The sequence below is a fragment of the Micromonospora sp. IBSANI012 genome, from assembly GCF_052814045.1.
Genome location: NZ_CP199933.1, coordinates 2,438,817 through 2,548,715 on the forward strand (window position 1 = coordinate 2,438,817; position 109,899 = coordinate 2,548,715).

General features: G+C 74.3%; 113 protein-coding genes (1 of these 113 cut by a window edge). 62 read left to right on the forward strand and 51 right to left on the reverse strand.

From position 1 onward, the window contains the following. Positions 1-20 precede the first annotated feature (20 nt). Entirely contained in the window at positions 21-818 is a 798-nt protein-coding gene (locus ACTWM8_RS11125; RefSeq protein ID WP_377611807.1) for an exodeoxyribonuclease III, read from the reverse strand. Positions 819-1,020: 202 nt separating this feature from the next. Continuing rightward, positions 1,021-1,941 carry a proteasome assembly chaperone family protein gene (locus tag ACTWM8_RS11130; RefSeq protein WP_446213746.1) on the reverse strand — a complete coding sequence of 307 codons (921 nt, stop codon included), beginning with the start codon at positions 1,939-1,941 and terminating at the stop codon, positions 1,021-1,023. A gap of 419 nt (positions 1,942-2,360) precedes the next feature. Between ACTWM8_RS11130 and ACTWM8_RS11135 the strand changes: the two genes are divergently transcribed. The 3 genes from ACTWM8_RS11135 (at position 2,361) to ACTWM8_RS11145 (ending at position 4,265) form a co-directional block, all read left to right on the forward strand. Beyond that, a complete protein-coding gene (locus tag ACTWM8_RS11135) occupies positions 2,361-3,230 on the forward strand; it encodes a peptidase M23 (protein ID WP_446213747.1) in 870 nt (289 codons plus the stop codon). A 73-nt stretch (positions 3,231-3,303) separates the two neighbouring features. Next, positions 3,304-3,450, forward strand: a complete 147-nt coding sequence (locus ACTWM8_RS11140) for a hypothetical protein (RefSeq protein ID WP_446213748.1) — start codon at positions 3,304-3,306, stop codon at positions 3,448-3,450. A 35-nt stretch (positions 3,451-3,485) separates the two neighbouring features. Beyond that, positions 3,486-4,265, forward strand: a complete 780-nt coding sequence (locus tag ACTWM8_RS11145; protein WP_446213749.1) for an EcsC family protein — start codon at positions 3,486-3,488, stop codon at positions 4,263-4,265. A gap of 152 nt (positions 4,266-4,417) precedes the next feature. Here the strand turns inward: ACTWM8_RS11145 and ACTWM8_RS11150 are convergent, their stop codons facing one another. Together ACTWM8_RS11150 and ACTWM8_RS11155 are read right to left on the reverse strand one after the other, a co-directional pair. After that, positions 4,418-5,269: a GDSL-type esterase/lipase family protein gene (locus tag ACTWM8_RS11150; protein ID WP_446213750.1), complete on the reverse strand. Its 852-nt coding sequence runs from the start codon at positions 5,267-5,269 to the stop codon at positions 4,418-4,420. A 130-nt stretch (positions 5,270-5,399) separates the two neighbouring features. Further along, positions 5,400-6,011, reverse strand: a complete 612-nt coding sequence (locus tag ACTWM8_RS11155) for an antibiotic biosynthesis monooxygenase (RefSeq protein WP_446213751.1) — start codon at positions 6,009-6,011, stop codon at positions 5,400-5,402. 324 nt (positions 6,012-6,335) lie between these two features. On the opposite strand from ACTWM8_RS11155, the gene ACTWM8_RS11160 reads away from it, so the two are divergent. From ACTWM8_RS11160 to ACTWM8_RS11180, 5 genes are read left to right on the forward strand one after another with little or no spacing between them, the layout of a single operon-like run. Then, entirely contained in the window at positions 6,336-6,599 is a 264-nt protein-coding gene (locus tag ACTWM8_RS11160) for a DUF6343 family protein (RefSeq protein WP_179804193.1), read from the forward strand. Between the two features lie 12 nt (positions 6,600-6,611). Continuing rightward, a complete protein-coding gene (locus ACTWM8_RS11165) occupies positions 6,612-8,024 on the forward strand; it encodes an NADP-dependent succinic semialdehyde dehydrogenase (protein WP_446213752.1) in 1,413 nt (470 codons plus the stop codon). A 42-nt stretch (positions 8,025-8,066) separates the two neighbouring features. Further along, entirely contained in the window at positions 8,067-9,032 is a 966-nt protein-coding gene (locus tag ACTWM8_RS11170; protein ID WP_446213753.1) for a TIGR03885 family FMN-dependent LLM class oxidoreductase, read from the forward strand. A 36-nt stretch (positions 9,033-9,068) separates the two neighbouring features. Next, on the forward strand, positions 9,069-10,649 hold the full coding sequence (locus ACTWM8_RS11175; protein ID WP_446213754.1) for a Na+/H+ antiporter: 1,581 nt from the start codon (positions 9,069-9,071) through the stop codon (positions 10,647-10,649). After that, complete coding sequence (locus ACTWM8_RS11180; protein ID WP_446213755.1) at positions 10,646-10,903, forward strand: UBP-type zinc finger domain-containing protein; 258 nt, start codon at positions 10,646-10,648, stop codon at positions 10,901-10,903. The genes ACTWM8_RS11175 and ACTWM8_RS11180 overlap by 4 nt, the downstream gene beginning before the upstream one ends. Positions 10,904-10,969: 66 nt before the next feature. Here the strand turns inward: ACTWM8_RS11180 and ACTWM8_RS11185 are convergent, their stop codons facing one another. Together ACTWM8_RS11185 and ACTWM8_RS11190 are read right to left on the reverse strand one after the other, a co-directional pair. Next, positions 10,970-11,503, reverse strand: coding sequence for a GNAT family N-acetyltransferase (locus ACTWM8_RS11185; protein ID WP_446213756.1), 534 nt, complete (start codon positions 11,501-11,503; stop codon positions 10,970-10,972). Positions 11,504-11,516: 13 nt separating this feature from the next. Then, a complete protein-coding gene (locus tag ACTWM8_RS11190; RefSeq protein ID WP_446213757.1) occupies positions 11,517-12,791 on the reverse strand; it encodes an MFS transporter in 1,275 nt (424 codons plus the stop codon). Positions 12,792-12,994: 203 nt separating this feature from the next. Here ACTWM8_RS11190 and ACTWM8_RS11195 point away from each other — a divergent pair, with 203 nt between their 5' ends. Both ACTWM8_RS11195 and ACTWM8_RS11200 read left to right on the forward strand, forming a co-directional pair. Continuing rightward, complete coding sequence (locus tag ACTWM8_RS11195; protein WP_446213758.1) at positions 12,995-14,185, forward strand: snapalysin family zinc-dependent metalloprotease; 1,191 nt, start codon at positions 12,995-12,997, stop codon at positions 14,183-14,185. A 247-nt stretch (positions 14,186-14,432) separates the two neighbouring features. Further along, complete coding sequence (locus tag ACTWM8_RS11200; RefSeq protein ID WP_446213759.1) at positions 14,433-14,945, forward strand: GNAT family N-acetyltransferase; 513 nt, start codon at positions 14,433-14,435, stop codon at positions 14,943-14,945. A gap of 149 nt (positions 14,946-15,094) precedes the next feature. Here the strand turns inward: ACTWM8_RS11200 and ACTWM8_RS11205 are convergent, their stop codons facing one another. Next, positions 15,095-17,788 (reverse strand): glycoside hydrolase family 9 protein, encoded by a 2,694-nt coding sequence (locus ACTWM8_RS11205; RefSeq protein ID WP_446213760.1) that lies wholly within the window; start codon positions 17,786-17,788, stop codon positions 15,095-15,097. A gap of 150 nt (positions 17,789-17,938) precedes the next feature. Between ACTWM8_RS11205 and ACTWM8_RS11210 the strand changes: the two genes are divergently transcribed. Then, positions 17,939-18,664 carry a PP2C family protein-serine/threonine phosphatase gene (locus tag ACTWM8_RS11210; protein WP_446213761.1) on the forward strand — a complete coding sequence of 242 codons (726 nt, stop codon included), beginning with the start codon at positions 17,939-17,941 and terminating at the stop codon, positions 18,662-18,664. Between the two features lie 12 nt (positions 18,665-18,676). Here the strand turns inward: ACTWM8_RS11210 and hrpB are convergent, their stop codons facing one another. The 3 genes from hrpB to ACTWM8_RS11225 are packed head-to-tail and all read right to left on the reverse strand — an operon-like array spanning position 18,677 to position 22,289. Beyond that, the gene (gene hrpB / locus ACTWM8_RS11215; protein ID WP_446214522.1) at positions 18,677-21,181 is read right to left on the reverse strand and encodes an ATP-dependent helicase HrpB; all 2,505 of its coding nucleotides are present in this window, start codon (positions 21,179-21,181) and stop codon (positions 18,677-18,679) included. A 24-nt stretch (positions 21,182-21,205) separates the two neighbouring features. Then, positions 21,206-21,406: a DUF397 domain-containing protein gene (locus ACTWM8_RS11220; protein ID WP_446213762.1), complete on the reverse strand. Its 201-nt coding sequence runs from the start codon at positions 21,404-21,406 to the stop codon at positions 21,206-21,208. Between the two features lie 40 nt (positions 21,407-21,446). After that, positions 21,447-22,289 carry a helix-turn-helix domain-containing protein gene (locus ACTWM8_RS11225; RefSeq protein WP_377611840.1) on the reverse strand — a complete coding sequence of 281 codons (843 nt, stop codon included), beginning with the start codon at positions 22,287-22,289 and terminating at the stop codon, positions 21,447-21,449. A gap of 144 nt (positions 22,290-22,433) precedes the next feature. On the opposite strand from ACTWM8_RS11225, the gene ACTWM8_RS11230 reads away from it, so the two are divergent. Genes ACTWM8_RS11230 through ACTWM8_RS11240 form a run of 3 tightly spaced genes read left to right on the forward strand, consistent with a single transcriptional unit; the run spans position 22,434 to position 25,225 of the window. After that, positions 22,434-23,060 (forward strand): GOLPH3/VPS74 family protein, encoded by a 627-nt coding sequence (locus tag ACTWM8_RS11230; RefSeq protein WP_446214523.1) that lies wholly within the window; start codon positions 22,434-22,436, stop codon positions 23,058-23,060. 51 nt (positions 23,061-23,111) lie between these two features. Then, the gene (locus ACTWM8_RS11235) at positions 23,112-24,635 is read left to right on the forward strand and encodes an APC family permease (protein ID WP_446213763.1); all 1,524 of its coding nucleotides are present in this window, start codon (positions 23,112-23,114) and stop codon (positions 24,633-24,635) included. Continuing rightward, complete coding sequence (locus ACTWM8_RS11240) at positions 24,632-25,225, forward strand: GNAT family N-acetyltransferase (RefSeq protein WP_446213764.1); 594 nt, start codon at positions 24,632-24,634, stop codon at positions 25,223-25,225. Before ACTWM8_RS11235 ends, ACTWM8_RS11240 begins: the two co-directional genes overlap by 4 nt. A 305-nt stretch (positions 25,226-25,530) precedes the next feature. Here the strand turns inward: ACTWM8_RS11240 and ACTWM8_RS11245 are convergent, their stop codons facing one another. Next, positions 25,531-26,355 (reverse strand): SigB/SigF/SigG family RNA polymerase sigma factor, encoded by an 825-nt coding sequence (locus ACTWM8_RS11245; RefSeq protein ID WP_154938330.1) that lies wholly within the window; start codon positions 26,353-26,355, stop codon positions 25,531-25,533. Positions 26,356-26,730: 375 nt separating this feature from the next. Here ACTWM8_RS11245 and ACTWM8_RS11250 point away from each other — a divergent pair, with 375 nt between their 5' ends. Continuing rightward, on the forward strand, positions 26,731-27,507 hold the full coding sequence (locus ACTWM8_RS11250; protein WP_446213765.1) for a hypothetical protein: 777 nt from the start codon (positions 26,731-26,733) through the stop codon (positions 27,505-27,507). Here the strand turns inward: ACTWM8_RS11250 and ACTWM8_RS11255 are convergent. Next, on the reverse strand, positions 27,436-29,025 hold the full coding sequence (locus ACTWM8_RS11255) for a phospholipase D family protein (protein ID WP_446214524.1): 1,590 nt from the start codon (positions 29,023-29,025) through the stop codon (positions 27,436-27,438). The genes ACTWM8_RS11250 and ACTWM8_RS11255 overlap by 72 nt on opposite strands. 136 nt (positions 29,026-29,161) lie before the next feature. Here ACTWM8_RS11255 and ACTWM8_RS11260 point away from each other — a divergent pair, with 136 nt between their 5' ends. Further along, positions 29,162-29,290 (forward strand): hypothetical protein, encoded by a 129-nt coding sequence (locus tag ACTWM8_RS11260; RefSeq protein WP_257028442.1) that lies wholly within the window; start codon positions 29,162-29,164, stop codon positions 29,288-29,290. A 46-nt stretch (positions 29,291-29,336) separates the two neighbouring features. On the opposite strand, the gene ACTWM8_RS11265 is transcribed toward ACTWM8_RS11260, so the two are convergent. Continuing rightward, positions 29,337-30,323 carry a pirin family protein gene (locus ACTWM8_RS11265; RefSeq protein WP_446213766.1) on the reverse strand — a complete coding sequence of 329 codons (987 nt, stop codon included), beginning with the start codon at positions 30,321-30,323 and terminating at the stop codon, positions 29,337-29,339. Positions 30,324-30,333: 10 nt separating this feature from the next. Then, positions 30,334-30,813 (reverse strand): MarR family winged helix-turn-helix transcriptional regulator, encoded by a 480-nt coding sequence (locus tag ACTWM8_RS11270; protein ID WP_446213767.1) that lies wholly within the window; start codon positions 30,811-30,813, stop codon positions 30,334-30,336. Between the two features lie 159 nt (positions 30,814-30,972). Between ACTWM8_RS11270 and ACTWM8_RS11275 the strand changes: the two genes are divergently transcribed. Then, positions 30,973-31,515 carry a GNAT family N-acetyltransferase gene (locus ACTWM8_RS11275; protein ID WP_446213768.1) on the forward strand — a complete coding sequence of 181 codons (543 nt, stop codon included), beginning with the start codon at positions 30,973-30,975 and terminating at the stop codon, positions 31,513-31,515. A 9-nt stretch (positions 31,516-31,524) separates the two neighbouring features. Beyond that, the gene (locus ACTWM8_RS11280; RefSeq protein WP_358002510.1) at positions 31,525-32,115 is read left to right on the forward strand and encodes a DUF1684 domain-containing protein; all 591 of its coding nucleotides are present in this window, start codon (positions 31,525-31,527) and stop codon (positions 32,113-32,115) included. Positions 32,116-32,167: 52 nt separating this feature from the next. On the opposite strand, the gene ACTWM8_RS11285 is transcribed toward ACTWM8_RS11280, so the two are convergent. Next, the gene (locus tag ACTWM8_RS11285; protein ID WP_154938322.1) at positions 32,168-32,755 is read right to left on the reverse strand and encodes a general stress protein; all 588 of its coding nucleotides are present in this window, start codon (positions 32,753-32,755) and stop codon (positions 32,168-32,170) included. Positions 32,756-32,863: 108 nt separating this feature from the next. Between ACTWM8_RS11285 and ACTWM8_RS11290 the strand changes: the two genes are divergently transcribed. Together ACTWM8_RS11290 and ACTWM8_RS11295 are read left to right on the forward strand one after the other, a co-directional pair. Continuing rightward, positions 32,864-34,711 carry a glycoside hydrolase family 15 protein gene (locus ACTWM8_RS11290; protein WP_446213769.1) on the forward strand — a complete coding sequence of 616 codons (1,848 nt, stop codon included), beginning with the start codon at positions 32,864-32,866 and terminating at the stop codon, positions 34,709-34,711. After that, complete coding sequence (locus ACTWM8_RS11295) at positions 34,711-35,490, forward strand: SDR family oxidoreductase (protein WP_446213770.1); 780 nt, start codon at positions 34,711-34,713, stop codon at positions 35,488-35,490. The genes ACTWM8_RS11290 and ACTWM8_RS11295 overlap by 1 nt, the downstream gene beginning before the upstream one ends. Before the next feature lie 18 nt (positions 35,491-35,508). Here ACTWM8_RS11295 and ACTWM8_RS11300 read toward each other — a convergent pair whose 3' ends face one another. Beyond that, positions 35,509-36,306, reverse strand: a complete 798-nt coding sequence (locus ACTWM8_RS11300) for a helix-turn-helix domain-containing protein (RefSeq protein ID WP_446213771.1) — start codon at positions 36,304-36,306, stop codon at positions 35,509-35,511. 51 nt (positions 36,307-36,357) lie between these two features. Here ACTWM8_RS11300 and ACTWM8_RS11305 point away from each other — a divergent pair, with 51 nt between their 5' ends. Next, the gene (locus tag ACTWM8_RS11305) at positions 36,358-36,858 is read left to right on the forward strand and encodes a metallophosphoesterase family protein (protein WP_446213772.1); all 501 of its coding nucleotides are present in this window, start codon (positions 36,358-36,360) and stop codon (positions 36,856-36,858) included. A gap of 3 nt (positions 36,859-36,861) precedes the next feature. On the opposite strand, the gene ACTWM8_RS11310 is transcribed toward ACTWM8_RS11305, so the two are convergent. After that, the gene (locus ACTWM8_RS11310; protein ID WP_446213773.1) at positions 36,862-37,077 is read right to left on the reverse strand and encodes a DUF3072 domain-containing protein; all 216 of its coding nucleotides are present in this window, start codon (positions 37,075-37,077) and stop codon (positions 36,862-36,864) included. Positions 37,078-37,177: 100 nt separating this feature from the next. On the opposite strand from ACTWM8_RS11310, the gene ACTWM8_RS11315 reads away from it, so the two are divergent. Then, positions 37,178-38,125, forward strand: a complete 948-nt coding sequence (locus ACTWM8_RS11315) for an NAD(P)/FAD-dependent oxidoreductase (protein WP_446214525.1) — start codon at positions 37,178-37,180, stop codon at positions 38,123-38,125. A 100-nt stretch (positions 38,126-38,225) separates the two neighbouring features. Continuing rightward, entirely contained in the window at positions 38,226-39,218 is a 993-nt protein-coding gene (locus ACTWM8_RS11320; protein WP_446213774.1) for an anti-sigma factor RsbA family regulatory protein, read from the forward strand. On the opposite strand, the gene ACTWM8_RS11325 is transcribed toward ACTWM8_RS11320, so the two are convergent. The 3 genes from ACTWM8_RS11325 to ACTWM8_RS11335 form a co-directional block, all read right to left on the reverse strand. Beyond that, positions 39,177-40,463 carry a cation:proton antiporter gene (locus ACTWM8_RS11325; RefSeq protein WP_446213775.1) on the reverse strand — a complete coding sequence of 429 codons (1,287 nt, stop codon included), beginning with the start codon at positions 40,461-40,463 and terminating at the stop codon, positions 39,177-39,179. The genes ACTWM8_RS11320 and ACTWM8_RS11325 overlap by 42 nt on opposite strands. Positions 40,464-40,531: 68 nt before the next feature. Then, positions 40,532-41,245, reverse strand: a complete 714-nt coding sequence (locus ACTWM8_RS11330; RefSeq protein ID WP_446213776.1) for an HAD family hydrolase — start codon at positions 41,243-41,245, stop codon at positions 40,532-40,534. Positions 41,246-41,287: 42 nt separating this feature from the next. After that, positions 41,288-43,414 (reverse strand): ATP-binding SpoIIE family protein phosphatase, encoded by a 2,127-nt coding sequence (locus ACTWM8_RS11335; protein WP_446213777.1) that lies wholly within the window; start codon positions 43,412-43,414, stop codon positions 41,288-41,290. 201 nt (positions 43,415-43,615) lie between these two features. Between ACTWM8_RS11335 and ACTWM8_RS11340 the strand changes: the two genes are divergently transcribed. After that, positions 43,616-44,491, forward strand: a complete 876-nt coding sequence (locus ACTWM8_RS11340; protein ID WP_446213778.1) for a membrane protein — start codon at positions 43,616-43,618, stop codon at positions 44,489-44,491. A 68-nt stretch (positions 44,492-44,559) separates the two neighbouring features. Here the strand turns inward: ACTWM8_RS11340 and ACTWM8_RS11345 are convergent, their stop codons facing one another. Further along, positions 44,560-44,928, reverse strand: coding sequence for a DUF6401 family natural product biosynthesis protein (locus tag ACTWM8_RS11345; RefSeq protein WP_446213779.1), 369 nt, complete (start codon positions 44,926-44,928; stop codon positions 44,560-44,562). 165 nt (positions 44,929-45,093) lie between these two features. Between ACTWM8_RS11345 and ACTWM8_RS11350 the strand changes: the two genes are divergently transcribed. Continuing rightward, on the forward strand, positions 45,094-45,555 hold the full coding sequence (locus ACTWM8_RS11350) for a hypothetical protein (RefSeq protein ID WP_446213780.1): 462 nt from the start codon (positions 45,094-45,096) through the stop codon (positions 45,553-45,555). A 126-nt stretch (positions 45,556-45,681) separates the two neighbouring features. Here ACTWM8_RS11350 and ACTWM8_RS11355 read toward each other — a convergent pair whose 3' ends face one another. Then, positions 45,682-45,894: a hypothetical protein gene (locus ACTWM8_RS11355; RefSeq protein ID WP_154938302.1), complete on the reverse strand. Its 213-nt coding sequence runs from the start codon at positions 45,892-45,894 to the stop codon at positions 45,682-45,684. A gap of 162 nt (positions 45,895-46,056) precedes the next feature. On the opposite strand from ACTWM8_RS11355, the gene ACTWM8_RS11360 reads away from it, so the two are divergent. Beyond that, complete coding sequence (locus ACTWM8_RS11360) at positions 46,057-47,244, forward strand: MFS transporter (RefSeq protein WP_446213781.1); 1,188 nt, start codon at positions 46,057-46,059, stop codon at positions 47,242-47,244. 60 nt (positions 47,245-47,304) lie between these two features. On the opposite strand, the gene ACTWM8_RS11365 is transcribed toward ACTWM8_RS11360, so the two are convergent. From ACTWM8_RS11365 to ACTWM8_RS11380, 4 genes are all read right to left on the reverse strand, one after another. After that, entirely contained in the window at positions 47,305-47,565 is a 261-nt protein-coding gene (locus tag ACTWM8_RS11365; RefSeq protein WP_446213782.1) for a hypothetical protein, read from the reverse strand. 114 nt (positions 47,566-47,679) lie between these two features. Beyond that, positions 47,680-48,141: an SRPBCC family protein gene (locus tag ACTWM8_RS11370; protein WP_446213783.1), complete on the reverse strand. Its 462-nt coding sequence runs from the start codon at positions 48,139-48,141 to the stop codon at positions 47,680-47,682. A 52-nt stretch (positions 48,142-48,193) separates the two neighbouring features. Beyond that, positions 48,194-48,610 (reverse strand): DUF2795 domain-containing protein, encoded by a 417-nt coding sequence (locus tag ACTWM8_RS11375; protein WP_446213784.1) that lies wholly within the window; start codon positions 48,608-48,610, stop codon positions 48,194-48,196. A gap of 53 nt (positions 48,611-48,663) precedes the next feature. Further along, on the reverse strand, positions 48,664-49,647 hold the full coding sequence (locus ACTWM8_RS11380; RefSeq protein WP_446213785.1) for a YihY/virulence factor BrkB family protein: 984 nt from the start codon (positions 49,645-49,647) through the stop codon (positions 48,664-48,666). A 148-nt stretch (positions 49,648-49,795) separates the two neighbouring features. On the opposite strand from ACTWM8_RS11380, the gene ACTWM8_RS11385 reads away from it, so the two are divergent. After that, positions 49,796-50,218, forward strand: coding sequence for a ChaB family protein (locus ACTWM8_RS11385; RefSeq protein ID WP_446213786.1), 423 nt, complete (start codon positions 49,796-49,798; stop codon positions 50,216-50,218). A 60-nt stretch (positions 50,219-50,278) separates the two neighbouring features. Here ACTWM8_RS11385 and ACTWM8_RS11390 read toward each other — a convergent pair whose 3' ends face one another. Further along, on the reverse strand, positions 50,279-51,712 hold the full coding sequence (locus ACTWM8_RS11390) for an aldehyde dehydrogenase family protein (RefSeq protein WP_446213787.1): 1,434 nt from the start codon (positions 51,710-51,712) through the stop codon (positions 50,279-50,281). Between the two features lie 72 nt (positions 51,713-51,784). On the opposite strand from ACTWM8_RS11390, the gene ACTWM8_RS11395 reads away from it, so the two are divergent. After that, entirely contained in the window at positions 51,785-53,389 is a 1,605-nt protein-coding gene (locus ACTWM8_RS11395) for a phytoene desaturase family protein (protein WP_446213788.1), read from the forward strand. A gap of 135 nt (positions 53,390-53,524) precedes the next feature. On the opposite strand, the gene ACTWM8_RS11400 is transcribed toward ACTWM8_RS11395, so the two are convergent. Together ACTWM8_RS11400 and ACTWM8_RS11405 are read right to left on the reverse strand one after the other, a co-directional pair. Continuing rightward, entirely contained in the window at positions 53,525-54,292 is a 768-nt protein-coding gene (locus tag ACTWM8_RS11400; RefSeq protein ID WP_357915899.1) for a polyprenol monophosphomannose synthase, read from the reverse strand. Between the two features lie 82 nt (positions 54,293-54,374). Then, positions 54,375-54,815 (reverse strand): SRPBCC family protein, encoded by a 441-nt coding sequence (locus tag ACTWM8_RS11405; protein ID WP_446213789.1) that lies wholly within the window; start codon positions 54,813-54,815, stop codon positions 54,375-54,377. A gap of 208 nt (positions 54,816-55,023) precedes the next feature. Here ACTWM8_RS11405 and ACTWM8_RS11410 point away from each other — a divergent pair, with 208 nt between their 5' ends. From ACTWM8_RS11410 to ACTWM8_RS11445, 8 genes are read left to right on the forward strand one after another with little or no spacing between them, the layout of a single operon-like run. Beyond that, complete coding sequence (locus tag ACTWM8_RS11410; RefSeq protein ID WP_446214526.1) at positions 55,024-56,724, forward strand: HAD-IIIA family hydrolase; 1,701 nt, start codon at positions 55,024-55,026, stop codon at positions 56,722-56,724. Beyond that, positions 56,721-57,695, forward strand: a complete 975-nt coding sequence (locus tag ACTWM8_RS11415) for a glycosyltransferase (RefSeq protein ID WP_446213790.1) — start codon at positions 56,721-56,723, stop codon at positions 57,693-57,695. The genes ACTWM8_RS11410 and ACTWM8_RS11415 overlap by 4 nt, the downstream gene beginning before the upstream one ends. Further along, positions 57,680-58,897 carry a glycosyltransferase gene (locus tag ACTWM8_RS11420; protein ID WP_446213791.1) on the forward strand — a complete coding sequence of 406 codons (1,218 nt, stop codon included), beginning with the start codon at positions 57,680-57,682 and terminating at the stop codon, positions 58,895-58,897. Before ACTWM8_RS11415 ends, ACTWM8_RS11420 begins: the two co-directional genes overlap by 16 nt. Beyond that, a complete protein-coding gene (locus ACTWM8_RS11425; protein WP_446213792.1) occupies positions 58,897-59,586 on the forward strand; it encodes a D-sedoheptulose-7-phosphate isomerase in 690 nt (229 codons plus the stop codon). The genes ACTWM8_RS11420 and ACTWM8_RS11425 overlap by 1 nt, the downstream gene beginning before the upstream one ends. 11 nt (positions 59,587-59,597) lie before the next feature. Beyond that, the gene (locus tag ACTWM8_RS11430; protein WP_446213793.1) at positions 59,598-61,094 is read left to right on the forward strand and encodes a PfkB family carbohydrate kinase; all 1,497 of its coding nucleotides are present in this window, start codon (positions 59,598-59,600) and stop codon (positions 61,092-61,094) included. Beyond that, positions 61,091-61,789: an SDR family oxidoreductase gene (locus ACTWM8_RS11435; protein WP_446213794.1), complete on the forward strand. Its 699-nt coding sequence runs from the start codon at positions 61,091-61,093 to the stop codon at positions 61,787-61,789. The genes ACTWM8_RS11430 and ACTWM8_RS11435 overlap by 4 nt, the downstream gene beginning before the upstream one ends. Next, positions 61,786-62,727, forward strand: a complete 942-nt coding sequence (locus ACTWM8_RS11440) for a glycosyltransferase family 9 protein (protein ID WP_446213795.1) — start codon at positions 61,786-61,788, stop codon at positions 62,725-62,727. Before ACTWM8_RS11435 ends, ACTWM8_RS11440 begins: the two co-directional genes overlap by 4 nt. Further along, positions 62,711-63,694 (forward strand): DNA topoisomerase IB, encoded by a 984-nt coding sequence (locus tag ACTWM8_RS11445; protein WP_446213796.1) that lies wholly within the window; start codon positions 62,711-62,713, stop codon positions 63,692-63,694. Before ACTWM8_RS11440 ends, ACTWM8_RS11445 begins: the two co-directional genes overlap by 17 nt. A gap of 183 nt (positions 63,695-63,877) precedes the next feature. Here ACTWM8_RS11445 and ACTWM8_RS11450 read toward each other — a convergent pair whose 3' ends face one another. From ACTWM8_RS11450 to ACTWM8_RS11480, 7 genes are all read right to left on the reverse strand, one after another. Further along, a complete protein-coding gene (locus tag ACTWM8_RS11450; RefSeq protein WP_446213797.1) occupies positions 63,878-64,912 on the reverse strand; it encodes an AraC-like ligand-binding domain-containing protein in 1,035 nt (344 codons plus the stop codon). 124 nt (positions 64,913-65,036) lie between these two features. Further along, positions 65,037-65,540 (reverse strand): hypothetical protein, encoded by a 504-nt coding sequence (locus ACTWM8_RS11455; RefSeq protein ID WP_446213798.1) that lies wholly within the window; start codon positions 65,538-65,540, stop codon positions 65,037-65,039. A 49-nt stretch (positions 65,541-65,589) separates the two neighbouring features. Next, positions 65,590-67,221: a RecQ family ATP-dependent DNA helicase gene (locus ACTWM8_RS11460; RefSeq protein WP_446213799.1), complete on the reverse strand. Its 1,632-nt coding sequence runs from the start codon at positions 67,219-67,221 to the stop codon at positions 65,590-65,592. A gap of 110 nt (positions 67,222-67,331) precedes the next feature. After that, positions 67,332-69,167, reverse strand: coding sequence for a vWA domain-containing protein (locus ACTWM8_RS11465; protein ID WP_446213800.1), 1,836 nt, complete (start codon positions 69,165-69,167; stop codon positions 67,332-67,334). Positions 69,168-69,170: 3 nt separating this feature from the next. Beyond that, positions 69,171-70,214 carry an ATP-binding protein gene (locus tag ACTWM8_RS11470; RefSeq protein ID WP_197700898.1) on the reverse strand — a complete coding sequence of 348 codons (1,044 nt, stop codon included), beginning with the start codon at positions 70,212-70,214 and terminating at the stop codon, positions 69,171-69,173. Positions 70,215-70,300: 86 nt separating this feature from the next. Beyond that, on the reverse strand, positions 70,301-71,251 hold the full coding sequence (locus tag ACTWM8_RS11475) for a TIGR03557 family F420-dependent LLM class oxidoreductase (protein ID WP_446213801.1): 951 nt from the start codon (positions 71,249-71,251) through the stop codon (positions 70,301-70,303). A 77-nt stretch (positions 71,252-71,328) separates the two neighbouring features. Next, the gene (locus ACTWM8_RS11480; protein WP_255541416.1) at positions 71,329-71,454 is read right to left on the reverse strand and encodes a hypothetical protein; all 126 of its coding nucleotides are present in this window, start codon (positions 71,452-71,454) and stop codon (positions 71,329-71,331) included. 141 nt (positions 71,455-71,595) lie between these two features. Between ACTWM8_RS11480 and ACTWM8_RS11485 the strand changes: the two genes are divergently transcribed. Further along, on the forward strand, positions 71,596-73,080 hold the full coding sequence (locus ACTWM8_RS11485) for a glycoside hydrolase family 3 protein (RefSeq protein WP_446213802.1): 1,485 nt from the start codon (positions 71,596-71,598) through the stop codon (positions 73,078-73,080). 51 nt (positions 73,081-73,131) lie between these two features. On the opposite strand, the gene ACTWM8_RS11490 is transcribed toward ACTWM8_RS11485, so the two are convergent. Continuing rightward, complete coding sequence (locus tag ACTWM8_RS11490; RefSeq protein WP_179804228.1) at positions 73,132-73,419, reverse strand: GNAT family N-acetyltransferase; 288 nt, start codon at positions 73,417-73,419, stop codon at positions 73,132-73,134. Beyond that, complete coding sequence (locus tag ACTWM8_RS11495) at positions 73,416-74,642, reverse strand: cysteine desulfurase-like protein (protein WP_446213803.1); 1,227 nt, start codon at positions 74,640-74,642, stop codon at positions 73,416-73,418. The genes ACTWM8_RS11490 and ACTWM8_RS11495 overlap by 4 nt, the downstream gene beginning before the upstream one ends. An 84-nt stretch (positions 74,643-74,726) precedes the next feature. On the opposite strand from ACTWM8_RS11495, the gene ACTWM8_RS11500 reads away from it, so the two are divergent. The 7 genes from ACTWM8_RS11500 (at position 74,727) to ACTWM8_RS11530 (ending at position 78,957) form a co-directional block, all read left to right on the forward strand. Beyond that, the gene (locus ACTWM8_RS11500; protein WP_446213804.1) at positions 74,727-75,092 is read left to right on the forward strand and encodes a hypothetical protein; all 366 of its coding nucleotides are present in this window, start codon (positions 74,727-74,729) and stop codon (positions 75,090-75,092) included. A gap of 60 nt (positions 75,093-75,152) precedes the next feature. After that, positions 75,153-75,974 (forward strand): DUF1206 domain-containing protein, encoded by an 822-nt coding sequence (locus ACTWM8_RS11505; protein ID WP_446213805.1) that lies wholly within the window; start codon positions 75,153-75,155, stop codon positions 75,972-75,974. A 68-nt stretch (positions 75,975-76,042) separates the two neighbouring features. After that, complete coding sequence (locus tag ACTWM8_RS11510) at positions 76,043-77,239, forward strand: mechanosensitive ion channel family protein (RefSeq protein WP_446213806.1); 1,197 nt, start codon at positions 76,043-76,045, stop codon at positions 77,237-77,239. 184 nt (positions 77,240-77,423) lie between these two features. After that, a complete protein-coding gene (locus ACTWM8_RS11515) occupies positions 77,424-77,858 on the forward strand; it encodes a phage holin family protein (RefSeq protein WP_446213807.1) in 435 nt (144 codons plus the stop codon). Continuing rightward, the gene (locus ACTWM8_RS11520; protein ID WP_377611430.1) at positions 77,855-78,196 is read left to right on the forward strand and encodes a DUF3618 domain-containing protein; all 342 of its coding nucleotides are present in this window, start codon (positions 77,855-77,857) and stop codon (positions 78,194-78,196) included. Before ACTWM8_RS11515 ends, ACTWM8_RS11520 begins: the two co-directional genes overlap by 4 nt. Further along, positions 78,193-78,465 (forward strand): DUF4235 domain-containing protein, encoded by a 273-nt coding sequence (locus ACTWM8_RS11525; RefSeq protein ID WP_154938246.1) that lies wholly within the window; start codon positions 78,193-78,195, stop codon positions 78,463-78,465. The genes ACTWM8_RS11520 and ACTWM8_RS11525 overlap by 4 nt, the downstream gene beginning before the upstream one ends. A 288-nt stretch (positions 78,466-78,753) precedes the next feature. Then, on the forward strand, positions 78,754-78,957 hold the full coding sequence (locus tag ACTWM8_RS11530; protein WP_007075740.1) for a cold-shock protein: 204 nt from the start codon (positions 78,754-78,756) through the stop codon (positions 78,955-78,957). A gap of 149 nt (positions 78,958-79,106) precedes the next feature. Here ACTWM8_RS11530 and ACTWM8_RS11535 read toward each other — a convergent pair whose 3' ends face one another. Both ACTWM8_RS11535 and ACTWM8_RS11540 read right to left on the reverse strand, forming a co-directional pair. Next, positions 79,107-79,301 (reverse strand): hypothetical protein, encoded by a 195-nt coding sequence (locus ACTWM8_RS11535; protein ID WP_446213808.1) that lies wholly within the window; start codon positions 79,299-79,301, stop codon positions 79,107-79,109. A gap of 88 nt (positions 79,302-79,389) precedes the next feature. Beyond that, entirely contained in the window at positions 79,390-80,373 is a 984-nt protein-coding gene (locus tag ACTWM8_RS11540) for an aldo/keto reductase (RefSeq protein ID WP_446213809.1), read from the reverse strand. 85 nt (positions 80,374-80,458) lie between these two features. Here ACTWM8_RS11540 and ACTWM8_RS11545 point away from each other — a divergent pair, with 85 nt between their 5' ends. Both ACTWM8_RS11545 and ACTWM8_RS11550 read left to right on the forward strand, forming a co-directional pair. After that, positions 80,459-81,253, forward strand: coding sequence for a trans-aconitate 2-methyltransferase (locus tag ACTWM8_RS11545; protein WP_446213810.1), 795 nt, complete (start codon positions 80,459-80,461; stop codon positions 81,251-81,253). Beyond that, positions 81,250-82,275: an adenosine deaminase gene (locus tag ACTWM8_RS11550; protein ID WP_446213811.1), complete on the forward strand. Its 1,026-nt coding sequence runs from the start codon at positions 81,250-81,252 to the stop codon at positions 82,273-82,275. Before ACTWM8_RS11545 ends, ACTWM8_RS11550 begins: the two co-directional genes overlap by 4 nt. 159 nt (positions 82,276-82,434) lie before the next feature. Here ACTWM8_RS11550 and ACTWM8_RS11555 read toward each other — a convergent pair whose 3' ends face one another. From ACTWM8_RS11555 to ACTWM8_RS11565, 3 genes are all read right to left on the reverse strand, one after another. Next, the gene (locus ACTWM8_RS11555; RefSeq protein WP_446213812.1) at positions 82,435-82,629 is read right to left on the reverse strand and encodes a hypothetical protein; all 195 of its coding nucleotides are present in this window, start codon (positions 82,627-82,629) and stop codon (positions 82,435-82,437) included. A gap of 286 nt (positions 82,630-82,915) precedes the next feature. Beyond that, the gene (locus ACTWM8_RS11560) at positions 82,916-84,319 is read right to left on the reverse strand and encodes a HAMP domain-containing sensor histidine kinase (RefSeq protein WP_446213813.1); all 1,404 of its coding nucleotides are present in this window, start codon (positions 84,317-84,319) and stop codon (positions 82,916-82,918) included. A 29-nt stretch (positions 84,320-84,348) separates the two neighbouring features. Next, positions 84,349-85,038 carry a response regulator transcription factor gene (locus ACTWM8_RS11565; protein ID WP_446213814.1) on the reverse strand — a complete coding sequence of 230 codons (690 nt, stop codon included), beginning with the start codon at positions 85,036-85,038 and terminating at the stop codon, positions 84,349-84,351. Between the two features lie 73 nt (positions 85,039-85,111). Between ACTWM8_RS11565 and ACTWM8_RS11570 the strand changes: the two genes are divergently transcribed. Beyond that, positions 85,112-86,032 (forward strand): ADP-ribosylglycohydrolase family protein, encoded by a 921-nt coding sequence (locus ACTWM8_RS11570; RefSeq protein ID WP_446213815.1) that lies wholly within the window; start codon positions 85,112-85,114, stop codon positions 86,030-86,032. Between the two features lie 2 nt (positions 86,033-86,034). On the opposite strand, the gene ACTWM8_RS11575 is transcribed toward ACTWM8_RS11570, so the two are convergent. After that, a complete protein-coding gene (locus ACTWM8_RS11575) occupies positions 86,035-86,892 on the reverse strand; it encodes a DUF1775 domain-containing protein (protein ID WP_446213816.1) in 858 nt (285 codons plus the stop codon). 211 nt (positions 86,893-87,103) lie between these two features. On the opposite strand from ACTWM8_RS11575, the gene thrS reads away from it, so the two are divergent. From thrS to ACTWM8_RS11590, 3 genes are all read left to right on the forward strand, one after another. Beyond that, on the forward strand, positions 87,104-89,110 hold the full coding sequence (thrS, locus tag ACTWM8_RS11580; protein ID WP_446213817.1) for a threonine--tRNA ligase: 2,007 nt from the start codon (positions 87,104-87,106) through the stop codon (positions 89,108-89,110). Between the two features lie 165 nt (positions 89,111-89,275). Continuing rightward, positions 89,276-89,845 (forward strand): HIT family protein, encoded by a 570-nt coding sequence (locus tag ACTWM8_RS11585; RefSeq protein WP_446213818.1) that lies wholly within the window; start codon positions 89,276-89,278, stop codon positions 89,843-89,845. Positions 89,846-89,895: 50 nt separating this feature from the next. Beyond that, positions 89,896-90,528: a CG0192-related protein gene (locus ACTWM8_RS11590; RefSeq protein WP_446213819.1), complete on the forward strand. Its 633-nt coding sequence runs from the start codon at positions 89,896-89,898 to the stop codon at positions 90,526-90,528. Between the two features lie 200 nt (positions 90,529-90,728). Here the strand turns inward: ACTWM8_RS11590 and ACTWM8_RS11595 are convergent, their stop codons facing one another. Further along, entirely contained in the window at positions 90,729-91,238 is a 510-nt protein-coding gene (locus ACTWM8_RS11595) for a hypothetical protein (protein ID WP_446213820.1), read from the reverse strand. Positions 91,239-91,305: 67 nt separating this feature from the next. On the opposite strand from ACTWM8_RS11595, the gene ACTWM8_RS11600 reads away from it, so the two are divergent. Further along, positions 91,306-92,364, forward strand: a complete 1,059-nt coding sequence (locus tag ACTWM8_RS11600; RefSeq protein ID WP_446213821.1) for an aldo/keto reductase — start codon at positions 91,306-91,308, stop codon at positions 92,362-92,364. Between the two features lie 132 nt (positions 92,365-92,496). Here ACTWM8_RS11600 and ACTWM8_RS11605 read toward each other — a convergent pair whose 3' ends face one another. After that, positions 92,497-94,659 carry an elongation factor G-like protein EF-G2 gene (locus tag ACTWM8_RS11605; RefSeq protein WP_446213822.1) on the reverse strand — a complete coding sequence of 721 codons (2,163 nt, stop codon included), beginning with the start codon at positions 94,657-94,659 and terminating at the stop codon, positions 92,497-92,499. Between the two features lie 253 nt (positions 94,660-94,912). Here ACTWM8_RS11605 and pgsA point away from each other — a divergent pair, with 253 nt between their 5' ends. From pgsA to ACTWM8_RS11650, 9 genes are all read left to right on the forward strand, one after another. After that, on the forward strand, positions 94,913-95,533 hold the full coding sequence (gene pgsA, locus ACTWM8_RS11610; protein WP_446213823.1) for a phosphatidylinositol phosphate synthase: 621 nt from the start codon (positions 94,913-94,915) through the stop codon (positions 95,531-95,533). After that, positions 95,530-96,468 (forward strand): phosphatidylinositol mannoside acyltransferase, encoded by a 939-nt coding sequence (locus ACTWM8_RS11615; RefSeq protein ID WP_446213824.1) that lies wholly within the window; start codon positions 95,530-95,532, stop codon positions 96,466-96,468. The genes pgsA and ACTWM8_RS11615 overlap by 4 nt, the downstream gene beginning before the upstream one ends. Before the next feature lie 17 nt (positions 96,469-96,485). Beyond that, complete coding sequence (locus ACTWM8_RS11620; RefSeq protein ID WP_377611399.1) at positions 96,486-97,655, forward strand: glycosyltransferase family 4 protein; 1,170 nt, start codon at positions 96,486-96,488, stop codon at positions 97,653-97,655. A gap of 17 nt (positions 97,656-97,672) precedes the next feature. Next, the gene (locus ACTWM8_RS11625) at positions 97,673-98,167 is read left to right on the forward strand and encodes a hypothetical protein (RefSeq protein WP_446213825.1); all 495 of its coding nucleotides are present in this window, start codon (positions 97,673-97,675) and stop codon (positions 98,165-98,167) included. Between the two features lie 255 nt (positions 98,168-98,422). Further along, entirely contained in the window at positions 98,423-99,271 is an 849-nt protein-coding gene (gene pdxS / locus ACTWM8_RS11630) for a pyridoxal 5'-phosphate synthase lyase subunit PdxS (RefSeq protein WP_218897205.1), read from the forward strand. 38 nt (positions 99,272-99,309) lie between these two features. Next, a complete protein-coding gene (pdxT, locus tag ACTWM8_RS11635; protein WP_446213826.1) occupies positions 99,310-99,915 on the forward strand; it encodes a pyridoxal 5'-phosphate synthase glutaminase subunit PdxT in 606 nt (201 codons plus the stop codon). Positions 99,916-100,209: 294 nt separating this feature from the next. Then, positions 100,210-100,962, forward strand: coding sequence for a YebC/PmpR family DNA-binding transcriptional regulator (locus tag ACTWM8_RS11640; protein WP_154938218.1), 753 nt, complete (start codon positions 100,210-100,212; stop codon positions 100,960-100,962). A 5-nt stretch (positions 100,963-100,967) separates the two neighbouring features. Further along, complete coding sequence (locus tag ACTWM8_RS11645; RefSeq protein ID WP_446213827.1) at positions 100,968-101,582, forward strand: DUF402 domain-containing protein; 615 nt, start codon at positions 100,968-100,970, stop codon at positions 101,580-101,582. Positions 101,583-101,637: 55 nt separating this feature from the next. Beyond that, positions 101,638-102,201, forward strand: a complete 564-nt coding sequence (locus tag ACTWM8_RS11650; protein ID WP_446213828.1) for a GNAT family N-acetyltransferase — start codon at positions 101,638-101,640, stop codon at positions 102,199-102,201. 49 nt (positions 102,202-102,250) lie between these two features. On the opposite strand, the gene ACTWM8_RS11655 is transcribed toward ACTWM8_RS11650, so the two are convergent. The 3 genes from ACTWM8_RS11655 to ACTWM8_RS11665 form a co-directional block, all read right to left on the reverse strand. Beyond that, on the reverse strand, positions 102,251-103,201 hold the full coding sequence (locus ACTWM8_RS11655; RefSeq protein WP_446213829.1) for a permease prefix domain 1-containing protein: 951 nt from the start codon (positions 103,199-103,201) through the stop codon (positions 102,251-102,253). Continuing rightward, entirely contained in the window at positions 103,198-103,539 is a 342-nt protein-coding gene (locus ACTWM8_RS11660; RefSeq protein ID WP_446213830.1) for a PadR family transcriptional regulator, read from the reverse strand. The genes ACTWM8_RS11655 and ACTWM8_RS11660 overlap by 4 nt, the downstream gene beginning before the upstream one ends. A gap of 129 nt (positions 103,540-103,668) precedes the next feature. Then, on the reverse strand, positions 103,669-104,325 hold the full coding sequence (locus ACTWM8_RS11665) for a hypothetical protein (RefSeq protein ID WP_446213831.1): 657 nt from the start codon (positions 104,323-104,325) through the stop codon (positions 103,669-103,671). Positions 104,326-104,526: 201 nt separating this feature from the next. Here ACTWM8_RS11665 and ACTWM8_RS11670 point away from each other — a divergent pair, with 201 nt between their 5' ends. Further along, positions 104,527-105,906, forward strand: coding sequence for a serine/threonine-protein kinase (locus ACTWM8_RS11670; protein ID WP_446213832.1), 1,380 nt, complete (start codon positions 104,527-104,529; stop codon positions 105,904-105,906). Here the strand turns inward: ACTWM8_RS11670 and ACTWM8_RS11675 are convergent. Both ACTWM8_RS11675 and ACTWM8_RS11680 read right to left on the reverse strand, forming a co-directional pair. Next, positions 105,903-106,466: a hypothetical protein gene (locus ACTWM8_RS11675; protein WP_446213833.1), complete on the reverse strand. Its 564-nt coding sequence runs from the start codon at positions 106,464-106,466 to the stop codon at positions 105,903-105,905. The two genes, ACTWM8_RS11670 and ACTWM8_RS11675, sit on opposite strands and share 4 nt — an antisense overlap. Then, on the reverse strand, positions 106,459-106,998 hold the full coding sequence (locus ACTWM8_RS11680; protein WP_154938209.1) for an RNA polymerase sigma factor: 540 nt from the start codon (positions 106,996-106,998) through the stop codon (positions 106,459-106,461). The genes ACTWM8_RS11675 and ACTWM8_RS11680 overlap by 8 nt, the downstream gene beginning before the upstream one ends. A gap of 242 nt (positions 106,999-107,240) precedes the next feature. Between ACTWM8_RS11680 and dnaE the strand changes: the two genes are divergently transcribed. Continuing rightward, positions 107,241-109,899 carry the 5' portion of a DNA polymerase III subunit alpha gene (gene dnaE, locus ACTWM8_RS11685; protein ID WP_446213834.1) on the forward strand. The gene runs 875 nt beyond the window's last position, so the window shows 2,659 of its 3,534 coding nt (coding positions 1-2,659); it begins with the start codon at positions 107,241-107,243; its stop codon lies off the right edge, out of view.

Sequence of the window (109,899 nt, forward strand, 5' to 3'; positions counted from 1 at the left end):
CGCCCACGTCGAGACGCGCCTCAGAACGATTCGACGGCCGGCACCAGTTCGGCGTCGACCACGATCGGGGCGTGGTCGGAGGGGCCCTTGCCCTTGCGGGCCTCCCGGTCGACGTACGCGGAGCGGACCGCCCGGGCGAACGGCGCGGAGGCGTAGACGAGGTCGATCCGCATGCCCTTGTTCTGGTGGAACATCCCGGCCCGGTAGTCCCAGTACGTGTAGGGGTGCGGGCCCTTCATCGGGGTCGGCACCACGTCGACCAGCCCGAGGTCGCGCAGCGCCGCCAGGGCGGCCCGCTCGGCCGGCGTGACGTGGGTGGAGGCGACGAAGAGCGCCGGGTCCCAGACGTCGGCATCGGTGGGGGCGACGTTGAAGTCGCCGCACACCGCCACCGGCGCCCCGCCGGCCAGCTCCGGCTCCAATGCGTCCCGCAGCGCGGCGAACCAGGCCAGCTTGTACGCGTAGTGCGGGTCGTCGGGGGAGCGGCCATTCGGTACGTACACCGACCAGACCCGGACCCCGTCGCAGTTGGCCGAGATGGCGCGGGCCTCCGGCTCCGGGAACCCGGGCTCGCCGGGGAACCCGACCGCCACGTCGGCCAGCCCGACCCGGGACAGGATCGCCACCCCGTTCCACCGGCCGTCGCTGTGGCTGGCCACCTCGTAGCCCAGCTCGCCCACCTCGGGGCTGGGGAAGGCGCCGTCGGGGCACTTGGTCTCCTGCAGGCAGACCACGTCCGGGCCGGTGGTGGCCAGCCAGTCGAGCAGTCGGGGCAGGCGGGCCTTCACCGAGTTCACGTTCCAGGTCGCCAGACGCATGCCTTTAGCCTGCCGTATCCGGCCCCGGCATGCCGGGCCAGCCGATCCGGCGCGCCGCATGATCGGCCCGAAGCCGCGGCGGGCGGGCCGGCATCGCGAGGACAGCGGTCGGCCGTATCCGGTCAGTGCCCGGCTGGGCCAGCCAGGGCGGTCGGCGCCGTGGTGACGGCGCCGACCGCCGGTTGCCCAGCGGTCGGCCGGGTCAGCCGTTCGGGGTGTCGCCGGGGCGGGTCTGCTCGGCCAGGAACCGCTCCAGCTCGGCGCCGAGCTCGTCGGCGGTGGGCAGCGGCCCGGCCTCGGCGGCCAGCAGGTTCTTCTCGCTGCGCCCACGGGCGAACGCGTCGTACTGCTCCTCCAGGGCCTGGACCAGCGCGGCGGCCTCGTCGGTCTGCGCGACCTGCCGGTCGATCTCGACCCGCACCACCTCGGCGGCCGTGCGCAGGCTGTCACTGGGCAGCAGCAGCCCGGTGCTGCGGGAGACCGAGGAGAGCAGCACCTCGGCGGCGGCCGGGTACTCGGTCTGGGCGACGTAGTGCGGCACGTGCGCGGCGAAGCCGATCGCGTCCCGGCCCGCCTCGCCGAGCCGGTACTCCAGCAGGTGGCCGACGCTGCCCGGGACCTGCACCCGCTGGAGCCAGGGCTCGTAGCCGGAGATCAGCTCGCGCCGGGTGGCGTGCGCGGTCACCCCGGTGGGGCGGGTGTGCGGCACGGCCATCGGGATGGAGTTCAGCCCAGCGGTGAGCCGGACGTCGAGTCGGGTGGCCAGGGCGGCGACGGCGGCCACGAACCGCTCCCACTGCAGGTCCGGCTCGGGGCCGGTGAGCAGGAGGAAGGGGGTCTCATCGTCGTCGTGCAGCAGGTGCAGCGCCAGCTCCGGCGCGTCGTAGTGCTCCCAGTGGTCCTCGACGAAGGTCATCACCGGGCGGCGGGAGCGGTAGTCGAAGAGCTGGTCGACGTCGAAGGTGGCGATCTGACGCGACTCCAGCGAGGTGAGCAGCTGCTCACGGGCCAGGCGGCTCGCATTGCCGGCGTCGACGAAGCCGGTCAGGGCCTGGATCAGCACCGGCTGCCCGAGGTCGGGCAGGTCGTCGGTGAGCTGGTAGAGCTCGTGTGGGTCGAGCACCGGTCGGACCTCCTGAGAAAACGCGCGTACGGGCCGCCGTGCGCGCACGGCTCCCGGTTCGCCGAACGTACCCGCCCGCGGTATCCATTCCAGCAACGGGCGGTTCGCGGCGATCCTGGCGAGCAAAGACGGACGAAGCGCGCATTTCGCCGATCATCGGAGGTGCGGTTGTCCGTTGGTCTACCGATCGCTCATACCAACGGGGGATATGGTCGATCATGCGGGACGGGGCGGCGGTGTCGACCCCGGCGTTCCGGATCTCCCGCCGCCGGGGGGTCTTCCCGAGATGCCGGTTCTGCGGGGTTACGCCCGGCGGCCACGGGGCACTCCCGACGCGTCCCGGTTCGACCCGCCGGATTGTGGTGAGGGCCACTCGCTCACGGTGGGTGGCCGGTGAAACGCCTGCCTAACGTCGTCGGATGCGTGACGACGACACCATCGACGACCAGTACGCCCACGAGGGCCCGACTGGCCGTTCGGACGATACCCCCTCGTCCGTTCAGGTCGGCGTTCTTCCTGGCACCGAGGCCGCTCCCTCGCTCCGTACCCGCCTCGGCGCCCTCGTTAACCCCCTGACCCGCCGCCCGTCGCGGGTGGCGCTCGCCTCCGGCGTGGTCTGCTGCCTCGGCGTGGCGGCCTTCGCCGGCGTGCAGGCCCTGCCGGCCGACCGGCTCGACCCGGTCGCCGCCCAGCCGGCGCTCACCGAACGGGCGCAGGAGGGCGCCGCCTCCCGCGGCCAGGCGCGTACCCCGGTCACCGCGCCCCCGACCCCCGCCGCCACCCCGACCGCCTCGCCGTCGCCGACCGCGACGAAGAAGGCCAAGCCGAAGCCCAAGCCGAAGCCGAAGCGGATCGCCCCCGTCGCCGGCCTGGACCAGGCCCAGATGGACAACGCCAAGGCCATCGTCAAGGCCGGCCGGAAGATGGGCGTGCCGCGCCAGGCCCTGATCATCGCCGTGGCCACCGCGATGCAGGAGAGCAACCTCTACAACTACGCCAGCGGCGTGCTGCCCGAGTCCCAGAACTACCCCCACCAGGCCATCGGCTGGGACCACGACTCGGTCGGGCTGTTCCAGCAGCGGCCCAGCAGCGGCTGGGGCGAGGTCCGCGACCTGATGGACCCGGAGTACGCCACCCAGGCGTTCCTCTCCGCGCTGCTGGAGATCCCCGGCTGGCAGAACCTGGCGCTGACCGACGCGGCCCAGGCCGTGCAGGTCTCGGCGTTCCCGTGGGCCTACGCCCAGCACGAGTGGCGGGCGACCGAGGTGGTCGAGGCCATCCTGGCCTGATCGGCCCCGGTTGTCGGTTGCCGGTTGTCCGTTTGGGGTACACATGATGCACGACCACCGAACGGAGGACGACATGTCACTGGTGCAACGGATCAGGGCGTTCCTGCGCTCGCCGCGGGGGCAGCAGCTGGTCGACCGGGGCCGGCGTGAGTTGGCCAAGCCGGAGAACCAGGCCAAGCTCAGGCAGGTGGCCAACCGGCTCTCCAGCCGCCGCCGCTGATCGTCCCCCGCTCGCCCTCGACACCGGGAGCCCCCGTGACCGACTCCGCCCCCGTCGACGACGAACCCACCACCCCCACCCCGCCGCCGGCCAGCCCGGCGGCGGCGGTCACCCCGCCGGCCACCCGGGCGGGGGAGCCGGACGCCCCCGAGGCGCCGCCCGCCCGGCTCTGGGACCGGATGCGGGAGGACCCGCAGTACGCGCCGGAGCACCTCGCCCTGGAGGCGGTGCGCCGGCTGGGGCCGGAGGCCGCCGAGTGGGCGGCTCGGGTCCGTGCCGAGCGCCCCGACGTCTCCGCCGACGACCTCGCCGAGCAGGCGGTCCGCAAGTTCGTCAACCGGGCCCGCCTCTCCGGGGCGGTCTCCGGCGCGGCCGGGCTCCCCGGCGCGGTGATCGACGTCGGCGTGCTGGCCTGGACCCAGGCCCGGCTGGTGCTGCACATCGCCGCCGCGTACGGGGTTGACCCGGTGCACCCGGACCGGGCCACCGACCTGCTGGTGCTGCAGAAGGTGCACAAGGTCGCCGAGAGCGCCCGGCTGGCGCTGGGCGTGGCGGCGGGGCGGGAACGCGCCGGGGCGCTGTTCGGCCACGGCGCGCAGAACCCGCTCGGCAAGGTGATGCTCCGCCTCGGCGTGCGGCTGGCCCAGATGGCCGGGGTCCGCGCGGCGAAGCGGATGTTCGCCAAGGTCGTGCCGGGCGCCGCCATCGTCCTCGGCACCTGGGCCAACTCGTCGGCCACCAAGGATCTCGCCGAGCGCGCCTGCGCGCTCTACCGGACCGGTCAGGGCGGCGTGCCGCAGCCTCGCCGTCCCTGACCCGCACGGCTGCACGGCGGTGTCCCGATCTCCGGGGCACCGCCGTTTCGCGTACCCGGTGGGCAACAGCGGTCCACGCCGCCCGCGGGCGGCGGCCGACCGGTCCACCTCAGGCTCTGCCGAGCGTCCCGGTGACCCGCTCGGAGTGCTCGTCAGAGTCGCCAGCCGGCGGTGGAGAAGCTGACGTCGGCGAGCCGGTTCTGCCCGGCCACGTTGGGGTGGAACCAGTCGAGCCCGTTCACCTCGTCCAGGGTGAAGCGCACCCGGTGCACCGCCCCGCCGTCGTACCGGCAGCGCGTCCCGTACGCCCGGCAGGCCGCCTTCAACTGAGCGTTGTAGTCGTCGATGCGGTCGCGGAACCTGGCCCGGCGGGCCCGGTCGGCCGGGGCGGTGGAGGTCGGGTTGGCCAGCAGCGAGGGGCAGATGCCGGCCCGCCAGATCCGGGTGGCCCGCGAGTCGGTGTGCCCGACCTCCCAGAGCCGGTACAGATCGGGGATGCTCACCACCAGTACGCGGGCCTTCGGTCGCCCCTTGCGCAGCACCCGCAGGCCGCGGTCGACCTGGGTGCGGAACGTCGCCACCGGCGTCATCGTGTCGATGTCGTCGCGGCAGGCGTCGTTGGCGCCGATCAGCAGGGTCACGTAGTCGGCCTTGTCGCGTACGGCCGCCTGCGCCTGCCCGGCGAGCGCCTCGGCGCGCGCCCCGGGCACGGCGTGGTTGTGGGCCCGGCCGCGGATGCCCGGGTTGGCGTCGAGCAGCCGGCGGTAGTGGCTCTCCACCCGGATGCCGTCCCCTGTGGACCAGGAGTTGCGCTGGCAGGAGGTGAGCACGAGGCAGGAGCCGAAGCCGGTGGTGATCGAGTCGCCGAGCGCGGCCATGGTGGTGGGCAGGCCGGACTGGCCGGACTCCCGCGTCGGCCGGGGCGAGGCACTGCCGCCCTCCTCGCACGCGAGGGCGACCAGCGCCAGCAGGCAGGCGACGGCGGCGACCCAGCGTCGAGGCATTGTCTTCCCCCGGTCCGGCGGCGCAGAGCGACAGCGCGGTAACTCTACGGGGGCGACCGGCCGGGTCGGGCCGCTCGTGTCGACTTTCAGGCAGAGTAAATATTTAGAAACATGGATTTGATAGGACGGGTCAGCGGGACGCCCGCCACGGCGGCCGCTGCCCGTGCAGCCACCAGTGCAGCGCCCGGGTGATCCGGGGCAGCACCAGGTACGTCATCAGCGGCGTCAGGCAGAGCGTCATGAGCAGCGTCCGCGCGGCCAGCGGCACCCCGCCGATGAACCGGGCGGTGAGCAGGGTGGCGGTCAGGCTCAGCGGAAAGAACGCCAGCCAGATCGTCACCGCCTGCTTCCAGCGCGGCGGGGACACCGGCGCGGCCGGCTCGCCGACGGCCGGCGCCAGGGTCTCGACCACGTGGTCGACCGGCGGGTCGAACCAGCCCTCGATCCCGGTACGCCGCTCGACCCGGGTGTGCTCGACGATGCCCTGCGCCGAGGTGAGCCACCAGTTCCGCTGCGGGGACTCCTCCCAGCGGCGCAGCGTCTCGTGGTCGGCGAACCGGTAGAGCATGTGCCACTCCGGCGAGCCGGGGGCGTTCTGCACCCAGCCCACGCCGAGGAAGCCCGGAAAGCTCTCGGCCAGCGCGCTGCCGGCCCGCATCCAGGCGACCATCTCGTGGGCGCGCGCGGGGTCGGCGCGCCGGGCGATGGCGACGGTCACCGGCACCGCGTGGGTCATGGTCATGCCCTCATCCTTCCCGCCCGCGCCGGTGTCGGCCCGGTCGTGGCGCATCGGTGTAACGCAACCCACCGCCGGCCGCATCCGCGGCATACCCGCTCCGTGGCCGGCATCACCGCCCCGCCGTCCCGAGCCACCCCGGACCCCTGAGCCGGTCGGCCCCGGCCCGGTTTGCGGCGTCTCGCGGTGACGTCGGGGCGGGACGGCGCGACACGCCGCGAAGCGCGCCCGGGGTCCGGTTCGCGGGCCGGCGGCGGGTGGGACGGCGGCGGTCGGTGCGGCGGCTGGGGCGGGCGGTTAGGGCCCGTCCTGCGGGGGTAGGCCGGAGGAATGACGAGATCGCAGCCCCGGCGTGCCCGTGGCACGGTCGGCCACGCGTACAGCGCGTTGAACCTCCGGCTCGCGCTGGCCCTGTTCGGCCTGGTCACCATGACCGTCTTCGCGGTGCTGGCGTTCTGGGCCGACGTGGTCTGGCTGGGCGTGGTGTGCGCGGTCTTCGCCGTGGTCGCCGTGGTCGACCTGGTCGTCATCCAGCGCCGCCGCGCCGCGCGCCGCCGTGAGGAGCCGGGCGTGCGGCACTCACTCTTCGAGTGACAGGAGTACGAGATGCCCATCGCCACCACCAATCCCGCCACCGGCCAGCTGCTCAAGTCGTACGACCCGATGTCGGCCGAGCAGATCGACGCCGCGATCGACCGGGCCGACGTGGCGTTCCGGGATCTGCACGGCACCACGCTCGCCCAGCGGGCGCAGTGGATGAACGCCGCGGCCGACCTGCTCGACGCGGAACGGGACGCCACCGCCCGGCTGATGACCACCGAGATGGGCAAGACGTACGTCGCGGCGCAGGCCGAGGTGACCAAGTGCGCCACCGCCTGCCGGTTCTACGCCGCCAACGCCGAGCGGATGCTCGCCGACGAGCCGGCCGACGCCGACGCGGTCAAGGCCAGGCAGGCCTTCGTGCGGTACCAGCCGATCGGGCCGGTGCTCGCGGTGATGCCGTGGAACTTCCCGCTCTGGCAGGTCATGCGGTTCGCCGCGCCGGCGCTGATGGCCGGCAACACCGGCCTGCTCAAGCACGCCTCCAACGTGCCGCAGACCGCCCTCTACCTGGAGGAGCTGTTCCGCCGGGCCGGCTTCCCCGAGGGCGCGTTCACCACCCTGCTGGTCGGCTCGGAGGCCGTGGACCGGATCCTCAGCGACCCGCGGGTCCGCGCCGCCACGCTGACGGGCAGCGAGGGGGCGGGCCGCTCGATCGGCCAGATCGCCGGCCGGGAGCTGAAGAAGACGGTGCTGGAACTCGGCGGCAGCGACCCGTTCGTGGTGATGCCGTCGGCCGACCTGGACCGCGCCGCCGAGGTCGCCACCACCGCCCGCTGCCAGAACAACGGCCAGTCCTGCATCGCCGCCAAGCGGTTCATCGTGCACGCCGACGTCTTCGACGCCTTCGCCGAGAAGTTCGCCGCCAACATGTCCGCGCTGCGGGTGGGCGACCCGATGGACGAGAACACCGACGTGGGGCCACTGGCCAGCGAGGGCGGCCGGGACGAGATCCACGCCCAGGTGCAGGACGCGGTCGACCACGGCGCCACCGTGCTCTGCGGCGGCGAGAAGCCCGCCGGCGCCGGCTGGTTCTACCCGCCGACCGTGGTCACCGACCTGAACCCGCAGATGCGGATGTGGTCGGAGGAGGTCTTCGGGCCGGTCGCCGGCCTGTTCCGGGTGTCGTCCTACGCCGAGGCGATCGAGGTCGCCAACGGCACCGCCTTCGGCCTCGGCTCGAACGCCTGGACCACCGACCCGCAGGAGCAGGAGCGCTTCGCCGTCGACCTGGACGCCGGCAGCGTGTTCATCAACGGGATGACCACCTCGTACCCGGAGCTGCCGTTCGGCGGCGTGAAGAACTCCGGCTACGGCCGCGAGCTGTCCGCGCTCGGCATGCGGGAGTTCTGCAACACCAAGACCGTCTGGGTGGGCGAGGGCGCGGCGTCGGCCGGTGCCGGCGCGCACGCCGAGTAGCACAGCTTTTGGCCGGACACCGTCATGGGTAGGGAGGAGCCCATGACGGTGTTCGGCTTCCACGCCTCCCACGAGCAGATCCACCCGAGCCGGCTGCTGGATGCGGTGATCCACGCCGAGCGGGCCGGCTTCGACGCCGCCATGTCCTCGGACCACTTCTCGCCGTGGAGCGCCCGGCAGGGCCAGTCCGGCTTCGCGTGGTCCTGGCTCGGCGCCGCCCTCCAGGCCACCGGCCTGCCGTTCGGCGTGGTCAACGCGCCCGGCCAGCGCTACCACCCGGCGATCATCGCGCAGGCGATCGGCACCCTCGGCGCGATGTACCCGGGCCGGTTCTGGGCCGCGCTGGGCACCGGTGAGGCGAGCAACGAGCACATCACCGGCGACGGCTGGCCGCGCAAGGACGTGCGCGCCGCCCGGCTGCGGGAGTGCGTCGACGTCATCCGGGCGCTGCTCGGCGGCGAGGAGGTCAGCCACCACGGTCTGATCCGGGTCGACCGGGCCCGGCTCTGGACCCGCCCGGAGCAGCCGCCGGCCCTGATCGGCGCGGCGGTCAGCGTCGCCACCGCCCGCTGGTGCGCCGAGTGGGCCGACGGCCTGATCACCGTCAACGCCCCCACCGCACACCTGCGGCAGATGATCGACGCCTACCGGGACGCCGGCGGGCGCGGCCCGCTGCACCTGCAGGTGCACGTCAGTTGGGCGCCCGAACAGGCCGAGGCCGAGGCGATCGCGTACGACCAGTGGCGCAGCAACGTCTTCGCCCCGCCGGTCTGCTGGGACCTGGACACCGCCGAGCACTTCGACGCGGTCGCCGAGCAGGTGCCGATGGAGAAGGTCGCCGAGGTCGTCAACATCTCGGCCGACACCGGTCGGCACGTCGGCTGGCTGGAGGGGTACGTCGAGCTCGGCTTCGACCAGATCGCCCTGCACCACGTCGGGCAGGAGCAGCGCGCCTTCATCGACACGTTCGGCGCGCAGGTGCTGCCGAAGCTGCGGACCACGGCCTGATCTCGTCCCGCCGGCGCGCCCCCTAGGCTCGTACCCATGGAGGCTCTGTTCGACGTCGTGGTCATCCTCGCGATCGCGACGTTCGGCGCGGCGCTGGCCCGGCGGCTGGGCGTGCTCGCGCCCATCCTGCTGGTGATCCTCGGTCTCGTCCTGTCCTTCCTGCCCGGCTTCCCGCAGGTGCGGCTCGACCCGGACCTGGTCCTGGTCGGCATCCTGCCGCCGCTGCTCTACGTCGCGGCCCTGGAGACGTCGGTGCCGGCGTTCCGAACCAACCTGCGGCCGATCCTGCTGCTCGCGGTGGGGCTGGTGCTGTTCACCGCGTTCGTGGTGGGCACCGTCGTGCACCTGCTCCTGCCGGACCTGCCGTACGCGATCTGCCTGGCGCTCGGCGCGGTGGTGGCGCCGCCCGACGCGATCGCCGCCACCGCGGTGGCCCGGCGCGTGGGGCTGCCCCGCCGGATCGTCACCATCCTGGAGGGCGAGAGCCTGGTCAACGACGCGACGGCGCTGGTGCTGCTCCGCGTCTCGATCATCGCCGCGACGGCCAGCGGTGGCCGGGTGGAGTTCGGGGAGGTGGCCTGGGAGGTGCTGCGCTCCGCCGGCGGCGGCGTCCTGGTCGGCCTGCTCGGCGTGGTGGTCTTCGGCTACCTGCACCATCGGATCTCCGACGCGCTGCTGGACAACGCCCTGTCGCTGATCGTGCCGTTCGCGGTGGTCCTCGCCGCCGAGGAGATCCACGCCTCCGGCGTGGTCGCCGTCGTGGTGACCGGGCTCGGCATCGGCCACAAGATGCCGCGGCTGATGTCGGCGGCCTCCCGGCTCCAGATCGGCGCGTTCTGGCGGCTGGCCCGGTTCCTGCTGGAGGGGCTGGTCTTCCTGCTGGTCGGCCTCCAGTTGCGCGACGTGGTGCGCGACCTCGACGAGCCGCTCGGCTGGCTGGCCGGCGTCACCGGGGCGGTGCTGCTCGCCGTCTTCCTGTCCCGGTTCGTCTGGCTCTTCCCCGCCACCTATCTGGCCCGGCTGGTGCCCCGGGTGCGGCGCCGGGACCCGGCCCCGCCGCCGCAGGTACCGATCGTCCTGGGCTGGGCCGGGATGCGCGGGGTGGTGACCCTGGCCGCCGCGCTGGCCCTGCCGCTGACCCTGTCCGGCGGCCGGCCGTACCAGCGGGAGCTGTTCATCTGGCTGGCCTTCGCGGTGATCGTGGTGACCCTGGTGGGGCAGGGCGCCACCCTGCCGATGGTGGCCCGCCGGCTCAAGCTGCCGCCGGACGACCCGGTGCAGGACGCGCTCTCCGCCGCGGCGGTGCAGCAGCAGGCCAGCAAGGCCGCCCGGGACCGGCTGTACGAGCTGGCGCCCGGCGCGCCGTCGTCGGTGGTGGAGCGGTTGCGCGAGCTGCTGGAGGCACGGACCAACCTGGCCTGGGAACAGCTCGGCGGCGGCGGCCGGGAAACCCCCTCCCAGGCGTACGGCCGGCTGCGGCAGGAGATGATCGACGCCGAACGGGAGGTGTACCGGGCCGCGCGCGACTCCGGGCGGATCCCCGAGGAGGTGCTGGTGCGGGCCTATCGTGACCTGGACCTGGAGGAGTCGTTGCTGACCCGGGAGGTTGACCAATGAGTTGCCAGCACCTGACCGAGGCGGGGAACCCCGAGCCGCAGACCGAGGAGGTCTGCCCGGACTGCGTCGCCATCGGCAACGACTACTGGGTGCACCTGCGCGCCTGCCTGGCCTGCGGGCACGTCGGCTGCTGCGACTCCTCGCCGTACCAGCACGCGACGAAGCACTTCGAGTCCAGCGGGCACCCGGTGATGCGCTCGATCCAGCCGGGGGAGACCTGGCGGTGGTGCTTCGTCGACGAGGAGATCGGCTGAGCTGACCGCGGCGGCGCTCCACGGCCGGCCGGACGAGATGGCGGGTCGGCCCGGGAGTGCACCGGCTCAGGGCAGGCGGCGGGCGAGCACCTGGCCGGGCCATGGCTCGCGGCCGGGGCGCTCCACCGTGAACGGGTCGGTAGCGTTGAAGCCACAGCTCTCGTAGAAGCCGACCAGTGCCCGGTCCCCGCCGGCGTAGCAGTCCACCCGCAGCAGGTCCAGGCCGCGTTCGCGGGCCAGTTCCGCCGCGTGGGCCAGCAGCCGGGCCCCGATCCCCCGACCGGCGTACGGCCGGTCGGTGACCAGCAGATTGACGTACAGCTCCGGCTCGGTGGGCGGGGGAACGTAGTCGGTCGCCGCGCCGACCACCAGCGCACCGACCGGGGTGTCGCCGAGCAGGGCCAGGTGGAGTCCCCCGCCCGCCGCCCAGCTCTCGGCCTGGGCGATCCGGCGCGGATCGCCGGAAGCGGGCTCGGTGCCCCACTGACCGGTGCGACCCCGGGCCGCCAGCCATGCGGTGGCGCTGTCGAGCAGCCGCAGCACGGTGGTCGCGTCGGCCGGACCGCCGGGCCGGATGGCGAGGATCTGCTGATCGTTCATGGCCGACATGCTGCTACAGCGGCGCGGGTCGATGCCCGGGGTGTCCGCCGGCGGTGGGGACCGCTCGGTGGTCCCGGGTGGCGACGGCCCAGCGGGTCAGCACCGGGACCAGCAGCCCGACGGCGGCGAACAGGGCGGCCACGCCGATCCACCCGGTGACCCCGCCGTCCAGGACCGCCCAGGTCAGCAGCGCCGGCCCGACGGCCCGGGCGAGGCCGGCGAGCAACCCGTCGACCCCCTGGTACGCCCCGATCGACTCCGGCGCGGCCAGGCCGTAGGCGAGCCCCGCGCCGGCGGTGCTGTGCCACAGGTCGCCGACGGTGTAGACGGCGGTGGCGAGCAGCAGCAGGCCGGTCGCCGGCCCGGCCGGTACGCCAGTGGTGGCCGCGTACAGCAGCATCGCCACCGCCAGCACCAGGCCGGCCCGGCGCATCGCCGCGGCGGCCGGGACGGCGGTGTCCGAGCCCCGGGCGAGCCGCACCGCCAGCAGCACCGTGAGCGACGTGTTGACCAGCAGCACCGCCGACACCACGGCCGGCGGGGCCCCGGTCCGGCTCACCGTCCACAGCGGCACGACCAGGGTGAGCACCGTGGCGTGCAGTGCCAGCACTGCCGACGCCCCGCTGACGGCCAGGAACGGCAGGTCCCGCAGCGCCCGCGCCCGACCCGACGTCGCCGGCCGCGCCGGGGTCGCCGGGGGCGGGTAGCCGGGCAGTCGCATCAGCAGCGCCGCCGACACCAGATAGGTGGTCGCGTTGCCGACCACCAGCACCTGGTACGCCAAATGCGTGTCGGCGGCCAGGGCGAACCCGGCCAGCCCGGCGCCGAGCGCGATGCCGAGGTTCGCCACCGCGCGCAGGGTGGCGAACGCGGGCACCCGCCCCTCGGGTCCGCCGACGGCGGCGACCAGGGCGGCGCGGACCGCGAGGTTGCCGGCGGTGAGCAGCGCGTCCAGCACCGCCACCACCAGGAAGGCGGGGAAGGACGCGACCAGCAGGTACGCCCCGGCGACCGCGGCCTGCAGCAGTTGCAGCAGCGCGCGCAGCGTACGCGGGTCGCGGCGGTCGGCCAGGCCGCCGAGCGGGACGGCGGCGGTCAGCCCCAGCAGCCCGGCGAGGGTGAGCCCCAGCCCGACCGAGGCGGGACTCAGCCCGACGTCCCGGGTCAGGTAGAGGGGCGCGCCGGCCAGCCAGAGCCCCGAGCCGACGGTGTTGGCGAGCGTGGCCAGGGCCAGGGTGCGCAGCCGGCCGGGCGGTGGCAGTGGCGACCAGCGCCCGTGAACGGTCATCGGCTCGACCGTATGGACCGGCCGCCGCCGGCGGGGACCCGCAGCGGGCGACGCCGGTCACACCGAGCCCAACGCCCCGGGTCAGGTGCGAGGGTGCGCGGGCGCCGCCGGTCACCCGATGGCCAGCATATGACGATTCCGGTATTCCGCAGACACCCATCGATACATCTAGCATCAATAAATATCTATCGATGGGAGGTCGGATGTTCCGACGACACAATCTCTCGCGTACGGCGGGCGCCCTGCTCGCGATGGTGCTGGCGGCGCTCGGCCTGGTGGCGGTCGAGGCGACGGCGGCCTCGGCGGCCGTCCGGACCGTCTACTACGACGCCAGTCGGGCCGGCGAGTTCCGCACCAACTTCGACCAGGCCGCCACGATCTGGAACAGCTCGGTGAGCACCGTGCGACTCGCTCCGCGCACGCCCGGCAACGTCACCATCTACGTCGACGACGGCTGGCCCCGGGCGCAGCCCACCGGGCTCGGCTCCGGCCGGGTGTGGATGGGCCGGCAGGCGGTGAACCAGGGGTACGACCGGACCCGGATCGCCACCCACGAGATGGGCCACATCCTCGGCCTGCCCGACCGGCGTACCGGGCTCTGCTCCGACCTGATGTCCGGCAGCAGCGCGCCGGTGTCCTGCAGGAACGCGTACCCGAGCGCCGCCGAGGCGTCCCGGGTCAACTCGCTGTTCGCCGGCACGCTCACCGCGCCCACCACCGGGGTCAGCTATACCTGGACCGGCGCCGAGGATCCCGGGCCGTTCGTGGTCGGTGGCCGCCCGGCCAGCGAGAACTACCCGTGGATGGTCTACGTCTCCGGCTGCACCGGGACGCTGATCAAGGCGAACTGGGCGGTCACCGCCCGGCACTGCTCGACCCCGTCGTCGGTGCGGGTGGGCAGCGTCAACCGCACCACCGGCGGGACCGTGGTCCGGGTGACCAGGGCGGTGAGCCACCCGTCCGTGGACGTCAAGCTGCTGCAACTGGCCAGCTCGGTCAGCTACGTCCCGGCACCGATCCCGGGCACCTCCGGCGCCGTCGGCACGGCCACCCGGATCATCGGCTGGGGACAGACCTGCCCGCAGCCGGGCTGCGGCTCCGCGCCCGCGGTCGCCAACGAACTCGACACCTCCATCGTCGCGGACAGCCGGTGCAGCGGCATCAACGCGACGTACGAGATCTGCACCAACAACACGAACGGCAACTCCGGCGCCTGCTACGGCGACTCCGGCGGCCCGCAGGTGCGGCGGATCAACGGGGTGTGGAACCTGATCGGCGCCACCAGCCGGGCCGGAAACAACAACCCCACCTGCGCCACCGGCCCGTCCATCTACGTCGACCTGACGTCGATCCGTTCCTGGATCAACAGCCAGGTGGGTGGCCTGCCCGCCTGAGCGCGACCCGTACACCCGGGGCGTCCGTTCCTTCCGCAACGGGGCGCGGACGCCCCACCGGGCCGCCCCGGCCGCCGCCATTCCCGGCGGCGGTTGCGGCGGCCCGGTCCGGTCGGCGTGACCGCCACCGTTCGGGTGCGGGGCCCGGTAGTCCGGGTCGGGCGGCGCGACTGCCGGCGGCCCGGGTCGGCCGGGCGGCCCGAAATTCGGTGGGCGGCACGGCGCCACGGGTGGTTGGGTCTGGGCCGTGGAGCGGATCAGAACGGCCCGGACGGATGAACTCGCCGACCTGCAACGGATCGAGGTGGCCTCCGGGGCGCCGTTCCGGGAGATCGGCATGGTCGACATCGCCGACGCGCCGCCGCTCGACCTGGACGTGCTCGGGGAGGGTCAGCGGGCCGGCCGGGTCTGGGTGGCGGTCGGGCCGGACGACCAGCCGATCGCCTTCGCCGTGGCGCACCTGGTCGACGACTGCGCCCACGTCCAGCAGCTCAGCGTTCACCCCACCCACGCCCGCCGGGGCGTCGGCCGGCGGCTGCTCGACCACGTGGCCGGGTGGGCGGCGGAGCGGAACATGCCGGCGCTGACGCTGACCACCTTCCGCAGCGTGCCGTGGAACGCGCCGTACTACGCCCGTTGCGGGTTCGTCGCGCTGTCAGCGGCGCAGGTCGGCCCCGGCCTGGCGGAGGTGCTGGCGGCCGAGGCGGCGCTCGGGCTCGACATGACCGACCGGGTCGCGATGCGCCGCGCGACGCGCTAGCGGGCGGTCGCCGCCGTCGGCCGAGGCCTCACTCCGGCCCTGATTGCCGGCAGTTTCACGGAAAGAGTGGCCTTCCGGGGCCGGGAGGCCACTCTTTCCGTGAAAGTGCACGGATCTTGACCGGCGGCGTGGGGGCGCCGGGGTGGGGGTCAGGACAGGGTGCAGGCGGCGCCGTTGAGGGTGATCAGGTTGGGGGTGGGGTTGGCGAGGGTGCCGGCCTTGCCGAGGAGGCCGAAGGTGACGCTGCCGCCGGGCAGGATCTTCCCGTTGTACGACAGGTTCCGGGCCGTCACGGTGGCACCGGACTGGCTGACCTGGGCCGTCCACGCCTGCTCGACCTTCTGGTCACCGGTGAAGGCGTACCGGGCGGTCCAGCCGTTCACCGCGCTGGTGCCGGTGTTGCGGATGGTCACCTGGGCGTTGAAGCCGTCCGGCCAGGCGCCGTGCACCTGGTACGTGGCGGCGCAGCGCTGCGCGGGCACCGCCCCGGCGTCGCCCTGGTCGGCGAGGAACGAGGCGAGCCAGGCCAGCGCCGAGTTCCAGTTGATCGCCACCTCGTTGGTCGCGTACGAGTTGATGTCGTCGACGTAGCAGAACATCGGCTTGCAGCCGGCGAGCAGCTGCGCGGCGTACGGGTCCTGGAGGGCGGCGTTCGGGCCGCCGGCCAGCGAACCGGCCGGCGGGTTCGGCAGGTTCGGGTCCAGCTGGTGGGCGAAGATCCGACTGTGCTGATTGCGGGCGTGCTGCTCGCCCCAGCCGGTCACGTACGACATGTTGAGCGCGTTGCGGCCGAGCAGGTAGTCCGTCGCCTGCACCGCCCCGTCCCGGTAGGTCGCGTTCCGGGTCAGGTCGAAGGCGGTGGCCAGCACGATCGCGTTGTTGACGACGTTGCTGTTGCTGCCCCACACGTAGCTGCCGGCGTCAGCGGGCAGCGGCAGGCCGTACGCCTGGGCGCGCAGCGCCGCCAGGTACCGGTCGGCGGCCTCGGTCACCGAGGCGCGGATCCGGGCCTTCTCGGCGGCCGGCAGGCCGTTCGGCACGGTGGCCAGGTCGAGGCGGCCGAGGGCGGCCACGCTCTGCCAGCCGAAGGCACCGCCGGCGGCGAAGCCGTCGCCGGTGTGGTGCGGCGAGGCCGTCAGGTCGTCCAGGTAGCTCTTCTTCCCGGTGGTCAGGTACAGCTCGACCGCCGCCCAGTAGAACTCGTCGGTGACGGTGGTGTCGTCGTACGCCCCGCCGCCGGTGCCGTCGGCCGCGCTGGCGTAGCTAGCCGGGTGCCCCTTGGCGGCCGCGTACGCGGTCCTCGCGGCGGTGCCGCAGCGGGCGGCGAAGGCCGCGTCGTAGGGTGCGAAGAGGCGGGCGCACTGGGCGGCGACGGCGGCCAGGTTGAGGGTGGCCGCGGTGGACGGCGGGTGCAGTTCGCGCGGCTGCGGGTCCTCGTGCGGGGCCAGCGGCAACCCGGTCCAGTTCCGGTCGTGGATCTTGTGGTGGGCCATCCCGGCGAGCGGCCGGCCGGCCGGCACCTGCATGCGCAGCAGGAACTCGAGCTCCCAGCGGGCCTCGTCGAGCACGTCGGGGACCCCGTTGCCGCGCTCGGGCACCCGCAGGCTCTCGTCGCCCAGCGCCGCGCCGCCGTCGGCGGTCTCCGCCGTCTTGGTCCGCTCGAAGGTGTTCAGCAACTGGTAGGTGGCGATGCCGCCGTTGACCACGTACTTGCCGTGGTCGCCGGCGTCGTACCAGCCGCCGCGCACGTCGAGGGAGTAGTCGCAGACGCCGGGCTGGCAGGGCACCTCGGTGGCGCCCAGGTTCGGCGCGACGCCGACGTGGCCGGCCGGGCGGGCGTACTCGGCGCCGATCAGGTCGCCGTCGATCGGGGTGCCGCTGCGCTGGGCGTAGAAGAACTGGAGGGAGTCGGCGCGCAGCCGGTCGTAGCGGCCGCCGGAGATGTCGAACGGGTGGCTGGTCTCGCCGTCGGCGACCAGGGTGTAGCCGGTGCCCGGCGTGCGGTACGCGGAGAAGTCGACGGTCTGCACGTGCTGCCCGGAGGCGGCGTCCACGCCGCGCGGGGTGCTCTCGCCGCTGGCCACCACCGCGCCGGCCGCGGACCGCAGCTCCCAGCGCAGCGGGTCGGTCGCCTCGGTCACCACGGTGGCGTTCTTCGGCCCGCCCGGCAGGTAGCCGACCTGGTTGACCCGGACCCGGGGGCCGGTGTCCGGTTGGTAGGGCGGGGCCGCCTCGCCGCCGCGCAGCGAGACGTTGTCGAGGCAGATCCGCTGCTCGGCGGCGGATCCGCCGACCTGGAAGATCAGCTGCGCGGCGGGGTTGTCGTCGGGCACGGTGAAGGTCTGCTCGACCCGGGTGCTCTCGGGGCCGGCGGTGGCGCCCACGGCCGCGTACGTGGTGTAGGGGGCGCTGCCGAGCTGGAGGACGGCCTTGATCGCGGCGCCGGGGGTGGCGGAGACGTCGAAGCCGAGCCGGTACTCCGCGCCGGCGTTGAGCCGTACCCCGTCCTGGCCGATGCCGGCGTCCCAGGGGTTGGCCGACCCGCCGGGGACGGTGGTGCAGAGCCGGCCGTCGGCCGCGTCCAGTGCGCCGGTGCCGTAGGAGAACCAGGGGGAGACACCGGCGCTGAAGTCGCCGTTGCTGAGCTGTTCGGGGGCGTCCGGCGGGACCTCGGCGTGGGCTACGCCGGCGCCGGTGAGGGCCAGGGCGGTCGCCGCCAGCAACGCGAGGTGGCGGCGTTGGATTGGGATCACGGGGATTCCTTCCGGGCGGGGAGCGGTGGGGGGTCGGGGAGAGCGATGGCTGGGAGCGCTCCCAGCATCGTCCCGATGTTTCCAGCGCATCTCGTCCGTGTCAATTGATCGGGCTGGATGACCTTCCGGCCGCGGTTGGCGCCCCCGGGAACGTGAACGACAGTGAGATTCGCCGCGCCACGACCCGTCGTCCTGATCTCCTAGAGACAACAGCGCCCTTCGCCTGGCAGGCTGCCTCCCATGACCCTGAAGCTTCGTTCCGTCGGGACGAGCGACCGTGGGCTGATCCGCAGCGGAAACCAGGACGCCCTGCACGCCGGTGCCTGGCTCGTCGCCGTCGCCGACGGCATGGGCGGGATGGCGGCCGGCGACCTGGCCAGCCGGATCGCCATCGACGCGATCGCCCCCCTGGACGTGGAGACCCCCGAGGACGCTCTGGTGGCGGCGCTGCAGAGCGGCATCGAGCTGGCCACCGCGCGGATCCGCCAGGCGGTCGCCGAGGATCCGGAACGGCAGGGCATGGGCACCACACTGACCGCCCTGCTCTTCTCCCGGACCGGCAGCTGCCTCGCCCTGGCCCACATCGGCGACTCCCGGGCCTACCTGTTCCGCGAGGGCACGCTCAAGCAGATCACCCGGGACGACACCTTCGTGCAGATGCTCGTCGACCAGGGCGTGATCGGTCCCGAGGAGGCCGCCAGCCACCCCCGGCGGGCGGTGGTCACCCAGGCGCTCCAGGGCGAGGACGTCTCCCCGACGTACGCGACGATGGTCCCCTGGGCGGGGGACCGCTGGCTGCTGTGCAGCGACGGCCTCTCCAACGTGGTCCGCCCGGACACCCTCGCCGAGGTGCTGGCCGAGACCGCCGACCGGGAGCTGTGCGCCCGCCGTCTGATCGACCTCGCGCTGCGGGCCGGTGGCCCGGACAACGTCACCGTGCTGATCGCCGACATCGTCGAGGAGTGAGCCGGAGCCGGTTCAGCGGCGCCGGGGTGTGGCGTGCCGGGTGGGCGTGGCGCTGCCCGGGTCCTCCGGCCACGGGTGGCGCGGGTAGCGGCCGCGCAGCTCGGCGCGGACCTGCGGATACCCGGTACGCCAGAACGACGCCAGGTCGGCGGTGACCGCCACCGGCCGACCGGCCGGGGAGAGCAGGTGCAGCAGCACCGGCACCCGGCCGTCGGCGATCCGGGGCGCGGCCGGCCAGCCGAACGTCTCCTGGAGCTTCACCGCCAGCACCGGCGCCGCCGGGTCCGCGTAGTCGACCCGGATCTTCGAGCCGCTGGGCACCTCGATCCGCTCCGGCGCCAGCTCGTCCAGCCGGGCCGCCTGCCGCCACGGCAGCAGCCGGCGCAGCGCGGCGGCCACGTCGATCCGGGCCAGGTCGGCCCGCCGTCGCCCGGCGGCCAGCTCCGGGCCGAGCCAGTCGTCGACGGCCGCGAGCAGCGCGTCGTCGCTGACCTCGGGCCACTGGTCGCCGAGCGCCCGCCGGCAGAACGCCATCCGCTCCCGCAGCGCGCGGGCCGCCGGCGTCCAGGTCAACACCGACAGCCCTTCCTGGCTTAGCCCGTCGCGCAGCGCCGCCGCCAGCAACGCCGGCTCCGGCCGGGCCAGCGGGCGGGTCAGCAGCTCGATCGCGCCGAGCCGGACCACCTCCCGGGCCACCACGTCACCGTCGACCCAGCCGACCTCCCGCGCCTCGCGCAGCAGCGGTCCGCCCGCCTCCCGGGCGGTGGCCTCGTCCAATCCCGCCGCCAGCCGCACCCGGGCGGTCGGCGCCCCGGGTGACCGGTCGGCCACCGCGACGGCCAGCCAGTCGACGCCCGCCAGCCCCGACCCGGGCGCCAGCTCCGCCGCGGTCCCACCCGCCATCAGGTACGACCTCCCGCCGGCCCGGCGGACCCGGGCCAGCCGTTCCGGGTACGCCAGCCCCACCAGCAGCCCGGCGGCCAGGTCGTCGGGCAGGTGGTCCCGACCCCCAGCACCGGGCAGGGCGGCGCGCAGCCGGCGTACCTCGGTCCGCCAGCGGGCGGTGGCCCCCGGGTCGGCGTTGCCGCGCAGCCGCCGCCAGCCGACGACCAGGTCGTCGTCCCGGCCGGTCAGGCCCTCCTCGGCCAGCAGCGCGACCAGCTCCGCCGCCCGGTCGGCGCCGACCCGCGGCGCGCCGTCGAGCAGGGCCCGGCCCAGCCGGGGATGGGCGCCGGCGGCCGCGATCGCCCGGCCCCGCGCGGTGATCCGGCCGTCCGCGTCGACGGCGCCCAGGCTGGCCAGCGTCTCCCGGGCCACCGTCAGCGCCGCCGGCGGTGGCGGGTCGGGCAGGGCCAGCCCCGTGCCGTCCGGGCTGCCCCAGGCCGCCAGCTCCAGGGCGAAGCCGGTCAGGTCGGCGGTGGCGATCTCCGGCTCCGGCTGGGCGGCCAGCCGCTCGTGGGTGGCCGCCGACCAGCAGCGGTAGACGTGGCCGGGTGCCTCCCGGCCGGCCCGGCCGGCGCGTTGCGTGGCGGCGGCCCGGGAGACCGGGACGGTGACCAGGGCGCCCAGGCCGCGGGACAGGTCGGTGCGGGCCACCCGGCTCAGCCCCGCGTCCACCACCACCCGGACGCCGGGCACGGTGAGGCTGCTCTCGGCCACCGAGGTGGCCAGCACCACCCGGCGACGGTCGGCCGGCCGCAGCGCGGCGTCCTGCGCGGCGCCGGGCAGCCGCCCGTGCAGCGGCAGGACGGCCACCCGGTCGGTCAGGTCCGCCAGCCGCCGGGCGACGCCGGCGATCTCGCCGGCCCCCGGCAGGAAGACCAGCAGGTCCCCCTCGCGCTCGTGCAGCGCCCGCCGGACGGTGGCCGCGACGTGGTCGAGCAGGGCCGGGTCCACCCGACCGGCGCCGGGTGGGGTCAGCGGCCGGGGTGGGGGCGCCCAGATCCGGGTGACCGGGTGCAGCGCCGCCTCGGCCCGGACCACCGGGACCGGCCGGTCCGTGCCGAGCAGCGCGGCGAACCGGTCCGCCTCCGGCGTCGCGGACATCGCCAGCAGCCACAGGTCGGGGCGCAGGGCGGCCCGGGAGTCCACCGCGAAGGCCAGCGCCAGGTCCGCGTCGAGCTGCCGCTCGTGGACCTCGTCGAGCAGCACCGCGCCGACGCCGGGCAGCTCCGGGTCGTAGTGCAGCCGGCGGACCAGCAGGCCGGTGGTGACCACCTCGATCCGGGTGCGGGGGCCGACCCGGCGCTCTCCGCGCACCGCGTACCCCACCCGTCCGCCGACCCGCTCGCCGAGCAGGTCGGCCATCCGGCGGGCCGCCGCGCGGGCGGCCACCCGACGCGGCTGGGCCACCACCACCCGGCCCTCGACCCGGTCGGCCACAGCGAGGGGCGCGAGCGTGGTCTTGCCGGTGCCGGGCGGCGCCACCAGCACCGCGCCGCCGGCCTCGGCCAGCGCCGCGACCAGCGCCGGCAGGACCGGACTGACCGGCAGTCTCAGGGGTACGTCGGAGAGCACGGTGCCCACTGTGGCACCCGGCGGTCAGCCGGGGCGCACCGCGTCGACGCCGGTGACGAAGGCGACCCAGGTCGCGGACGGGAAGACCAGCACCGGCCCGCCCCGATCCTTGCTGTCGCGGACGGCGACCCGACCGTCGACGGTGGCGACCTCCACGCAGTTTCCGTTGCCACTGCTGCGCGTGCTGGTGCGCCAGTCCGCCCGGGCCAGATCGAGCGCGGTCATCCCCGTACCTCTCGTCTTCTGCGGGCGTGCCGCGATGCGGTCACGCAAAGTTACGAGAAGCGGCCTCCAGGCGGGCCACGGAGTCCGCCGGATCCAGTGCCATGCGGCACAGCTCCTCGTGCACAAGGCTATACCCGCGCACGTGACCGGCATCCTCCAGAGCCAGCCCCATCGTGAGATTGTCCAGGTAGACCACGGAGGCATCGGCGGCGTCGGCGAACTGCAGGATGACGTACGGGGTGCTCATCGCCGGATGCGCCCCGGTCATGAATGGAAGTACGTAAATAGTTACGTTCGGTGATTGTGCGATCCGGGCCATGTGGGTCAGCTGCTCGGCCATCACCGCCGCACCGCCGACCGGGCGCAGCAGCACCGCCTCGTTGAGCACCACGGAGAGTTGGACCGGGGACTCCCGGCGCAGCACCTCCTGCCGGCGCAGCCGGGCGGCCACCTTGCGCTCCAGCCCCTCCTCGCCCGCGGTGCGCCGGTAGATCTCCCGCGCGTACGCCTCCGTCTGGAGCAGACCGGGCACCGACTCCGCCTCGTACGTGCGCAGCGTCGCCGCCTCGGCCTCCAGTCCGACGTAGAACTCGAACCACTCCGGCAGGACGTCGCTGTAGTTCTGCCACCAGCCGCGCTGCTGCGCCCCGCGGGCGATCTCGATCAGCGCCTCCGCGTCCGCGCCGGTGACCGCGTACAGCGCCAGGGCGGCGCGCACGTCGCGCGGCTTGATGCCGATCTGGGCGTTCTCGATCCGGGACAGGTTGCTCTTGGACATGTCGAGCTGACGGGCGGCGACGTCGAGCGTCATGCCGGCGCGCTCGCGCAGTTGACGGAGTTCGCGGGCGATCCGGCGGCGGCGGACGGTGGGGCTGGCGGTCACCCTCTGAGTCTGGCACGGCAAGATCCGCAGGTCGCGCCAGCACGGAGTGCAACCATCGAATCCGGGAGTTGCAATGACCCGGGGGTGCGGGCATCCTGTCACCCGGCGTCGATCACTTGTGGACAACCCGCGTTGGAGGCTCGTTTGCTCATCGCCGACGAGTTCTTCCTCATCGCCCACAACGACAGCCGGGGCAAGGCGAAACTGCACCCGGCCGCGACCGGGCTGGGGCTCGCCGGCACCCTCCTCGGCGAACTGATCCTGTTCGGACAGATCACCGTCTCGGGCGGCCTCGTCACGGTGGTGGACCGGCGTCCACCGCCGGACGCCCTGGCGCACACCGTGCTGGACCAGTTGATCGGCGAGTCGCAGCACCAGTCGGTGCGTACCTGGCTGAGCTTCCTGGCCCAGACGGCGACCACGTCGGTGGGGGAGCGGCTGGCCCGCGCCGGGGTGCTGCGCCGGCAGGAGAGCCGGCGGTTGCTGCGCACCAGCGTCAGCTACGTCCCGATCGACCTCAACGTGGTGGCGTGGCCGGCCACCCGGCTGCGCGCCCTGCTGGAACGGCCGGATCCCCCTGGAGTGCCGGACGCCGTCCTGCTCGGCCTGGTCTGCGCCGCCGGGCTGAGCCGGGAGGTGCTCTGGAGCGCCGGACCCCGGGCGCACCACCGGCTCGGCGTGCTCATCCCCGCCCTGCCCGCCCCCCTGCGGGAACTCGTCGCGCACACCGAGGCCGCGGTCGGCGCGGCGGTGCTGCGCGGCATCCCCTGATCTGCACCACCACCATCCCCCCTCATCCCCCCTCGAACCGGAGCCGCCCCCATGTCTCCCACCTCGACGCTGGAACGCCCCAGCAACGTCTCCGACGCCCTGGCCCGTGGCCGGTTGGGCGTCCCCTCGGTCATCTTCTTCGTCCTCTCCGCCGCCGCGCCGTTCACGGTGGTCGCCGGGGTGGTCACCACCGGGTACGCGGTCACCGGCGTGACCGGCATCCCGCTGGCCTTCCTGGCGGTCGCGGCGGTGCTCGTGCTCTTCTCCGTCGGCTACGTGGCGATGGCCCGCCGCGTCGCCAACGCCGGCGCGTTCTACGCGTACATCTCTCGCGGGCTGGGCCGGCCGGCCGGCGTCGGCGCGGCCTGGGTGGCGCTGATCGCCTACAACGCCCTGCAGGTCGGGCTCTACGGCACCATCGGCATCGCCGCCGAGCCGGTGCTCGACCGGCTCTTCGGCGGCCACCCGCAGTGGTGGGTGGTGGCCCTGGTCGCCTGGGGCCTGGTCGCCGTGCTCGGTCTGCTGCGGGTCGACATCAACGGGCTGGTGCTGGCGGTGCTGCTGGTCACCGAGATCGCGGTGATCGTCGTCTACGACCTCGCCCAGCTCACCCACCCGGCCGGCGGGGAGGTCAGCGTCGCCGCGCTGTCGCCGGAGAACCTCTTCGTGCCGGGCGCCGGGGCGGTGCTCGTGCTCGCCATCACCGGCTTCGTCGGCTTCGAGTCCTCGGTGGTGTTCAGCGAGGAGAGCAAGGACCCGCGCCGGACGGTGCCGATGGCCACCTACCTCTCGGTCGCGATCATCGCGGCGCTCTACGCCCTGTCGTCCTGGACGATGACGGTCGCCACCGGGCCGGACCGGATCGCCGAGCGGGCCGGCCAGGACAGCGTCATGCTCATCTTCAACCTGGCCGGCGAGCACCTCGGCGACACCGCGGTGCTGATCGGCCAGGCGCTCTTCGTGACCTCGGTGCTGGCCGCGATGATCTCGTTCCACAACACCACCGCCCGGTACGCCTTCGCGCTCGGCCGGGAGCGGGTGCTGCCCGCCGCGTTCGGGCAGACCTCGCCGCGTACCGGGTCGCCCCGGGTGGCGTCGCTCGCGCAGAGCGTCCTCGGGCTGGTGGTGATCGTGCTCTACGCGGTGAACGGCTGGGACCCGGTGCTGAAGCTGTTCTACTGGGCCGGCACCGGCGGCGGCTTCGGCGTGCTGCTGCTGATCGCGGCGACCTCGGTCGCGGTGATCTCGTTCTTCGCCCGGCAGGGGGTGCGGGAGACCGTCTGGCGGCGGGCGATCGCCCCGGGCCTGGCGGCGGTCGCGCTGGCCGTGATCATCGTGGTGGCGCTGGACAACTTCGCCAACCTGCTCGGCGTCGCGCCGGACTCCCCGCTGCGCTGGGCGATCCCGGCGGTCTACCCGGTCGCCGCGCTGCTCGGCGTGCTCTGGGGCGTAGTCCTGCGGCGCAGCCGCCCCGACGTGTATGCGCGGATCGGCCTGGGCGCGGAGAGCGCCGCGGCGGCCATGCTGCCGGAGCCGGGCCAGCCGACGCCGGCCGGGGCGGGGGTACCGCGGTGACCGGGCTGACCGTCGAGCGGCTCGGGGCGGCGGAGACCCGGGCGGTCGCCGAGCGGATCGCCGGCGCGTTCCACGACCTGGCGGCGACGCGGTGGCTGGTGCCGGACGCCTCGAAGCGGGAGGCCGTGCTGGCGGACAACTTCGAGATCCTGGTCGAGCACGCGATGCGGCACGGCCAGGTCCACGCCACCGCCGACCGGTCCGGCGTCGCGGTCTGGTTCCCGCAGTCCGGCGACCCGGCGCCGCCACCGGCCGACTACGACGAGCGGCTGGCCGCGGCCTGCGGCGAGTGGACCGAGCGGTTCCAGCACCTCGACACGCTGTTCGAGGCGCACCACCCGCACGACGACCACCACCACCTGGCGTTCCTGGCGGTGGCCCCGCAGCGGCAGGGGCGGGGCGTCGGCACCGCCCTGCTGCGGCACCACCACGCGGCGCTGGACGCGGCGGGCGTGCCGGCGTACCTGGAGGCGAGCAGCGAACGCAGCCGCGACCTGTACGCCCGGCACGGCTACCGGGTCGGCGAGCCGTTCCGGCTGCCCGACGGCTCCCCGTTCTACCCGATGTGGCGGGAGCCGGGCAGCCACTGAGCACCGGGCCCCGAAGGCCGGCGCCGGCGACCGCTGGCGCCGGCCTTCGCGTTAGCCGACGCGGTTTGCGGCGTGTCGCGGGATCCGCCGCCCCGGACACCGCGACACGCCGCAAAGCGTGAGGCGCGGGGCGGCTGCCCGGATGGCGCGCCGCCCGCGTGCCGGCCGGCCCGGCGTGGCGATGCGGGATCCGCCGCCCGCGGTGCGGGGTGTAGGCACGGAAAGGCCCGGTCGGCGAACCGCCGACCGGGCCCGAAGGACGCGACGGCGACCGGGTCCGCCGACCCGGCCGCCGTCAGCGCACCCTAGTAGGTTCCGTCGAGCTGACCCCGCAGCTTGGTCAGCGCCCGGGCCAGCAGCCGCGAGACGTGCATCTGCGAGACGCCGATCTGCTCGGCGATCTGCGACTGGGTCAGGTTGCCGTAGAAACGCAGGGTGAGGATCTTCTGCTCGCGCTCGTCGAGCGTGGCGAGCGCCGGGCCGAGGGCCACCCGCAGCTCGGCCAGCTCGAACTCGTTGTCCTCGCCGCCCAGCATGTCGCCCAGCTCGGTCGCCCGGTCGCCGTCGCCGGTCGGGGTGGACAGCGAGACCGCGTTGTACGCGCGGGCGCCCTCCAGGCCTTCCAGGACCTCTTCCTCGGTGAGCTTGAGGTGGGCGGCGATGTCGGCGACCGTCGGCGAGCGGCCGAGGGTCTGCAGCAGCGAGCTGTTGGCGTCGGAGATGGCCAGCCGCAGCTCCTGGAGGCGGCGGGGCACCCGGATGTCCCACGTGCGGTCGCGGAAGTGCCGCTTGAGCTCACCGATGATGGTCGGGATGGCGTAGCCGGCGAAGTCGACGCCGCGGGAGGGGTCGAACTTGTCGATCGCCTTGATGAGGCCGACGGCGGCGGTCTGCGCCAGGTCGTCGGTGGGCTCGCCGCGACCGCTGTAGCGGTGGGCGAGGTGGTTGGCGAGCGGCAGCCAGGCCTCGATCGCCCGGTCCCGCATCGCGGCGCGGGACGGATGGTTGGCGGGCAGTGCGGCCATCGCGTTGAGCAGGTCGGCGGCGCTGTCGGTGAGCGCGCGCGGGTCCAGCTTCTCGGTGGTCGTCGCGGCGGTGGCCGGCTGCTCAGTGGTCGCTGGCGCGGTCATGGGTGGTCCTCCCTGCACCTCGTCCGCGGACAAAGACGTGACGCTTTGGTTTAGCTTCAGATGGTCCGTTCGGGACTCACCTTAGCCTGATCGGCTTGACGAAATCTAGCCGAAAGGACGATGTACTTAAGTGATTTCGAGTCATGAAAGGCACTTAACGGACGAAAACGTGCCGGCTTGTGATCACCGTTACCGGGTCGCTCGACCGATGGCGGTGTCCGGCGGATATTCGTTCGTCCCGTCCGGTCGGCCGCGCCGGCCGACCGACCGGTCAATCACGGAACCGACATGGCGGACGAGTGTCGGCTTTCCGTCCTTGTCCCGTTGACAGGACCGCACGTAGCGTCGCCATACACCCATCGGTACGGAGGCGTCGTGCTGGACCCCGCGGATCCGCAACTCGTCGTCGACAGTCGGACGCTGCACTTCAGCTGGCTGCCGGCGGATCCGGACGCCGTCGCCGCGCTCGTGCCGCCCGGGCTGCGGCCGCGCCGGGACCGGCAGGTCTTCATGAACCAGTACGTGGTGGAGGACGCCGCCCAGACCTCCGGCTTCGGCGCCTACTCGCTGACCTACCTCGGGGTGGCCCTGGAGGGGGCGGACGCGCCCGACGGGGTGACGCCGGGCGGCTGGTGGACGCACTACGTCACCTCCAGCCCGCTGGTGCGGGAGTACGCGGCCGCCCGCGGCGCTCCCGCGGTGCTCGGCCGGACCACCATCGACGTGCGGGGCGAGGCGCTGGTCGCCGAGACGGTGGCCGACGGGTCGCCGCTGATCCGGGCGCGGGCGCGGGTCGGCGAGACCGGGCACGTGGTCCACTCCGGGCACCACCGCTACATCACCCGCTGCGCCGGGCAGCTGCTCAGTGCCGTCTACCCGTTCATCTCCGAGACGGTCGACCCGTTCGAGATCGAGTCGGTGGAGTTCCTGGAGCCCGGGCACCCGGTCTACGCGCTGCGCCCGGAGAACCCGCTGCTGATCACCTGGGGCTTCTACGCCCCGCGCACCGCGTTCGCGTACCCGGGTGGGCTGACCCCGTACGTCGCGCAGCAGGCGCGGGCGGCGGCACGTGGCGACGCCTCACCAGGTGCCGGCGCGCCGGGCCCGCAGCGGTCTGCCGTCCGGGTCGTAGACCAGCCGGTACGCCGGTAGCGCCCAGAGCCGGGTCAGCCACGGCAGCCGTTCCGGCCGGTGCGGGCGCAGCCGGCCCGGGGGCCGGGGGCCCTGCCGGCCGCCGTCGTACCACCGTTGGAGGGCGTCGGCCGCCGAGGTGATCGCCTCCACCGCCGCTTCCGGGTCCAGCAGGTCGGCGTCCTCGCCGCCGTCCGGGTCGCGGTCGAGGTGCTCGCGCCACAGCCGCAGCCGCAGGTCCCGGGCGAAGACCCGGGCGCCGTCGCCCTCGCCGGTCGGATCGGTGGGCGCCCGCTCGTCGCGGGTGGCGTCGAGCACCGCGCAGGACAGCTCGCTGTCGTGCGTCCAGGACCGGCGGTTGAAGTTGTCGCTGCCCACGCTCGCCCACACGTCGTCGACCACGCAGACCTTCGCGTGCACGTAGACCGGCTCGCCCTCGCGGTTCTCCACGTCGAACACGTGCACCCGGTCCGGGGCGGCCTTGTCGCAGAGCGAGAGCGCCTGCTCGCGGCCGACCATGTTCGGTGGCAGGGCCAGCCGGCCGTCCACGTCCGGGTAGCGGGGCACCACCGCCACCAGGTGCAGGTCGGGATTGTGCCGCAGTGCGTCGGCGAACAGCTCGGCCACCTCGGTGGACCACAGGTACTGGTCCTCCAGGTAGATCAGCCGGCGGGCCCGGCGTACCGCCTTGGTGTAGCCGCGGGCCACGGTGCGCTCGCCGTCCGGCGCGAAGGAGTAGCGGGGACGGACCGCCGGGTAGGTGCGCAGCACCTGGATCCGGTGCGGGCCGCAGGGCGGCGGGTCGGCCGGCTGCTCGGGCAACGGATCGGGGCTGAGGTCGGCGCCGCGCAGCCGGTCGCGGAGGTAGGCCAGCGGGTTCTCCGAGTCCAGCGGCATCGGGTCCGTCCAGCGCTCCCGGAACGTGGTGTCCAGCGCGCCGACCACCGGGCCGCGGACGGCGAGCTGCACGTCGTGCCAGGGCGGGTGCGGGCCGTACCGGGGGGACATCTGCACGGCCTGTGGGTCGCCCCGGTGCGCCGCGTCGTCGCGCCGGCTGTGGCACAGGTCGATGCCGCCGGCGAAGGCGATGTCGCGCTCCGGCGCGCCGGGGTGTCGCAGTACCACCAGCTTCTGGTGGTGCGAGCCGCCCCGCCGGACCCGCTGGTCGAGCAGCACCTCGCCGCCGGCCGCGCAGATCGCCTCGCTGAGGCTGCGGTTCTCCGTCTCGCTGTAGGAGAGCGCGTCGAGGTGGGAGCGCCAGACCAGCCCCTTGACCACGACGCCCCGCTGGGCGGCCCGGGCGAAGAGCTGGACCACCGTCGGGCCGTCCGGGCGCATCCGCTGGTCCGGGTCGCCACGCCAGTCGGTGAAGAACAGGTGGTCACCGGCGCGCAGCGCCTCCACCTCGCGGACCAGCCGGTCGAAGTACGCCGCACCGTGAATCAACGGCTCGGCGAGGTTTCCCGCCGTCCAGATGGGTAACACCGAGACCGGGTTGGCGCGTTCCTCAGCGGTCAGGAACCAATCCTGGATCGCCACGTTCCAGCCCCCCGAGGTCGTCGACAACGTCCTCACGGTAGGTGTCCTGCCGCCGGTACGCACGCCGGGCCTGCTCCGCGTGCCCTGGTGGTGGCACCTGTCGGACCCGAGACGCGCACACCGAGGAGGCCACACCATGCCCGCCGAGACGACGAACCCCGTGACCGAGTACCGCCCTCAGGCGGTGGAGAGTGAACGGGGTGCGCTGTTGGCGGTGTTGCTCATGGTGATCCTCGGGGTCGCCGGAATCTTCGCCGTCTCCTGAGGCCGACGCGGGGCGCCCCGGTGGACCGGGGCGCCCTGGCGTGCGATCAGGGACGGTCGCCCTGGCCGCCGGTGTGCGGCAGCCGCTTGGCGGGGACGACCCCGAGCCGGCCGGCCTGGAAGTCCTCGAAGGCCCGGACCAGTTCGGCGCGGGTGTTCATCACGAACGGCCCGTAGTGCGCCACCGGCTCCCGGATCGGCCGGCCACCCATGATGAAGAGGTCCAGCGCCGGGGTGTTGGCGTCCTGCCGGAGGTCGGCGGTGACCCGCAGCGCGTCGCCCGGCCCGTGCACGGCCAGCTGGCCGGTGCGCACCGGCCGCCGGTCGGTACCGACGGTGCCGCGGCCGCCCAGCACGTAGACCAGCGCGTTGAAGTTCGGCCGCCAGGGCAGGCTCAGCTCGGCGCCGGGCTGGAGCGTCACGTGGGCGATGGTGATCGGGGTGTGGGTCGAGCCCGGGCCCCGGTGCCCGGCCACCTCGCCGGCGATCACCCGGATCAGCGCCCCGCCGTCCGGCGTGGTGAGCAGCGCCGCCTCCCGGCCCCGGATGTCCTGGTAGCGCGGCGGCTTCATCTTCGCCACCTTGGGCAGGTTGACCCAGAGCTGGAGGCCGTGGAAGAGGCCGCCGCTCATCACCAGGTGCTCCGGCGGCGCCTCGATGTGCAGCAGGCCACGGCCGGCGGTCATCCACTGGGTGTCGCCGTTGGTGATGGTGCCGCCACCACCCTGCGAGTCCTGGTGGTCCATGATCCCGTCGATCATGTAGGTCACGGTCTCGAAGCCGCGGTGCGGGTGCCACGAGGTGCCCTTCGGCTCGCCCGGGGCGTAGTCCACCTCACCCATCTGGTCCAGGTGGATGAACGGGTCCAGCTCGGTCATCGGCACCCCGGCGAAGGCCCGGCGCACCGGGAAGCCCTCGCCCTCGTAGCCGCGCGGCGCGGTGATCAGGCGGCGCACCGGACGGAAGCTGGTGCTCTCGTCGAGCCGGGGCAGGCGGGGCAGGACGAGGACGTCGTCGACGGTGATGGCGGGCATCGCGAACTCCTTAGTCGCTCAGGGTGGACGACGCGTCGCGGTCGGCGCGCAGGCGCCGGCCGAGTCGTTCGAAGACCCGGGTCAGGGTGGCGACCTCGGCGTCGTCGAGGTCGTCCATCAGGTGCCGGCGGACCGAGGCCAGGTGCCCCGGTGCGGCCTCGCGCAGGGCGAGCAGCCCGGCGGCGGTCAGCACCGCCTCGCTGCCCCGGCGGTCCTGCGGGCAGGACTCCCGGGCGACCAGGCCGCGCCGCTGCATGGACGTGATCTGGTAGGTCAGCCGGCTGGGGGAGAAGACCAGGCGGTCGGCCAGCTCGCCCATCCGCAGCCGCTGCCCCGGAGCCTCGCCGAGCAGGACCAGCACGTGGTAGTCGGCGAAGCTCAGGCCGCGGTCGGCGCGCAGGTCGTCCTCCAGCTGGGTGAACAACCGCTGGCTCGCCTCGATGTACGCGCGCCAGCCGGCCATCCGCGCGCTGTCCAGACTCTCCGTCACGGCTACGACTGTAGCACTCCTTCAAATTTAAACAAGCTCTCTTCGAGCTGCCGACGGGGGGCGGAGCGGGGGCAAGCAGCCGGATACTTCAGTTGTGAAGGAACACGGTCGGCGGAAAGCGCGGGCGGGCCGGCGGCACGCCGTGCCACACTCCGGCCCGTGGATCCCGTCGAGCTGACCGCCCCCGGCCTGCTGCTGCGCGCCTGGCGGGCGCGGGACGCCGCCGCCGTGCTCGCGGCGCTGCGGGAACCCGAGGTCGAGCGGTGGAATCCGCAGGGCGTACGGGACGAGGCCGGGGCGCGCGAGTGGCTGCGCCGGCGCGCCGACCCGACGGCGGTGGACCAGCTGTCCCTCGCGGTGACCGACGCCGCCGACGGCACCCTGCTCGGCGGGGCCTCGCTCTTCCAGATCCACCACGGCAACGCCTCGATCGGCTACTGGACGGCCGCCGCCGCGCGGGGCCGGGGAGTGGCCTCCCGGGCCGTCACCGCGCTCGGCGGGTGGGCGTTCGCCCACCTGGGGGTGCACCGCATCGAGCTCTGCCACGCGGTCGCCAACCCGGCCTCCTGCCGGGTCGCGGCGCGGGCCGGGTACCCGATCGAGGGCACCATGCGCGACTCCCACCGGTACGGCGACGGCCGCCGCCACGACGAGCACCTGCACGCCCGGCTGGCCACCGACCCTGACCCGGGGCCCGGCTAGGCTCGACGGGTGGACGATCTCGAGCTGCTCGACTGGCGGGAGCGGGTGGCCCGGCTCTACCTCTCCGACCTCGACCTGGCCGGCTTCCGGGCGGCCCGCGACGAGCTGTTCGCGGGGCACCCGCAGAGTCCGGTGCCCGCCGCCGACCGGGCGGCCTTCACCGGGCTGGGCTGGTTCCCGCCGAACCCGGACGCCGTCGTAGAGGCGCCGCTGCGCCCCGCATCGGGCACCGAGAGCATCGACACCGGCGGCCCGGACGGCGTGGTGACCTACCGGCGGGTGGCGGTGGCGCAGACCCCGTGGGGCCCGCTGACCCTGTGGTGGATCGAGGCGTACGGGGGCGGGCTCTTCGTGCCACTGCGCGACGGCACCTGCGGCCGGGAGAGCTACGGCGGCGGCCGGTACCTGACCGACACCGTCAAGGGCACGTACGGCCGGGGGCTCACGGTGCTCCCCGGCGGGCGGGTCCGCCTGGACGCCAACTACCTCTACAACCCCAGCTGTGCCTACGACGACCGGTGGGCCTGCCCGCTCGCCCCGCCCGAGAACCGGGTCGACGTGCCGATCCGGGCCGGCGAGCTGGCGTACCACCGGGCCTGACCCACGCCGCGACGCCCCGGCGCGCGGTGCGCCGGGGCGTCGGGGTACGTGCTCAGCGGGCCGTCGCGCCGGTCGGGGTGAGGTGCATCCGTCCCAGCAGCTGACGCGCCTGGTCGGCGAGGTTCGCGTCCACGGTGACCGCGTACTGGCCGGCGCGCAGCGAACTGGCCGAGGTGAAGTCGCGCTGGCCGCCGGACATGGCGTGCGCGACCGCGCCGAAGACGGCACCCCAGATCGCGCCGATGACCAGCCCGACCAGGATTACCGCCAGCCAGTTGCCGACCGTGAAGATGCCGAACAGCAGGCCGATGAAGAGCCCGAACCAGGCTCCGGTGCCCGCGCCGAGCAATGCGGCCCGTCCGGTCGTCAACCGACCGAGCACCGTCTCCACCAGGGTCAGGTTCGTCCCCACGATCGCGGTGTGTTCCACCGGGAACCGGTTGTCGGCCAGGTAGTCCACCACCCGCTGCGCGGACGGATAGTCCGGGTACGAGCCGATCGTCACGGTGGGCGGCCCGGTCTGCGGGCCGTGCCCGTCACCGCTGGGCGCGGCCGGCCGGCCGGCCGGACCGGACGGGAGGTTCTCGTCGCCCGGCATCCCGGGACGCCAGGCCGCGGTCGGGTTCGAGGGTCTGGTCATCGCTGCCTCCTTCGTCGGCCACCCGTCTTCCCGACGGTTCCCACCGGTAACGCCCAACCGCCGCCGACGTCGAGGAATGCCGCTTCGCCGGCCCGGGTAGGCACCGGCGTGCAGAGCGGACGGATCAGTGAGCACGGGTTCCTGGCCGACGGCAGCAGCGCCGTGCTGGTGGATCGTGCCGGCTCGGTGAACTGGTGGTGCCCCGCCCGGTTCGACGCGCCGTCGGTGTTCGGGCGGCTACTCGACGACCGGGCGGGGCACTGGTCGATCCGGCCGGAGGGCGGGCACACCAGCGAACGCTCCTACCTGGACGACACGCTGGTGCTGCGTACCGTCTTCACCACCGCGACCGGCGCGGTGGCCGTCACCGACGCCCTGGCACTGGAGCCCGGGGCGCGCGGGCACGACATCGGCCGGCGCTCCCCGCGGGTGCTCGCCCGGGTCGTCGAGGGACTCGCCGGCGAGGTGCCGGTGCTGGTGGAGTATCAGCCCCGGTTCGAGTACGGGATGGTCAGCGGCTACCTGACGGACTCCGGTGGGGTGATCGACGCCGCCGGCGGCGGCTGCCGGCTGCGACTGCGCGCCGACGTCGCGCTGGACTGCGGTGAGGACCGGGCCACCGCCCGGATCACCGTCCGCGCCGGCGAGACCTACCGCTTCACCCTCGGGTACGCCCCGCCCTACGGCGACGCGCAGCCGGCCACGCCCGACGCCGACCAGGTGATCGCCGACGCCGTCGCCGGCTGGCGGTCCTGGGCGGCACTGCACGACGACTACCAGGGCCGCTATCGCGACGTGGTGCGGCGCAGCGCGATGGTGGTGCAGGGCATGACCTACGGACCCAGCGGGGCGGTGGTGGCCGCGGCGACCACCTCGCTGCCCGAGCAGCTGGGCGGGGACCGCAACTACGACTACCGCTTCGTCTGGGTACGCGACTTCAGCCTCACCCTCCAGGCGCTCTGGCTGGCCGCCTGCCCGGACGAGGCGAACCGGCAGTTCTCCTGGGTGGGCCGGGCGATGGGCCGGATCGGCGACGAGCCGGTGCCGATCATGTACGGCCTCGACGGCGAGCGGGACCTCACCGAGCACGCCCTCGACCACCTCTCCGGCTACGACGGCAGCCGGCCGGTCCTGGTCGGCAACGACGCCTGGCGGCAGCGGCAGACCGACGTGCTGGGCGAGATCCTCGACGCGGCCTGGCTGATGCGGTACTACCTGGACCCGATGTCGCCGGACGTCCGCCACCTGCTGCGCGCGCTGGCCGACCGGGCGGTGTCGGACTGGCGGCTGCCGGACGCCGGGATGTGGGAGGCGCGCGACGCCGAGCGGCACTACGTCTCGTCCAAGGTGCAGTGCTGGACGGCGCTGGACCGGGCGGTCCGCTTCGGCTCCCGGCTGGGCGACCCGGCGGACGTGGCCCGCTGGGCGGCGGCCCGCGACGAGGTGCGGGCGGCGGTGCTCACGCGCGGCTGGAACGAGCGGCTCGGGGCCTTCACCGGAGCCTTCGACTCCGACCAACTGGACGCCTCGGTGCTGCTCATGCCGCTGGTCGACTTCCTGCCGGCGGACGACCCCCGGATGCGCTCGACGATGGACGTGGTGGAGCGGCGGCTGTCCCGCGACGGCCTGCTGCGCCGCTGGGACGACGACCCCGCTGGCTTCGTCATCTGCTCGTTCTGGCTGGTCGGCTGCCTGGCCAAGGCGGGGGAGCGGGACCGGGCGGGCCGGGTGTTCGAACAGCTCGCCGCCCAGGTGAACGACCTCGGGCTGTACGCCGAGCAGATCGACCAGGCGACCGGGGAACACCTCGGCAACTTCCCGCAGGCGTTCTCGCACATCGGCCTGATCAACGCGGCGGGTCATCTCACCGCCGCCGACGAGCGGGCCCGCAGGGCCACGGAAGGCGACCGACAGCCCGTGCCGGCCGGTACGGGACCCAGGGAGGGAGCACGCTGATGACCGGACGACTGGCGGGCAGGACCGCGCTGATCACCGGCTCGGACTCGGGGATCGGGCAGGCCACGGCGATCGAGTTCGGCCGGGAGGGCGCCGACGTGGTGGTGCACTACCTGCACGACCACGCCGGGGCCAACCACACCAGGGCCGAGGTGGAGAAGGCCGGCCAGCGGGCCATGGTGGTGCAGGGCGACATCAGCGTCGAGCAGCAGGTGGAGGCGATGTTCGACGAGGCGCTGGCCGAGTTCGGCGTGCTGGACGTCCTGATGAACGACGCGGGGGTGGACGCCTCCGGCATCGAGGTCGCCGACCTGGACACCGAGACCTGGGACCGGTGCATGCGCACCAACGTCTACGGGGCCTTCTTCTGCTCCCGGCGCTTCGTGCGGCACCGCCGGGACCAGGGCGGACAGGGGAAGATCATCAACATCACCTCGATCCACCAGGAGGTGGCCCGGGCGGGCGGCGCGGACTACGACACCAGCAAGGGCGCGATGTTGGAGTTCGCCAAGAGCCTCGCCCTGGAGGTGGCGCCGATGCGGATGAACGTCAACAACATCGGACCTGGGATGGTGCTCACCCCGTTCAACCAGCGGGCGATCGACGATCCGCAGTACCTGGAGGAACAGGTGCAGTCCATCCCGTGGAAGCGGGCCGCCCAGCCCGGCGAGATCGCCAAGCTGGCCGTCTTCCTCGCCAGCGACGACGCCGACTACGTCACCGGGTCGACGTACTTCATGGACGGCGGCCTGATGCAGAACCAGGGCCAGGGCGCCTGAGCGCGCCCTGCGCGCCGGTCACCCGGCGGCGTCGCGCAGCCGCGCGGCGGTGGCGTCGTCGGCCGGGAAGAACGACTCGACCGAGAGCTCCTCGACCGTGACGTCCAGCGGGGTGCCGAAGGTGGACACGGTGCTGAGCAGCCGCAGCTCGCCCCCGTCGTGGCGTAGCCGCAGCGGCACCACCACGTCGGCCGGGCCGGGCGGCGGGCCCGGCGCCGGCGGGCCGGGATAGCCGAGCAGCTCCTCGTGCAACGCGGCCAGCGCGGCGTCGCCGGTGAGCGCGGCCTGCCGGCGCAGCCGGGCGAGCAGGTGGGCGCGCCACTGGCCGAGGTTTGCGATCCGGGGCGCGATGCCGTCCGGGTGCAGGGTGAGCCGCAGGGCGTTGACCGGCGGCCGGAGCAGGCGGGCGGCGGCGCCGTCGGTGAGCAGGGCCAGCGCGGCGTTGCCGGCGACGAGGTCCCAGCGCCGGTCCACCGCGACCGCCGGGTACGGCTCGTGCGCCCGCAACACCCGGTGGACGGCGTCGAGCACCCGGGAAAGCTCCGGGGATCCCAGCGGCGCGTGCGAGTAGACCGGCGCGTACCCGGCGGCGAGCAGCAGCGCGTTGCGCTCGCGCAGCGGTACGTCGAGCTGCTCGGCCAGGCGCAGCAGCAGCTCCCGGCTCGGCGTGGACCGGCCGGTCTCGACGAAGCTCAGGTGCCGGGCGGAGACCTCCGCCTCGATCGCCAGAGCGAGCTGGCTGAGCCGGCGCCGATGCCGCCACTGCCGCAGCAGCAGGCCCACCGGCTGTCCGCGCTCCCCGACCAGGTCGCCCATCCGATCATGGTACGGACGCTGCGGACCGGTGGACGGGCGGAGAATGGCGGGATGCGCCTGGTCATCCTCGCCGACACCCACGTACCGAAGCGGGCGCGTGACCTGCCCGCGCCCGTCTGGTCGGCGGTGGAGGCCGCCGATGTGGTGGTGCACGCCGGCGACTGGGTCGACGTGGCGCTGCTCGACGCGATGAGCGCCCGGGCCCGCCGGCTCGTCGGCGTGTACGGCAACAACGACGGCCCGGAGCTGCGGGCCCGACTGCCCGAGGTGGCCCGGGTCGACCTGGACGGCGTGCGGGTGGCGGTGGTGCACGAGACCGGGCCGAAGACCCGGCGGGAGGAGCGCTGCGCGGCCCGCTTCCCCGACCGTGACCTGCTGATCTTCGGCCACTCGCACATCCCGTGGGACAGCGTCGCCCCGGGCGGGCTGCGGCTGCTCAACCCCGGCTCGCCCACCGACCGGCGGTCCCAGCCGTATGCCACCTACCTGACCGCCCGGGTGGCGGCGGGGCGGCTCGACGAGGTCGAGCTGCACCGCCTGCCCCCGCGCTGAGGGTCACCGGCCCCGGCCGGTCTCCTCCTGCAACTCGTCGATCCGCCGGGACGCCTCGGCCTTGGTCAGGTCGTCGGGCACCTCCTCGCCGGCCTCCCGGGCCAGCGTGTGCAGGTACGACTCCTGGGCGGCGGTCGGCGGCTCCTCGCCGGTCACCCAGTCGTCCGGGTCCTTGATCGCGCCCCGCGGGTCGGGCTGCTGACTGTTGCGGTCGGCCATGATGTCCACCTTTCTTCGAACAGGTGTACCCCTACCCGCGGTGTCGGTCCTTCATGCCGCCCGCTGCGGACGCACATACGATCACCCGGTGAACTCGGGCGTGATCGTGGTGGGAGCCGGCATCGCCGGCGTGGCGTGCGCGACAGAGCTGGTCCGGGCGGGCGTTGAAGTTCAGCTCCGGGAACGGGGCCGGGTGGCGGGCGGGCGGATGGCCAGCCGCCGCTTCGACGGCCGCCCCGCCGACACCGGCGCCGCGTACCTCACCGTCGACGCCCCCGACTTCGCCGAGGTCGTGCGGGGGTGGCGGGCCGCCGGGCTGGTCCGGGAGTGGACCGACACCTTCGTGGCGTACGGCCCGGACGGCCGGCGCGAGGTGACCGGTCCGACCCGCTGGGCCGCCCCGCGCGGCCTGCGCTCACTGGTCGAGGAGCTGGCCCGCGACCTGCCGGTGAGCGTGGACCGGCTGGTCATGACGGTGCGGCCGGGCCCGACGGTGGACGGAGCCGGGTGCGCCGCGGTGGCGCTGTGCATGCCCGGCCCCCAGGCGGCGCTGCTGCTCGACCCGGAACTGGCCGACGCGACGCGCGCCGCGCTGGAGCAGCGTTGGGCGCCGACGCTCACCGCGGTGCTGCGCTTCCCGAGCCGTCGCTGGCCCGACTTCCAGGGCGCCTTCGTCAACGACCACCCGCTGCTCGCGCTGGTCTGCGACGACGGCGACCGGCGCGGCGACGGCGCCCCGGTGCTCGTCGCGCACACCACGCCGGAGTTCGCCGCCGGCCACCTGGCCCAGCCCAGCGCCGCCGGGCCGGCCGTCGAGGAGGCGGTGCGCGACCTGCTCGGGCTGCCCGAGCCGGCCGAGCTGGTGCACGTGCACCGCTGGACGTACGCCCGCCCGACCGCCGCCGGGGACGGGACGTACCACCTCGACGACGACGGGGTCGGGCTCGCCGGCGACGCGTTCGGCCGGCCCCGGGTGCAGAGCGCCTGGCGCTCCGGGCGGGACCTGGGGCGGGCCCTGGCCGAGCGGGTGCTCGCCGTGCGTGGCTGACCGGTACCGGTGCACGCACCGGCCGCCGGCGGGAGGCGTATCGTCCGTTCGGGGGAGGTGTGCGCGACGTGGACGGGGATTCCGGACGGTGGGGGACGGCGTGACCGGCCTGGGCCTGCGGCACGACGCGCTGCTCTACGCCGACGACCACGACTACCTTGACGCCATCACCGCCTTCGTGGCGGCCGGCCGGGCCGCCGACGAGCCCGTCATGGTCGCCGTCCCCGCGCACCGGCTCGGCCAGGTCGGTACCGCTCTCGGCGCGTTCGCCGGGGTGACCCTCGCCGACATGAGCGCCATCGGGCGCAACCCGGCGGCGATCATCCCCACCGCCCTGCGCGACTTCGTGCACCGGTTCCCCGGCCGCCGGCTGCGGATCGTGGAGGAGTCGCTCTGGCCGGGCCGGCGTCCGGCGGCGTACCGGCACTGCGTCGAGCACGAAGCCATGATCAATCTGGCGCTCCCGGCGTACCCGGTGAGCGTGCTCTGCCTCTTCGACCGCTCCCGGCTGCCCGCCGACGCCCTGGCCGACGTGGGGCGGACCCACCCCGTCGTGCGCAGCGGGGCGCTGGCCCGGCCCAGCGCCGGCTATCAGCATCCCGAGACGGTGCTGGCCGGCTGCGCCGAGGCGCTGCCCCCGGCCCCGGCCGACGCGGCGACGGTGCGGGTGGAGGCGGCCGGCCTGGCCGCACTGCGGGCCGCGGTCGCCGCCACCGCCGCCGCCGCCGGACTGCCCGCCGACCGCGTCGACGACCTGCGGATCGCCGTCACCGAGCTGGCCGCCAACGCGATCACCCACGCCGGCGGGCCCGCCACGGCCCGCTGGTGGGTGGCGGCGCCGGACGAGCTGGTCTGCGAGATCAGCAGCCACGGCACGCTGACCGACCCGCTCGCCGGCCGGATCCCGGCCTCGACGTCGGCCGAGCGGGGACGCGGCCTGCTGCTCGTGCAGCAGCTCTGCGACCTGGTCGACATCCGCTCGGTGGACGGCGGCACCACCGTCCGGGTGCACCTGGACCTGCCGGCGCCGGCCGCGGTGCCCGCCCCGCGATCAGCCCCGGACGCCGCCGAGCGCGGGCTCGCGACGCTCTGACGGCTCCTTCGTGCGCTCGCCCGCCCGGTCGAGCAGCTGCATGACCGGGGTCGCGGCGATCCCGTGCACCACCACGGACACCACCACCACCAGCCCGACGGTCGCCCAGATCAGCTCGGCCTGGGGAAAGTCGGTCTTGCTGGTGGCGTACGCCAGGTAGTAGAACGACCCGACGCCACGGATGCCGAACAGCGAGATCACCCAGTGCTCGGCCGGTCGGCCGGGCGCGCCCCGCAGCGACAGCCAGGCCACCAGCGGCCGGACCACGAAGAGCAGGGCCAGTCCGACCGCCGCCGCCGGCCAGGTCAGCGGGGCCAGCAGGCCGTCGATCACCGCGCCGCCGAAGAGCAGCAGCAACAGCACCGTCAGCAGCCGCTCGATCTGCTCGGCGAAGTCGTGCAACACCGAATGGAACTCGTGGGTACGCTCGGCCGCCCGGATCGCCCGCGCGGCCACGAAGACGGCCAGGAAGCCGTACCCGCCGATCACCTCCACCAGCCCGTACGCCAGGAAGGTGGCGGCCAGGGCGAGGAAGCCCTCGGCGTGCCGGGCCAGCCGCAGCTCGCTGGGGGCGCGGAAGAACAGCTTGCCGAGCAGCCAGCCGACGAGCAGCCCGCCGCCGACGCCGACGACGAGCTTGTAGAGCACGTCGACGGTGAACCAGTCGGCGAGCCAGTCCGCCGGGGCGAGGCTGGTGGTGGCGATGGCGATGGCGGCGTACACGAACGGGAAGGCCAGCCCGTCGTTCAGGCCGGCCTCGGAGGTGAGGGCGAAGCGGACCTCGTCCTCGGAGTCCTCCACGTCGGTGGGCTCGCCCACCTGCACGTCGGCGGCGAGCACCGGGTCGGTCGGGGCCAGCGCCGCCCCCAGCAGCAGCGCGGCGGCCGGCACCAGGCCGGCCCACCACCAGCCGAGCAGCGTCACCGCCGCGATGCACACCGGCATCGCGATCGCCAGCAGCCGCCAGGTGGACGACCACCGACGCCAGCTCAACGGCCGGTCGATCTTGAGACCGGCGCCCATCAGGGCGACGATCACCCCGATCTCGGTCAGGTGGGTGACCAGCTCCGGATGGGCCAGCGGGTCCGGCGATGGCAGCCCGGTGGGCAGCAGGAAGACCAGCATGCCCAGCCCGAGGAACGCGATCGGCATGGACAGCGGGCGGCGCTCCAGCACCCGGGGCAGGATCCCGGCCAGCAGGGCGCCCACGCCCACCAGCGCGAACGCGACATCGACCGGTTCCACGGCACCACCTCTCGCACCTCGCCCGCGCCCGCGCGCGAGGTGGGGACTGTGCCCCGTGCTCCGGGGGGCTAAGCCTCGGTGTCCGGCTTGTCCCGCGGTGACGTCCGCCTCGGTGTGACGAGGGGGGAGTCGGCCAGCGCGGCCAGCAGCGCCGCCGGATCGTCGTAGACCGCGACCGCGCCCGCCCCGGCCAGCTCACCCCGGCTGGTGCCGCCGCAGGTCAGCCCGACACAGGGGATGTCGAGCTTGGCGGCGGCGGCGACGTCCCAGACCGAGTCGCCGACGAAGACCACCCGCCGGGCGTCCAGGCCGGACTGCTCCAGGGCGGCCACCAGGATGTCCGGCGCCGGCTTGCTCTGCTGCGCGTCGGCCGACGAGGTGACGGTGTCGACCGCGTCGTCGGCGTCCAGCGCGGCGCGCAACGCCCCGATTTCGTGCTCGGCGGCGGAGGTGGCGAGCACCACCCGCAGGCCCCGGGCGGCGCAGGCGCGTAGCAGCTCCGCCGCGCCGGGCAGCGGGGCGAGGCGCTCCCAGTACTCGGCGAAGAGGCTGTCGTGCGCGTCGCGCAGCTTGCCGTCGGCGTTCCGATCCCGTTCCGGGCCGAGCAGGTGGTCCAGGAGCTTGTCCGAGCCCATCCCGATGGACCGGTGGATCAGCGACATCGGCACCCGGTGGTCGGCCTGCCGCAGCGCCTCCCACCAGCTCACCGTGTGCAGGTAGGTGGTGTCGACCAGCGTGCCGTCGACGTCGAAGAGGACGCCGGAGGGACTCTCTGCGCTCATGGGCGTCCTCCTACCCCGCTCGGCCGGCGCTGACGCCCCTGCTCATCCCGCCGGTATGAGGATCTCGAACCAGACCGTCGAACCACGGACCGTGGGGTCGGTGCCCCAGGCGTCGGAGAGCTGCTCGATCAGGCCGAGGCCCCGGCCCCGGCTGCTCAACGTGTCGGTCTGCGCCCGGGTCACGGTGCCCCGGGTGCCCGAGTCGGCGACCGACACCAGCAGCCGCTCCGGGCTCAGGTCGATCTCCACCCGGGCGGCCGTGCCGGCGTGCAGCAGCGCGTTGGTGGTCAGCTCGCTGGTGCACAGCACCGCCGCGCCGACCACCGCCTCCGGCACCCGCCAGTCGGTCAGCTGCGCGGTCAGCCAGTGCCGCACCCGGCTCGGCGCGGTCGGCTCGGCCGGCATCTCCATGCTCGCCGAGCGGCTCGGCTTCAGCGCGTGCTCCACCGCCAGCACCGCGACGTCGTCCTCCGTCGCCCCGTGCACCGCACCGGTGGCCACCGCGCAGAGCGCGCGCGGGTCGCCGCTGGCCGCGTCGGCCACCGCCGTGACCAGCACGTCCAGCCCCGCGGTGAGGCTCTGTCGTCGCCGTTCGACCACCCCGTCGCTGTACAGCAGCAGGGTGTCCCCGGGCTGGAACGGCACGGTCGCGGTACGCGGCCGGCAGCCCAGCCCCAGCGGGGCGCCCGCCGGCAGCTCCACGAAGGCGGCCGTCGCCGAGCCGTCGGGGTGGCAGCGCCGGATCAGCGGCGGCGGATGCCCGGCGCTGGCCAGCGTGATCTCGCCGCGGTCGGCGTCCACCACGCCGAAGACCACGGTGACGAAGAGCTCCTGGGTGCCGGTCTCGGTGCCGAGGCTGGCCACCAGCCGGTCCAGCCCGGTGAGCACGGCGTCCGGGCGCGGATCGGCCAGCGCCAGGGCGCGCAGCGCCGCCCGTACCTGGCCCATCCGGGCCGCCGCCTGCACGTCGTGGCCGGCGACGTCGCCGAGGACCACGCCCAGGTCGCCGGTGGGCAGCACGAAGGCGTCGTAGAAGTCACCGCCGGCGGCGTTGCCGTCGACGCCGGGGTCGTACCGGGCGGCGATGCGCAGCCGGGGCAACGCCGGCAGCCGCTCCGGCAGCATGCTGCGTTGCAGCAGCTGGGCGGTGCCGTGCTGGGTCTCGAACCGGCGGGCCCGCTCGGCCGCCTGGCCGACCAGCTCCGCCGAGGCGGCCAGCAACGCCCGCTCCGCCGCCGACCAGCCGTGCGGGGTCCGGTAGCCGACGGCGAGGCCGCCGCGGATCACCGAGGAGCGCAGCGGCAGCGCGGCCAGCGAGCGGATCTTCTGGTCGTGCCGGTCGATGGCGCTCGCCCGCAGCGGTTCGCCGTCGCCGACGAAGTACGGCACGCCGCTGCGCGCGGTCACCACCACCGGGGCGGGGGAGTCCGCGGCGGTGGGCCGCCACAGCGGAGGCAACCGCTCGTCGGCCTCGTCGAGCAGTTCGCCCCGGATGCGCCGGACCATTCGCCAGCCGGGGCCGTCGTCGACGGCGAAGCTCACCCGGTCGGCGTCGAAGGAGTGCAGCGCGTAGCGCAGGGTCACCCGGGCCACGTCGTCGAGGGTGAGCGTGCCGGAGAGCGCGGCGGCGAAGTCGCTGAGGCTCTGCAACTGCTGGGTGAGCTGGGTGGTCTGCGCCGCCACGGTGAGCACGCCGACGATCCGGCCGGTGCTGTCGCGCACCGGCGAGTGGCCGCGGGTGAAGACGGCGTGGTCGCCGGTGGGGGCCAGGTGCCGGTCGACCGGCAGCATCGACTCCCGCTGGAGGAACGACTCGCCCCGCCGGTAGGCCCGTTCGATCACGTCGCCCACCCCCGGGGTGTGCCAGAGGTCCGCGAAGACCTCGCCGGCGGGCCGGCCGAGGGCGTCCGGGTGCCGGTCCCCGAGCAGTTCGGAGTAGCCCTGGTTGTAGAGCAGCACGTAATCGTCGCCGTAGTAGAGCGCCATCGGCACCGGCGAGGAGAGGATCACGTCGACCAGGGCGCGCACCGCCGGGTCCCACCGCTGCGGCGGCCCGAGCGGGGTGCCCGCCCAGGGGTGGGCGAGCACGGTCGCCGCCACCTGCGAGACCGGGGCCGGTCCGGGGGCGGCGGGTGGTGGCGTGGGGACTCGCCCGACCGTGCCTGGCATGTCACGCAGCCTAGCCGGAGCGTCGCGCAGAGGTTTGGATCATGCCCCCCGACCGTGCCGGACGGCCCGGCGGCGGTGATGTTAGGGCAGGTCAGGAGTCCTTTAGGGGGACATGTCGGGAAATTGATCCAGGGTGTCGCGGCGTGCACCCTGAGCGACCGGGTATCCGCCCGGCGCAGTCCATGCGACAGGAGGGACATCATGCCGGAAACCCTTGCGGTCAGGCAGGCCGACATCGGCGACGCCGTGGCCGACATGTGGAGGTCGGTGCTGCTCTTCATCCCGAGGGCGATCGCGTTCATCGCGATCCTCGTGGTGGGCTGGATCATCGCCCGAGCGGTACTCAAAATCGTGGACAAAGCACTGGAACGGGTGGGGTTCGACCGGGCGGTCGAACGGGGTGGCATCAAACGGGCACTGGAACGCACGAAGTACGACGCGAGTGACATCCTGGCGAAGCTCGCGTACTACGCGGTCCTGCTGTTCACCCTGCAGTTCGCCTTCGGGGTGTGGGGACCCAACGCGATCAGTGACCTGATCCGGGGCGTCGTGGCCTGGCTGCCGCGCGCGTTCGTGGCCATCGTCATCGTGGTCGTGGCGGCCGCGATCGCCAACGCCGTTCGGGACCTGGTCACCGGCGCGCTGGGCGGCCTCTCGTACGGCCGGATCCTCGGCGACCTGGTGGCGGTCTTCATCCTGGCGCTCGGCATCATCGCCGCGCTGAACCAGGTGGGCGTCGCCACCACGGTGACCACGCCGGTGCTGATCGCGGTGCTCGCCACGGCGGCCGGCATCCTGATCGTCGGCGTCGGCGGTGGTCTGGTGAAGCCGATGCAGAGCCGCTGGGACCGCTGGCTGGACCGGATGGCCGAGGAGTCGCGGGCCATCCAGGCGCACCGCCAGGCCCAGGCGGCCGGGCGGGGCGACATGAGCCGGCAGATGGCCGACCGGGGCGGCGAGCGCGTTCAGCCCATGGCGAGCGCCGAGGAGGCCAGGGCGGCGGCCGGGGGCCGGGGGACGTACCAGTCCGGCAACGTGGGCGAGGAGACCCAGCAGTTCCGCCGTCCGGGGACCTGAGTCGGAGGCGTACCGGTGGAGGGGGTCCGTGCGTGGCGCGGACGCCCCTCCGTCGTGTGCCGGTGGGGTCAGGCCGCTTCGAGGTGACGCGGGTCGAGCGTGCGGGCCAGCGCGCAGATCGCCAGCAGGCGGATGCGCAGCCAGTCCGGCTCGGTCCAGTCCACCGCGCCGGTGGGCGGGGTCAGGCCGTGCTCCAGCGCGGCCGCCCGGAGCCCGTCGGCGTACCCGACCAGCGCCGCCGGGGTCAGCGGGCGCCGGTCGCCGTCGAGGCTGTCGCGTACCGCGGCCGCGTGCTGGTCGACCATCGCGAGCAGGCCGGGGTTGGCGGCCGCCGCGGCGAGGCCGGAGGCGCCGACCGAGGCGCTGAGCAGGGCGAGGGCGGACCGCGCCGCGCTCGCGGCGGTCCGGTTCGCGACCTGGGAAAACGGCACACGCATGGGGACCGAGGTTAGTCACCCGGCGGCCCGGGCGGCCTCGGCCGCTCGGCCGGTCCCGGGTCCTCTTCCGGTCGGCCGCCCTCCTCCGCCGGGATTGACCCGGCGGAGGGTGGGCAGAAGGAGAACCGCGCGCGAACGGGCGCAGCCGGCACCTTGGGGGGATGGATGGGACAGCACGACGATGGCCCGGACCGGCAGCACCGCCGGCCGGACGGGGTGACCGACGGGACGGTGGCCGCGCTGGGCAAGCTCAGCGAGGCGCTGGAGGCGGTGGAGCGGGCGCGCGGGCACCTCTACTCGCTGCACCAGTTGATCGGGCACGCCGACCTGATGCTCGACGACGCGGTCGCGCAGTTGCGGGCCGCCGGCCACGAGGACCTCGCGGAGCGGGTCCGCACCGAGCTGCTCGGCCGCAACGTGATCGCCGGTCGGTGGACGTTCCAGATCGTCGAGGACTTCGACGACAACTACTACGCGGTCTTCCGCGAGCTGGACCGCGCCGCCCGGGACCAGCTGGTGGACGGCCGCCGCCACCTCTACGAGGCGGAGATGAAGGAGCGGCGGCGGACCCGGGGCCGACCCGGGCACGAGGCCCGCCCCGCCGAGCCCGGCTCACGCCGGGACTGACGCGAACAGCACGTCACCGCACGGTGTCGCCTGCGGCAACACACCGAGGTGCGGGACGGGTGACCCGACCCCCTGACCCCAGCCCCCGCCGTTCGAGGTGTCGCGGGGCCGCCCGTCAGGTGGGTGTCAGTCAGCCGACGGCGCGTCGGCCGGCCGGCGACGGCTGGTGTCGTCGGCGATGATGACGGTCGCCACCATGAGCGCGACGCAGAGGCTGAACAGCCAGGAGTCGTCGGCGACCAGCTTGGCCGAGACCGGGGCCTGGAGCGCGGCGAGCAGGAAGCCGAGCCAGGCCAGACGCCGCTGACGTGGGGTGAGGATGCCGGAGCCCTGTTGCATCCCGAAAGTCTGACGCGGCACCCCCCGGTTGCCGCCACCCGATCGGCCGATTCTGGATGGGCTGTCCGCATTCCTGCCCGTCCGGGCGTTGCTTTTTGCCGGTTCGGGGGAAGCCGTCGCCGGCTGCAAGTGACCTCAGCGGATACGGCAGGATGGCCCCCCGTGTCCGTCACCCCGCCCCGCGCCTCCCTGCTCCTGCTCGCCTACCTCGCCTTCGTCAGCCTCGGCCTGCCCGACGGGCTGATCGGGGTCGGCTGGCCGTCGATCCGTGCGGACCTCGGCGTACCGACGGAGGCGGTCGGGCTGGTGCTCACCGCGGGCACCGTCGGGTATCTGACCTCCAGCGTGCTCGCCGGCTTCACCCTCGCCCGCCTCGGCGTCGGTCGGCTGCTGGCCGGCAGCACGGTGCTGGCCAGCCTGGCGCTCACCGGGTACGCCTCGACGCCGGAACTGGCCCTGATGATCGGCTGCGCGCTGGTCCTCGGGCTCGGCTCGGGCGCCGTCGACTCCGGGCTCAACGCGTACGCGGCCGGGGCGTTCGGGCCTCGGCACATGACCTGGATGCACGCCTGCTTCGGCCTCGGAGTGGCGCTCGGCCCGCTGATCATGACCGGCGCGCTCGGCGCCGGGCTCAGCTGGCGCTGGGGCTACGGGCTCGTCGCCGCCGCGCAGCTCGCGCTGGCCACCGCCTTCGCGCTGACCGTACGGGCCTGGCGGGGCCGGCCGGCGAACCCGGCCGTACCCGTCGTGGCCGCCAGCCCGCCGGTGCCGGTACGCGAGACGCTGCGGCTGCCGGCGGTCTGGCTGGGCGCGCTCGCCTTCATGCTCTACGTGGCGATCGAGATCAGCGCCGGGCTCTGGGCGTTCCTGCTGCTCACCGAGGGGCGCGGCCTGTCGGCGACCACCGCCGGCCTGTGCGTCTCCGGCTACTGGGGGAGCCTCTTCGTGGGGCGGGTCGTGCAGGGCGTGGTCGCCGAGCGCCTCGGCGTCGGTCGGGTGCTACGGGGCAGCCTGCTCGGCATGACGGCCGGCGCCCTGCTGATCGCGCTGCCCGCTCCGGCCTGGGTGGCGGTGGCCGGCCTGGTCCTGGTGGGCTTCGCCGCCGCGCCGGTCTACCCGCTGCTCACCCTCGCCACCCCGGAGCGGGTCGGCGCGGCGCACGCGGACCGCGCCATCGGCGTCCAGATCGGGACCGCCGGGCTCGGCGCGGCGCTGATCCCCGGCGGGCTCGGGGTGCTGTTCGGGCACACCTCGGTGGCATTGCTGGGGCCGGCGCTGACCGTGCTGGCGGTGCTGCTGCTCATCCTGCACGCCATGGCCGGGCGCCGGTCGGTGGCCGTCACCGGCTGAGGCGACCGGGCCGTGGGACGGGCCGGCCCCGGGCGGGTCCCGCCCGGGGCGTCTCGCGCATCAGACGTCGGGGCCGGTCCGGCCGGTGGTGGAGGGGCGGTACGCGCGCTCCGAGTCGGTCATCTCCCGCCGCTCGGCCTGCGGTCCGGCACCCCGGTCCACCGCCTCGGGGCCGTGCCCGAAGGCTGCCTCCCCACCGGCGTCGTTGCCGGTGACGTCGTCGGCCTGCCCGTCGATGGTCGACCGGGCGATCGCCCGGTCCAGTTCCTCCAGCGGGGTCTTCTGCTCGTCCCGCCACACCCTGTCGTCGTTCTCCGTCATCCCCCTGGCGTACCCGGGGCAAATGATCGCAAACGGCCGGCGGGCGGGCCCGGACGCGGCGATGGCCGCCGGATCCACCGGCGGCCATCGGATGCGTGAGATCCGGGGGAACGGTCACGGCTGCGGGCGGTCCACCTTGCCCCGCCAGGCGCCGGTCTCCTGACCGCGGCGCTCGATGAACTGCTTGAACCGCTCCAGGTCGCCTTTGGCGCGCCGGTCCACCACACCCAGCTTGTCGCCGGCCTTCTCCACCACGCCGTGCGGCTCGAAGTCCATCTGCAGGGTGACCCGCGTCCTGCCCTCGTCGAGCCGGTGGAAGGTGACCACACCGGCCTGCTGGGTGCCGCCGGTCGACTTCCAGGCCACCCGCTCGTCGGGGAGCTGCTCGGTGATCTGGGCGTCGAACTCACGCTTGACCCCGGCGATCTCGACGGTCCAGTGGGTCATCGTGTCCGTCAGCTGCCGGACCTCCTGCACCCCCTCCATGAAGTGGGGGAACTCCTCGAACTGGGTCCACTGGTCGTACGCGGTGCGGATCGGGACGGAGACGTCCACGTGCTCGGTAACGCCGCTCATGACGATTCCTCCTCTGGCCGCCGGTGTTCGTCCGGATCGTGGGCCGATCCGGTCACCAGCGCGTCGTCTCGTTCTTGTGGCCGAGGGCGGCCCACACCTCGGAGACCGTGCGGTACCGCGTGCCCTCGGGCAGCCGCTCCAGCTCCGAGATCAGGTCGGCGGGCGCCTGGTTCTCGCGGGCGTTGGCGATCAGCACGTCGCGGTCGCCGGGCAGGGCCGTCATGGTGATGAACCGGCCGAGTCGGCTGCGCTCCTCGACATCGTCGGCGCTCATCCCCTGCGGGTTGCCGCCGCGGGTCGCGCCGGCCGTCACCGTCTTCGGCTCCGGCTGGTCCTCGCCGGCCGGTTCCGGCTGGCGGGACTCCTCGACCCGGGAGCCGGCGGCGCCCGGCCCCTGCACGAGGCCGCTGACCTCCTGGCTCATGTTCTCGTCGATCCTCGGTCCGTGCTTGCTGCTGCCACGTTCCATGCCTTGTGTGCTACCCCCGACGGCCCCGGGGAAACGCCGAACCCGGCACGGGGTCACGAATCGGCGGGGGCCTTCGGCGGCAGGACCGGCTCGCCCGGATCCTCCGCCCCCGCCTGGAGCACCCGGCCCCGTTGCAGCTCGGCGTTGATCTGCACGCCGAACATCAGCGCGCAGTTGGACAGGTAGAGCCAGACCAGGAAGGCGATGACCGCGCCCAGGCTGCCGTACGTCACGTCGTAGGAGCCGAAGTTCGCGACGTACAGGCCGAAACCGGCGGAGGCGACGATCCAGGAGAGCAGGGCCACCGCCCCGCCGGGGGTCAACCAGCGGAACCTCGGCTGCCGGACGTTCGGGGCGATCCAGAACAGCAGGGACAGCAGCGTCATCATCACCAGCGCCAGCACCGGCCACTTGGCCACGCTCCACACCGTGCGGGCCAACCCGCCGGCGCCCAGCAGGTCGCCCACCGCGTCGGTCACCGGCCCGCTGACGATCAGGCCGAGCGCCACCACGGCGAGCAGGACCAGCGTCACGGCCGCCAGGCCGATCTGCATCGGGCGCAACCGGTAGAACGGCCGCCCCTCCTCGACCCCGTAGATCGCGTTGGAGGCCCGGGTGAACGCGCCGATGAACCCGGACGCCGACCAGAGCGCGCCGAGCAGACCGAAGCTGAGCAGCACCTTCGCCCCGCTCTGCTGGTCGACCGCGGTACGCACCACCGACACGAAACCGTCGTTGGCGACCACCGAGCCGGCGCCGATGTCGCGGGCCAGCTCCAGCACCGTGTCGACGGTGCGCTCGCCGTCGGAGACCAGGCCGACGAGGGCGACCACCACCACGGTGGAGGGGAAGAGCGCGAGCACGCCGTAGTAGGTCAGCGCCGCCGCCCAGTCCGCGCAGTTGTCCTTGACGAAGTTGCGCCCGCTGCGCACCAGCACCCCGCGCCAGGTGGACCAGCTCAGCTGGCGTACCCGGCGGGGGACCCGCAGGCCGTCCCGGCCACCGGCGACCGCGGTCGGCTCCGTCGTCGCTGCCATCGTCCCGCTCCCGTCCCCGCCGGCGCACCCGGCACCCGCTGGCCCCGCCGGTACCCGGTGCCGGAAATCGACAAACCCGGCGGGCGAGTTTGCCGATGAGGGCCCGGGGAACCGTCCATACGCAGACATCGACGCGGAGGAGGACGAGATGCCCGGGCGCGAGGTACTGCCCAGCACGCTGCGGCGCTCCCCGGAGAAGGCGCAGCGCACCTGGGAGAAGACGCACGACTCGGCGGTGGAGACGTACGGCGAGGGCGAGCGGTCGCACCGCACCGCGTTCGCCGCGGTCAAGCACGAGTTCGAGAAGGTCGGCGACCACTGGGAGCCGAAGGGACGCAAGGGACCCAGCGACCGCCAGGCGCAGGGTGGTGGACCGGCCCGACGGGCTCCCACGGCAGGCGGCGTGGACGCCAACGCCAAGAAGGAGCACCTGATGGAGGTGGCCAAGAAGCTGGACGTACCCGGCCGGTCCCGGATGACCAAGCCGGAACTGGTCAAGGCGATCCAGAAGGCGAACCTTCGGCAGACCACGGAGGCCCGCGAGAAGTCCAAGGCCCGCAGCGGTCGCTGAGCCGGGGGTACGACGCACGGGAGCCCGGGACCGCACGGTCCCGGGCTCCCGCGTCACCGCTCACCAGTGGCCGCCACCCGGGGCCTCCAGGTGCACCGTCTTCACCGTGCTGAACTCGTCGAGCAGCTCCGGGCCGTACCCGAAGCCCTGGCCGCTGCCGCGGCGCGGCTGCGCGGCGCCGCCCGGCGCCCCGCCGAACACCGCGTTCACCTTGACGGTGCCCACCGGCAGCTCCCGCCAGGCCCGCTGCGCGTGGCTCATCGAGGCGGTGAGCACCGTGCCGGCCAGCCCGTACGGGGAGTCGGCGGCGCACCGCAACGCCTCGCTGAACGAGTCCACCACCACCACGGGGGCCACCGGCCCGAAGGTCTCCTCGCGGACCAGGGTCATCTCGTGCCGGCAACCGGTGACCACCGTCGCCGGGTAGAACGCCCCCGGCCCCTCCGGCAGCACACCCCCGGTGCGCAGCGTCGCCCCCTCGGCCACCGCCGCGGTCACCTGGCCGTGCACGTGGTCGCGGTGCCGCCGGTCCACCAGCGGGCCCAGCTCGATCGCCGGGTCCCGGCCCGGGCCGACCCGCAGTGCCTCCGCCCGCTCGACCAGCGCGTCGGCGAAGTCCTCCGCCACGTCCCGGTGCACGTAGATCCGCTCGACGGCGACGCAGATCTGGCCGGCGTTGGCGAACGAGCCGATCGCCGCCTGCCCGGCCGCCCAGACCGGGTCCACCCCGGCGTCGACGATCAGCGGGTCGCTGCCGCCGTTCTCCAGCAGCGCCTTCGCGCCCGTCCGGGCGCAGGCCGCCGCGATGGCCCGGCCGGTGGCGGTGGAGCCGACGTGGGCCACCACGTCCACCTCCTGCGCGGCCAGCGCCGCGCCCACCTCGGGACCGCCGGTCAGCAGGGACAGCACCCCGGCCGGCAGGGCGCCGTCGAGGATCCGGGCCAGCAGCCAGCCGGTGGCCGGGGTCCGCTCGCTCGGCTTGTACAGCACCACGTTGCCGGTCACCAGGGCCGCGCCGAGCAGCCCGCAGGAGACCGCCACCGGGTCGTTCCACGGGGCGATCGCGGCGACCACCCCGCGCGGCTCCGGCGCCATGAAGTCGATGGCGTGCGCGCCGCCGTGCAGTGTCCGCCCGCCCCGCACCGGGCCCAACTCGGCGTACTGTCGCAGCGTGCCGATGCCCGCCTCCACGCCGCCCCGGGCGTCGGCGAGTGGCTTGCCCATCTCCGCCGTCGTCGCCTCGGCCAGTTCGTCCGCCGCCGCGGCCAGCGCGTCCGCGGCCCGGTGCAGCGCCGCCGCCCGCTCCGCCGGGGGCGTCGCCGCCCACTCCGCCGCCGCGCCCCGGGCCGCCTCGACCGCCTTGGCCACCTCGTCCGCCGTCGCCATCGGCACGGTGCTGACCGGCGTGCCGTCGGCGGGATCGTGCACGACCAGTTCACCGCCCGCGCCGCCCGCGCCCCACACTCCACCGATGAGCTGTTCAACCCTGTACATGCGGCAGTGGATGCCCCGGTCCCGGCAAGGCAAACGCGTTTCGCCCGGTTGCTGGCCGGGTAGGCGGATCGGGTGACCGGGACCGGCATCGAGACCGCGGACGCCGTAGTCATCGGCGCCGGGCACAACGGACTGGTGGCCGCCAACCTGCTCGCCGACGCCGGCTGGGACGTGCTGGTCCTGGAGGCCACCGGCGCCCCCGGCGGGGCGGTGCGCTCCGCCGAGGTGACCGCTCCCGGCTACCTGAGCGACCTCTACAGCTCCTTCTACCCCCTCGGGTACGCCTCGCCGGTGCTGCGCGGGCTACGCCTCGACGCGTACGGGCTGGCCTGGACGCACGCCCCGGACGTGCTGGCGCACGTGCTGCCGGACGGCCGGGCGGCGGTGCTCAACCGCGACCCCGACCGCAGCGCCGCGTCGATGGAGGCGTTCGCGCCCGGCGACGGGCAGCGCTGGCTCGACACGTACGACGACTGGCGGGCGATCTCCCGTCCCCTGGTGAACGCGCTGTTCACCCCCTTCCCGCCGGTCCGCGACGGGTTGGAGCTGCTGGCCCGGCTGCGCACCGCCGGGGCGCTGCGGCTGGCCCGCCGGCTGGTGCTGCCGAGCCGGCAGTTCGGCCGCGAGGTGTTCCGGGGCGAGGGCGCGTCCGCGCTGATGGCCAGTTGCGCCCTGCACACCGACCTGTCGCCCGACGACGCCGGCTCGGGCATCTACGGCTGGCTGCTCGCCATGCTCGGTCAGGAGGTCGGCTGGCCGGTGCCGGTGGGCGGCGCGCAGCGGATCACCGACGCGCTGGTCGCGCGGCTGATCGCCAAGGGCGGCCGGATCACCTACTCGGCCCGGGTGGACCGGGTGCTCATCGCCCGGGGCCGGGCGATGGGCGTACGGACCGAGGGCGGCGCCACCTGGCGGGCCCGTCGGGCGGTGCTGGCCGACGTGCCGGCGCCGGCGCTCTACCTGGACCTGGTCGGCGCGGCCTGGCTGCCGCCCCGGCTGGTCGAGGACCTCGACCACTTCCGCTGGGACGGGTCGACGGTCAAGGTCGACTGGGCGCTGGACGGGCCGATGCCGTGGACCAACCCGCAGGTCGCCGGGGCGGGCACCGTGCACCTGGCCACGGACGTCGACGGGCTCACCCGCTACGCGACGGACCTGGCCTGCGGGCAGCTGCCGGAGGACCCGTTCCTGCTGGTCGGCCAGATGACCACCGCCGACGCGACCCGGTCACCGGCCGGCACGGAGTCGCTCTGGTCGTACACCCACCTGCCGTTCCGGCGGGACTGGCGGGCCGAGGACGTGGCCGCGCACGTGGACCGGATGGAGGCGGTGCTGGAGCGCTGTGCCCCCGGCTTCAAGGGGCTCGTCCGGGGCCGCTTCGTGGCCGGCCCCGCCGACCTGGAGGAGCGCAACCCGAGCCTGGTCGGCGGCGCGGTGGGTGGTGGCACGGCCGCCGCGTACCAGCAGCTCTTCCTGCGCCCGGTGCCCGGCCTGGGCCGGCCGGACACCCCGGTCGACCGGCTCTACCTGGCCAGCGCCTCGGCGAACCCGGGCGGCGGGGTGCACGGCGCCCCGGGCGGGAACGCGGCGCAGGCGGCGCTGAGCCGCGACCGTGCCCTCACCGGCGGCCTGTACGCCCGGGCGATCGGCGCCGCCCACCGCGCGGTCTACCGCTGACCGGCGTCGCTTCCCCTGACAAAAACAAGCGACCTGCCCGAGCGGCATCCTCATGCCTCTCGGACAGGTCGCTCACGAAGGTGTCCGACGCCGCACACGTCACGCCACGTGACGGTCCGGGTGCGGACGGGTGGGTCAGCGCTCCAGGTTGCGGTGCCGGGTACGCAGCTTGAACGGCATCAGCGCGCTCTCCACCTTGGTGGCGGTGGTCATCTTCGAGGCGCCGTCGCGGCGCTCCTCGAAGCGGATCGGCACCTCCAGGATGGTGTGCCCCAGCTTGGTGGCGAGGTAGTGCATCTCGACCTGGAAGCTGTATCCGTTGGACTGCACCCGCTCCAGGCCGATGTCGCGCAGCGCGTCCGCCCGCCAGATCTTGAAGCCGGCGGTGAGGTCCCGGATCCGCACCCGCAGCAGGGTGTGCACGTAGAGGTTCGCCCAGCCGCTGAGCGCGCGGCGGTACAGCGGCCAGTTCTCGTCCAGCTCGCCACCGGGCACGTACCGGGAGCCGATCACCACGCCGGCCTGGGTGGAGAGCAGCGCGCCGAGCATGCCGGGCAGCGCCTCCGCCGGGTGGGACAGGTCCGCGTCCATCTGCGCGACGTAGTCGGCGCCGCCGTCGAGCGCCCGGCCGATCCCGTCGACGTACGCCCGGCCCAGGCCCTCCTTGCCGGCCCGGTGCACGACCTGGATCCGGTCGGGGTGCTCGATGGCCAGCTTGTCGGCCACCTCGCCGGTGCCGTCCGGGGAGTTGTCGTCCGCCACCAGCACCTTGAGGCCGGGCAGCGGCAGCGCGAGGAGCCGCTCGACCAGCACCGGGAGGTTGCCCGCCTCGTTGTAGGTGGGGACCACGACGGTCAGGCGTGCTTCCCGCCACGGCGAGGGCAGCTCCACGGGTTCGATCATGACGGACATCCTCTGGTTGCCGACGGTTTTCCCCCAAAGGGTAGCCAGTGCTCCGTCGGGCCCCGTCGAGGCTCCCCGCCCCTCACCTCTCCGCAGCCTCGTCCGCCCTCTGGCGGGTGGCGATGTCGGAGAGCCGCCGCAGGGTCTCCTTGTTGCGCTGGTGCAGGACCAGGTCGTTGAGCTTGTTGCGGATCCAGCGCAGCGGCCCGGCGGCGAAGTCCTCGCCGATCCGCACCCGAGTGGCGTCGGCGCCGACCGGTTCCAGGGTGAACACCACGGTCGCCTCGCCGGCCGGCCAGAGCCCGGCCTTGATGACCATCTTGTGCGGCGGCTCGCAGGCCAGCACGGTCGAGGAGTCGTGCAACGAGAGCGGCCACGGCCCGGCCTTGTGGTGCAGTTGGCTGCCCACCCGCGGCCAGGTGTCGTCGACGTCGCGCACGTGCACGGTCCCGACCACCCAGTCGCTGTACGTCCACCCGTCCGCCAGCACGTCGAACACCTGCTGCGGGGGAGCGTCGATCACTTTCTCCACAATCGCCACTGGTGTCCAGTACCCCGACGGCGACCGGGGCTAACCGGCGGGGCGGACCGGGCGTTAGCTTCTCCGGGGCGACGGGTAAGGCCGGGTCGGCGACCGCTGCGCGGCCCGGACGGCGACGAGCCGTACCGCCGGGTAGATGATGTTTACTCCCCGGGGCTCCGGGAACCCGCCGCCCGTGCGACGGGACCAGATGGAGCCGGATCAGCGCAGGTCAGGCCGGGTCGACCCGGCCGTCGACCGGGCCGTGATCCGGCCGGTCCTGTTCGACGCGGTGCTGCTGGACCGGGACGGCACCCTGGTCGAGGACGTGCCGTACAACGGTGACCCGGAGAAGGTGCGGCCGATGCCGGGCGCGCGGGTGGCGCTGGACCGGCTGCGCGGGGCCGGCCTGCGCCTCGGCGTGGTGACCAACCAGTCCGGACTGGCCAAGGGGTTGTTCACCGCCGCGCAGATGCGGGCGGTGCACGCCCGGATCGAGGCACTGCTCGGCCCGTTCGACACCTGGCAGGTCTGCCCGCACGACGACGGCGACGGCTGCTCCTGCCGCAAACCCGCCCCCGGCCTGGTCCACCGGGCCGCCGCCGCGCTGGGCACCACGTCCGCCCGGTGCGTGCTGGTGGGTGACATCGGCCGGGACATGACCGCCGCGCTCGCCGCCGGCGCCACCGGCCTGCTGGTCCCCACCCCGGTCACCCGGCCCGAGGAGGTGGCCGCCGCCCCGCACGTCGCCCGCGACCTGCCGGCGGCCATCGAGGAGATCCTGCGGCGCCAGGCCGCGCTGCGTCCGAGCGCGCCCCGCCGGGCCGGCACCGTGCTCGTCGTCCGCAGCGACTCCGCCGGCGACGTGCTGGTCACCGGCCCGGCCGTCCGCGCCGTCGCCGCCGGCGCCGACCGGGTCGTCCTGCTGCACGGGCCACGCGGTCGGCACGCCGCCGCCCTGCTGCCCGGCGTCGACGAACTCGTCGAATGGCCCCTGCCCTGGATCGACGGCGACCCCGCCCCGGTCGATCCGGACGACATCGGCCGGCTCACCGACCGCCTCGCCGCGGTGCGCGCCGACGAGGCGGTGGTCTTCACCTCCTTCCACCAGTCACCGCTCCCGCTCGCGCTGCTGCTGCGGATGGCGGGCGTGCCCCGGGTCAGCGCGATCAGCGACGACTACCCGGGCGCGCTGCTCGACGTCCGGCACCGGGTGCCCGACGGGCTGCCCGAGCCCGAGCGGGCGCTCTCGCTGGCCGCGGCCGCCGGCTTCCCGCTCCCGGCCGCCGACGACCCGGCGTTGCGCATCAGGACCGACGGGCTGCCGCCCGCGCCGGCCCGGCTCGGCCGCCCCGGCTACGTGGTGCTGCATCCCGGCTCGGCGGTGCAGACCCGGGCCTGCCCGCCCGAGCTGGCCGCCGGGATCGTCCGGGTGCTCACCGCGGCCGGCCACCGGGTGGCGGTCACCGGCGGCCCGGACGAGACGGAGCTGACCGCCCGGGTGGCCGGCGACACCGGCATCGACCTGGGCGGGCGGACCGGTCTGGCGGAACTCGCCGCCGTGCTGGCCGACGCCGGCGCGCTGGTGGTCGGCAACACCGGCCCGGCGCACCTGGCCGCCGCGCTGGGCGTACCGGTGGTGAGCCTCTTCGCCCCCACCGTCCCGTTCGGACAGTGGGGGCCGTACCGGGTGCCGGCGGTACGCCTCGGCGACGCCGCCGCGCCCTGCCGGGACACCCGGGCCACCCGCTGCCCGGTGCCCGGCCACCCCTGCCTGTCCGCCGTCGAGCCGGGCCACGTCCTGGCGGCGGTACGCCTGCTCGGGGTACCCGCCGACGCGCCCCCGCCGGGTGTGGCACCCGCCACCGTCGGCATCGATCCGGTGATCGCCGGCGGCGGGAGCGCCCGATGAACATCCTGGTGTGGCACGTGCACGGCTCCTGGACCACCTCGTTCGTGCACGGCAAGCACCGCTACCTGGTGCCGGTCACCCCCGACCGCGGCCCGTACGGGCTGGGCCGGGCCCGCACCTATGCCTGGCCGGACAGCGCGGTGGAGGTCACGCCGCAGCAGCTGCGCCGGGAGGAGGTCGACGTGGTGCTGCTGCAACGGCCCGAGGAGATGGACCTGGCCTGCGACTGGCTGGGCCGGCGGGCCGGCCGGGACCTGCCGGCGATCTACGTCGAGCACAACACCCCCAAGGGCGACGTGCCCAACACCCGCCACCCGATGGCCGACCGGGACGACCTGCTGGTCACCCACGTCACCCACTTCAACGAGCTGTTCTGGGACAACGGCGGCACCCGCACGGCCGTGGTCGAGCACGGGGTGGTCCCGCCGGCGGTGCAGTGGACCGGCGAGCTGGACCGGCTCGCCGTCGTCATCAACGAGCCGGTCCGCCGCTGGCGGGTCACCGGCACCGACCTGCTGTCCCGCTTCGCCGAGATCGCCCCGCTGGACGTGTTCGGCATGAAGGTCGCCGGGCTCGCGGAACACCTCGGCCTCCCCGCCGACCGGCTGGCCAGCCACGACGACGTGCCGCAGCACCGGATGCACGCCGAGCTGGCGCGGCGGCGGGCGTACCTGCACCTGTGCCGGTGGACGTCGCTGGGGCTGAGCCTGATCGAGGCCATGACGATGGGCATGCCGGTCGTCGCGCTGGCCACCACCGAGGCCGTCGAGGCCGTGCCGCCCGGGGCCGGCGCCCTCTCCACCCGGGTGGACACGCTGCTGGAGGCCGCGACGCGGTTCGTCACGCAACCCGCCGAGGCCCGCCGCGCCGGCGCCGAGGCGCGCACCGCCGCCCGGGCCCGCTACGGCCTGGACCGTTTCCTCGCCGACTGGGACCGCCTGCTGGAGGAGGAAGTATGCGCATCGCGATGATCTCCGAGCACGCCAGCCCGCTCGCCATCCTGGGCGGTGAGGATGCCGGTGGGCAGAACACCCACGTCGCGGAGCTCTCCGCCGCGCTGGCGGCCGCCGGGCACGACGTCCGGGTCTACACCCGACGCGACGCGGTCGACCTGCCGGTCAGCGTCCGCGCCCCCGACGGGTACGACGTGGTGCACGTGCCGGCCGGCCCGGCCGAGCCGTTGGCCAAGGACGCGCTGCTGCCGCACATGAAGGAGTTCAGCGGCTGGCTGGTGGAACGGTGGCGCGGCGGCGACTGGGTGCCCGAGGTGATCCACGCGCACTTCTGGATGAGCGGGCTCGCCGCGCTGGCCGCCAGCCGGCAGACCGGGGTGCCGGTGGTGCAGACGTACCACGCGCTCGGCACGGTCAAGCGGCGCTACCAGGGCGTGCAGGACACCAGCCCGGCGCGGCGGATCGCGTACGAGCGGGAGCTGGGCCGCGCGGTCGACCGGGTGGTCGCGCAGTGCCAGGACGAGGTGGGCGAACTGGTCCGCCTCGGCGTCCCGCGCTCGCGGATGACCGTCGTGCCGTCCGGGGTCAACCTCGCCAGCTTCGCCCCGCTCGGTCCGGCCGCCGAGCGGGAGCCCGACCGGCCCCGGATCCTCACCGTCGGGCGGCTGGTGGAACGCAAGGGCTTCCAGACGGTGATCCGGGCGATGGCCCTGGTGCCCGACGCCGAGTGCGTGGTGGTGGGCGGCCCACCGGCCGGCCTGCTGGAGACCGACCCGTACGCCCGCCGGCTGCGCGCCCTCGCCACCACCTGCGGGGTGGCCGACCGGGTCAGGCTGGTCGGCGCGGTGCCCCGGGAGGAGATGGGTCGCTGGTACCGCTCCGCCGACGTGCTGGTCGCCGCCCCCTGGTACGAGCCGTTCGGGCTCACCCCGCTGGAGGCGATGGCCTGTGGCGTGCCCGTGGTCGGCACCGCCGTGGGCGGGATCAAGGACACCGTGGTCGACGGGGTGACCGGGGACCTGGTCCCGGCCCGGGACCCCAAGGCCCTGGGCACGGCGATCCAGCGCCTGCTCGACGACCGGATCCGCCGCTTCGGGTACGCCACCGCGGCGCTGCAACGGGCCCGGCGCAGCTACTCCTGGTCGACCACCGCCGAGCGGTTGGCGGAGCTGTACGGCGAGGTGGCCGCCGTGCGCCGGCCGACCCGGGTGGTCGCCTGATGACCACGGCCACCGAAGGGCTGCTGGACGCGCACCTCACCCTGCTGGCCGAGGCGCTGCTGCCGTACCGGTCCTCGGAGCAGCAGCTCGCCCGCTGGGGCACTGAGCTGGCCGCCACGCTGGCCGGCGGGGGCCGGCTGCTGGTCGCCGGCAACGGCGGCAGCGCGGCCGAGGCCCAGCACCTCACCGCCGAACTGGTCGGCAAGCTCCGCGACGACCGGCAGCCGCTGTCGGCGATCGCGCTGCACGCGGAGACCTCCGCGATGACCGCGATCGGCAACGACTACGGCTACGACGAGGTCTTCGCCCGCCAGGTCCGCGCGCACGGTCGGGAGAACGACATCCTGCTGCTGATGTCCACCAGCGGGGCCAGCGCCAACCTGCTGGCCGCCGCCCGCGCCGGCCGGGAGGTCGGGCTGCGCTGCTGGGCGTTCACCGGCCCGGCGCCCAACCCGCTCGCCGACGCCTGCCACGAGACGCTCGCCATCGACTCGCCGGAGAGCCAGGTGGTGCAGGAGCTGCACCTGGTCTCCACCCACGTGCTCTGCGAGTACGTCGACCGGGCCCTGCCGGCGGCGCTGGCGGTGGCCGGGACGGCCACCGCCACCGTCGAGCGGCCCACCGCGCCGGTGCGCACCGGCGTCGAGGTGGTGCTCGACGGGGGCGACCGGCGGGTCGAGGCGGGATGAGGAGGCCGGCGGTGCGGGGACCCCTGGTGGTCATCGGTGACACGCTGCTGGACCGCGACGTCGAGGGCGTGGTGAACCGGCTCTGCCCGGACTCACCCGTACCCGTGCTCGACGAGACGACGTACGCCGACCGCCCCGGCGGCGCCGGCCTGGCCGCGGTCTTCGCCGCCGCCCAGGGGGCCGGAGAGGTGGCGCTGGTGACGGCGCTCGCCGACGACGCCGGCGGCGCCCGGCTCAGCTGCCTGCTCAGCGCCGCCGGCGTGCAGGTGTACGCGCTGCCGCTGGCCGGCGCCACCGCGGAGAAGATCCGGCTGCGGGCCCGCGGCCGGGTGCTGCTGCGCCACGACCGGGGCGGGACGGCCGCCGACCCCGGGCCGCCGAGCGAGGCGGTGCTCCGGCTGATCGCCGAGGCGTCCGCCGTGCTGGTCAGCGACTACGGCCGGGGCGTCGCCCGGCAGCCCGCGCTGCGCGCGGCGCTCGCCGCGACCCGCGCGCCGGTGGTCTGGGACCCGCACCCGCGCGGACCGGCGGCGGTGCCCGGGGTCACCCTGGCCACCCCGAACGAGGCGGAGGTACGCGACCTGACCGAGGTACCGCCGGGCTCGTCCCGGCTGGCCACCGCCTCCCGGGGCGCGCAGGGCCTGCGCGAGCGGTGGCGGGCCGGCGCGGTCGCGGTGACCCTCGGCGGCGACGGCGCGCTGCTCTGCCACGCCGGCGCCACCCCGCTGGTGGTCGCCGCCCCGGTCAACGCCGAGGGGGACACCTGCGGGGCCGGGGACCGGTTCGCCTCGGCGGCCAGCCTCGCGCTGGCTCGGGGCGCGCTGGTCTCCGAGGCGGTGCAGGAGGCGGTGGCGGAGGCGTCGGCGTACGTGGCCGACGGGGGAGTGGCGGCCGCGCTGCCGCCCGAGGTCCGCGCCGCCGCGCCGGTGCCGCTGGGCGGCGGCGGGGAGCGGATCGGGGCCGCCGCGGCCGGTGCGGTGGTGGCCGAGGTACGCGCCGCCGGTGGCACCGTGGTCGCCACCGGCGGCTGCTTCGACCTGCTGCACGCCGGGCACGTGGCGACCCTGCAGGCCGCCCGGCAGCTCGGCGACTGCCTGATCGTCTGCCTCAACTCCGACGCCAGCGTCGCCGGGCTGAAGGGGCCGCAGCGCCCGGTCGTGCCGCAGGGCGACCGCAGCCGGCTGCTCGCGGCGCTGAGCTGCGTCGACGCGGTGCTGGTCTTCGACGAGTCCACTCCGGACGCGGTGCTGAGCTGGCTGCGGCCGGACATCTGGGTCAAGGGCGGCGACTACGCCACCGGCGGTGGCGACCCGGCGAGCCTGCCGGAGGCCGAGGCGCTGCGCCGCTGGGGCGGGCACTCGGTGGTGGTGCCGTACCTGGACGGGCGCTCCACCACCGACATGATCGCGGCGGCCCGCGGCGAGCGCCCCGGGGCGTACCGCGCCGCACCCACCGGCGCCGTCAGGGCCGCCGGTGCGCAGCGTCCGACGGCGGAGGGAGCGCGATGAGCAGTGCACCGGGTGCCGGCCCGATCGTCCTGGTCACCGGCGGATCGAGCGGACTCGGCGCGGCGGTGGTCACCGCGGTGGCCCGGGCCGGCGGGCGGCCGCTGGTGCTGGACCGGCAGCGCCCCGGTGACGGGGTGCCCTGGGTCGAGTGCGACCTGGCCGACACCCGGGCCGCCGAGGAGGCCACCCGGCAGCTGGCCGAGCGCTCCGGCGGCCTCGACGCGGTGGTCACCGCGGCCGGCACCGACGTGCCCGGCAAGCTCGCCGACGTGCCCCGGGAGACCTGGGAGCGGATCGTCGCGGTCGACCTGCTGGCCACGGTGGCGGTGGTCCGCGCGGCGCTGCCGTACCTGGAGGCGTCCCGGGGCGGGATCGTCACGGTGGCCTCCACCCTCGGGGTGAAGGCGGTCAGCGACGCGACCGCGTACTGCGCGGCGAAGTTCGGGGTGGTCGGCTTCACCCGGGCGCTCGCCGCCGAGCTCGCCGGCCGGGTGAACGTGACGCTGCTGATCCCCGGCGGGATGCGCACCGCCTTCTTCGACGCGCGTGACCCGCAGTACCGCCCCGGCCCGGAGGCCAAGCTCAACGACCCGGCCGACACCGCCGCCGCGGTGATGTTCGCCCTCTCCCAGCCGGCCGGCTGCGCGGTACGCGAGATGGTGGTCTGCGCCGAGCAGGAGACCTCGTACCCGTGATCCTCGTGCTCCGCGCCCTCGGCGTGGGCGACCTGGCCACGGCGGTACCGGCGCTGCGCGCGTTGCGGGCGGCGTACCCCGACCGGGAGCTGGCGCTGGCGGCGCCGGCCTGGCTCGGGCCGCTGGTCGACCTGGTCGGCGGCGTCGACCGGCTGCTGCCCACCGACGGCCTGGGCTCCCCGCCGTGGCCGCCCCCGCCGGTCGCGGTCAACCTGCACGGGCGCGGGCCCGACTCGCACCGGATGCTGTCCGGCGCGGGCCGGCTGCTGGCGTTCCGCTGCCCCGAGGCCGGCCACCCGGACGGCCCGCGGTGGCGCGCCGGGGAGCACGAGGTGCACCGCTGGTGCCGCCTGCTGGCCTGGTACGGCATCCCCGCCGACCCCGGCGACCTCGCCCTGCGCCGGCCGGCGGCGGACCGGACGCCGACCGGCCTCACCGTCGTCCACCCGGGCAGCAAGCTCCCCGAGAAGCGCTGGCCGGCGGCGCGCTTCGCCGCGCTGGCCCGGACCCTCGCCGAGCGCGGCCACCGGGTGGTGGTGACCGGCTCGGCCGACGAGCGGGAGCTGGCGCGGCGGGTGGCCGCCGGGGCGGGTCTGCCCGACCCCGCCGTCCTGGCCGGCCGGACCGACCTGGGCGAGGTGGCCGCGCTGGTCGCCCACGCCCGCCTGGTGGTCAGCGGCGACACCGGGGTCGGCCACCTCGCCACCGCCTACGGCACCCCGTCCGTGCTGCTCTTCGGCCCGGTCCCGCCGGCCGAGTGGGGTCCGCCGCCGGACCGGCCCCGCCACCGGGTGCTGTGGAGCGGCGCGCGGGATTGGCCCGGCCGGCCCGGGGTAGGAAGCCACCCGACGTTGGCGGGCCTGCCCGTGGACCGGGTGCTGGCCGCCGTGGACGAGGCCGAAGAGGCGGTGCGGATCTCCGGTGCGATTGCGGCGTAGTGATCCGGGCCGGGCGGGCTACGGGCGCCGCCGGGCCGGCCGGGGCTGGGTGTTCCTCGACCCCCGGTGCGAGCCGGTCCGCGACCCCGACGAACTGTCCCGACTGCGCGAGCTGGTCATCCCGCCCGCCTGGCAGGACGTCTGGATCTCGCCGTACCCGAACGGGCACATCCAGGCGACCGGCGTCGACGCGGCCGGCCGCAAGCAGTACCTCTACCACCCCGAGTGGCGGCGCAAGCGCGACGAGGCGAAGTTCGACCACGTGCTGGAGGTCGCCCACCGGTTGCCGGTGCTGCGCGCGCGGATCGCCGACGACCTGGGCCGGCGGGGCCTGAACCGGGACCGGGTGCTGGCCACCGTCGCCCGGCTGCTGGACATGGGAATGTTCCGGGTCGGCAACGACCAGTACGCGGTCGGCGAGGACGCCACCTTCGGGGTCTCCACCCTGCGCCCCGAGCACGCCCGCTCCCGGGGCGGGTGCGTGGTCTTCGAGTTCCCCGCCAAGGGCGGCATCGAGCAGGTCCGCCGGATCGAGGACGAGGAGCTGTGCCAGGTGCTGACCAACCTGCGCCGGCGGCGGCGGGCGGAGGACCGCCTCTTCGGCTACTGGGACGGGCAGCAGTGGCGCGACGTTCGCAGCGACGAGGTCAACGAGTACCTGCGCGACGCCAGCGGCGGCGAGATGACCGCCAAGGACTTCCGCACCTGGCACGCGACGGTGCTCGCGGCGACGGAGCTGGCCACCGTGGGCGTGCAGCGGTCCGCCACCGCCCGGAAGAAGGCGGTCGCCGGGGTGATGAAGGAGGTCGCCGAGCTGCTGGGCAACACCCCTACGGTGGCCCGGACGTCCTACGTGGACCCCCGGGTGGTCGACCTCTACCACGACGGGGTGGTGGCGCCGGTCCAGCCGGACACCCCGAAGCCCGAGGCCGAGCGGACGGTCCTGGAGTTGCTGGAGGACGCCTGACCGGCCCCGTCGTCGGTCCTGGGGGGAAGAGCGACGGGGCCGGAATCGGTGTGGCCGGCTGGCAGGGTGGCGGGCCGTCCGTGCGGTACCGGGGCGGCCGCCCGTGACAAGGAGGTCACGGGCGCCACCACGGTCCCCCGTTACCGGTGGCCGGCACGGGCCTGCCGACCGCCGATCCGGGGTTCAGTATGTCGACGTCGAGTTGACGACGGATGCCGCGTCGTTGACGATCCGTGCCTGTTCCCGCCGCGCCGCGCGGTACCCCTGCGGGGTCTGGCCGTAGGCGGCGCGGAAGGCGCGGCTGAAGACCGCCTTGTCACCGAAGCCCCAGCGGGCGGCGACGGCCTGGATGGCCCGGTGCGCCTGCGCCGGGTCGGCGAGGTCGCGGCGGCACCGGTCCAGGCGCAGGTCGCGCACGTACGACGCCACCGTGGTCTCCTCCGACTCGAAGAGCCGGTGCAGGGTCCGGACGGAGACGTGGTGCGCGTCGGCGATCATCTGCGGGCTCAGTGTGGCGTCGCCCAGGTGCCGCTGGATGTAGCCGCGCACCTGCGCCAGCAGCGCCCGACGGCGTACCTCCCGGGGCACCGCGTCCTCGGCGACCAGGTGCCGGCCGAGCATGGTGGCGATCAGGTCGAGCGCGGTCGTACCGAGCCGGTCGGCGTCCGCCGCGTGGTACTGCTCCGGATGACCGATGATCTGCACCAGGTACTGGGCCAGCAGGGCGCCCACCCCCTCGGTGCCGGACATCCGGCCGGCGAGCAGAGGAGCCAGCCGGTCGGGGGGCAGCGGCAGCGCGCCGTACGGGATCAGGGCCACCACGGAGCTGGCGTGCCGCTGTCCGCCCTGCGCACCCTCGTGGCTGACCTGGTGGGGGCGCGACCCGTCGTAGAAGGTGAACTCGCTCGGCCCGAGCACGCTCTGCCGGCCGGCCTGCCCGGACGAGCCGGTGCCGGTGGTGGTCAGGGCGAGCAGGAAGTAGTCCACCTCGGTCTGCCGGGCCAGCTTGGCGGTCCGCACGGCGTCCAGCGAGGGGTAGCGGTAGTTCACCAGCTGGATCGGGCCGAGGGGGATGATCTCGGCGCGGGCGGTGAAGTCGTCGGCGTGCGCGGACCGCATCCGCAGCGGCGACGCGGTGCGGGCGACGAGGTCCAGCCACATCCCGAACCGCTCGCGCGGCGGCAGCGCCTCCGTGTCGATGACGTTCCGGTCCAGCATCTTTCCCGCCTCCGTGGTTCCGCGTGTGTCCGACCCATTGTCGATGACGGCCCTGCGGGCGAACGAGCGCGGAGACGACGGATCCGCGCGACCGGGTGGGCGCGCGGATCCGAGGCGGGGCCGATCAGTCGTTGAGCACGTGCGAGAGCCGGTCGCGGAAGCGCCGCTCCGAGTCACTGACCTGGTCGCCGCCGAGGCCGAGGAGGCCGCCGGTGGCGGCGGCGCCGACCACCTGCTCGGCGATCTCCACCAGCCAGTGCTTGTACGCCCCGGCCTCGCCCTCGTCCACCCGGGCGGCCAGCAGCGCCGACGCCTGGCCGGCCCGGGCCAGCACGTCGTCGATCAGGGCCTGCGGGTCGGCCGGCTCGATGACCGGCAGTTCCTCGCCGGCCTCCGGGTCGCCCACCCGGGACACGATTTCCCCGGCGACCGCCGCGACCAGCGGGTTGGCCGACTCCCGGCCGGTGGAGATGGTTTCCAGCCCGGCGGCGTTCTCCGCGCGGGTGCGCCGGCTGCCGTCGTGCTCCGCGGCGCTGGCCGCGGTCAGGACCGCCTGCGGCAGGCCGACCAGCAGCCCCCACTCTTCGTCGGAGAATCCGAACCCGGTGTACGCCGGCTGTTCGATCACGACTGAGCCCCTCTCGTTTCGTTGCGTCTGCGCCCGGTGCCCGGTCAGGCTAGTCCAGCGTCAGCAGGCCCTGCTCGGACACCACGGGCACGGAGAGCGTCTTGTAGCCGACCTCGTCGAAGAGCACCGTCATCCGGTCCTCCTCGTAGTTGAGCACCAGTCCCGCCCCCCACTCCGGGTGGCGGACCTGGCTGTGCACCGGGAACGGCCCGACCGCGCCGTCGTCGGCGGTGCTGGTGCCGGCGTGGCAGTTGTCGCAGTGCCCGCAGACCTCCGACATCTGCTCGCCGAAGTACGCCAGCAGCGTCTGGCCGCGGCAGGCGGTGGTCTCGGCGAAGGCCCGCATCATGTCGGTGCGGGACCGGGTCACGGTCTGCTGCCGCTCCGCCTCGGCCAGGGCCGCCGCGGCGGCGTCCACCGGCTTGGGGGAGTAGCGGGGCGCGCCGATCTTCTGCCGGTCCCGCGGCTCGGCGGCGCCGATCTGCTCCAGCAGCGACAGGTACTGGCCGAGCTTGCGCGGACCCAGTCCGGTCACCTCGCGCAGCTCCTTCTTGGTCCGCGCCTGCTTGCGCAGCAGCGCGGCGAGGTCGCGCAGCTCGGTCTCGTCCGGCAGGCCGCCGCTGAAGTAGCGTTGCAGCCCGACGTCCTCGGCGCGCCAGAGCAGCAGCACCCGGGCCGGCGCGCCGTCCCGGCCGGCGCGGCCGATCTCCTGGAAGTAGCTGTCCGGCGAGTCGGGCAGCGCCATGTGCACCACCCAGGCGATGTTCGGCTTGTCGATCCCCATGCCGAACGCCGAGGTCGCCACCATGATCGGCACCTGGTCGGCGAGGAACGCCTCGTGCAGCTCGTGGCGGGCGCCGGTGGGCATCCCGCCGTGGTAGTACTGCGACGGGAAGCCGGTGTCGGTCAACCGCTGGGCGAGCTCCTCGGCGGCCCGCCGGGTCGGCACGTAGATGATGCCGGGGCGTTGGTCGTCGCGCAGCAGCGCCACCAGCCGCCGCCACCGGTAGTCGTCGGTGGGGCAGTGCGCGACCTCCAGGAAGAGGTTGGGCCGGTCCAGCCCGGAGACCACCACCTCCGGGTCGCGCAGCCGCAGCCGGGCGATGATGTCGTCGCGCACCGGGGGTGAGGCGGTGGCGGTCAGGGCCACCACCGGCGGCCGGCCGATGCCCTCGATCAGGTGGCCCAGCGCCAGGTAGTCGGGGCGGAAGTCGTGACCCCAGGCGGAGATGCAGTGCGCCTCGTCGATCGCCACCAGCGCCGGCTTGAGCGCCCTGACCTCGGCCATCCGGTCGGGGTTGCTGAGCTGCTCCGGGGTGATGAAGAGGAACTCGGCCCGGCCGTCGCGGATCTCCTCGATCGCCTGGGCCTGCTGGGCCGGGGACTCGTCGGAGCTGATCCGTACCGCCCGTAGCTCGGGGCGCTGCCGTTCGTTGAGCGCGGCGATCTGGTCCTGCTGCAGCGCCAGCAGCGGGGAGATCACCACCGTGGGTCCGGGGATCAGGCTCGCCGGGATCTGGTAGATCGCCGACTTGCCGGCGCCGGTGGGCAGGACCACCAGGGCGTCGCGTCGCTTCATCACCGCACGCATGGCGGCGAGTTGGTTGGGCCGCAGCGCGGTCCAGCCGAAGAGGCTCCGCGCCGCGCGGCGCAACGTCGTCGAGTGCATGGACAGCTTCATCGAGGGCCGGAGGTACCCGAGGAGATCAGCGCCGAAACCGTCGGCACCGGCCGATCGGTCGGGCGAGCCGCAACGCCGCGCGGGTCACCCGCCCGCCGGCACGGAGCCGGTCAGGTCATCCGGAAGACCGGGCCGCGCGGGGTGAACGGCAGCCGGGCGCCCGCCGGCACCAGGAACGCGTGGTCGCGCCGGATCCGCAGCACGTCGCACTCCCCGTCGGTGACGACCAGGATCGGGCCGTCCGACGGGAAGTCCTCGGCCCGTTCCAGCAGCCGGATCCCGGGCTGCAGCACGGTGCCGCCCCGGCCGCGTACCCGCACCCGGCCGGCGATCTCCTCCACCGGCAGGTAGCCGGCGTCGTAGGCCACCGCGTCGCAGAACACCACCCGGGCGGCCGGTACGTCCCGGGCCAGCGCGTACGAGGCGACCGCGCCGAGCGCCCGCCCCATCAGCCGGGCGCTCATCGACCCCGAGGTGTCCAGCACCACCCCGAACGTGGCGCGGCGCTCCCGCTCCTCCGGGCGGTGCCAGCCGGGCCGGGGGATACCCGGGGTGCTCGCCTGGCGGCGGGACGGGCGGGCGTACGACCGCTGCCGCTCGCGGGCCGGGAAGTGCTCGTCGAACCAGCGGGCCAGCTGCACGTCCCACGGCGGGGGCGGCGCGTCGAGCACCCGGATCTCGGCCACCAGGCCGGCCGGCAGCAGGCCGCGCCCGGCCGACTCGTGGAACGCCAACCCGCTGGTCAGCGCGCGACGGTAGTACTCGTCGAGGTCGACCGCGCGGCGGGCCTCGCCGGGCCCGGGCGTCCGCTCGCCCAGCATGTCGCCCAGCCCGGTGCCGCGCAGGGTGGCGAGCCGGCGGTGCCGGCGCAGGTCGGTGGCGATCCGGTCGTAGACCGCCTCGCTCGACAGCCCGCGCAGCTGCGGGTCGTGCAGCAGCCCGTCCGGCATGACGCCGACGCCCATCTCCACCAGCCAGCCGTTGATGACGTAGTCGGTGGCGACGTTCCACAGGAACGGGTCGCGGTGCGCCACCCGGTCGGCGTGCCGCAGCGCGGCGTGCAGCATCTCGTGGGCCAGGACGAACCGGCACTCCTCCTCCGGCATCGCCCGCAGCGGGTTGACGTAGATCTCCCCGGCGTGCGCGTCGACCGCCGCGACCGCGATGTCCCAGGACCGGGCCAGCTCCACGTCGGCGACGATCCGGAAGCCCGCCGCCAGCGCCCCCAGCAACGGGTACGACGAGACGAACCAGCGCCGCGCCCGCTCCCAGGGGTTGTCCCGGGTGACACCCCCGGGGCCCGGCTTCGGCGCCCCGGCCTCCTCCACCGCCGCGCTGGCCGCCGCCGCCAGCCCCACCGCGAACCGCTCCGGCCAGGTCTGCCAGCGGACGCCGGGCGGCGGCCGCCAGCCGTACCGGTCGGGTGGCCGGGGGCGGCGGTCGAGGTCACCGCCGTGCCCGCCGACGCCGCAGTCGGCGTACCCGTCGGGAACGCCGCTCTCCCGCCACCGGGCGGCCAGCCGGGCCTCGTCACCGGCGGGCAGCGGGATGGGCAGCTCGCCCGGCGGCCGGCCCAGCTTGGCGTCGTGCTGGAACCGGGCCACCACCAGGCAGGCGGCCGCCTGCTCGGCCCGGTCGGCCGGGCCCTCCCGCTCCGGGTCGAGGTGGCCGAAGCCGAGGTGCAGCAGGCAGTGCACCAGCACCGGGTACCACTCGTCGGCGTCGGCGCGGCGCCGCCGGTTGACCACGACCTTCCCGTCCTCGCGGACCCGCGCCCACCCCCGCTGGTCGGCGAGTTCGTCGTCGTCGGACCAGGCGAACCAGGCGTTGCGCGCGGCGCCGGAGCAGAGCGGCCGGAACATCGGGTGCGTGGTCACCCGCTGCCTGGCCTTGCGGAACGCCTCCTCGTTCGGGTCCGGCCGGCGGCCGGCGCGGCGGGCGGCCACCGCTCAGGCCCGGGCGGCGACGAGCCGGGGCAGGTCCCGGGTCACCTCGACCAGGAACCACGCCGGCAGCACCGGCATCCCGTCGTCGTCGGTGGCGACGACCAGCTGGGCGCACTCCAGGGAGATCTCGGCCAGCTCGACCAGCAGGCCCTTGGCGCGCAGGGCGAAGTCGCGGACCGGGCGGGAGGCGTGGTCCCGGTCGGCGGGCAGCTCCTTGACCAGCCGCGCCCGGAACGCCTCGGCGAAGAAGTAGAGCAGGTCCCGGTCGGTCGCCGCGCGCGGCCAGCCGGCGTCGCCCCGGACGATGGCGTCCAGGCCGTACCGGTGGCGCACCGTCTTGACGTACGCGGTGAAGCCGGCCGCGTGCTGCCCGGTCAGCGTGCCGGCCGCCAGCAGCCGGACGGTCGCCTCGTCGACGCCCTCGCCGAAGGAGCGCAGCGCGTCGGAGAGCATGTGCCAGCTGCGCGGGGTGGAGAACGGCTCCTCGGTCTTCGGCGGCGCCACCCACAGCTGGTCCGGGCGCTCGGTCAGGTAGTCCAGCACCCACGGGTGCAGGCCCGCGCCGGCCGCCCAGGCCAGCCAGTCGGTGGCCGAGGCCCGCAGGTGCACGTGCACCAGCCGGTTGACCAGGGCGGACGCCATCGGCCGGGCGAGCGCGTTGTCGGTGGCCCGGTTGCCGGCGCCGATCACGATCGAGCCCGCCGGCAGCTCGTACGAGCCGATCCGGCGGTCCAGGATCAGCGAGTAGAACGCCTTCTGCACCTCCGGGCTGGAGGAGTTCAGCTCATCGAGGAAGAGGCAGTACGGCTCGGTGCGGGCGATCGACTCGGGCGGGGCGAAGCGGCTGCGCCCGTCGCGCAGCTCCGGCACGCCGATCAGGTCCTCGGCGGCGAGCTGGGTGCCGACCAGCGTCACGCAGGGCAGGCCGAGCGAATCGGCGAAGGCCCGGACCAGGGAACTCTTGCCGATGCCCGGCGCGCCCCAGACGAAGACGGGCCGGACCACCGCGACGTGCAGCAGCAGCGCGGGCAGTTCGGCCGGGGTCACCGTGAGGGCGGAGTGCACGCCGATCATGATCGAGGTGGGGACCGGGCGGCGCACCCGAATATCGGGCCCGGCCCGGATGTCCCGGGTCAGCGCAGGCGGGGCAGCACCTCGCGCTGGTAGAGGTCGAACAGGCCCTGGATGTGCGGGCCGGTGTTGGCCACGTAGACCTCGTCGAAGCCGGCCTTGGCGTACCGGTCGATCATCTCCAGGTGCGCGTCGGCGCTGTTGCCGCAGACGAACGACTTCTTCATCATCTCCGGCTTGACCAGCTGGGCGGCCTGCTCGAAGTGGCGCGGGGAGGGCAGCACCTGGGACAGCTCGCCCGGCACCCCGGCGTTCGGCCACTTCTCGTACGCCAGCCGCGCGCCCTCCTTCTCGCTGTCCGCGTACGCCGCCTTGAAGCCGGCCTGGCACGGCTTGTCGCCGCCGCCGTTCTCCCGGAACCGGCGGACCCTGTCGGCGTCGGGCATGACGCTGACGTAACCGTCACCGATCCGGGCGGCCAGGTCGATCGCCTTGGGGCCGAAGCCGGAGACGTAGACCGGCGGAGGCGTGTCCGGCAGCGTGTAGACCCGGGCGTGCTCGACGGTGTAGTGCTTGCCGTGGTGGTTGACGAACTCGCCGCGCCACAGCTCGCGCATCACCTCGACCGCCTCCTCCAGCATCTCCAGCCGGACGTCGGTCTGTGGCCAGGCGTCGCCGAGGATGTGCTCGTTGAGCGCCTCGCCGGAGCCGACGCCGAGCACGAAGCGCCCGGAGTGCAGAACCGCGCTGGTGGCCGCGGCCTGGGCCAGCACCGCCGGGTGGATGCGGACGGTCGGGCAGGTCACCGCGGTGGTGACGGGCAGCGAGCAGACCTGGCTGAGCGCGCCGATGGTCGACCAGACGAAGGGGCTCTGCCCCTGCGCGTCCACCCACGGGTGGTAGTGGTCCGAGATCCACAGCGCCTCGAACCCGGCCCGTTCGGCGCCGCGCGCCTGTTCCAGCAGTTCCGCCGGGGTGAACTCCTCACTGGACAGGAAGTAGCCGATCTTCATCTTTCCCCCTCGCCGTCGCCCGGCGCCGGTCGCGCTGGGCTGACCGGGGATGCCCTACCCGGGACTCGGGGGATCAGTCAGCGGCGGCCGAACATGGCCCGGATGGCGGCGAGCAGCAGCAGGCCGCCGACCACCACGCCGAGCAGGCGCACGCCGGGGACGTCGGCCGGCGAGGTGGCGTCGGCGAGCGGCAGCAGATCCATTCCCGCACTGTCGCACGCCGCTCCGGAGGACGCCAGACGGTAACAGTAAGGTTTATTGACTATTTCCTGGCCCGGTGTGACCATGGCAGCACCGCGACGGCGACCGGCCGTCGGATGACCACACGGGGGTACGGGGGCCGCATGAGCGAGCGCAACCTGGCGGGCCTGGCGGCCGCCGTCCTGCAGCCCGGGTTCGTCGGCACCAGCCCGCCCGACTGGGTCTGCCGCTGGCTCGGCGAGGGGCTCGGCTCGGTGGTCCTGTTCGCCCGCAACGTCGTCGATCCCGGCCAGCTCGCCGAGCTCACCGCGACCCTGCGCGCCGAACGCCCGGACGTGCTGGTGGCCATCGACGAGGAGGCCGGCGACGTCACCCGGATCGAGTCGGCGCTGGGCAGCTCCCGCCCGGGCAACTTCGCCCTGGGCGCGGTCGACGACCCGGCGCTGACCGAGGAGGTGGCCCGGGACCTCGGCGCCGACCTCGCCGCGCTCGGCGTCACCCTCAACTACGCCCCGGACGCCGACGTCAACAACAACCCGGCCAACCCGGTGATCGGCGTCCGGTCCTTCGGCGCCGACCCCCAGCTGGTCGCCCGGCACACCGCCGCCTGGGTACGCGGCCTGCAGTCCGCCGGCGTCGCCGCCTGCGCCAAGCACTTCCCCGGCCACGGCGACACCCGGGTCGACTCGCACCACGACCTGCCCCGCATCGGGGCCAGCCGGGCCCGCCTCGACGCCGGCGAGCTGGTCCCGTTCCGGGCCGCCGTGGCGGCCGGGGTGCAGGCCGTGATGACCGGGCACCTGCTCGTGCCCGCCCTCGACGAGGAACTGCCCGCCACCCTCAGCCCCCGCATCCTCGGCGATCTGCTCCGCGAGGAGCTGGGCTTCTCCGGCGTGGTGATCACCGACGCGGTGGAGATGCGGGCGGTCACCGACCGGTACGGCTTCGCGGGCGCCGCCGTGCGCGCCCTCGCCGCCGGGGCCGACGCGGTCTGCGTTGGCGGGGAACGGGCCGACGAGGACGCCGCCCGCCACTTGCGCGACGCCATCGTCGCCGCCGTCATGGCCGGGGAGCTGCCCGAGGAACGGCTCGCCGAGGCGGCCAAGCGGGTCGGTCAGCTCGCCGCCTGGACGGTGGCCGCCCGCGCCGACCGTCCGGCGGGGAGCGTGCCGGCCCACGACGGTTCGCCGGTCGGCCTGGCCGCCGCGCGCCGGGCGCTGCGGGTCAGCGGCGCCACCGCCGCCCTGCCGCTGGTCGCCCCCGCCCACGTGGTGGAGTTCGCCCCGCCGCGCAACATCGCCATCGGCCCGGAGACCCCCTGGGGCATCGCCGCCCCGCTGGCCGCGCTGCGGCCCGGCACCACCACCGCCCGGTTCGCCGAGTTCGAGGTGCCGGCGGACCCCACGGCCGGGGCCGGCGGCCGGCCGGTCGTGCTGGTCGTCCGCGACCTGCACCGGCACGACTGGATGCGGTCCGCCGTCGAGCGGGCCCTCGCCGCCCGTCCGGACGCGGTCGTGGTCGAGCTGGGCGTGCCCGAACTGATCGTCGGCCGGGTGCACGTGGCCACCCACGGCGCCACCCGGGCCGGCGCGCGGGCCGTCGCGGAACTGCTCGCCGGCCCTCGCTGACCACTTCGCCCCGCCGCACCGAGCGACGATCGTCCGGTGCGGCGGTGGCGGTCAGGCCGGCTCGAAGACCAGGTCGGCGTACTCGGGGTGCCGCTCGATGTACGCCCGCACGAACGGGCACTGCGGCACCAACCGGCCGCCCTGCTCACGCACCTGGTCCAGGGTGGCCCGAACCAGCGCGGCGCCGACCCCCATGTCCTGGAACTCCGGGCGCACCTCGGTGTGGGTGAAGATCCGGACCTCGCCGCGCGGCAGGTACGCCGTGAAGCCGGCCAGCGCGTCGTCGACCAGGATCTCGAAGCGGTGCTTGGCGGGGTTCTCCTCGACCAGGAAGCTCACCGGCCCATTGTCTCCCGCTGCCGGGCCAGGGTGTGCAGTTCGGTGAGCAACCGGTCCACCTCGTCGGCCGTGTTGTAGTGGTAGACGCTGGCCCGGACCGCACCGCCGGTCTCCCGCAGCCCCATCGCCTGGAAGTACTCGTAGGCGTAGTAGTCGCCGGAGGAGAGGCAGAGCCGCGCCTCGCCCAGCGCCGCCGCCAGCCCGGCCGGGGACCAGCCGGCGAGCCGGAACGACACCGTCGGGCAGCGCCGCGCGGCGGACCCGTACACGGTCACCGCGGGGTTGTCGGCCAGCCCGGCCAGCAGCCGGTCGAAGAGCGTCTCCTCGTACGCCTGGGCGGCGGCCAGTCCGGCCCGGACCCGCTCCCGCCGGTCGCCGGTGGCGGTCGGGTCCAGCCCGGCCAGGTGGTCCACCGCGGCGGCCACCCCGGCCAGCAGCGGGAAGCTCGGGGTGCCGGCCTCGAACCGGTCGGGCACCGCGTCGGAGGAGGGGATCAGCTTGGCCGGGCGCAGCGACTCCCAGCGGGCCGGGTCGGCCACCATCGCGGCCAGGTGCGGGCCGGACCACTTGTAGGCGCTGGTGACCAGGAAGTCCGCGCCGGTCGAGGCGAGGTCGGTCGGGCCGTGCGGCACGGAGTGCACCCCGTCGACGCAGACCAGCGCCCCGGCCGCGTGCGCGGTCTTGGCGATCGCCGGCACGTCCGGCATCGTGCCGACGGCGTTGCTGCCGGCGGTCACCGCGACCAGCCGGGTCCGCTCGCCGACCAGCTCGGCGTACTGGCCGGCGGGCAGCTCACCGGTGGCCGGGTCGAACTCCGCCCAGCGCACGGTCGCGCCGGCCGCCAGGGCCGCCTGCACCCAGGGCCGCACGTTCGCGTCGTGGTCGAGCCGGGAGACCACCACCTCGTCGCCGGGGCGCCAGGTCGCGCCCAGGGTCCGGGCCAGCGTGTACGTCAGCGCGGTCGCGCTCGGCCCGAGCACCACCCCGCGCGGCGCCGCGCCGAGCAGGTCGGCCACCGCGGCGCGGGCGGCGTCGACCAGCTCCAGCGACCGGCGGCCGGGCGTGAAGGCGGGGGTGCGGTTGCCGAGCGCGGTGCCCATCGCCGCGCTGACCGCGTCGATCACCGATTGCGGGGTCTGGGTGCCGCCGGCACCGTCGAAGTGGGCGAAACCCTCGGTCAGGGCGGGGTAGGCGGCCCGGGTCCGGGCGATGTCGAACGGCATGACCGGACCCTAACGCGCGGCCCCGGGGCGCCCGATGATCACGCGGGCGGTGCCGTCTCGTCGCCGTCTCGTACCCTTGGTCGCGTGACGACGCGATCCGCTACCTCCCCGTCCACCCCAACCCGCCGCGTTGCCGGCCTGCTCGCCGGCCTGGCGCTCGGCGTGGCCGTACTCGTCGGCTGCAGCTCCGAGGGCGCCGACACCGACTGCGGCCTGGACGCCTGCACGGTCACCTTCGACCGGGGCGTCGACGCCAAGGCGAACGTCCTCGGCGTCGAGGCCAAGCTGGTCGGGGCCCAGGGCGACCAGGTCACCGTCGAGGTCGCCGGCGAGCAGCTCTCCCTCACCGTCGGCCAGCAGGCCACCGAGGTGGGCGGCTTCGCGGTCACCCTGGACAGCGTCACCGACCAGCAGGTCAAGATCCGCGTGGCGCGCAACAGCAGCAGCTGAGCCGCCCGGGGCGGGGCCGCGCCACGTTTGGGAATCTTCGCGATCGGAGATTGTGGCGCCATGTCTCTCACCGGGAACGCCGAAGCCGCCGCCGCCCGCACCGCGGACAGCCGCTGGCTGGAACTCCTCGCCCGGGCCGGTTTCATCGGCTACGGGGTCGTGCACCTGCTCTTCGCCTGGCTCGCCCTGCAGATCGCCTTCGGCAACTCCGGGGAGGAGGGCAACCAGAACGGCGCGCTGCGTACCCTGGGCGCCCAGCCCATGGGCAAGTTCCTGCTCGTCGCCATCGCGGTCGGTCTGATCGCCATGGCGATCTGGCAGGCGCTGGAGGCCGCCGTCGGCCACCGCGCGCTGCGCGACAAGGACCGGCTCTTCGAGCGGGTCACCTCTGTCGTGCGCACGATCGTCTTCCTCTGGCTCGCCTGGACCGCGATCAAGGTCGTCCAGGACGCCAGCGCCAACGCCTCCGACCAGCAGCAGGCCCTCTCGGAGAAGCTGATGACCTCGACCGGGGGCCGCTGGCTGGTCGGGCTGGCCGGCCTGGTGCTCGCCGCCGTCGGCATCGGGATGATGATCTACGGGTTCAAGAAGAAGTTCGAGCGCAATCTCAAGATCGGCGAGATGAGCCCGAAGACCCGCACCCTGGCCCGTCGCCTGGGTATGGCCGGCTACATTGCCCGGGGCGCCGTCTTCGCCGTCGCCGGCATCCTGGTCGTCGTCGCCGCCGTCAAGTACGACCCGGAGAAGGCGCGCGGGCTCGACGCCGCCCTGCGTACCCTGCGGGACCAGCCGTGGGGCCCGTTCGTCCTGGCCCTGATGGCGCTCGGCATCGCCGCCTTCGGGATCTACTGCTTCCTCCAGTCCCGGTACCGCAGGGTCTGAGCTGGTCGATTCCTGAAACACCGGGCACCATAGGGCCTTTGCCCGAAGCCCGGCCGGAGGGAGAGAGCGTGCAGGACTACCTGGAGACGATCGCCGCCGCGGCTGCCGCGGCGGCGATCGCCCTGTTGCTGGTCGAGGTGGTGCACCGGGTGATCCGGCGGTTCGGCCGGGGCTCGCTGCTGATGACCGAGCTCACCGAGCACGCGCACCGCCCGTTCCAGATGGCCGGCACTGTCCTCGCCGTCCAGTTCGCGGTCCGGTTCACCACCGGGTACGCCGTCGGCACGCCCTGGCGGCAGGTGGTGCTGCACGCCCTGGTGCTGGCCGTGGTCGCCGCCGTGGCCTGGCTGGTCGCCGCGCTGCTGGTCGCGGCCGAGGACACCGCCCTGGCCCGGTTCCGGGTGGACGTGCCGAACAACCGCCACGCCCGCCGGGTCCGCACCCAGGTGGTGCTGCTGCGCCGGCTGACCGTCGCGGTGATCGTGGTGCTGACGGTCGGCGTGATGCTGATGACCTTCCCCGCCGTACGCGGCATCGGCGCCGGTGTGCTCACCTCCGCCGGTGTGGTGGGTGTGGTCGCCGCGCTGGCCGCCCAGAGCCTGCTCGGCAACGTCATCGCCGGCCTCCAGCTCGCCTTCAGCGACGCGGTACGCCTCGACGACGTGGTCGTGGTCGAGGGGGAGTGGGGCCGGATCGAGGAGCTGACCCTGAGCTACGTGGTGGTGCAGATCTGGGACGACCGCCGGCTGATCCTGCCCACCTCGTACTTCACCAGCAAGCCGTTCCAGAACTGGACCCGCACCGAGGCCGCCGTCCTCGGCACCGCCGAGTTCGAGGTGGACTGGGCGATCCCGGTGCAGGCGATGCGCGAGGAACTGCGCCGCCTGGTCGAGAGCACCGAGCTGTGGGACGGCCGGGTCTGCGTGCTCCAGGTGACCGACGCGACCGGCGGCGCGATCACCGTCCGGGCGCTGGTCAGCGCCGCCGACGCGGGCAGCCTCTGGGACCTGCGCTGCCTGGTCCGCGAGCACCTGGTCGGCTGGATCCGGGACCACCGCCCCACGGCCCTGCCCCGGACCCGCACCGAGATCGGCGACGCCTCCGGCGCCCTGTCCTGGCAGTGGGCGCAGCCCCGCCGGCCGGTGCGCCGGCTCCAGGAGCCGGAGGTGCCCGACGACGCCCGCGTCTTCGGCGGCAGCCACGACGGCGACGCCCGCAGCGAGGCCTTCGTCGGCCCCGAGGAGCACGCCGACTCCCGCCGCTGAACCACCCCTCCACCGCACCCGCCGACCGGCCCGCGCGCCGTCGGCGGGTGCTTCGTCGTACCGGCTTTCGCGTTTCGCCGGAATTGCGGGTCCACCTGCGGTCAGATGTGGTTGGTCACTGCGCGCAGGATTGACGTGCGGCGACTCCGGGCATACAGCGCGGTGATGATGAAAGGAGGACAGCATGGCTGACGTCGCGAACCAACAGACGTCCCGGACCGGGAGCGAGCCGTCCACCGCCGAACTGGTGCAGCGGGCCACCGAGCAGGTCTCCCGCCTCGTACGGGACGAGTTGGCGCTGGCCCGGGCGGAGTTGACCCGGAAGGGCAAGCACGCCGGGATCGGAATCGGTCTCTTCGGCGGGGGTGGGGCGCTGGCCTTCTACGGGCTGGGCGCGCTGGTCGTCACGGCGGTGCTGCTGCTGGACCTGGTCATGCCGGCGTGGCTGGCCGCCCTGATCGTGGCGGTGGCGCTCTTCCTGATCGCCGGGGTGCTCGCCCTGATCGGCAAGAAGCAGGTCAGCCAGGCGGTCCCCCCGATGCCGGCGTCGACGGTGCAGAGCCTCCGGGCGGACGTGGACGTCGTCACCGCAGCGGTGAAGGACAGGGGACGGGCATGACGGGCAACGGGACCGGCGATGCCGAGGCGCTCCGCGAGGAGATCCGGCGTACCCGGGTGGAGTTGGGCGAGACGATGGAGTTGTTGGCCGCCAGGGCCGACGTGAAGGCCCGGCTGCGGGAGTCCGCCGGCCAGGCGAAGGAGCGGATGCTCGAGCAGGCCGCGCAGACCGTCGCCCGGGTGCGCGGGCAGGCGGCGCAGAAGGCGGACGTGGCGCGGGCACAGGCGTCGGAGAAGGGTGCGGTGGTCCGGCGCAATCCGATGCCGTGGGCGACGGTGGCGGCCGGTGCCGTGGCGGCGGTGGTCGTGCTGCTGATCGTCCGGGGGAGGCGCAGATGAGCAGGGGCATCGGCAGGGCCGCGTACAAGCCCGTCGGGGTGATGCTCGGGCTGGCCGCCGGTACGGTCGCCGGGGCGATCTTCCGGCAGGTCTGGACGATGACGGCCGGCGACGGCGAGGCCCCGAGCGCCACCGACGAGGACCGTGGCTGGGGCGAGATCCTGGCCGCGGCGGCGTTGCAGGGCGCCATCTTCGCCGTCGTCCGGGCCGCTGTGGACCGCGGCGGCGCGGTCGGCGTACGACGGCTGACCGGCCGCTGGCCGGACTGAGTCGCAGAGCTCGAAGGCCCCCCTCTCGCATCGACGGGTGGGGGGCCTTTCGCACGGCCTCGGGCACCCGCCCAGCGATCTTCGGCATCCGTCAGGTCACATGTCGGAGAATTTCGTCCGGTAGTCTGTGCAGAGTTTTTGCGTACGTGGTTAAGCTGGCCCGGCTGTTGCGAGATGGCGTGGGTTGAGAGAAGTCTCCTTCGTGGGGGCCGCCTCAGGCGCCGCTGCTCGAAAACGGCCAATCGGCCGCACGGCGTGCTCGGCCGCCAGTTTTAGAAGGAGATACACATGGCGCAGGGAACCGTGAAGTGGTTCAACGCTGACAAGGGCTTCGGCTTCATCACCGTCGACGGCGGGGGTGCTGACGTGTTCGTCCACTTCTCGGCCATCCAGACCAGCGGCTACCGCACGCTGGAGGAGAACCAGCGGGTGGAGTTCGAGATCGCCCAGGGTCAGAAGGGTCCGCAGGCCGAGCAGGTCCGCCCCATCTGAGTAGTGCCGGTCGGCAGCCGCCGGCCCGGGTGATCCGGCCCCCCGGATCGACGAGAAGCCCCGTGTCCTGCAGGGACGCGGGGCTTTCCGCGTGTCCGGGCCCGGTGCCGGCGACCGCACGCCCGCCGAGCGCTCGCCGCCCGGTTCGGTCAGGTGCGGCGGCGGGCCTTGAGGCCCCGCCAGAGCACCACGAGTCCGATCAGGATCACCACCGGGCCGACCACCGCCCAGATCCGCTGGTCGGTCATCACGCTGCCGCCAACGTACCCGAGGCCCTGCACCGTCCACACCGCTCCGGCCACCACGGCCAGCAGCCCGAGGGTGAGCGTCAGCCAGCCCCTCATCGGTTCCTCCTCACCCGCGCCGGTGGTCCCGGCCTCCGGTCAGCATGCGGCCCGTCCGGCCGGTACGCGAGCACCGCCCCGGCGCGGCTCACCACCGGTCGTGCACCCGGGCACGGACCAGCTCGTCGTAGACCGCCCGGACCGTGTCCCGCTCGGTGGCGGTCAGCGGCGGCAGGTCGGCCGCGGCGGCGTTGCCCCGCGCCTGCGCGGCGTCGCGCGCGCCGGGGATGACCACGGTGACGCCCGGCTGGTCGATGATCCAGCGCAGCGCGAACTGGGCCATCGTGCGGTCCGTGCCGACCAGCGGGGCGAGCCGCCGCACGACCGCCAGGCCGAGGTCGTAGTCGACGCCGGAGAAGGTCTCGCCGACGTCGAAGCTCTCCCCGCGCCGGTTGTAGGTGCGGTGGTCGTCGGCGGCGAAGGTGGTGCGCTCGTCGTACCGGCCGGAGAGCAGGCCGCTGGCCAGCGGCACCCGGGCGATGATGCCGACCCCGGCCGCGGCGGCGGCCGGCAGCACCCGCTCCAGGGGCTTGAGCCGGACGGCGTTGAGGATGATCTGCACGCTGGCGACCCCGGGCCGGGCGATGGCGGTGAGCGCCTGGTCGCACGTCTCCACGCTGACCCCGTACCCGGCGACCCGCTTTTCGGCGACCAGCGTGTCGAGGGCGTCGAAGACCCGGTCGTCGGCGAAGACGGCGGTGGGCGGGCAGTGCAGCTGGACCAGGTCCAGGGTGTCGGTGCCGAGGTTGGCGCGGGACCGGTCGGTCCAGGCCCGGAAGTTCTCCAGGGTGTAGGCCTCGGGCGTCTGCTCCACCCGGCGGCCCATCTTGGTGGCCACGGTCAGGCCGGGCCCGGGCCGCTCGCGCAGGAACCGCCCGATCAGCTGCTCGCTGCGACCGTCGCCGTAGACGTCGGCGGTGTCCAGAAAGGTCACTCCGGAGTCCACGGCGGCGGCGAGCACGGCCAGGGCGTCGCTCTCGCTGACCCGGCCCCAGTCGGCGCCGAGCTGCCAGGCGCCGAGGCCGATCACACCCACCCGCCGGCCGAGCCGGTCGAAACTGCGCTGTTCCATCGGACCGAGCCTAGTGATCGCCTTGCCGGACCGCAGCGCGGGCCGTAGGGTCATAGCAAGACGTACGTACGGTTTGGAGGCAGCGATGTGGGATCCGACGACCTACCTGCGCTACGGCGACGAACGGTCCCGCCCGTTCCACGACCTCGTCGCCCGCGTCCCGGCCGACCGGCCGCGCGCCGTGGTCGACCTCGGCTGCGGGCCCGGCACCCTGACCGCCACCCTTGCCGCCCGCTGGCCGGCCGCCGAGATCCGCGGCCTCGACTCGTCCCCGGAGATGATCGACCGGGCCGCCGCCCTGGCCGCCCCGGTCGAGTTCGCCGTCGGTGACGTCCGGGATTGGCGGCCCGCACCCGACGTCGACGTGGTCGTCTGCAACGCCGTGCTCCAGTGGGTGCCGGAGCACCGGGAGCTGCTCGCCCGCTGGGCCCGCGAGCTGCCCGCCGGCGCCTGGCTGGCGTTCCAGGTCCCCGGCAACTTCGACGCCCCCTCGCACCGGGCGCTGCGCGAGGTCGCCCGCCGGGACCGCTGGGCCGCCACGCTGGCGCCGCTGCTGCGTGAGACCCCGGTCGACGACGCCGTCGGGTACGCCGCGTCGCTGGCCGCCGCCGGCTGCGCGGTCGACGCCTGGGAGACTGTCTACGTGCACCTGCTGCCGGCCGACCCCGCCGCCGACCACCCGGTGCTGGCCTGGATGGAGGGGACCGCGCTGCGACCGGTCCGGGCCGCGCTGGACGCCGCCGGCTGGGCGGACTTCCGGGCCGAGCTGGGGGTACGCCTCGCCGAGGCGTACCCGGTGCGGCAGGGCCAGGTGTACTTCCCGTTCCGCCGGATCTTCACCGTCGCCCGTACCGGCGCCCGCGCAGAGGAGAACCTGTGACCGACCTGCCCACCTTCATCGCCGGGCTGCCCAAGGTGGAGCTGCACGTGCACCACGTCGGCTCCGCCTCGCCCCGCATCGTCGCCGAGCTGGCCGCCCGGCACGAGGGGCGCAGCCCGGTCCCGGCGGACCCGGCCGCGCTCGTCGACTACTTCGCGTTCCGCGACTTCGCCCACTTCATCGAGGTGTACCTCAGCGTCGTGGACCTGATCCGCGACCCGGAGGACGTCTGGATCCTCACCCACGAGGTGGCCCGCGAGCTGGCCCGCCAGCAGGTCCGGTACGCCGAACTGACCATCACCCCGTACTCGCACGTGCGCCGAGGCATCCCCGCCCCGGCGTTCTGCGAGGCGATCGAGGACGCCCGCAAGCGGGCCGAGGCCGACTTCGGCATCGCCCTGCGCTGGTGCTTCGACATCCCCGGCGAGGCCGGACTGCCGGCGGCCGAGGAGACCCTGCGGATCGCCCTGGAGGAGCGGCCGGACGGGCTGATCAGCTTCGGCCTCGGCGGCCCCGAGATCGGGGTGCCCCGGCCGCAGTTCAAGCCGTACTTCGACCAGGCCCGGGCGGCCGGGCTGCGCTCGGTGCCGCACGCGGGGGAGACCACCGGCCCGCAGACGGTCTGGGACGCCCTGCGCGACCTGGGCGCCGAGCGGATCGGGCACGGGATCTCCGCCGCCGAGGACCCGGAGCTGCTGGCGTACCTGGCCGAGCACCGGATCGCGTTGGAGGTCTGCCCGACCTCCAACGTTCGTACCCGGGCCGTGGCGCGGCTGGAGGAGCACCCGCTGCGGCGGCTGGTCGACGCCGGCGTGCTGGTCAGCATCAACTCCGACGACCCGCCGATGTTCGGCACCACCCTCAACGACGAGTACGCGGTGGCCGCCGCGCTGCTCGACGTCGGCCCCGAGGGGGTGGCCGCGCTGGCCCGGGACGGGGTGACCGCCTCGTTCCTCGAACCGGGCGAGAAGGCCCGGATCAGCGCCGAGATCGACGCCTGGTTGGCAACCGGGACGCGCTGAGCCCGCGGGGTACGTCGCGCGGCCGGGCCCAGGTCGGCCGGGCCGCGCCGGCGCTGGTCCCCGGCCGAGCATCTGGGCCCGGAGGGGGCCGGCCGAGAGCGGTTGGCGCGGCGGTCGGGGCGCGCCGGCGGCCGGCCGGCGCCGGTCCCCGCCGGAGCATCAGGGCTCCGAGGCGGCCAGTTCGAGAGCGGTCGGGGCGGTGAGCGCGACCGGTGTCGCGGCGGTCGGCGTCCGGGTGGCGGGCGGGGCGACGCCGTCCGCCAGCACCGGGTCCTGCCAGAGCGCGAGGGTGAGGGCGATACCCGCGCCGACCACGGCGGCCCAGCGCAGCAGCCGGGTCACGGACGGGCTCATCGGGCTCACCTCACGACTGTCGGTGAGAGGTGGGGCGCGCGGCGGGAGCGGGTGTGGGGGGACCGTGCCCCCGCCGCGCGCTCGGGCTCCACCGGCCGGCAGTTGTCAGGGGCGACAAGACCGGTGGAGCTGATGGGTTCTCCCTGATCCTGGCAGCGTCCGGCCGCGCCGGCGCCCGCGTTAATCCGGATCTAAGGAAGACTTGCGCCACCGCACAACCAGCGCCCGCCCGCCTCGCCGCCGAGGGCGTCCCGGTCGCCGGAACAGCGCTGCCGGTCGTGGTGGGTCAGTCGTCGGCGGGACGCTGCCGGGGCCACCGGCGCCCGCCGGTCTTCTGCTCCCGGGCCTCCCGGGCCATCCGGCCGACCAGCCCGAAGCGGTTGACCTGCCGGGGCGTCGCCTCCGGGTCGGCCAGCAGCATCACCACGCTGGCCCCGCCCAGCCGGGCCCGGTCGATGCTCACCGAACCGTTCGCCTGCAACGCCACCCGCTTGGCGATGTCCAGCCCCAGGCCGGTGGAGCCCTGGTCGCTGGCGCCCCGGCGCAGCGCCCGGTCCGGGTTGGCGATGCCGGGGCCGGCGTCGTCGATCCGGATCGCCACGTAGCCGTCCCGGCGGGAGACCGCCACCTCGAACGCCGTCCCCTGCGGGGTGTAGCGGAACACGTTGCCGATCACCGCGTCCAGCGCGGCGGCCAGCTCGGCGCGCGGCACCGGCGCGGGGATGCGCAGCTGGGCGCCGCTCACCCCGTGCGGCCGGTTCTGGTCGCCGGCCAGCGCCGCCCAGAACACCATCCGATCCCGGACCACCTCGCTGACGTCGCACTCCGCCGGCCCGGCCTCGTGCGCCACCGCCTTGCGGGTGGTCTTGATCAGCACGTCGATCTCACCCTCGAGGGTGACGATCGCCTGCCGGATGCGCCGGATCGTGCGCCGCCGGTCCAGCTCGGCCGGGCTGAACGAGCCGACGCTGGTGTCGTCGGAGTCCAACCCCTCGGCGTCCAGCCGCAGCACCGTCAGCGGCGTCCGCAGCCGGTGCGACAGGTCCGCCACCAGCTCCCGCTCGTCGGTGCGCGAGGCGACCAGCCGGTCGGCCATCCGGTTGAACGCGTACCCGGCCTCGGCCAGCTCCCGCGGGCCGCTCGGCTCGACGCGTACGCCCAGGTCGCCGTCGCCGACGGCCAGGGCAGCCTTGACCAGCCCCCGGGTGGAGTCGACCGCGCGGGCCGCCACCCGGTCCACCACGATCACGGCGGCGCCGACCAGGGCAACGGCGACGGCGGTCAGCAGCAGCCAGGTGCCGCCGGAGCCCTCGTCGAGGTCGGCCTCGGGGACGAACACCTCCACCACCGCCACCCGGCCGTCGAGCACCACCGGGTCCAACCGCAGCACCCCGCCGGAGACGTCGGTGACCACCGACCGCTTCTCCGTACGGGCCCGTTGCAGGTCCGCCTCGGCGGCCCGGCCGGCCGTCTCGTCCCCGCCCAGCCCGTGCACCACCGGCCGGGTCGCCGGGTCGTCCCCGGTGGCCTCCACGGCCCGCCGCACGGCCACCGGTTCGGTGCTGACCGCGAGCGCCCCGGTGACCAGCGCGCTGCGCCGCGCCGCGTCGGCCAGCGCCTCGTCGCGGACGTCGTCGCGCAGGCTCACCCCGAGCGGGATCAGGAACGCCAGCGCGACCAGCGCGCACATGCCGGCCGTGAGGTAGGCCAGCGCCAGCCTCAGTCCGGGGCCACCAGTCGGAAGCCCACCCCCCGCACGGTGCGCAGGTAGCGCGGCTTCGCCGCGGACTCGCCCATCTTTCGGCGTAGCCAGTACAGGTGAACGTCGATGGTCTGGTCCTCGCCGACCGACGGCTGCCGCCATACCTCCTCCAAGAGCTCCCGCCGGGACACTACCCGGCCGGGTCGTGCGGCGAGATACGCCAGCAGGTCGAATTCCTTGCGGGTCAGCGCCAGCGGCTCCCCGTCGAGCACCGCGCTGCGCTCGCCCACGTCCACCCGCAGGCCGCCCACCGTGTGCACCGCCGGCTGCACCGTCCGGCTGGCCCGGCCGACCCGGCGCAGCACGGTGGTGATCCGGGCGTCCAGGTGCGCGCCGGTGAACGGTTTGACCATGTAGTCGTCCGCGCCGCCCCGCAGCAGCCGGACCACCGACTGCTCGTCGTCGCGGGCGGTGGCGATGATGATCGGTACGTCGGTGATGCCGCGCAGCATCCGCAGCGCGTCCGAGCCGTCCAGGTCGGGCAGGCCGAGGTCGAGTACGACGAGGTCGGGGGTCTCGGCGGCGACCCGGCGCAGCGCGTCCAGCGCCGTGCCGACGGCGTGTACCGCGTGCCCCCGCTCGCTGAGGGAACGCAGCATCGCGCCGCGTACGACGTGGTCGTCTTCGACCAGGAGCACGGTGGCCACGTCAGCACCGTACTGCCCGTGGCAAGTTGATCGCGTTGCGGAGGGCTCGCGCACCGGGCAAGCTGGCACGACGATGACGTTCACCCTGTTTCCCGACACCCGGCTGGCCCTGGCCCGGGACAGTCTCACCGGTCTCTCCGTCGGCGACGCCCTCGGATCGCAGTTCTTCGTACCGGGCCGGCACCCGGACGACATGGCAGCCGGCCAGCTCCCCCCGCCGCCCTGGCAGTGGACCGACGACACCGAGATGGCCTGCTCGGTCGTCGCCGAACTCGCCGAGTACGGCGGCATCGACCGGGACCGGCTGGCGCTCGCCTTCGCCGAGCGCTGCGAGCCGTACCGGGGATACGGGCCGGGCGCGGTGACGATCCTGCGCCTGATCCGCACCGGCACGCCCTGGCCGGTGGCCGCCGCGTCGGCGTTCGACGGGGAGGGTTCCTGCGGCAACGGCGCCGCGATGCGGGTCGGGCCGCTGGGCGCCTGGTTCGCCGACTCCACCACCCGCGCGGCGGCGCAGGCCCGCGCCTCCGCCGAGGTCACCCACGCCCACCCGGAGGGGATCGCCGGCGCCGTGGCGGTGGCCGTGGCCGCCGCGCTCGCCGCCCGGGCCCGCCTGGACGGCGACCGCCCCGACCCGGCCCGGCTGCTCGCCGCGGTCGCCGCCGCGCTGGACCCGGCCGCCGAGGTGCACCGCCGGGTACGCCGCGCCGTCGGGCTGCTCGGCCGGGCGCTCCCGGCGGTCGTCGAGGCGCTCGGCAACGGCTCCCGGGTGACCGCCCAGGACACCGTGCCCTTCACCCTCTGGGTCGCCGCCACCCACCTCGACGACTACCCGGCGGCGATCCGCGCCTGCGTCGAGGCGGGCGGGGACATCGACACCACCGCCGCGATCGTCGGCGCAATCGTCGCCGCCCACACCGGGGTCGGTACGCCGGGCGGGGTGCCCGACGGCTGGCTGGCGGCGCGGGAGCCGCTGCCGGACTGGGCGCGCTGAACTCAGCGCGACCCCACCGGCTCGTCCCGCACGCCGGCGGTCGAGCGCTCGCCCTCGGGCTGCTCGTCCGTCGACGGCTCGCCGTCGGGCTGGTCGCCCTCGACGTCGTCCGCCGGCTCGGCCCGGTGCCGTGCCCGGCTCACCGCCCAGCCGACCAGGGCGCCACCGCCCAGGCCGATCAGCAGCCCGCCGCCGAGCAGCACGTCCGCGCTCGGACCGCCGTCCTCCGCGCCCGGGTCGGCCGCCGCCTCGTCCCCGCCGTCGGCCGGCGCGGCGTCCGGGCCGCCGTGGCCGTGTCCGGTCGCCGCCCCGGGGGCCGCCGGAAGCAGGGCCAGGGTCGGGGCCGGGTGCGCGCCACCGGCCGGGTCGGCCCAACGCACCACCGTGCCGTCGGAGTACGTCTGCACCAGTTCGAAGCTCATCCGGTCGGCCTGCGGCAGCGGGCCCATCGCCAGGGCGAGCCGGGCGGGGCCGGGCTGCGGCTTGCCGGCGGCCCGGGTCCAGACCACCGCGGCGGTCACCGTGGTCACCGAGGGCGCGTGGATGCCGGCCACCGGGGCGTCCAGGTCGCGGGAGGTGATCAGGGGCGCCCAGCCGTCCACCGACAACGGGTAGACCTCCCCGATCGGCGCGTCCGGGGGCAGCTTGACCTCGATCTTCTCGGTGCGCGCGCCGGGCCGCTCCTCCGGCACCACGAAGGTCAGCTCCACCGCGTCGCCCTGGCTCGCCTGCGTCGGCGTGGTCGTCACGTCCGCCGCCAGCGCCGCGCCCGGCCAGGCCAACGCCCCGGCGACCGCGGCGGCCAGCACGAGACCCGCCCACCGGCCGCCGTTGCGGGTGATCGCCATCTGTGCCCCCATCCGTCTCCACGCGGCCGGCTCCGGTTTCCGGCCACACCGGGTAGTTCGGATCGCGGGTCGGAAAGGTTCAATCCGCGCCGGCACGATCTGCGCGGCGGGCGGGACACGCGGGCCCATCCTTTCCCGACGACCGGGCGGAAACGGGCGACCGATAGCATCGCAAGGAGCCGGAACCGGCAGCATCCGTACCGTCTGCAGCTGAGGAGTCACCGTGTCCGCACCCCGTACCCCCGTCGTGGCCGACCCCGTCGTCGTCGCCGCCGGGACCACGGCGGCCGACGCGGTGGCCGCGGCCGGGCTGCCGATGGCCGGGCCGAAGGCGATCGTGGTGGTCCGCGACCCGCAGGGCGTGCTGCGCGACCTGGACTGGAAGCCGGCCGAGCAGACCAGCGTCGAGCCGGTCACCCTCGACTCGCCGGACGGGCTCAACGTGCTGCGCCACTCGACGGCGCACGTGCTCGCCCAGGCCGTGCAGGACGTCTTCCCCGAGGCCAAGCTCGGCATCGGCCCGCCCATCGAGAACGGCTTCTACTACGACTTCGCCGTCGACAAGCCGTTCCAGCCGGACGACCTGAGCAAGCTCGAGAAGCGCATGCAGGAGATCATCAAGTCCGGCCAGCGGTTCCGCCGTCGCCGCTTCAACAGCCTGGACGAGGCGAAGGCCGAGCTGGCCGCCGAGCCGTTCAAGCTGGAGCTGATCGACGTCAAGGGGGAGGGGCTGGACTCCTCCGAGGTGATGGAGGTGGGCGGCGGCGAGCTGACCATCTACGACAACCTCGCCGCGAACGAGGACAAGGTCTGCTGGTCCGACCTGTGCCGGGGGCCGCACCTGCCCACCACCCGGCTGATCGGCGCGTTCAAGCTGATGCGCTCGGCCGCCGCGTACTGGCGGGGGTCGGAGAAGAACCCGCAGCTGCAGCGGGTCTACGGCACCGCGTGGCCGACCCGGGACGAGCTGAAGGCGTACCTGAAGCTGCTCGAGGAGGCCGCCCGGCGCGACCACCGCAAGCTCGGCGCGGACCTCGACCTGTTCAGCTTCCCCGACGAGATCGGCTCGGGCCTGGCGGTCTTCCACCCCAAGGGCGGCATCATCCGCCGGGAGATGGAGAACTACTCGCGCCGCCGGCACGAGGCGGCCGGGTACGAGTTCGTCAACACCCCGCACATCACCAAGGCGCACCTGTTCGAGACCTCCGGGCACCTGCCCTACTACGCCGAGACGATGTTCCCGCCCATGCAGCTGGAGGGCGCGGACTACTACCTCAAGGCGATGAACTGCCCGATGCACAACCTGATCTTCAGGGCGCGCGGGCGGTCCTACCGCGAGCTGCCGCTGCGGCTGTTCGAGTTCGGCACGGTCTACCGGTACGAGAAGTCCGGCGTGGTGCACGGCCTGACCCGGGTCCGCGGTCTGACCCAGGACGACTCGCACATCTACTGCACCCGGGAGCAGATGCCCGGCGAGCTGTCCACCCTGCTGTCGTTCGTGCTCGACCTGCTGCGCGACTACGGCCTGGACGACTTCTACCTGGAGCTGTCCACCCGCGACGACTCGCCCAAGTTCATCGGGTCGGACGAGGACTGGGCGGAGGCGACCGAGGCGCTGCGCACCGCCGCCGAGTCGTCCGGGCTGGACCTGGTGCCCGACCCGGGCGGCGCGGCCTTCTACGGCCCGAAGATCTCGGTGCAGGCCAAGGACGCGATCGGCCGGACCTGGCAGATGTCCACCATCCAGGTCGACTTCAACCAGCCGGAGCGGTTCGGCCTGGAGTACCAGGCGGCGGACGGCAGCCGGCAGCGGCCGGTGATGATCCACCGGGCCCTCTTCGGCTCGATCGAGCGCTTCTTCGGCGTGCTCACCGAGCACTACGCGGGGGCGTTCCCGGCCTGGCTGGCCCCGGTGCAGGTGGTCGGCATCCCGATCCGCGAGGACCACACCGACTACCTGCACGGCTTCGTCGCGGCGCTGCGCGCCGAGGGGATCCGCGCCCAGGTCGACGCGGGTGACGACCGGATGCAGAAGAAGATCCGCACCGCCCAGCAGCAGAAGATCCCGTTCATGGTGATCGCCGGCGACGACGACGTGGCCGCCGGCACGGTCTCCTTCCGCTACCGGGACGGCTCGCAGCGCAACGGGGTGCCGATGGCCGAGGCGGTCGCGCACGTGCTGGACGTGGTGAGCTCCCGCTCCAACTCCGGCCCGTCCGCCCAGAGCTGACCCCACCGACTCCAAGACCCCGCGCACTTTCCGAGAAAGAGTGGCTGTTCCTCGCCGGATGGCCACCCCTTTCTCAGAAAGTGCGCGCGAGGGGGAGCGCGGGCCGGGTTCGGGTGGGCCGGTGCGGACAGGGGCACCCCCTTGCGGTGACCGTAGGATCGGCGTGTGACTGGGGCGGCGCGGCACTCTGACGACGGCACGGACATCACCGGCGACACCGGCCTGGCGGACGGGCTGGAGCGGCTCTGGACGCCGCACCGGATGACCTACATCTCCGGCGAGGACCGTCCCGAGGGTGGCTACGAGAAGCCCACCGGCTGCCCGTTCTGCCTGGCCCCCGGCCTGCCCGAGGGGGAGAGCCTGGTCGTGGCGCGCGGGGTGCACGTCTTCGCGGTGCTCAACCTCTACCCGTACAACCCGGGGCACCTGCTGGTCTGCCCGTACCGGCACGTCGCCGACTACACCGACCTGGACCCGGCGGAGACCATCGAGCTGGGCGTGTACACCCAGACCGCGATGCGGGTGGTCCGCACGGTCAGCAACGCGCACGGGTTCAACCTCGGCATGAACCAGGGCGGCGTCGCCGGCGCCGGCATCGCCGCCCACCTGCACCAGCACGTGGTGCCGCGCTGGGGCGGTGACGCGAACTTCATGCCGGTGATCGGCCGGACGAAGGTCCTGCCGCAGCTGCTCGCCGACACCCGCGACCTGTTCGCCAAGGCCTGGCCGGCCTGACCCCCACGCCGGGCCGGCTCGCGCGCCCGGCCGGGCATACGATCTTGTGCATGGCCCTGCTGCACCGCGCCACGCTGCGCCCCACGAAGCTGGAACTGCTCACCGAGTGGCTGCCCGGCCGAGGCTGGTACGACGGACCCGCCGGCGTCGAGGTGGTGCGCGTCGCGGGCTGCCGGTTCGACGACCCGGCCGGGGAGGTCGGCATCGAGACCCTGCTCGTCCGGGCCGGTGACGGGCCGGTCCACCAGGTCCCGCTCACCTACCGGGGCGCGCCGCTCGACGGCGCCGACGACTGGCTGGTGGGCACCACCGCGCACTCGGTGCTCGGCCGCCGCTGGGTCTACGACGCCTGCGGCGACCCGGTCTACGCTGCCGCGCTGGCCGCCGCGATCCTCACCGGAAGCGGTCAGGCAGAGGAGTACTTCGAGGTGGACGGCCGGCAGGAGCGGCGGGCGCCGACGATGGCCATCGACAGCAGCGGGGCCGACGATGCCGAGCTGCCCGAGGTGGGTACGCCCCGCCGGGTGGTGGACGCCGACCCGACGCTGATCGTCACCGACACCGTCGAGCTGGCGGTCGTCCGCCGCCTCGACCGCGGCACCTCGCCGGCCGGTGTCGTGCTGACCGGCACCTGGGAGGGCCAGCCGACCCCGCTGCCGCTCGCCTCCGCGCTCCGGCGCTGACGGCCGCGGTTCGTCTGCGCGATTTGGCGCTGAACGGCTGCCGTTCGTCTCCGCCCTCCGGCGCTGAACGGCTGTCGCTCGTCTCCGCTCCCGCGCTGGTGGCCGCCAGTTGCTCGCCGGGCTCGGCACCGCCATCCGGTGCGCCGTGGGTGGCCGCGCCCGCCCTGGGTCCGTGTCCCGGGCGCGGAGGGGTCAGCCGGTCACCGCCGGTCGGCGGTGCCCTCCCCGGCGTCCGCGCGGATCCGCGCGACCAGCTCCGGCCAGCTCTCCACCCGCTGCACCCCGGCCAGGTGGGCCCGGTACGCGGCCACCTCGTCCTCCCGGGGCCGCATCAGGTACCGGTGCGGCACCATGTCGAGATAGCCCAGCACCTCCAGCCGGTCGTCGACGAAGTGGGTCAGCCCGAGCTGCGCGGCGATCGGCCCCTTCTCCGGACGGGTACGGCAGAAGCGCAGCCGCTCCGGGCCGATCCCGGTGCGGGCGTGGAAGTCGTGGTGGGCCAGCCAGTCCCGGGTCCGCCGCTCGGTCGGCTCGGCGCACTTCGACACCACGTACACCTCGTCGAAGAGCGGGACGAGCGCGGCCAGCGCCTCGAACACCCCGTCCAGCGGGGGTGTCCGCAGGTAGTTGTCGCCGAAGAACGAGGTGTCCTCGTCCCCTTCGGTCAGCTCGATGATCACACCGCCGACGTCCACGCCCAGCCGTCCCATGTGGTCGATCCTCCACGACAGGTGACGTTCCCGCCCGTCTGTCGGGTGGAGGTGGCAGGATGCGGCGATGGCAGTGACGACGCGGACGTTGGGCCGCAGCGGCATCGAGGTCAGCGCCCTCGGCATGGGGTGCTGGGCGATCGGTGGCCCCTGGGCCGAGGGCGCCCGGCCGCTGGGCTGGGGCAGGGTCGACGACGAGGAGTCGGTCCGGGCCGTACGGCGGGCGCTGGACCTCGGCGTGACCCTCTTCGACACCGCCGACACGTACGGGGCCGGGCACGGCGAGCGGGTCCTCGGCCGGGCGCTCGCCGGCCGGCGGGACGAGGCCGTGATCGCCACCAAGTGGGGCTACACCTTCGAGGAGCAGACCCGCCAGGCCACCGGTGAGGACCCGTCCCCGGCGTACCTGCGCCGGGCGGTCACCGACTCGCTGCGCCGGCTGGACACCGACCGGATCGACCTGTACCAGCTGCACCTGGGCGACCTGCCGCTGCCCCGGGTGGACGCGCTGCTCGGCACCCTGGAGGACCTGGTCGCCGAGGGACTCGTCCGCGCGTACGGCTGGAGCACCGACCGGGCCGACCGGGCGGCGGCCTTCGCCGAGGCGGCACCGCACGCCACCGCCGTGCAGCACACCCTCTCCGTGCTCCGGGACACCCCGGTGATGCTGGCCGTCTGCGACAAGCACGACCTGGGCAGCGTCAACCGGAGCCCGCTCGGGATGGGGCTGCTCACCGGCAAGTACACCGCGACGTCCACGCTGCCCCGCGACGACGTACGCGGCGTCGCCCCCACCTGGCTGGAGTGGTTCCGCGGCGGGCGACCGGCGCCGGAGTGGCTGCGCCGGGTCGCGGCGGTACGTGGCGCCCTCACCGCGGACGGGCGCACCCTCAGCCAGGGCGCGCTGGGCTGGATCTGGGCGCGCAGCGCCCGCACGGTGCCGATCCCCGGCTGCCGGACGGTCGCCCAGGTCGACGAGAACGCCGCCGCGCTGCGCCTCGGCCCACTCGCCCCGGACCACTTCGCCGAGGTGGAACGTCAGCTCGCCGCCCTGCGCACCGCCGCCCTGCGCGACGCCGACCGCCCCCACTGGCCGATGCCCCCCATCCCCACCGCCCGCCCCTGACCCCTCCGCCGCCCGCCCCACCCACCCGACCCCAAGATCCGCGCACTTTTCGAGAAAGCGTGGCTATTCGGCGGGGAATAGGCACTCTTTCTCGGAAAGTGCGCGGCGCAGAGGGGCCCGGGGAGGGGTGGGTCAGGTGTGGGTGGTGTGTTCCTTGCGGGCCTGCTCGGCGAGGTGGGCGGGCATGGGCTCGTAGCGGGCGAAGTCGCGGGTGAAGGTGCCGGTGCCGTGGGTCATCGAGCGCAGCTCGACCGCGTACCGGAGCAGTTCGGTGGCGGGCACCTCGGCGCGGACCAGGGTGCGCCCGTCGGCGTCCGGGTCGGGCTCGGTGCCGAGCACTCGGCCGCGCCGGCCGGACAGGTCGCCCATCACCGGGCCGACGGAGCCGTCGGGCACCCGGATGACCACCTCGTCCACCGGCTCCAGCAGCGCCGGCTGCCCCTTCTCGGCGGCGTCGCGCAGCGCCAGCGCGCCGGCGGTCTGGAAGGCCGCGTCGGAGGAGTCGACGCTGTGCGCCTTGCCGTCGACGAGGGTGACCCGCAGGTCCACCACCGGATAGCCGGCCACCAGGCCGCGTTCCATCTGCGCCCGCACGCCCTTCTCCACCGACGGGATGTAGTTGTGCGGGACCGCCCCGCCGACCACCCGGTCGACGAACTCGAAGCCTTCGCCGCGCGGCAGCGGCTCCACCTCGATGTCGCAGACGGCGTACTGGCCGTGGCCGCCGGACTGCTTGACGTGCCGGCCGTGGCCCCGGCCACCGGCGGTCAGCGTCTCGCGCAGCGCCACCCGTACCGGCTCGGTCTCCAGCTCCACGCCGCCGCTGCGCAGCCGGTCGAGGACCACGTCGGCGTGCGCCTCGCCCATGCACCAGAGCACCAGCTGGTGGGTCTCCGGGTTGCGCTCCAGGCGCAGCGTCGGGTCGCCGGCGACCAGCCGGCCCAGGTTGCGGGCCAGGGCGTCCTCGTCGGCCCGGCTCTTCGCCACGATCGCCACCGGCAGCAGCGGCTCGGGCATCGCCCAGGGGGCGACGAGCAGCGGCTCCTCCTTGGCGGAGATGGTGTCGCCGGTCTCCGCGCTGCCCGACTTGGTGATCGCGCAGAGGTCGCCCGCCACGCAGGCGGTCACCTCGCGCAGTGTCGCGCCCAGCGGGGTGTAGATGTGCCCGACCCGCTCGTCGGCGTCGTGGTCGGGGTGCCCGCGTTCGGCCATGCCGTGCCCGGAGACGTGCACGACCTGGTCGGGGCGGAGCGTGCCGGAGAAGACCCGTACCAGCGAGACCCGGCCGACGTGCCGGTCGACGGTCGTCTTGACCACCTCGGCGACCAGCGGGCCGTCCGGGTCGCAGCTCAGCGGCGGCCGGGGCGAGCCGTCCACGCCGGTGACCGCGGGCACCTCGTGCTCCAGCGGGGACGGGAAGGCGGCCACCAGGCCGTCCAGCAGCGCGTCCAGGCCCACGCCGGTCTCCGCGCAGACCGGCACCACCGGGTAGAAGTGGCCCCGGGCGACCGCCTTCTCCAGATCGGTGATCAGCACCTCGGTGTCGATCTCCTCGCCGCCGAGGTAGCGGTCCATCAGGGTCTCGTCCTCGCTCTCGGCGATGACCCCCTCGATCAGCTCGTTGCGGGACTCCAGGATCGCCGGCAGGTGCTCCGGATCCGGCTCGCGCACGGCGGCGGGCAGCCCGGCCGAGTAGTCGAAGACCCGGCGGGTGATCAGGCCCAGCAGGCCGGCCACCGACACGCCGTCGTCGCCGAGCATCGGCAGGTAGAGCGGCAGCACGTTGTCGCCGAACACCCGCTGGCACAGCGCCACCGCCTCGTCGAAGTCGGCGCGCGGATGGTCCAGCCGGGAGACCGCGACGGCCCGCGGCATGTCCACCGCGGCGCACTCCTCCCACAGGGCGGCGGTGGCCATGTCCATCCCGTCGGCCGCGGAGACCACGAACAGCGCGGCGTCGGCGGCCCGCAGGCCGGCCCGCAGCTCGCCGACGAAGTCGCCGTACCCCGGGGTGTCCAGCAGGTTGACCTTGACGCCCTGGTGCATGAGCGGAGCGCAGGCCAGGCTCACCGAGCGCTGCTGGCGTACCGCCGCCGGGTCGTGGTCGCAGACGGTGGTGCCGTCGGTGACGCTGCCGGCCCGGCTGATCGTGCCGCTGGCGGCGAGCAGCGCCTCGACCAGGGTCGTCTTGCCCGCCCCGGAGTGCCCGACGAGCACCACGTTGCGAACCCTGCCGGGCTCGGTCACCACCGGCGCCGCGCCGGTGACACCCTTCTCCTGGTTCTTCTGCGCCATCGCGGCGCACCTCCCTCAGCCGTGATTGGTGGCGACCGCCGCTCGCGACGGGGAAGCGGGCCCGGGCGGGTGCCGCGGCGATATCCTCCGGTGCTCTCCTGGACGACGGGTACTCAGCCGGGTGGGCCGGTGAGCTGGCTCACCCCCCACACCCGATCTCACACCCGTTACCGACCCGACACAAGCCTGCGCCACGCGGGTCGGACGACCGGCTGTGTCGCCGACCGCTGCCGGCCGTTATCGTGGGACCGCCATGGCGAAGATCTTCCAAGTGACGGCCCGCGCGGGGATGACCCGCGTCGTGGAGCCGGTCGCGCGCGGCCTGCTCCGCGCCGGCGTGTCCCCCAACGCGGTCACCGTGACCGGCACCCTCGGCGTGCTCGTCGGCGCCCTCGGCTTCGGCGCCCGCGGTGACCTGGTCGCCGGCGCCCTCATCGTGACGGTCTTCGCGCTCACCGACCTGCTCGACGGGACGATGGCCCGGATGAGCGGCGGCTCCACCCGGTTCGGGGCGTTCCTCGATTCGAGCATGGACCGGGTCGCCGACAGCGCCGTCTTCGGCGCGGTGGCGTACTGGCTGGCGACCGAGCACGAATACTCCGGGGTGGCCGCGGCGCTGCTCTGCCTGGCCGCCGGCGGGCTGGTCTCCTACGTCAAGGCCCGCGCCGAGGGGCTCGGCATGACCGGCAACGTGGGCATCGCCGAGCGCACCGAGCGGCTGCTGATCGTCGGGGTGGGCGGCCTGCTCACCGGGCTCGGCGTGGACCGCGCCCTGGAGGTCGCGCTCTGGCTGCTCGCTGCCGTCTCGATCTTCACGGTGGGGCAGCGCATGGCGCACGTGTACCGGCAGGCCCAGCAGGTCGGCAAGGAGTGAACCTCACCGAGCTCGGCTACGTCGCCGGCTGGCGCCTGGCCCGCGCGCTGCCCCGGCCCGTGGTGGCCGCGGCCTTCTCCGCGGGCGCGGACCGCGCCCACCGCCGAGGCGGCCCGGGTACGGCCCGACTGCGCGCCAACCTGCGCCGGGTGGTCGGCCCCGACCTGCCCGAGGCGGAGCTGGACGCGCTGGTCCGGCGCGGGATGCGCTCGTACGCCCGGTACTGGATGGAGGCGTTCCGGCTGCCGGCGCTGAGCCGTGCCCAGATCCTCGCCGGGTTCCGGCTGGACCCGGCCGGGGTGGACCTGCTCGCGGCCGACGTGGCCGCCGGCCGGGGCGCGGTGGTCGCCCTGCCGCACGCCGGCAACTGGGACGCCGCGGGCGCCTGGGTGGCCGCCACCGGCTGGCCGATCACCACCGTCGCCGAGCGGCTCAAGCCCGAGGCGGTCTACGAGCGGTTCCTCGCCTTCCGGCAGGGCCTGGGCATGGAGATCCTGCCCACCCACGGCGGCGCCCGGCCCGCCTTCGACGTGCTGGTGGACCGGGTCCGCGCCGGCACGGTGGTGCCGCTGCTGGCCGACCGGGACCTCTCCGCCCGAGGGGTGGAGGTCGAGTTCTTCGGCGGCCGGACCCGGATGCCGGCCGGCCCGGCGCTGCTGGCGGTCCGCACCGGCGCCCCGCTCTACGTCGCCTCGATGTGGTACGAACCGGACGCCGCGTGCGCCTCGCTCGAGGGTCCGCTGCCGCTGCCGGACCCGGATTCGGCGCCGTTGGACCAGCGGGTCCGGTTGCTGACCCAGCGGATTGCCGACGCTCTGGCGGCGGGCATCGCGCGGCATCCGGAAGACTGGCACATGTTGCAGCGGATGTGGCTGGACCAGCGGAGCACGGACAGCGGCGCGACACCACCTGCGCCGGTCACCGGCCAGGCCTGACGGGAAAGGGCGCCTACGTGCGGATCGGCATCGTGTGCCCGTACTCCTTCGACGTACCCGGTGGGGTGCAGAACCACGTCATGGACCTCGCCGAGGCGCTGATCGGGCTCGGTCACGAGGTGAGCGTCCTCGCCCCGGCCGACGAGGAGTCGGCGCTGCCGCCGTACGTGGTTTCGGCGGGGCGCGCCGTGCCGCTGCCGTACAACGGGTCGGTGGCCCGGATCGCGTTCGGCCCGGTCTCCACCGCCCGGGTGCGCCGCTGGCTCACCCGGGGCGACTTCGACGTGCTGCACGTGCACGAGCCGCTGACGCTGAGCCTGTCGATGCTGGCGGTGCTCTCCGCGCGCGGCCCGGTGGTGGCGACCTTCCACACCGCGATGACCCGGTCCCGGGTGCTCGCCGCCGCGCAGGGCGTCCTGCAGATCGTGCTGGAGCGGATCACCGCCCGGATCGCGGTCAGCGCGCTGGCCCGCAAGGTCCAGGTCGAGCACATGGACGGCGGCGCGGTGGAGATCCCCAACGGGGTGGCGGTGGCCAAGTTCGCCGGCGTCGAGCCGCTGCCCGGCTGGCCGGGGGAGTGCGCGCCGGGCACCGGCGGCACGCTCGGCTTCCTCGGCCGCTTCACCGAGGCCCGCAAGGGGTTCCCGATCCTGCGCGACGCCTTCGTCGCGCTGGCGCCGCACCGGCCCGGCCTGCGCCTGCTGGTGGCCGGCCCCGGTGACCCGGACGACCTGTTCGGGCGGTTCCCGGCCGAGCTGCGCGACCGGGTGACCTTCCTCGGCATGGTGCCGGAGGAGGAGAAGGCCCGGATGCTGCGCAGCGTGCACCTCTACGTCGCCCCGAACACCGGCGGGGAGTCCTTCGGGATGATCCTCACCGAGGCGCTGGCCGCCGGCACCACGGTGGTCGCCAGCGACCTCGACGCGTTCCGCCGGGTGCTCGACGGCGGGCGGGCCGGCCGGCTCTTCCCGACCGGGGACGCGGCCGCGCTGCGTACCGCCCTGGCCGACCTGCTCGACGACCCGCAGGGCCGGGCCGCGCTGACCGCCTGCGGCGACGAGGTGGTGGCGCACTACGACTGGCCGGTGATCGCCCGCCGGGTCCTGGAGGTCTACGCCGCGGCCATCGAGGCCACCGACGGCCGGGTCATCGACCAGGAATGGGTGGGGCTGGGCGGGGCGGTGTGAGCACTACGATGCCGCACATGTGGTGGGTGGTGGGCGCGACGGTGGTCGTCGCCCTGGTCGCGACGTACCTGATCTGGACGGCCGGCCGGGTCGAGCGGCTGCAGTCCCGGGCGGAGTCCGCCGCCCGGGCCCTCGACGCGCACCTGCTGCGCCGGGCGGCCGCCGCCGCGGTGCTGGCCGAGCGGCGCTACGGCGTCGAGCTGTACGCGGCGGCGCGGATCGCGCTGGACGCCCCGCCGGAAGAGCGGGAGGCCGCCGAGAACGACCTGACCCGGCAGCTGCGCACGGTGCGGCTGGACCCGGCCGACCCGGTCTGCGAGGCGGTGATCGCCGCCAGCCGGCGGCTGGCGCTGGCCCGGCAGGTGCACACCGACCTGGTCCGCGACGCCCGGGCGGCGCGCAGCCGGCCGCTGGTGCGGCTGTGCCGGATGGGGCGCCGGCACCCGTGGCCCCGCTACTTCGACGTCGACGACCCGACGCTCGTGGTCGCCGCCGAGGCTCCCGCGAGCTGACGTCGGCTTTCGGCACCGGTGGTGCGGACTGCCCGGTTTGGCGACGCTTCGGGCGGGTGTCCGATCCCGGGTGATGGCAGCCACAGTGCAGGCCACCGGGGGTCTGATTGGCTGTCGGACCGGCGTTGAACCCGCCGTAGCATCAGCCGTAGCCACCCCCCGAGCACGTCCGAGGAGCGATAACCCGTGCCCGAAACCACCTCCCAGAACGCCGGCGCCACCTCCCTCGTCGGCACCGCCCGCGTCAAGCGCGGCATGGCCGAGATGCTCAAGGGCGGCGTGATCATGGACGTGGTCACCGCCGAGCAGGCCAAGATCGCCGAGGACGCCGGCGCCGTCGCCGTGATGGCGCTGGAGCGCGTGCCCGCCGACATCCGCGCCCAGGGCGGGGTGTCCCGGATGAGCGACCCGGACATGATCGACGGCATCATCAACGCCGTCTCCATCCCGGTCATGGCCAAGGCCCGGATCGGCCACTTCGTCGAGGCGCAGATCCTGCAGTCCCTCGGCGTCGACTACGTCGACGAGTCCGAGGTGCTCACCCCGGCCGACTACGCCAACCACATCGACAAGTGGGCCTTCACCGTCCCCTTCGTCTGCGGCGCGACCAACCTCGGCGAGGCGCTGCGCCGGATCACCGAGGGCGCGGCGATGATCCGCTCCAAGGGTGAGGCCGGCACCGGCGACGTCTCCAACGCCACCATGCACATGCGCAAGATCCGGCAGGAGATCGCCCGGCTCAGCTCGCTGCCGGCCGACGAGCTGTTCGTCGCCGCCAAGGAGCTCCAGGCCCCGTACGAGCTGGTCAAGGAGGTCGCCGAGACCGGCAAGCTGCCGGTGGTGCTCTTCACCGCCGGTGGTATCGCCACCCCGGCCGACGCCGCGATGATGATGCAGCTCGGCGCCGAGGGCGTCTTCGTCGGCTCGGGCATCTTCAAGTCCGGCAACCCGGCCCAGCGCGCCGCCGCGATCGTCAAGGCCACCACCTTCCACGACGACCCGGACGTGCTGGCCAAGGTCTCCCGCGGCCTCGGCGAGGCGATGGTCGGCATCAACGTCGACGAGATCCCGCAGCCGCACCGGCTGGCCGAGCGCGGTTGGTGACCTCGGCGCGGTCGGGATACGACGAAAGGACGGTGCGCATGGGCGAGACGCCGATCATCGGTGTGCTCGCGCTGCAGGGTGACGTCCGCGAGCACGTCGCGGCCCTGGCCGGCGCCGGCGCGGACGCCCGCCCGGTACGCCGCCCGGCCGAGCTGGACGCGGTCGACGGGCTGGTCATCCCCGGCGGCGAGTCCACCACGATCAGCAAGCTGGCCGACATCTTCGAGATGCGCGAGCCGATCGACAAGCGGATCGCCGGTGGGATGCCGGTCTACGGGTCCTGCGCCGGCATGATCATGCTGGCCACCGAGGTCCTGGACGGCCGGCCCGACCAGCGCGGCTTCGCCGGCATCGAGATGACGGTGCGGCGCAACGCGTTCGGCCGGCAGGTCGACTCGTTCGAGGCGCCGGTAAAGATCGCCGGGGTCGCGGGCGAGCCGTTCCACGCGGTCTTCATCCGGGCCCCGTGGGTCGAGAGGGTCGGCGACGGCGTCGAGGTGCTCGGCCGGGTCAGCGAGGGCCCGGCCGCCGAGCGGATCGTCGCGGTCCGGCAGGGCAACCTGCTGGCCACCTCGTTCCACCCGGAGCTCACCGGCGACCTGCGGCTGCACCGCTACTTCGTGGACCTGGTCCGCGCCGCCTGAGCGGATGTGCGAGGGGCCCTTCCGGATCGGAAGGGCCCCTCGCGCGTGCCGGGCGGGCATGTTTTCCGGTACGCGCGGGTTGTCCTCCTCATGGCCCGGGTGCCCCGACGCCGCCCCGACGGGTCCGGGTGTGACACGCCGGGGCACGACCTCGGTAGGATTGCCGCGGTTCGGCAGGGCCAGTGCCCGCCGCAGCCCTCCACGCGGAGCCGACCGGCCGTCCTGTCGCCGGTTGCGGGGTGGAGTCGGCGCGGGCTGTCGACGCAGGCGTGGAATGACAGACGGAGGTACGAGATGTCCGGCCACTCAAAGTGGGCGACCACCAAGCACAAGAAGGCCGTCATCGACGCCAAGCGCGGCAAGATGTTCGCCAAGCTGATCAAGAACGTCGAGGTCGCGGCGCGTACCGGCGGCGGCGACCCGGCCGGTAACCCGACGCTCTACGACGCCATCCAGAAGGCCAAGAAGAACTCGGTACCGAACGACAACATCGACCGCGCGGTCAAGCGGGGCTCCGGCCTGGAGGCCGGCGGCGCCGACTGGCAGACGATCATGTACGAGGGCTACGGCCCGAACGGCGTGGCGATGCTCATCGAGTGCCTGACCGACAACCGCAACCGGGCCGCCACCGAGGTCCGCACCGCGCTGACCCGCAACGGCGGCTCGCTCGCCGACGCCGGCTCGGTGTCGTACATGTTCTCCCGCAAGGGCGTGGTGATCGTCCCCAAGGCCGGCACCACCGAGGACGACATCATGATGGCCGTGCTCGACGCGGGCGCGGAGGAGGTCAACGACCTCGGTGAGGCGTACGAGGTGGTCTCCGAGCCGACCGACCTGATTCCGGTCCGCACCGCCCTGCAGGACGCCGGGATCGAGTACGAGTCGGCCGAGTCCTCCCTGATCCCGAGCGTCAACGTGCCGCTGGACGCCGACGGCGCGCGCAAGGTCTTCAAGCTGATCGACGTGCTCGAGGACTGCGACGACGTGCAGAACGTCTACGCCAACTTCGACGTCTCCGACGACGTCATGGCCGCGGTCGACGCCTGACCCCGGTGACCGAAGGGCGATTCCCGCCGGGCGACGTGGTCGTCCGGCGGGAGGTGCTGCGCGGCGAGGTCTGGTTCGGCTGCCCGACCATCTGCGTCGAGGACTCCGCCGACCTGCTCGCGCTCTACCTGCCGCCGGGGGCCGAGTTCGGCTTCCCGGAGGGCGGCACCTTCCCGTGTGGACGGCACCCCTGGCAGACCGCCGGCCACACGGCCTGGTCCGGGCACGGCAAGCTGATGCTCCAGCGTCCGGGTGAGGCGCACTCGGTGGACGTCTTCTGGTCCGGCGAGGACCGCGCCTTCGCCGGTTGGTACTTCAACCTCCAGGACCCGTTCCGGCGTACCCCGATCGGGGTGGACACCCTCGACCACGAGCTGGACCTGTGGTGGCCGGCGGGCACTGACCGGTACGTCTGGAAGGACGTCGAGATGTTCGCCCAGCGCCTCACCGAGGGGCGCTACCCGGGCATGGCCGACGCCATCCGCGGGGAGGGGGACCGGATCGCCGCCCTGCTCGACGCGGGCCGGCGCTGGTGGGACGAGGGCTGGGCGCAGTGGCGGCCGGACCCGTCCTGGGACGGGCCGCGGCTGCCGGCCGGCTGGGACACCGTCCCCTGCTGAAAGCGGCGGCGAAACTCGGCTGACCGGCCGCCCGCTCCCGCCGTAGCCTGCCGGGATGCTCGTCCCCGACCTCCCGCTGCGCACCGACCGCCTCGACCTGCGGTTGTTCACCGCCGACGACTTCGCCGCCCTGCACGGCTACCAGTCCCGCGCCGACGTCACCCGCTACCTCTACTTCGCCCCGAACGACGAGGCCGCCAGCCGGGAGGCGCTGGCCCGCAAGCGCGCCCGGGTGGCGCTGCGCGCGGAGGGCGACGTGCTGAACTTGGCGCTGGTGCTGCGGGAGACCGGCGCGGTGATCGGTGACGTGCTGTTGATCTGGACCAGCGTCGCGCACCGGCAGGGCGAGATCGGGTACGTCCTGCACCCCGACCACGCCGGCCACGGGTACGCCACCGAGGCGGCTCGGGAGATGCTGCGGCTGGGCTTCGACGAGCTGGGCCTGCACCGGATCGTCGGCCGGCTGGACGCCCGCAACACCGCCTCGGCCCGGGTGCTGGAGCGGCTCGGCATGCGCCGGGAGGCGCACCTGCGGGAGAACGAGCTGGTCAAGGGGGAGTGGACCGACGAGGCGGTGTACGCCCTGCTGGCCCGCGAGTGGCGGGCCGGCGGGCGCTGACCCGGCCCCGGCCCGGCGCCCCCGTGTGCGCCGGGCCGGATGCCTCTGCTCAGGCGTCGCGGCGGCGGGCCTTCAGCACGCTGTCGACGACGTCCCAGAGCGTGATCACGGCGATCACCACCACCGACACCGTGGCGACGGTCTCCAGGTGATCGCCCTCGCGCAGCCAGGCGAACCGGGCGACCAGGTCCGGGTTGAGCAGCCGGTCGGTGAGCAGCAGCACCACCACCGGCACGGCGAAGGCCAGGTCGAGCGCGGCGTTGACGGCCACCAGCGGCCAGGTCCACCGCCGGGCGCGGTACTTCGCGATCTCCAGCGCCAGGCTCGCGACCAGCACCGCCGCGAGCACCGGCAGCCAGGAGCGCCACAGCGCCGGGTCGAGCAGGGGGATCCGCCCGCCGTCGGTCGCCGTCACCCAGGGCTGGACGTGCTGCCAGGGCAGGAAGGCCAGGGTGAGCAGCAGCATCGCCACCGCCGCGCAGGTGTCGGTGAGGCGTACGTCCCGCTCGACCGGGCCCTCGGGTAGCTGGTCGACGGTCCAGTCGGGCAGCTTCAGCGAGGTGTCGGTCCGTTCCAGCACGGCGAAGCACAGGGTGACCCAGAAGGCGATCTGCACCGCGGTCTGGAAGGCGGCGGTGATGCCGGCGCCGATCGCCGGGCCGGGTTCGCCCTCGACGGTCGCCTTGATCACGCCCACCGCCACGCCGACGGTGGCGGGGACGACGGCGAGCAGCCCCTTGAGGAACCGCTGCCAGACCAGGTAGTAGGTGGGGCCGATGAGTTGGAGCCGGCGGTCGGCGTAGCGGGCGGCGAGCCGCTCCGGGTGACCCATCTCGGTCAGCACCTCGCGTTCGGCCGCGGCGGCGTCCTCCCCGGAGGCGGTCCGGCCGTCGATCATGTCCTCGATGGAGGCGCGCAGCTCGGTGGCGATCTCCGCCCGGCGTGGTGCGGGCACGGCCCGCAGGGTGGCGGCGACGTAGCGGTCGGTCAGGGAGGTCATCGGTCCACTCCTTCGATCAGCCCGGCGACGGAGATCTGCACGGCGGCGAGGTCGTCGAGGAGTCGGCGCAGTACGCCCTCGCCCTCCTCGCTGGTGCGGTAGAACTTGCGCGGGCGGCTCTCCTCGGTGTTCCACTCGCTGGTCAGCAGGCCCTGCTCCTCCAGTCGGCGCAGCAGGGGGTAGAGCGTGTTGGCGTCGACCGGGAAGCCGTGCGCGGCCAGCCGTTGCAGCAGCGCGTAGCCGTAGTCGGGGTGGCGCAGGGCGACCAGGCTCGCCACCACCACCGTGCCGCGGCGCAACTCCTGGAGATGGGTCCGCAGGATCTCCTCGCTAACCATGCGTCACACCATACTGTGTGCCACACAGTGTTGTCGATACCAATACTGTCGTGCCGGAGGGGAACGATGTGTCGCTCCGCCGACGAGGGGCGCCGGCGGGATGCCGGCGCCCCTCGGTGCGGGCGGGGTTCAGCAGGACCGGCCCTGCCGGAAGCCGCGCTCGACGAAGTCCGCGCGCCCGGCCTCGAACCAGCCGACGCCGGGGCGGATCGGGTGTCCGGTGAACAGCTCCACCCGGCTGCCGAACCGGACCAGGTACGCCGTGGCGTCTCCGGCGTCGTTGCTGATCAGCTCACCGCGCCGGCCGTAGATCTCCTCCAGCTCGGCGAAGGACATGCCGACGCTCGCTCCCGCCGGCGAGCGCGGCGGTGCGGTGGCGGTGCCGACCGAGACCAGCCGCCCGTCCCGGAAGGCGAGCAGGATCTTCCCGGCCCAGTCGCCGGTGACGCCGGCGTGGACCACGCCGGCGCAGCCGGCAGCCGTCCAGTCGATCAGGCCGGCCGCCGAGAGCCGGGTCAGGCTCGCACCGATCCGGAACGGTCCGGCGCCCCGGACGCTGAGCAGGTCGACCGAACCGGCAGCCTGGACGATCGTGGCCTGCGCCGAGCGACGCCGGTCGGCGCGGTCGGAGGACCCGGCGGCGACGGCGGCCGAGGCGCCGGCGGCGGTGCCGGAGCGGGTCGGAGCGTCGGCGGCGGGCCCCGCGGCGGCCGGGCCGGCCAGCGCGGGTACGACGGCGCAGAGGGCCAGCGCGCCGGTGAGGACGGTGGACGACAGACGGTTCATGACGGAACTCCTTCGTGGTGGTGCTGTCCTGTCGTCTTGTTCGTCTCCCCGCCGGCCACATCGGTTCGTCGGGTTTCCGACCGGACCGTCCGCACCGGTGGGACCCGCTTCCGGCGGTCTGCGCCACCCCGCTCCGGCGGTCCCCGCCGCCCGTCCGCACCGGTTACCGTCGCAGCGGGGACTGCCGACGAGGGTGGGGCGATGAGCACTCCGGCGTGGATCGGCTCCTACCGGATCGAGCGACTGCTCGGCGCGGGTTCGTTCGCGACCGTCTGGCTGGGCCACGATCCCGTCCTGGACTCCCGGGTGGCGATCAAGGTGCTGGCCGAGAACTGGAGTCACGACCTGCGGGTGCGGGAACGGTTCCTGGACGAGGCGCGGCTGCTGCGGCGGCTCGACCACCCCCGGCTGGTCCGGGTGCACGGCGTGGGCGAGCTGCCCGACGGCCGTCCGTACGCGGTGCTGGCCTGGGCCGACGGCGGTAGCCTGCGGGACCGGCTGGCCACGGGGCCGCTGCCGGCGGCGCAGGCGCTGGTCCTGCTCGGCGAGATCGCCGCCGGGGTCGCGGTCCTGCATCGGCACCGGGTGGTGCACCGCGACCTGACCCCGGGCAACATCCTCTTCGCCTCCGGTCCGACCGGCGAGCGGGTGCTCATCGCCGACCTGGGACTGGCCAAGGCCCTGGCCGCCGCGTCCGGGCTGACCGCCCGGGCCGGGACGCCCGGCTACATGGCCCCCGAGCAGGACGACCCACTGGCCGTGGTGGACACCCGCAGCGACGTGTTCGGGCTGGGTCGGCTCGGGCTGCGGCTGCTCGGCCACCCCGACGGCGGTCCCGGCCCGACATCCCGGTGGCGGCAGGGCGTCCCGGCCGCCGTGCCGTCGGTGCTGCGCCGGGCCACCGCGGTCCGCCCCGCCGACCGCTACCCGGACGCCGACGCCTTCCGGGCCGCACTGCGCCGCGCCACCTCGCCAGCCGACGCGGACGCGGACGACGGGCACCCGGCCCGCCGGGGGCGGGGGCCGGTCCGCCGGTTCGGCCTGGCCGGCGCGGGCGCCGTGGCGCTCGTCGCGCTTGGCGCCCTGGCCGGGGACGGCGGCCTGCCCCACCCCGACGGCATCCGGGGGACCAGCGGGCCGCTCAGCGTCGCGCTGCCGGCGGGGTGGCGGGCCACCGGCACCGGTTGGGCCGGACAGTACGGCGACGACGGCAGGCTGGAACCGGCGCTGATCGTCGCGGCCGACCCGGGGCGCTGGGCCGCCGACCCGGACGTGCCGGGCGCCTTCGTCGGCCTCTCCGCCAGCGCCGCCCGGCGTACTACCCCGGAGGGGTTCGTCGCCGAGCGCCCGCACGCGGACTGCGTGGCCGCGCCGGTGCGGCGTACCCGGCAGGCCGGCGTCGACTGGGTCGTGGCCCGGTACGCCTGCCCGCACGGTCGGCCGGTGCTCGTCGAGGCGGCCGGGCTCGCCGCCGGCCGGGACGCCCTGCTCTACGTGCAGGTCGCGCCGCCCGCCGACGGCGGGACGGACTTCGTGGACGCGCTGCTGGCCGGGGTGCGGGTGCGCGCCACCGGCGACTAGACCACCACCACCGCGACCGTGTGCGCCTCGCCGCCCTGCGGGATGGTCACCCGGACCGTGCCGGCGTGCAGGAACCGGATGTCCTGCACCCCGGCCTCGTAGCTGCGGGAGACCAGGTCCTCCCGGTCCACGGTCACCTCGCCCGGGCCGATGCCCTGGATGCGCAGCACCCCACCGGCGGCCAGACAGAGCGACTTCAGCAGGGCCACCTCGGTCTCGGCGAGGACCAGGTCGTAGCGGACCGGGCCGAGGCAGGCGCTCGACCGCGGGCTCGGCGACGGTGAGCGCGTACCCCTGCCGCGGGTCGGCGCGGGTCCGACCGGTGCGGGCGGTCGCGGCGTGGCGGCGAGGGTGGCCGGGCCGGGGAGTGCGGACGGGGCCGGCGCGGCGGGGGTCGACGGGGTGGCCGCCGGGGTCGGCGGTCGGACCGGCAGCGGCGCGACCGGAGCCTGCCCGCAGGCCGCCACCGACCCGAGCACGCCCAGCGTGGCCACCGGAACCACCCATCGGCGGGCCGACGCGAGCGGGGCGGCGGCCCGGCGGCGCCTGGTCTCAGTCACCGGACATCCGCTGCCGGACCTGCCGGCGGGCCAGGTGGACGCGGGACTTCGCGGTGCCCTCCGGCACGTCGAGCAGGGCGGCGATCTCGCGGTAGTTCAGCCCGAGCACGTCGCGCAGCGTCACCGCCTCGGCGAGTTCGGGGCGCACCGCGTCCAGCGCGTCGAGCAGGTCCAGCCGGGTGCCGGCGACCACGCTGGTGCGCCTCGGATCGGGCGGATCGGGCAGCGGCACGCCGCCGGACTCGACCAGCCAGCGCCGGCGCAGCGCCCGGTACGTCGACCGGGCCCGGTTGGCGGTGAGCCGGTAGAGCCAGGTGTGGAACGACGACCGGCCCTCGAACCGGTCGATGCCCCGGGCGAGCGCGAGCAGGGCGTCCTGGCACGCCTCCTCGGCGTCCTCCCGGTGGGGCAGCAGCCGGGCGCAGAGCCGCAGCACCTCGGGACGCACGGCCGCAAGCAGCGCGTCGACCGCGCCCGGTTCGCCGCGCGCGGCCGCTCTGGCCAGGTCGTCGATGTCGTCCGCGAGAAGCATCACACCGTCCCCGCTCTGCCGGTGCGCCGTGCCGTCCAGGCTACGGCGGCGCCGGCCCACCCGGGATCCCCGAGTCGGGCAGCCGACCCGGCCGCGACCCCCTCGGGCCGGCTCTCCGGGAGATCCACACCACCCGGCGGCGGTCTGTCCGCGCGGCTGCTGGAGACGTCCGTGGGCCCGGGGATAGGGTGGGCCGACCGACTTCCGACCACCCATGAGACCGACCCGGGGGGGCGCCACGCATGGGCGATTCGTTCGCGCATCTGCACGTACACACCGAGTACTCGATGCTCGACGGGGCGGCCCGGCTCAAGGACCTCTTCGCCGAGGCGAACCGGCTCGGGATGCCGGCGGTGGCGATCACCGACCACGGCAACATGCACGGCGCGAACGACTTCTACAAGCAGGCGATGGCCGCCGGCATCACCCCGATCCTCGGCGTCGAGGCGTACGTCGCGCCGGAGTCGCGCTTCCACAAGGCGCGGGTCAAGTGGGGCCGGCCGGAGCAGAAGAGCGACGACGTCTCGGGTAACGGCGCCATCACCCACAAGACCATGTGGGCGAAGAACGCCACCGGCCTGAAGAACCTCTTCACCCTCAACTCGCGCGCCTCCATGGAGGGCCACTACGTCAAGTGGCCCCGGATGGACATGGAGCTGATCGCCGAGCACGCCGAGGGCATCATGGCCACCACCGGCTGCCCCTCCGGCGCGGTGCAGACCCGGCTGCGGCTGGGCCAGTTCGACGAGGCGCTCAAGGTCGCCGCCAGCTACCAGGACATCTTCGGCAAGGAGAACTACTTCCTGGAGATCATGGACCACGGCCTCTCGATCGAGCGCCGGGTCCGCGACGGGCTCACCGAGATCGCCCGCAAGCTGGACATCCCGCCGGTGGTCACCAACGACTCGCACTACACCCACGAGGCCCAGGCCACCGCGCACGACGTGCTGCTCTGCGTGCAGACCGGCAGCAACATCGACGACCCGAACCGGTTCCGGTTCGAGGGCGGCGGCTACTTCATCAAGTCCGCCGAGCAGATGCGCGCGGTCGACAACTCGGAGCTGTGGCAGCAGGGCTGCCGCAACACCCTGCTGGTCGCCGAGAAGGTCGACCCGACCGGCATGTTCGAATTCCACAACCTGATGCCGCGCTTCCCGGTGCCCGAGGGGGAGACCGAGGAGTCCTGGTTCCGCAAGGAGACCTTCGCCGGCCTGGCCCGCCGCTACCCCACCGGGATCCCCGAGGGGCACATCGTGCAGGCCGAGTACGAGCTGGGCGTCATCAACCAGATGGGCTTCCCGTCGTACTTCCTCGTGGTCGCCGACTTCATCCAGTGGGCGAAGAGCCAGGGCATCGCGGTGGGACCGGGCCGTGGCTCGGCCGCCGGCTCGCTGGTCGCGTACGCCCTGGGCATCACCGACCTGGACCCGATCCCGCACGGCCTGATCTTCGAGCGGTTCCTCAATCCCGAGCGCGTCTCGATGCCCGATGTCGACATCGACTTCGACGAGCGCCGGCGCGGTGAGGTGATCAAGTACGTCACCGACAAGTGGGGCGAGGACAAGGTCGCCCAGATCGCGACCTTCGGCACGATCAAGGCGAAGGCCGCGATCAAGGACTCGGCCCGGGTGCTCGGCTTCCCCTACGCGGTCGGCGACCGGATCACCAAGGCGATGCCGCCGGCGGTGATGGGCAAGGACATCCCGCTCTCCGGCATCTTCGATCCGAAGCACCCGCGCTACGCCGAGGCCGGCGAGATCCGTGGCCTCTACGAGTCCGACCCGGACGTCCAGAAGGTGATCGACACCGCGAAGGGCATCGAGGGGCTGATCCGGCAGACCGGCGTGCACGCCGCCGGCGTCATCATGTCCGCCGAGCCGATCATCGACCACATCCCGCTGATGCGCCGGGACGCCGACGGGGCGATCATCACCCAGTTCGACTACCCGACCTGCGAGTCGCTCGGGCTGTTGAAGATGGACTTCCTCGGCCTGCGCAACCTGACGATCATCGACGAGGCGGTCAAGAACATCCAGCTCAACCACGGCCGGGAACTCGACCTGCTGGCCCTGCCGTTGGACGACAATGCCGCCTACGAGCTGCTGGCCCGGGGCGACACCCTCGGCGTGTTCCAGCTCGACGGCGGGCCGATGCGCTCCCTGCTGCGGCTGATGAAGCCGGACAACTTCGAGGACATCTCCGCCGTGCTGGCGCTGTACCGGCCCGGCCCGATGGGCGTCGACTCGCACACCAACTACGCGCTGCGCAAGAACGGCCTCCAGGAGATCACCCCGATCCACCCGGAGCTGGAGGAGCCGCTGCGGGAGATCCTGGCGCCCACCCACGGCCTGATCGTCTACCAGGAGCAGGTGCAGCGCGCCGCGCAGATCCTCGCCGGCTACACCCTGGGCCAGGCCGACCTGCTGCGCCGGGCGATGGGCAAGAAGAAAAAGGAGATCCTCGACAAGGAGTTCATCCCGTTCCGGGACGGTTGCCGCGAGCGCGGCTACTCCGACCAGGCGATCCAGGCGGTGTGGGACGTGCTGGTCCCGTTCGCCGGCTACGCCTTCAACAAGGCGCACTCCGCCGCGTACGGGCTGGTGTCGTACTGGACGGCGTACCTGAAGGCGCACTACCCGGCCGAGTACATGGCGGCGCTGCTCACCTCGGTCGGTGACGACAAGGACAAGATGGCGCTCTACCTGTCGGAGTGCCGCCGGATGCGGATCCAGGTCCTGCCGCCGGACGTGAACACCTCGGCCGGGCCGTTCACCCCGGTCGGCAAGGACATCCGCTTCGGCCTCGCCGCCGTCCGCAACGTCGGCGCGAACGTGGTGGCCGCGATCATGCGGTGCCGGGAGGAGAAGGGCGAGTACGCCGACTTCTACGACTTCCTGGCCA

Coding starts and splice junctions, on each gene's coding strand:
- ACTWM8_RS11345 (WP_446213779.1), bottom strand. CDS start 44,928: ATGCGTGTGCCGTTTTCCCAGGTCGCGAACCGGACCGCCGCGAGCGCG.
- ACTWM8_RS11265 (WP_446213766.1), bottom strand. CDS start 30,323: ATGCCCGCCATCACCGTCGACGACGTCCTCGTCCTGCCCCGCCTGCCC.
- ACTWM8_RS11425 (WP_446213792.1), top strand. CDS start 58,897: ATGACCACGGCCACCGAAGGGCTGCTGGACGCGCACCTCACCCTGCTG.
- ACTWM8_RS11640 (WP_154938218.1), top strand. CDS start 100,210: ATGTCCGGCCACTCAAAGTGGGCGACCACCAAGCACAAGAAGGCCGTC.
- pgsA (WP_446213823.1), top strand. CDS start 94,913: ATGGCGAAGATCTTCCAAGTGACGGCCCGCGCGGGGATGACCCGCGTC.
- ACTWM8_RS11185 (WP_446213756.1), bottom strand. CDS start 11,503: ATGAACGATCAGCAGATCCTCGCCATCCGGCCCGGCGGTCCGGCCGAC.
- ACTWM8_RS11305 (WP_446213772.1), top strand. CDS start 36,358: ATGCGCCTGGTCATCCTCGCCGACACCCACGTACCGAAGCGGGCGCGT.
- ACTWM8_RS11245 (WP_154938330.1), bottom strand. CDS start 26,355: ATGACCGCGCCAGCGACCACTGAGCAGCCGGCCACCGCCGCGACGACC.
- pdxS (WP_218897205.1), top strand. CDS start 98,423: ATGGCCGAGATGCTCAAGGGCGGCGTGATCATGGACGTGGTCACCGCC.
- ACTWM8_RS11400 (WP_357915899.1), bottom strand. CDS start 54,292: ATGATCGAACCCGTGGAGCTGCCCTCGCCGTGGCGGGAAGCACGCCTG.
- ACTWM8_RS11505 (WP_446213805.1), top strand. CDS start 75,153: ATGTCTCTCACCGGGAACGCCGAAGCCGCCGCCGCCCGCACCGCGGAC.
- ACTWM8_RS11665 (WP_446213831.1), bottom strand. CDS start 104,325: ATGAACCGTCTGTCGTCCACCGTCCTCACCGGCGCGCTGGCCCTCTGC.
- ACTWM8_RS11575 (WP_446213816.1), bottom strand. CDS start 86,892: ATGGGGGCACAGATGGCGATCACCCGCAACGGCGGCCGGTGGGCGGGT.
- ACTWM8_RS11460 (WP_446213799.1), bottom strand. CDS start 67,221: ATGAAGCTGTCCATGCACTCGACGACGTTGCGCCGCGCGGCGCGGAGC.
- ACTWM8_RS11535 (WP_446213808.1), bottom strand. CDS start 79,301: ATGAGGGGCTGGCTGACGCTCACCCTCGGGCTGCTGGCCGTGGTGGCC.
- ACTWM8_RS11155 (WP_446213751.1), bottom strand. CDS start 6,011: ATGACCATGACCCACGCGGTGCCGGTGACCGTCGCCATCGCCCGGCGC.
- ACTWM8_RS11545 (WP_446213810.1), top strand. CDS start 80,459: ATGTGGGATCCGACGACCTACCTGCGCTACGGCGACGAACGGTCCCGC.
- ACTWM8_RS11480 (WP_255541416.1), bottom strand. CDS start 71,454: ATGGATCTGCTGCCGCTCGCCGACGCCACCTCGCCGGCCGACGTCCCC.
- ACTWM8_RS11160 (WP_179804193.1), top strand. CDS start 6,336: ATGACGAGATCGCAGCCCCGGCGTGCCCGTGGCACGGTCGGCCACGCG.
- ACTWM8_RS11650 (WP_446213828.1), top strand. CDS start 101,638: ATGCTCGTCCCCGACCTCCCGCTGCGCACCGACCGCCTCGACCTGCGG.
- ACTWM8_RS11180 (WP_446213755.1), top strand. CDS start 10,646: ATGAGTTGCCAGCACCTGACCGAGGCGGGGAACCCCGAGCCGCAGACC.
- ACTWM8_RS11195 (WP_446213758.1), top strand. CDS start 12,995: ATGTTCCGACGACACAATCTCTCGCGTACGGCGGGCGCCCTGCTCGCG.
- ACTWM8_RS11370 (WP_446213783.1), bottom strand. CDS start 48,141: ATGAGCGGCGTTACCGAGCACGTGGACGTCTCCGTCCCGATCCGCACC.
- ACTWM8_RS11205 (WP_446213760.1), bottom strand. CDS start 17,788: ATGCGCTGGAAACATCGGGACGATGCTGGGAGCGCTCCCAGCCATCGC.
- ACTWM8_RS11330 (WP_446213776.1), bottom strand. CDS start 41,245: ATGAGCGCAGAGAGTCCCTCCGGCGTCCTCTTCGACGTCGACGGCACG.
- ACTWM8_RS11125 (WP_377611807.1), bottom strand. CDS start 818: ATGCGTCTGGCGACCTGGAACGTGAACTCGGTGAAGGCCCGCCTGCCC.
- ACTWM8_RS11525 (WP_154938246.1), top strand. CDS start 78,193: ATGAGCAGGGGCATCGGCAGGGCCGCGTACAAGCCCGTCGGGGTGATG.
- ACTWM8_RS11605 (WP_446213822.1), bottom strand. CDS start 94,659: ATGGCGCAGAAGAACCAGGAGAAGGGTGTCACCGGCGCGGCGCCGGTG.
- ACTWM8_RS11365 (WP_446213782.1), bottom strand. CDS start 47,565: ATGACGGAGAACGACGACAGGGTGTGGCGGGACGAGCAGAAGACCCCG.
- ACTWM8_RS11590 (WP_446213819.1), top strand. CDS start 89,896: ATGGCCCTGCTGCACCGCGCCACGCTGCGCCCCACGAAGCTGGAACTG.
- ACTWM8_RS11410 (WP_446214526.1), top strand. CDS start 55,024: ATGGAGCCGGATCAGCGCAGGTCAGGCCGGGTCGACCCGGCCGTCGAC.
- ACTWM8_RS11135 (WP_446213747.1), top strand. CDS start 2,361: ATGCGTGACGACGACACCATCGACGACCAGTACGCCCACGAGGGCCCG.
- ACTWM8_RS11295 (WP_446213770.1), top strand. CDS start 34,711: ATGACCGGACGACTGGCGGGCAGGACCGCGCTGATCACCGGCTCGGAC.
- ACTWM8_RS11175 (WP_446213754.1), top strand. CDS start 9,069: ATGGAGGCTCTGTTCGACGTCGTGGTCATCCTCGCGATCGCGACGTTC.
- ACTWM8_RS11150 (WP_446213750.1), bottom strand. CDS start 5,269: ATGCCTCGACGCTGGGTCGCCGCCGTCGCCTGCCTGCTGGCGCTGGTC.
- ACTWM8_RS11300 (WP_446213771.1), bottom strand. CDS start 36,306: ATGGGCGACCTGGTCGGGGAGCGCGGACAGCCGGTGGGCCTGCTGCTG.
- ACTWM8_RS11260 (WP_257028442.1), top strand. CDS start 29,162: ATGCCCGCCGAGACGACGAACCCCGTGACCGAGTACCGCCCTCAGGCG.
- ACTWM8_RS11625 (WP_446213825.1), top strand. CDS start 97,673: ATGTGGTGGGTGGTGGGCGCGACGGTGGTCGTCGCCCTGGTCGCGACG.
- ACTWM8_RS11170 (WP_446213753.1), top strand. CDS start 8,067: ATGACGGTGTTCGGCTTCCACGCCTCCCACGAGCAGATCCACCCGAGC.
- ACTWM8_RS11335 (WP_446213777.1), bottom strand. CDS start 43,414: ATGCCAGGCACGGTCGGGCGAGTCCCCACGCCACCACCCGCCGCCCCC.
- ACTWM8_RS11420 (WP_446213791.1), top strand. CDS start 57,680: ATGCGCATCGCGATGATCTCCGAGCACGCCAGCCCGCTCGCCATCCTG.
- pdxT (WP_446213826.1), top strand. CDS start 99,310: ATGGGCGAGACGCCGATCATCGGTGTGCTCGCGCTGCAGGGTGACGTC.
- ACTWM8_RS11530 (WP_007075740.1), top strand. CDS start 78,754: ATGGCGCAGGGAACCGTGAAGTGGTTCAACGCTGACAAGGGCTTCGGC.
- ACTWM8_RS11375 (WP_446213784.1), bottom strand. CDS start 48,610: ATGGAACGTGGCAGCAGCAAGCACGGACCGAGGATCGACGAGAACATG.
- ACTWM8_RS11670 (WP_446213832.1), top strand. CDS start 104,527: ATGAGCACTCCGGCGTGGATCGGCTCCTACCGGATCGAGCGACTGCTC.
- ACTWM8_RS11475 (WP_446213801.1), bottom strand. CDS start 71,251: ATGAAGATCGGCTACTTCCTGTCCAGTGAGGAGTTCACCCCGGCGGAA.
- ACTWM8_RS11570 (WP_446213815.1), top strand. CDS start 85,112: ATGACGTTCACCCTGTTTCCCGACACCCGGCTGGCCCTGGCCCGGGAC.
- ACTWM8_RS11560 (WP_446213813.1), bottom strand. CDS start 84,319: ATGTGCGCGCTGGTCGCGCTGGCGTTCCTGATCCCGCTCGGGGTGAGC.
- ACTWM8_RS11555 (WP_446213812.1), bottom strand. CDS start 82,629: ATGAGCCCGTCCGTGACCCGGCTGCTGCGCTGGGCCGCCGTGGTCGGC.
- ACTWM8_RS11415 (WP_446213790.1), top strand. CDS start 56,721: ATGAACATCCTGGTGTGGCACGTGCACGGCTCCTGGACCACCTCGTTC.
- ACTWM8_RS11220 (WP_446213762.1), bottom strand. CDS start 21,406: ATGACCGCGCTCGATCTGGCCCGGGCGGACTGGCGCACCAGCACGCGC.
- ACTWM8_RS11165 (WP_446213752.1), top strand. CDS start 6,612: ATGCCCATCGCCACCACCAATCCCGCCACCGGCCAGCTGCTCAAGTCG.
- ACTWM8_RS11520 (WP_377611430.1), top strand. CDS start 77,855: ATGACGGGCAACGGGACCGGCGATGCCGAGGCGCTCCGCGAGGAGATC.
- ACTWM8_RS11660 (WP_446213830.1), bottom strand. CDS start 103,539: ATGGTTAGCGAGGAGATCCTGCGGACCCATCTCCAGGAGTTGCGCCGC.
- ACTWM8_RS11515 (WP_446213807.1), top strand. CDS start 77,424: ATGGCTGACGTCGCGAACCAACAGACGTCCCGGACCGGGAGCGAGCCG.
- ACTWM8_RS11680 (WP_154938209.1), bottom strand. CDS start 106,998: ATGCTTCTCGCGGACGACATCGACGACCTGGCCAGAGCGGCCGCGCGC.
- ACTWM8_RS11540 (WP_446213809.1), bottom strand. CDS start 80,373: ATGGAACAGCGCAGTTTCGACCGGCTCGGCCGGCGGGTGGGTGTGATC.
- ACTWM8_RS11355 (WP_154938302.1), bottom strand. CDS start 45,894: ATGCAACAGGGCTCCGGCATCCTCACCCCACGTCAGCGGCGTCTGGCC.
- ACTWM8_RS11190 (WP_446213757.1), bottom strand. CDS start 12,791: ATGACCGTTCACGGGCGCTGGTCGCCACTGCCACCGCCCGGCCGGCTG.
- ACTWM8_RS11595 (WP_446213820.1), bottom strand. CDS start 91,238: ATGGGACGGCTGGGCGTGGACGTCGGCGGTGTGATCATCGAGCTGACC.
- ACTWM8_RS11385 (WP_446213786.1), top strand. CDS start 49,796: ATGCCCGGGCGCGAGGTACTGCCCAGCACGCTGCGGCGCTCCCCGGAG.
- ACTWM8_RS11435 (WP_446213794.1), top strand. CDS start 61,091: ATGAGCAGTGCACCGGGTGCCGGCCCGATCGTCCTGGTCACCGGCGGA.
- ACTWM8_RS11655 (WP_446213829.1), bottom strand. CDS start 103,201: ATGACCTCCCTGACCGACCGCTACGTCGCCGCCACCCTGCGGGCCGTG.
- ACTWM8_RS11340 (WP_446213778.1), top strand. CDS start 43,616: ATGCCGGAAACCCTTGCGGTCAGGCAGGCCGACATCGGCGACGCCGTG.
- ACTWM8_RS11485 (WP_446213802.1), top strand. CDS start 71,596: ATGAGCGAGCGCAACCTGGCGGGCCTGGCGGCCGCCGTCCTGCAGCCC.
- ACTWM8_RS11600 (WP_446213821.1), top strand. CDS start 91,306: ATGGCAGTGACGACGCGGACGTTGGGCCGCAGCGGCATCGAGGTCAGC.
- ACTWM8_RS11380 (WP_446213785.1), bottom strand. CDS start 49,647: ATGGCAGCGACGACGGAGCCGACCGCGGTCGCCGGTGGCCGGGACGGC.
- ACTWM8_RS11235 (WP_446213763.1), top strand. CDS start 23,112: ATGTCTCCCACCTCGACGCTGGAACGCCCCAGCAACGTCTCCGACGCC.
- ACTWM8_RS11450 (WP_446213797.1), bottom strand. CDS start 64,912: ATGCTGGACCGGAACGTCATCGACACGGAGGCGCTGCCGCCGCGCGAG.
- ACTWM8_RS11390 (WP_446213787.1), bottom strand. CDS start 51,712: ATGTACAGGGTTGAACAGCTCATCGGTGGAGTGTGGGGCGCGGGCGGC.
- ACTWM8_RS11285 (WP_154938322.1), bottom strand. CDS start 32,755: ATGACCAGACCCTCGAACCCGACCGCGGCCTGGCGTCCCGGGATGCCG.
- ACTWM8_RS11310 (WP_446213773.1), bottom strand. CDS start 37,077: ATGGCCGACCGCAACAGTCAGCAGCCCGACCCGCGGGGCGCGATCAAG.
- ACTWM8_RS11350 (WP_446213780.1), top strand. CDS start 45,094: ATGGGACAGCACGACGATGGCCCGGACCGGCAGCACCGCCGGCCGGAC.
- ACTWM8_RS11495 (WP_446213803.1), bottom strand. CDS start 74,642: ATGCCGTTCGACATCGCCCGGACCCGGGCCGCCTACCCCGCCCTGACC.
- ACTWM8_RS11210 (WP_446213761.1), top strand. CDS start 17,939: ATGACCCTGAAGCTTCGTTCCGTCGGGACGAGCGACCGTGGGCTGATC.
- ACTWM8_RS11140 (WP_446213748.1), top strand. CDS start 3,304: ATGTCACTGGTGCAACGGATCAGGGCGTTCCTGCGCTCGCCGCGGGGG.